We start from the raw sequence: 115,343 nt of genomic DNA on the forward strand, positions 1-115,343 counted from the left end.
CCACCAGTTGCCATATTACAAATCTTTCTAATTTTTTCAAATTTATTAGGTATTAATTCAGTTAATCCACTAATAAGATTTGATACACCATAAGCATTTAAACTCATATATGTATCTCAATCCATTAATGACTGATTTTCTTGCTTATTTAATAGTAATCATGGTGGACCTTCTGTTGTAGTTGTAGTAGTTACTGGAATTGGTGTTGTTGGAATAATAGGATTAATATTATTTTCTGTTCATTTACTATAATTTGCTAAACCAATTGTTCCTAATCCTAATAATATTTTTTTACTACTATTAATTAATTTAGTTTTAGTATTTGGTCTTTAATTTAAATTTCATATATCTAAACCTAATTTTTTACCAAATAATAAACTATTAATTGAACCTAATACTGGATTTGCAATTACTTGACCATAATAAGCACTTGTACCAATCATTGCACAAATTGGACTTATACCAGTTCTAATTAATTTAGTTAAAATATAATTTGATTGATTTTCTATACTTGGCATTTTATTCTCCTTTATTTGTTTTTATCAGTTCTCTTATAACATCTAATAACGAATCTACTACATAAGAATTTAATTCAAATTCATAATTTCTAATTTTAATTTTTTCCTTTTGCATTTGTTTATTCTCCTTTAATTTTGCTAATTTTTTAATTGTTACTTTAATTCAACCTTGATAAACATCATTATCACCAACTATTAATGCAACATTACTTTCAGGGTCAGAAACAATTATGTGTTTTGATTTAACATTTGGGTATTGTCTTAAAATAATTGCTCTAATATCATTACTTGTATGAATTGCTTTTGGAAATGGTGATAATATTTCAATTTCATCTTTATTTTCAAATAAAGTAGGTAATATTATCATTAGTCAAATTCACCTCTTTCAAGTCTTATAATTCAGTCTTCTAACTCATAAAGTTTGGATGAATATTCTCTTAATGAATTATTCAATAAATCTATTCTTTCTTTCATAGAAATAATTAATTTTTCTTTATTCATAATTTAAATTTTCTTTTCTAACTCTTTTATTTTGTTTATTCATTATCAAAGTATCCCTCATTAATATAAATTTGAAGATTAAATAAAACACTTTCTTTTCCTAATTTAAATGAATCACTAGAATTAGATTCTTTATTTTCTTTTAGAGTTGTTATAATAAAATTAATTAATTTTTCTTTATTAATACAATTTTTATGTCTTGATTTATTAATTTCATCAACTTTAATTCTATGTTCTTTACAATATGCTCTACAATATTCATCAAATTGCTCTTCTGTCATATTTTCACATTGTCTTTGTCTTTGTTCATTTTTAATTTCATCATAATGTGGTTCATGAATAAATTTTTCAAATGTTATTGTTTCAGTTCATGTACATCTATTCATTATTATTTCTCCTTATTTTCATTTTGATTAGCAATTTCACTTAATATTTTTAATACTTTATATTCATTTTTTAATTCTTTAATAATAAATATTAAAAATATTATTAGTGTTATACTTGTTATTAATATTGGTACTATTAATAAAATTTTTCATAATATCATTTTTTACTCTTTTCATTTTTTAAATCATTTAACATTTATTGAACAAAATGCACGATTTTTAGGAATGTTTAAAGTATTAAAAATTTGACCAGTTACTATAATTTCATCATTTTTGTTTAATAAAATACAGCGTCTATAAAATTTTGGGTTGTTAAAAATTAAAGTAACATAGTTTAAACCATTTCACTGACCTCGAACACTATAATATAATTCTTTATTACCTTTTTCGTAATATTTTGTTTCAATATTGTTACTAAGTTTTACTGTTAATTTAACATAATTTGCTTTATCTTTCATTTTTATAATTTCCTTAAATAATTATCAAAAATTAATATTTTTTTATGATTTTTTAAATAATATTGAATATGCTTATAAGCATCTTGTTCATGTTTTGTTAATTTTATATTTCCTTTATATTCTGTTATTTTATTTTTATTTTTTGGGTAGTTTTCTAGATAATCTCAGTTGAAAACATCTTGAACTAATACCATTAATGCACCAATGATTTTAGGAGTTGCTAATGGATTAGTTAATAATTGTTTTGAACTTAAAAAGAAATTTTCTACAATAACTAATATTTTTTTATCAATAAATTTTTCTTTAATTAATTTAAATTTTTCTTTATACATATTTTTAGTTCATAAAACAGTTAATGTATTAAATGTTTCATTAAAAACAATATTATTTGTTTCATTTGAATATATAACAATTCCATTATTACCAATACCAGCGGGGTCAATCCCAATAATTAAGTCATATTTCATTATTAATCAAATTCTCGATTATTGATTTTTTTAATTAATGAATAATATATTGCATCATTACTTGCACTTCTATATCCATCATTTTCAATTTTATTTTTTAAATATGTAATTAATTTTTCTTTATATTCATTAATTATTTCTTTTTTAAAATCTTTTCTTAATTTTTTTATATTATTTAAATGTTCTTCTGTTATTTCTTTACTACGTTTTTTATTATATTCATTAATTATTTCTTGGTCTTTATAAGAAAATAGTTTTTCTTTATTCATATTTATAACTCCTACTTAACCTAATATTTAAAATACAGTCATAACAAATTGCTTTACTATTTTTATCTCTTAAAAAATATTTTCTTGTTTTTATATCATTAGTATTAAAGAATAAATAATCTAATTTATGTTGTTTACATGTTCAACAAAAATACTTTTTCATTATGAGTTGAAATTTCCTTATAAGAAGTAACTATATAATTAATTGGTAAATCATCATGTTTATATGGATTATTTATTTTAAAGCCTTTTCTGTTTTCTTCTCACGTAATGTTATATTTAAAACAAGGATTAGTAATTTTAGTTTTGTTATCAGTTATTTCACCTATAAATCAACTATTATGCTGTTCATAAAATGTTAATGGTTCAAGTTTTATATCATTAAGATAATATTCTTTTGGAGCAATTGGTTTATTAACAGTTATTTTTTGGTCTTTAATATATGGTTCTAATAATTTTATTAATTCATTACCACTTAATTCTCTTTTAATATTTTCTAAATTAAAAACTCAATATGTATATTTATCATCAGCAATAAAACTATTATTTTTAACCATTCATTTTGGACATTGTAATTTATATTCACCATAATCAATAAGAATAGATTGTGGTCTATCTTTAACAATTTGTTCTTTTTTAAATTCGATTTGCATAATAATCCTTTCCTAATATGTTCTGTTGCTTCTAGCATAAAGAACATATATTTTGATTTTTAGATTATTAATAATACTACTATTAGTTTTATTCATTCCATGAAAACTGGGCTCAAAAATAAATTGTGAAATTTTAAAAAACATTGAGGCATTCGATTCAATATTTATTTAATTTGTGTTAAGCAAATTAATATTTTAATTGAACCGGCCCCGCTCAATTTTTTTTACAAGTTTGAAATTTATTTTCTCGCCCAAAAATTTTTCAAAAAAAATAAAAAATAAAACCAACACTTGCTCACTTGGTAGTGGCAAGGTTGGTTAAATAAAGAATAGAATTAATACAATAGGTCCCTACAACAGGTCTATATATACTAGTTTCCAATTCGCTCCCACCCCAAGAATTACCATTAAATGGTTAGTATATTTTATTAGGTATCACTCCACTTTTTATTTATCCATGCAAGTCCACATGCTCTAGCTACTATTTTTAACAACTGTGTTGTAGTTCACTTTTTTAGTTCCCTAACACGTGTTGATAATAGCGTTAAAGAGGTTTATTAAAAATTTTAAAATTTTACAATTACAAAAAAAAGACAAGATTTTTATTCTCGTCTTTTGTCATTTATTTTTAATTCAAGGGTAAAAAAAGAAAGGAGCTATTTTTAAAACTTTTTAGTTACCGACATCTTCGACACGCTCCCAAAAATCCAAAAATAAATAAAAGTGATATTTTAGCAAAACATGTTTTATACAAAATTAATATTTAGAAAGTAAAAAATGTTTAATAAATTATCTCTAATTTTTATAGATATCTATTAGTAGAAATATTTAAATTAAACTTTAATCCTTATTATAAATATAAGGGTTTTATTATAAAATTTAAAATTAATTGTTGACAGTAGAATTTGGTATTGAAAATTGATATCATTATGTATAAACCTAAACAATCTTATTTAATTTAATTTTTTTATTTTAAATACTTATTTTAAATACAAAGGATGAAAACAATGAAAGAAACTAAACTTGAAATTAATGGACGTATTTTGACAGAGCAAGAAGCATTAAGATATCAAAAAATACAAGATTTATATAAGCAAAATTATGATATTTATGGGCGTAATTGAGAAAGAAATTATAATTGTGAAACTTTAAATAGCGAATTTAGAAATAAAAATAAAGAAGAGTTAGCAAAATTTGTTGCTAATTTACCTAATGATCAAATTAAAATGGCAGGTAGATTAATGACAAAAAGAGAAATGGGAAAGGGTTCAATCTTTGCTCATTTGCAAGATCAAACAGGTAAATTTCAAATTTATTTAAAACCAGAATATGTTAATCAAAAAAAATTTGAATGATTTGCAGAATATGCAGATTTAGGCGATTTTTTTGGTATTAAAGGTAAGGTTATGAAAACCAATAAAGGAGAACTAACAGTTCAAGTCTATGATATTGTAATGTTATCAAAAGCACTTAGATCTTTACCAGATAAATTTCATGGTTTAACAGATATTGAAGAACGTTATCGACGAAGATATGTAGATTTAATTATGAATCAAGAAACTAAAAAAACATTTTTACAACGTACACAAATTATTAATGAATTAAGAAGTTTTTTAAATAATAAAGGTTATTTAGAAGTTGAAACACCTATTTTACAAGAAGTATATGGTGGTGCTGCCGCTAAACCTTTTATTACTCATCATAATACATTAAAAACCGATTTATATTTACGAATTGCTACTGAATTACATTTAAAAAGATTAATAGTTGGTGGTTTTGAAAAAGTTTATGAAATTGGTAGATTATTTCGTAATGAAGGTATGAGTAAAAAACATAATCCAGAATTTACAACTATTGAAATTTATGTTGCCTATCAAGATATGAAATATATGATGGATTTAACAGAGTCTTGTATAAAACATTTAATTAATATAGTGCATAATAAATTAACATTAGAATATGATGAAAATATATTAAATTTTGAAAAATCATGAAAAAAAATTAGTATGATTGATTCAATTAAAAAAGCTATGATCAAAGATAAAGAGTTTACTAAAATTTTCCAAGAAATTAGTGATATGATTTTAAAATATCATAATATTGAAGATGATAATATTAGAAATATTGAAAAAAATAAAACATTTAAACTTATATTAAAACTTGCAAAAAATTATAAACTTCATATTCCAGATCATTATAATAGTACTGGTCATATTATTAATTTATTTTTTGAATCTTTTGTTGAAGAAACTTTAATTCAACCTACTTTTATTTTTGATTATCCAATTGAAATTTCACCACTTGCTAAATTAAATAAAAATAGTAAAGAGTTTACTGATCGTTTTGAATTATTTATTGCTGGTAGAGAATATGCAAATGCTTATTCGGAACTAAATGATTCTTTGCAACAATATAATCGTTTTGAAGAGCAAGTAAAAGAAAAAAATAGTGGTAATGATGAAGCAGCAACTATGGATTTAGACTTTGTTGAAGCATTGGAGTATGGTATGCCACCAACAGGTGGATTGGGCATTGGTATTGATCGGTTGGTTATGTTAATAACTGGTCAAAATAGTATTAAAGATGTGTTATTATTTCCACATATGAAACCCAGAACTGAAAAATAATTTTTGTGATAAATTTTTATTATATAAACATATAATAGTAATTTATCTTTTTTTAAAAAAAAGATAAATTAATTAGTTATAATCAAGATAGTTCTTTAGAATAAGGAGCGTTTTATTGTTATTAACACAAAAGATTGAAAAATATAAGTTTTCAAACCCATTGTTTTATTTAAAAACAATTGATTTTTTATTTTATAAATAAAATTTAGGAGAATAAGATTTATGCCCTGATTTAATGAATTAATAAAAAAATTTAGAAATTATCCTTTAACTGATGAAAATTTAGACGAAGTTGTTGAAACTTTTAAGAATTTTTTTAAAGAATACAATGAAAAAGATAATTTTTTTTCTAATTCAGAAGATACTGATTTTGAAAACCCAAGTACATCAGCACCATTAACTCAATTAAAAGAAAATAAAAAAACTGATTTAGATAAATTAATTAAAGAATTAAGAAATGATTTAAAATATAATTTCTTTTCTTATTTTTGAGAAAAAAAAGAAAATTTAAAATTAATTAGACAATTAGATTATTTTTTAATAGAACTTGATAGTAAAATTAAAGAACAAAATGAAAAATTATTATCCTTGGAGAAAAATAAAACATTAATTGAACAAAATAAAATTAATAAAGTTAGCCAAAATAGTACTGAGTTTACTGAAATCACAGATTATTTTAATCTTTTTAATTTTTTAAGTGAAACAATAAGTAATGATATTATTTTTTTAAAAACAATAAATTTAAACATTTTTGAAAATAAAAAAGAGTTTTTAAAAAAAACACGAGAATTAAAAATAAAAATTAATAAAGAAATTCGTAGGCTATATCAAAAAAATGAGGAATTAGAAAATAAAAAAGAGAAAATTTTTGAAAACCTTTTTAAAGAAGAAGTTATGACTCAATTAATTTTATCTTTTTGAGCATTTAGAATGAAAAGTGGAGATAAATATAAATTAATTTTAAATGAAGATAAAGATTTAAAAAGTAAATTTGATAAAAATTTTGTATTTTTCTTTGAATTAATAGATGACATATTTAACCGATATATTAAAAAAATTATTAAAAATGAAGAAAGAATATACAATGATATATTTGAAAAATATAATGATCGAGAAAAAGAATTAATAAGTGAACAAGAAGAAATTATTAAAACTAAAGATAAAGTGAAAGAAAGTATAGAATTATTTAAAAATGAATTAGAAGAAAAAAAAGAACAAATTAGAATACATGAGAAAGAGATAGCAAAAAAAAGAAAACAAATTGAAAATTTAGAAAAACGAAAGAAAAATATAAAAATTAAAAAAATTACTTACTTGCAAGATTTAGAAGAAAATAAAAATAATATTGAAAATCAAATATTTATTCCAAATATTTCAGATGATAAAAAAGGAAAAAAACAATATTTAAAAGAAATAGATGTAGTGATTAAAAAAAAGAATAGTGATATTAAGAAAAAGAATGATTATATTGCGGAGTTACAATATAATATTACAAGACATGATACCGAGTTAAGTATTAATGATAAAAAAGGAAAAAAAATTGAGGATAAAATTAATAAAATTGAGGATTTTTTTAAGCAAAATAAACATACGATGATGTTTGAACTTAAAAAAATAAAAGAAAAATGAATTAAAAATATTAGTAAAGATCAAAAAATATTTATTAATTTCTTAAAAGAAGTTAATAAATTAGAAAATATGGAATTTATTAAGATTATTGAAAATTATTGAGAACAAAATGCTGATAGTATTAAAAAATTTAATGAAAATTTTAACATTCAAAATAATTTAGAAAACATAAGAGAAGAAAATGAAAAAATAGAAAATGAATTTAAAAATGATTTCACAACTTTAAAAATTAATTTTAAATTAAAAGAAAAAGAAATAATAGAAAATGCAATTAGAGAAAAAAAGGAAAAAATTCAGGAGTATTTAAGAACAATTAATCAATCAAAATTAGTAAGTATTGAAATCCAAACCGAAATAAATGAAGAAAATGAGAAGCCTAGTTGACAAGATCAAAAAATTGAGGAACAAAATAAAACCATTGAAAAACTAGAATTTCAAATAAATGATTTAGAAAAAAAAATAATTTCAATAAAGGAATTACATGAAGATGAAGTAAAAGATTTATCTACAACATCGGAAAATATTAGAGATTTTTTTGTAATGGAAATTAAAAAAACTACTGAAAATTGTGATAATTTAAAAAATAGTTTAAATAAAAAAAATTCAAAAAAAGAAGAACAAAAAATTAAAAATAAATTAAATGAAGAAGAAATAAAATTAACATCTTTAAATGAAGTATGAAAATTAATAAGTACTGAAATTCCAGAGTTACAGCAACCTTTATCAGAAGAATCAAAAAATGCAAGCAAACAAAAATGAGAGAATATGGGCTTAATAGAATCTCAATTACCTTTGGAAACAAAAGCAGAAATATTAAATACAATTTAAACTAATAAGATTAAATTTATTATTGTATCAAGTTTAATTTATAGAAAGAGAAAAAAAGTACATTAGAAAAAAAAGAGTATTTATTATGAATAATAACTTAGAAAAAGTTAAATTATTAGTTAGGAATGGTGTTAGTATAAATTATGTAATTAAAGATGGTTTCACTATTTTGATGTTAGCTATCAAAGATAATGATTTAGAGATAGTTAAGTATTTAATAGATAATAATGAAATCTTTATCAAGTAAATGAATATGGACATAATGCTTTAATATTAGTCGTTTGAAATAATCATTTGGAAGTCTTTAATTTTTTTTAATGCAAAAACTAACGATATTTTAGATGAAGAAATTTTAGAACAAAATGAAGATAAATTATCAACATATGAAAGTATATTAAAAGAAAATAAAGACAAATTACCAACATATGAAGAAGCAATGAAATTTCAACAAAAAATTAATAAATCTGATTTTTTAAAGATGAAATAGATTGGCAAAAGCAATTATCAATGATAAAAATTTAATTCCTTTTATGATAATAATAATTTTTATTAAAATATTAAAATAAACATTAATATTTTAATTTTAAAAAATGTATTTTTACCTATATGAATTTCCTTTTGCTTTTTATAAAAAAATAAGTTACAATTCTTAGTGAATATTTAATTATTATTTAGTTTAAGGAGAATAACAATCAAATGCGTAAATTAATCACTTTATTTTCAACACTTAGTTTACTTTCTTCTTCTGTGAGTACTATTGTGGCTTGTGGTACTGGAGATGGTTTAAAAATTCAAGCAAATTTTGAAAACGAGCCATCAAACAAAGAAGGTGATCCGTTAGTTGATTATGTTTATAATAAATACTATCAATATGATACTAAACTTTTATACAAACCACTTACTGCATTTATGCAACTAGCAGCAGACAAAATTAGAATTGATCGTAATGCATTAGAAGTTACAGATGCTGCTAGGGATTTTTATAATAGTGACCAATATAAATCAGGTAATTATGAGAGTATTAATTATAATGTTAATAATGATCCAGATAAAGTAATGAATGAACCATTTAGTTGTAAAGATGCAAATGGAAGTCTTTTAGTTTTTGGTTTAACTGATAATGATATATTTAAACAGCAATATTATGGTTATTGATATGTTACATATGAAACAGCAACAGAAGCAGAAAACCCTTCAAAAGTTGCTAAAACTAGTATTGTTTCACCAAAAATTACTGACTTTAAAGATGATAAAAATAAAACTATTATTAAAAAAGGTTGAATTCATTTATTCTTTATAATGAAAGATTCAAAAATGAACAAGACTTTTAAAATTGATTTTAATATTCAAATTGATGTAATTTTTAGTTTATGAGTTGATAAAAATAAAAAAGAAATAGTTGTTATTAATCCAAATACTATTGATAAAGCTTTGGGTGATGTTGATTTTCGTAACCCAGATAAAGTGGTTCATGAAAAAATAAATAACATGGCTTTTTCAGAATTATAATGATAAATATTAAAATTGTTTGTATTGGCCAGTTGTCACAAACATATTGAAAATCAGCCGCCAAAGATTATTTAGAACGAATTAAAAAGCGAACTAATATTGAAACAAAAAATATTATCGAATCTAAATTAAATTCAATTCCTAATAATATTAAAATTGAAACCAATAAAATCACCGAATACATATCAAAGAATAATGATTATTAATGATTTTTATTAGATTTATCAGGACAATTAATAAGTAGTAAACAATTATCACAGATATTTAGGGAGCGTGTCGAAGATGTCGGTAACTAAAAAGTTTTAAAAATAGCTCCTTTCTTTTTTTACCCTTGAATTAAAAATAAATGACAAAAGACGAGAATAAAAATCTTGTCTTTTTTTTTGTAATTGTAAAATTTTAAAATTTTTAATAAACCTCTTTAACGCTATTATCAACACGTGTTAGGGAACTAAAAAAGTGAACTACAACACAGTTGTTAAAAATAGTAGCTAGAGCATGTGGACTTGCATGGATAAATAAAAAGTGGAGTGATACCTAATAAAATATACTAACCATTTAATGGTAATTCTTGGGGTGGGAGCGAATTGGAAACTAGTATATATAGACCTGTTGTAGGGACCTATTGTATTAATTCTATTCTTTATTTAACCAACCTTGCCACTACCAAGTGAGCAAGTGTTGGTTTTATTTTTTATTTTTTTTGAAAAATTTTTGAGCCCAGTTTTCATGGAATGAATAAAACTAATAGTAGTATTATTAATAATCTAAAAATCAAAATATATGTTCTTTATGCTAGAAGCAACAGAACATATTAGGAAAGGATTATTATGCAAATCGAATTTAAAAAAGAACAAATTGTTAAAGATAGACCACAATCTATTCTTATTGATTATGGTGAATATAAATTACAATGTCCAAAATGAATGGTTAAAAATAATAGTTTTATTGCTGATGATAAATATACATATTGAGTTTTTAATTTAGAAAATATTAAAAGAGAATTAAGTGGTAATGAATTAATAAAATTATTAGAACCATATATTAAAGACCAAAAAATAACTGTTAATAAACCAATTGCTCCAAAAGAATATTATCTTAATGATATAAAACTTGAACCATTAACATTTTATGAACAGCATAATAGTTGATTTATAGGTGAAATAACTGATAACAAAACTAAAATTACTAATCCTTGTTTTAAATATAACATTACGTGAGAAGAAAACAGAAAAGGCTTTAAAATAAATAATCCATATAAACATGATGATTTACCAATTAATTATATAGTTACTTCTTATAAGGAAATTTCAACTCATAATGAAAAAGTATTTTTGTTGAACATGTAAACAACATAAATTAGATTATTTATTCTTTAATACTAATGATATAAAAACAAGAAAATATTTTTTAAGAGATAAAAATAGTAAAGCAATTTGTTATGACTGTATTTTAAATATTAGGTTAAGTAGGAGTTATAAATATGAATAAAGAAAAACTATTTTCTTATAAAGACCAAGAAATAATTAATGAATATAATAAAAAACGTAGTAAAGAAATAACAGAAGAACATTTAAATAATATAAAAAAATTAAGAAAAGATTTTAAAAAAGAAATAATTAATGAATATAAAGAAAAATTAATTACATATTTAAAAAATAAAATTGAAAATGATGGATATAGAAGTGCAAGTAATGATGCAATATATTATTCATTAATTAAAAAAATCAATAATCGAGAATTTGATTAATAATGAAATATGACTTAATTATTGGGATTGACCCCGCTGGTATTGGTAATAATGGAATTGTTATATATTCAAATGAAACAAATAATATTGTTTTTAATGAAACATTTAATACATTAACTGTTTTATGAACTAAAAATATGTATAAAGAAAAATTTAAATTAATTAAAGAAAAATTTATTGATAAAAAAATATTAGTTATTGTAGAAAATTTTTTTTTAAGTTCAAAACAATTATTAACTAATCCATTAGCAACTCCTAAAATCATTGGTGCATTAATGGTATTAGTTCAAGATGTTTTCAACTGAGATTATCTAGAAAACTACCCAAAAAATAAAAATAAAATAACAGAATATAAAGGAAATATAAAATTAACAAAACATGAACAAGATGCTTATAAGCATATTCAATATTATTTAAAAAATCATAAAAAAATATTAATTTTTGATAATTATTTAAGGAAATTATAAAAATGAAAGATAAAGCAAATTATGTTAAATTAACAGTAAAACTTAGTAACAATATTGAAACAAAATATTACGAAAAAGGTAATAAAGAATTATATTATAGTGTTCGAGGTCAGTGAAATGGTTTAAACTATGTTACTTTAATTTTTAACAACCCAAAATTTTATAGACGCTGTATTTTATTAAACAAAAATGATGAAATTATAGTAACTGGTCAAATTTTTAATACTTTAAACATTCCTAAAAATCGTGCATTTTGTTCAATAAATGTTAAATGATTTAAAAAATGAAAAGAGTAAAAAATGATATTATGAAAAATTTTATTAATAGTACCAATATTAATAACAAGTATAACACTAATAATATTTTTAATATTTATTATTAAAGAATTAAAAAATGAATATAAAGTATTAAAAATATTAAGTGAAATTGCTAATCAAAATGAAAATAAGGAGAAATAATAATGAATAGATGTACATGAACTGAAACAATAACATTTGAAAAATTTATTCATGAACCACATTATGATGAAATTAAAAATGAACAAAGACAAAGACAATGTGAAAATATGACAGAAGAGCAATTTGATGAATATTGTAGAGCATATTGTAAAGAACATAGAATTAAAGTTGATGAAATTAATAAATCAAGACATAAAAATTGTATTAATAAAGAAAAATTAATTAATTTTATTATAACAACTCTAAAAGAAAATAAAGAATCTAATTCTAGTGATTCATTTAAATTAGGAAAAGAAAGTGTTTTATTTAATCTTCAAATTTATATTAATGAGGGATACTTTGATAATGAATAAACAAAATAAAAGAGTTAGAAAAGAAAATTTAAATTATGAATAAAGAAAAATTAATTATTTCTATGAAAGAAAGAATAGATTTATTGAATAATTCATTAAGAGAATATTCATCCAAACTTTATGAGTTAGAAGACTGAATTATAAGACTTGAAAGAGGTGAATTTGACTAATGATAATATTACCTACTTTATTTGAAAATAAAGATGAAATTGAAATATTATCACCATTTCCAAAAGCAATTCATACAAGTAATGATATTAGAGCAATTATTTTAAGACAATACCCAAATGTTAAATCAAAACACATAATTGTTTCTGACCCTGAAAGTAATGTTGCATTAATAGTTGGTGATAATGATGTTTATCAAGGTTGAATTAAAGTAACAATTAAAAAATTAGCAAAATTAAAGGAGAATAAACAAATGCAAAAGGAAAAAATTAAAATTAGAAATTATGAATTTGAATTAAATTCTTATGTAGTAGATTCGTTATTAGATGTTATAAGAGAACTGATAAAAACAAATAAAGGAGAATAAAATGCCAAGTATAGAAAATCAATCAAATTATATTTTAACTAAATTAATTAGAACTGGTATAAGTCCAATTTGTGCAATGATTGGTACAAGTGCTTATTATGGTCAAGTAATTGCAAATCCAGTATTAGGTTCAATTAATAGTTTATTATTTGGTAAAAAATTAGGTTTAGATATATGAAATTTAAATTAAAGACCAAATACTAAAACTAAATTAATTAATAGTAGTAAAAAAATATTATTAGGATTAGGAACAATTGGTTTAGCAAATTATAGTAAATGAACAGAAAATAATATTAATCCTATTATTTCAACAACACCAATTCCAGTAACTACTACAACTACAACAGAAGGTCCACCATGATTACTATTAAATAAGCAAGAAAATCAGTCATTAATGGATTGAGATACATATATGAGTTTAAATGCTTATGGTGTATCAAATCTTATTAGTGGATTAACTGAGTTAATACCTAATAAATTTGAAAAAATTAGAAAGATTTGTAATATGGCAACTGGTGGTTGTTTAATATCAAGTGGTGTTGCTATGGGTATAAATAATGATTTTAATAATGCTTATGCTATACCTACAATAGTTGCTGGTGCAAGTGAAATTATCCATAATTTATTACCTATGGAAACTACAAATCATATTGAAGAAATGCAAGAAACACCATTTAATAATGAAACTGCAAGATTAATTAATGATAATAGATTTACTATTAATAGTGAAACAAGTAGTCAATATGGAACTAATATGAGTGATGTAATTTTAGATAATGCTTCATTAAATTGAGATTATAATCACATGAGTTTATAAAGGGGGTGAAAAGTAATGAATAAAGAAAAAATTATTGAATATTATAATAATGAAATTCAGACATATAAAGAAAGATTGGAACAATTAAATAAAGAAATATCTGTATTAGTAAAAATTATAAGTAATTCACAGTCAATGATTGAAAGAATCAATGGTGGTCAATTTGATGAATAATCAAAAAAATAAACAATAAATAATTGAAAGGAAAATATTCAAATGAAAGAATTTTTACATGAATTAATAATTATTGGAACAAGTGTTGGAACATTAATTTGCAGAGAAATTATTGTTTTATTAAAAAGATTTATCACAACTCCAAAACATGTTAGAGCAAATAACAAAATTATCAAACATCAAAAAAAATTAGCAAAGTTAAATGAAAAGATTAATAAAGAAAATAAATAATAAAGTGGTGATGTAAATGTTAGAAAATGAAAATAATGTTCAACAAACAACTGAACCTTTAACTGAAAATAATGATCAACAAGAAATAGAAAATAAAGTTAATGAAGCAGAAAATAAGTTAAATAAACTTAATCAAGAAATTAAAGAAAAAGAAATGATTAATATATTTAAAAAATATCAAGTTAAAACTGAATTTTATGATTTTTTAAAATTTAAAACAAGTAATCTAGAAAATTCAAAAATTGAAGAAACTATTAAAAAAATGATTAAAGAACAACCAGTATTTAAAGAAGTAATTAATACAGGTGGCAATAAACAAATAATTATTAATAATAAAACAAATGATAAAGAAAATTTTTTAATTAATTATAAAAAGAAAAATTATTTATAAACGAAAGGAAGAAATAAAATGTCAGTACCATTTAATCAAAATTTAGACAATACAGAGAGATTAGTAGAAGCACCAGAATTTATAGAATTTTTTAAAATTTCAAATAGTCCATGGGCAAACTTTTTTCCTACTGAAATTGTTGACTCAGTAAATATTGAATTTATTGTTAAAAAACCAAAAAAACCGGAAGTAAAAATTATTGATTGAGATGATAAAAGCAAAAGATATGAATTACCATATGTTGATACAGATAAAATTAGTAAAAAAATAACTAAAAAATATCTTGCAGGAGAAATTATTGCAGATGTAGATTTAAAAGCAAATAATGGACAAAATTTATTAGATAGTATGCAATATGAAGTTGCAAATGATTTAGCAGATAAATTAGCAATTGATGATACACAAGCAATTGCAAAATTTGCTACTAAAATCGATATTGAAGATACAACACCAGTAGGCTATTTAAAATCAATGTTATCTGCTTGAAATACTTTGTTTCAATTTAAAAACATTGCAAATAGTAAATTTTTTATTACTAATGGTCTTTATGATAGTTTAGTTTATTTAGCAGATAATAAAGGTTTAATTACCGATAATCAGTTGGCACAACAATTACGTTTAAATGGAAATAATTTATATGTAAAAGGCGTATTATGTGAAATCGTTCTTGATGACTATATGATTTTTACTAATGATAAAAATGAACAACAATTAATGACCTTTGTTTTAGCAACACCAAGAGCGATGAAAAGATATATGATAGAAAATACAGTTATTTATGTAGATTTTATTAAAGATGATAAAGCAGGAAGAGCATATAAAGTTGCTGGTGAAGTTGTTGGAGAAGCAATCCCATATATTTCTAATAATGAAACAACTTCACGTTGAATGTTATGTGGAGTTATTAAAACAGAAAAAACTGATTTAAAAACTAAAATTACAAGTTTAACAACTGATATTACTGCAAATGTTAATAACAATAATAGTGAATTAAATACACAAATAAAAAGTACTAATGAACTTAAATCATTAAATCCAAATTTAACAAATCCAACTATTAAATATTTTAGTGATGCACAAGGAAAAACTAATGTAAGTAATCAAAAACAAAAAGCGGGTGACTTATACATAGTTATTTCTTCAAATGTTAATGATTTAAATTATAAAGGTTCAACAAATCCAATTAAAATAACTCTTAAATAAAGGAAATTAATATCATGCCAATTGGTACAACTAGTATAGCAATACTTTTAAACATAAATAAACCAAAACATACTAGAATAAGTAATCAACAAGAAAATAAAAGTTTTTGATGAGAAATTTTAGAAATGATTGGTGTACAAGTTTTAGCAGTAGCACTTGCTCCTTTTACTGGCGGATTAAGTGAAAGTGTAGCCCTTGGATTAGGTGCAAGTGATTTTATTGCAAGTACTATTAATTTTGGTATTTATGCAACAACTGATTTTACTATTAATCAAGTTTATGATTATTTAAAAGGAAATGTAACAAAATTAAATACTTTCTTAAATTTATTACCTGCATTTGCTGGACTTAATAAAATTAGTCGTGGTTATCGTACAACTAAATTCATTAAATTAGCACAAAAAACTAAAACATTAGAACAAGTTGGAATTAAGGAAGCAAAAAACTTACAAGAAGTTATTAGTCAAGTAAGTGGAAAAGAAATTTTAACAGATAAAATTATTGGTAATAAACGTTATTTAATGAATTATAGTTTTACTCCTAATCGTGAAACAGTATTACGAGATTTAGGTTATGTTGTTGAAAGACAATATAAAAATAATTTTCAAAAATTAGAAGCACCAGAATTAAAAGATTACTTATTATTACAAAATACATTAATAAAACTAAGTCCACAATTAACTCCTAAATTTAAAATTAAAGATATCGAAAAAGCAAATAACTTTTTTAAAAAATTTAATACTGATTTAAAAAAAGTACTATCTATGAATCAGCATGATTGATTAAATTTAGTTCATACAATACATACAGAAAATAGATATGGAAAAACTTTAATTTTAGATTTACAAAAAATTCGTGCTAATTCTATTAAATTTAATTTTAAAAAAAGTTCAATTCATAAGATTGTTTTAAATGCAAATAAAATTTTTAAGTATTTTGATATTAGATTTTATTTAAAAAAAGGTTTAAATAAATTTTGAAAAGATACTCCATATTTTGAAAAATTACGAGAAAGTATATATAAATTACAAGAAAAATTTGAAAAGTTAGAAAAACAAGCATTTGAAAAAATTAATAAATTAAAAGAAAAAGTAACTAATTTATTTACTAGTGCAGAAAAAAAAGCAATTAAACATGCACAATTAATTCCATTAAATTCACCAGTATTTATGGGTTGTAAAATTCAACCTTTATCATTAAATAAATGTGCAATTACTATTTATCATCGTAATCCTAAGTATAAACCAATTACAGTTATTGATAGTATTCTTAAAGCAGAAACTTTTGTTACTCAAATACATCCATTCCATTGATATCGTTGATATAGTGGTTGATACATTGGTTATGGAGTTAATCAAAATAAATGATTAAAAGCAATAGCATTTGCTCCACCAGTTGTTCAACAAGTAATTAGAGATAGTTTTAGAGTATATAGAGAAATATTAAGAATAGTAAGAACTTATCATAAAGTAGTAAATGTTATTAATAATCCTATTGAAAATGTAAATAAATCATTTAAAAGTGTTGGTTTAAAATTTTCAGTTAATACTTTATTTGGTACAGGATTATTACATCATTTAGAAAAGTTTGCATATAGTCAAGTTGTAGAAAAAGGTAAAAAGAAATTACAAAAAGAAATTATCCATATTTCACATAGAAAAACTAAAACAAAAACTAAGCATTATAAAAAAGCATTTTTTAAGGAATGATAAATTATGATTAATAAACTTTGAACTGATGTCAGTCTTGAAAATTATAATAACTGATATCCATTAACTGGAAAAATTACAAAAACACCACAGCAATATATACAAACATGACCAAATGTTAATGATTGATTTAAAACTTTTGCTATTCGTGCTGAAAATGATATTAATGCTTATCTTGATTTTATTTTATCTAAATTTCCTTTTGATAGTTTTAAAGATGAGTTAATTAAAGAAACATTAAGAGATATGGTTTATGTAATGGTTGAACATTGAGTATTTAATCGTACACCAATTGAATTTAATGTTGATGCTACTATTCAATTTAATAATGGTAGTCAATTTAGTGCAAATAGTACTCCTACAATTAATGTTTGAGATTTAGCACCTAGTAGAATGAAAATATTAGCAAGACTAACAGAATTAAAACAAATATTTTCAAGTTATAATGATGATGAAATAGATGTTGAAAAAATTGACTTAAAAGCATTTTATACTAGAAATCAAGTTGATGAATTAATTGAACAACAAAAAGAATTTACATTATTAAAACAAATGAAATTATATGATGATTTAGTTGATGATAATGAAAATGAAATATATAGAGGTCCTGTTAGTAAATTTATTAATAAAGGTTATGTTGCAACTGATTATGATAAAGAAACTGAAACAATGATTTTAGATTGACCTGATGAAATTGGTACATTACCCCCCGAAGCATTACAAAATAATCCACAAATTGGTGATTATACGCATGCACCAACTTGTGATTTTTCTGCTAAACAACAAAAACGAATTACTACTAATGAAAATGAAATTACCAAATTAAATACTGAATTAATTAAAGCAAATGAAAATATTAATGATGTTAAAAATAATTGATTTAATATTGAAACTAGTCCTTTATGAAAGAAAGTTAAAAATGAAAATATTAAAACAGATACATGATATATTATTGATTGAACATATTATTTTATTGATAGTAAACAAATTATTATAAGTAATAATAAATTAACTAAATCTAATATAAGAATTACTAATGGTCAAATAGAACAAAAACAAATAATAATTGAAAATATTGATGTTAATATTGACAAAGTAACATTATTATATGATGTTGATTTAATAAAGTTTATTATTACTAATAGCACAAAAAAGTATACACCAATAATTCATAATATATATCAATATCAAGGAACTGGGACACCAACTGAATTTATAGCAGAAGAAAATACTAAACGTGATTATTATACAAAACTAGAAACTAATAATTTATTAGATAAAAAACAAAATAAATTAATTGCTGGTGAAAATATTAAGATTGATGAAAAAACTAATACTATTAGTGCTACTGGTGGTATTGGTGAATCATTATGAGAAGTTGATAAAGATAATCCTAATTTTATTAAACCAAAAGATGATAAAGGTATTGATGTTAATGGTAAAAGAATTATTGATGTTGGTACCCCTACATTTTTAAGTGATGCTACAACTAAAGAATATGTTGATAATTTATTAGATAAAAAACAAGATAAAATAGAGAATTTACAAGATAAGATTTTTAATAATAAAGATGATAAAGATAGTACTACAAGATTAGTTAATGAAGTTATTAAAACTAATGTTGGAGGAAAAACTTTAATTTATAGAAATAATCCAGTTGTAACTGATGATTTAGATATTCCAAATAAGAAATATATAGATGATAAAATACCTAATTTAGATAATTATTATATAAAAACAGAAGTAGATAAAAAATTAGAAGATACAAAAGCACAATTTCCGATTGCATTTCAATTAAATGCTGTTGGTCAAGAAATTTCTAATTTAGAAACTACTAATAAAACTGTTGCTGGTGCTATTAATGAAATAAATAAAAAAGAAAGTAAAGAAAAATGAGTTATTGTTGGTAAGAGCCTTAATAAACGTACATGAACAGATTTTCATATTAATATTAATCAAACATATAGAGCGCTTATAACATGAGAAACTAAATTAATAGGTTATCCAATAATGATTTTATTTAAAACTGCTAAGGGTCTTAATACAGCGCCTCATACAATTATTAATGGAAAAATTGGTAATGAAGATGTTACTTTGGATATTATGACAACTGAGGATAATAAATCAATTTTAAAAATAAATGGTGCAGAAAATAATCCATATGGTGAAATTATTAGTTTAGAAATTAAAGAAAATGAATGAGATGTTGATTTAAGAGATAATGATACACCAACTCCAAGTGGTTCAAATTGAAAAGAAGTAGGAGAAGTTATAACAGATAAAAATAATAATAATCAAAATTATATAAAATATATATTTAAAGATAAAACACATTATAGAATATATATAAGTTATGGTGATTATACAACTAAAGAAAATAATAAAAATTATAGTTGACAAATAATTAATTTTTATTATCAATTAGATACAAGCGTTGTAAAAAGTAGTTTATGAATAGCAAATAATAACAATAACCAACAAACTGAAATTAATATTTATAACAATAGAATAATGTGGGGTATGGGTAAAGATTATATTTTTAAAAAATTAGAAGAATTACAGGAATAATATTATGTTTTTTAAAATTATAAAAATTATTTTAGGTTTAATTGGAGTTTTATTATCTTCTGCTGTTGCTGGTTTAATTATATTTATTATTGTAAAAATTGTATTAAAAATTAATCAAATTTTTTAAAAAGGTGGTGAATATTATGTTAGGTAGATTTTTTAGAAAAGATAAAAGTAATATTAGTGATAATCAAAAGAGGCTTTTATGTAATCTGTGTATCTTTGTTTTACAAAGTACTAGTTTAGATTAATTCTATCTTCAAATTTTATCATAAAATGAGCAATTGCTGTATTTCAATTTTGAATGGGCATTGTTCATTTTTTTGTTATATTTTCAATTGCTAAATAAAATATTTTAAAAATTGCCATATCATTAGGAAAAACTTTTTTATTTCTGATAATTTTTCGTAATTGACTATTTACAGATTCAATAGCATTTGTTGTATAAATCACTCTTTTAATTTCTGCAGGATAACTAATAAAAACCATTAAATTATCTCAATTTTTATATCAAGATTTAGCAATTTGAGGATAGTGTTTATTTCACTTATTTTCAAAGGATTCTAAAGCCTGCATTGCTTGTTCTTCACTACATGCAGTATAAATTGGTTTTAAATCTGCAACTAGAGATTTTCTATGCTTATATGAGACATATTTCAAACTATTTCTAATTTGATGAACTATGCATAATTGATGTTCTGTTTTAAGATAAACTGATTGTATTGCTTCTGACATGCCTGTTAAATTATCACTGCAGGCAATAAGAATATCATTTAAGCCACGATTTTTCATTTCTGTTAAATTTGCTAATCAAAATTTAGCACCTTCATTTTCACTAATTCATAAACCTAAAACATCTTTTTTACCTTCTAAATCAACTCCTAAAGCTATATAAACTGATTTGTTAATAATGCGTTTATCTTGTCGTACTTTAACTACTATACAATCAAAATAAACAATAGGATAAATGCCTTCTAATGGTCTATTTTGTCATGCTTTGACATCATCAATCACATCATCAGTAATTTGACTAATAATACTTTCACTAATATCAGCACCCTGATATAACTCTTGTAACTGCATTCTAATATCTGATAATGTCATACCTTTTGCATATAAGGAAAGAACTTGTTGATCAAAACCATCAAATCTTCTCTGTCTTTTTGGCACTATTACAGGAGTAAAATTACTATTACGATCTCGTGGTACATCAATCTCAATTTTACCTTGTTGAGTTATTAATTTTTTTGAACTTATACCATTACGAGCATTGTCACTATTACTATGTTGATTTTTTTCATATCCTAAATAATTTTGCATCTCAGAATTCAACATTTTTTCAACTAAACGTTTTGTTAATTCTTTATATAAACCCCCTTCTTTAAAAACTGTTGTTAAATCTTCAGTATTTTCTAATAATAAATCTACTGCTTTTGATATTGGATCATTATTATTAAAGTTATCTTTTTTAGCCATCTGTAACTCACTCTTTCTAGTCATTTAATTATATTTACTAGAATTAATTAAACATAGTTATTTTTGTAAGTTACACAGATTACTAAACATTACCAATCAAAATGAAAAAGTAAAATTTTTAACTAATAAAAATAAAAGTACTCATGCTTCAATTTTAAATTATTTTGGTTTTAATGATTTTAATCATGAAACTTATTTTACTGATTTTGTAGCAGAAAATAATGCTAATTTATATAATGCTCCATTAGAAATAAATAATGAAACTATTAAACAATACTTAATTCAACAAGAATTTTATAGAAAAAATTGAAATTCTATTTTTAAATTAAGTAAATTAGGAATTAGTGGTTATTTAATTTATATTGCTAATGATGATTTATATTTTCAAGTAGTAGATATACAACAAAGAGTTTATGATATTACTGGTAAATTAATTCAATGTACTATTTTTTATGATAGTTATCAAGAAAATGCACAAACTGTAAGATTATTTGAAGTTTATACATTAAATAATGAACAAGTAACTATTAATCGTGCTATTTATAGTATTAGTGATATTAAAAAACAATTTCCATTAGATTTCAGAACATATAGTAATAACCCTAATTTAGCACAAGAACAAACACTAAATATTAACTATATACCAATAGCAATTATGCGAAATAAAGCAAATGAGTTAGCAGATTGTAATAAAGTAATGGATAAAATTAAAGCATTAGATGTTATTTATGAACAAATTGTTTTAGATACTATTTTAAACTCACCTAAATTTATTTTTAATCAAACTTATGGTAATGTTCAATCAGCATTAGAAGAAGCAGTAAGAACATTAGTTACTAAAAACTACATATTTAAAAGTGGTGGAGATAATAATGAACAAAACGAAAATATCAATATGACAAATAGTAATTTTAAAGGTAAAAATTTAACTGATATATATGATTGAAATGTTAATGAAATATTTAAACGTTGTGGTATTCATATACCAAGTCAAAAGAAATCTGCACAACAATCAGTACCCGAAAGTACAGCTGTAAATATTTCAACGATTAATTATATTAAACAAAAATTATGGCAATTTAATATTGATATTCTTAAATTTATTCAAATATTAGTACGTTTAGATAAAGAATTATTAAATAGTAAAACATTTAATATTAATGATGAACAAGAAATTAATAATTTAACTGTTAAATTAAAATTATTTAATCCCGAAAATAACCAATTAATAGGAGAGAACAATGGAAAACAACAACAAACCACAAACGAAGTTTCCACAGAAACAGAAGCAAACTAAAATTAATCAAGCGGAAGTAGAAAATGATTATTTAATTGATAATATTCCTTATGATTTTACTAATATGATGGGTGCTACTAGTGACCCAGATATTAATAGAGCATACGATGAATTTAAAAAAAGAACTATATATATTTATGAAATTGAACGTTTATTTAAAAATAATGAAAATAATAGTTTAAGATTTTCAGCAAATACTATTAAAATAGGTTTTATTGATATTGATAAAGTATTAAAAACTATTGCAGTTGAAACATCTGATTTTACTATGCAATTAAATCAAAGAGCAAGTACTAATATTAATGATAATACAATTGAATATAGTATGACTGATATTAAAAATTTAATATTTCAAGAAATAAATTTATTAAATCAATTTAAATTATATGCTGTTTCTATTAATGAACCATTAACTGAAAATAATATTGATAATTTATATATTATTAATAATTATTCACAACCATATCAAAATCCAAAAACAAGAAGTACTAAAAGTATTACTATTATTAAAATTAAAGATTTTAAAACAAGAGATGGTTATCCAATCATTATTAAATTACAAAAACCATTAGATAAAGATACCAAAGTAATTGGTTTAAAAATTAAAGCCCCTAGAAGCATGATTTTTGGCAATATAAAGGTACTTGGTGAAGTTGACAATATGGAAAAGTATACCCTAAATTATTTGTTAAAGATAAGATAGCATTTCCGCTATTATCAATGCCTATTGAAACTCAACCAAAAGTTAGAATATTACAACAATGATTTAGTGAACAAATATTACCATGAAATTTAGCAAAACAATTTATTGGACAAGAAAAATCAGTTTTAGATTTAATTGCTATTGGTGGGGGTAAAGAAACAAGAAAAGAAATAATTAAAAATGCAAGAGTTACACACGCTTGATTAGGATATTTTTTAAGTTCTTATTCTTTTGGTGAATGACCATTAAAAGAAAAGAAAGAACTTAAAGATAAAGAAGTATGAAAAATTCAGAGTGGTCCAATTGGAAAAGAATATACAAGTATTGCTACATATGATAAATTTGATGATATTGAAGTTGAAATAAGTGACAAACCACCAATTGATAGTTTACAGAAACTATTATTAGATATGTTAAGTTATACATATAACTACAATAGAAATTTTGATGGTGCTTTGTACGATGATAAAGGTAAACCAAAAAATGATATTGCAACACTACGTGAAAAATTTGAAGGACAAAAACCAGATGAAATAATTACTAACTTATTTAAACAATGAGAGTTTGAATATCCAAATTATATTAACTTAGAGCAAATAAAAATATTTAAACAAATATTTATTATGTTATCAAAAAATATTTATTCATCATTATCAATTAATAAAGGTTTAAATGATGATAATAAGATTTTATTACCTTATTATTTTGAATTAAAATCAAGTCCAATAAAACCAAATGATAAAGAAATATGAAAATTCAAAGACATAAAAGTTATATTAAAATCTGTATATTTTGATTTTACAGATACCAATAATATTAAATTAAAAAATAATGATATCAGTCAAAATGAATTATTCAAACTAGATGATAACCAATTTAACTGATTATCTATTACAAACGAGTTAGAAAGCAATAATATACCGTCATTAATTCCTGCTGATTGAACATTAGGTAATGGTGAGTATGGAAAGTATTTTACAAGAGTAATTATTAGTAATAATAAAATTGAAAATGCTTTAAATTTATATGGTTCAAATAAATCTCAATTATTTTCTAAATTAGAATTTTATAAAGAAATTGCACAAATTGATAATAATAGTGAATTTGAAATACAAATTGAAAATTCGATTAATAACTTAAATCGGATTGAAATTAGTGGCATATTTGGTGCTGAAAATTATGATTTAATTTTAATAACTGACAAAAAAAGAAATAAATTTAAAAAATATTAATTTATTTGATAAATATAGTGAAAATATTTCATATATAAATATTGAAATTTAATTATCAAAATATCCATCAGGATAAATTCCATCTCATTTTATATCAGAATTAAGAAGCGGTTTAATACTAAAATATAAATCTATTTTATTTGCATTATCAGTTTTTGTTTCTCATATAGTTGTCCCAGTCCCCCCAGTAGGCTGTATAATCATGACCTAAATAAAAACTTAATTTTTGTCTTCCATCTTTACAAGCAAGCCCTAGTGCTGTTGTTGCAATAATAAATAATACTGTCATAAATGAAAATAATCCAATAAATATATTTCTTTGTGTTTTTCTTTGTTTTGCTATATTTTTAGCATAATGTAATTCTGTATTTTGTTCGTTCATCTTTAATTACTCCTTTTTTCCTTGATTTTACTTTTAAATTGTACTATTTTTGATTATTTTTACAAGTATGCTTTTAAATGGAAAATAACGCCTAAATTAAAGGCGTTTGGACGTATTGCAGCCTTAGTTAGATTTAATAAGAAATTAAATGAGAGATAAAACTCTCATTTTTAATTGTTGAACAATTATAATTAATTATTTTATTAAACCTATACTTTATTAAAGTAATTAATTATTCCAAATTTAATAAAAATTATAAAAGCTATTGTATAGGAATTTGCAAATAGTAATTTTTCTGCTGGTCTTTAAAAATTTAAGTTTTTTTTCCCCCTCCCTCCAGACCTCCTACCCCCAAGGCTTATTGCTACTATAGGTAGCAATAAGCCTATACGTATAGTAGTAGAAGTATTTAGTTAGTAGTATATAAGCCTTTTATCACTGTAGGTGATAAGGCTTATACGTAGAAGGATGGTAATGTTTAGTAATCTGTGTAACTTACAAAAATAACTATGTTTAATTAATTCTAGTAAATATAATTAAATGACTAGAAAGAGTGAGTTACAGATGGCTAAAAAAGATAACTTTAATAATAATGATCCAATATCAAAAGCAGTAGATTTATTATTAGAAAATACTGAAGATTTAACAACAGTTTTTAAAGAAGGGGGTTTATATAAAGAATTAACAAAACGTTTAGTTGAAAAAATGTTGAATTCTGAGATGCAAAATTATTTAGGATATGAAAAAAATCAACATAGTAATAGTGACAATGCTCGTAATGGTATAAGTTCAAAAAAATTAATAACTCAACAAGGTAAAATTGAGATTGATGTACCACGAGATCGTAATAGTAATTTTACTCCTGTAATAGTGCCAAAAAGACAGAGAAGATTTGATGGTTTTGATCAACAAGTTCTTTCCTTATATGCAAAAGGTATGACATTATCAGATATTAGAATGCAGTTACAAGAGTTATATCAGGGTGCTGATATTAGTGAAAGTATTATTAGTCAATACTGATGATGTTATTGATGATGTCAAAGCATGACAAAATAGACCATTAGAAGGCATTTATCCTATTGTTTATTTTGATTGTATAGTAGTTAAAGTACGACAAGATAAACGCATTATTAACAAATCAGTTTATATAGCTTTAGGAGTTGATTTAGAAGGTAAAAAAGATGTTTTAGGTTTATGAATTAGTGAAAATGAAGGTGCTAAATTTTGATTAGCAAATTTAACAGAAATGAAAAATCGTGGCTTAAATGATATTCTTATTGCCTGCAGTGATAATTTAACAGGCATGTCAGAAGCAATACAATCAGTTTATCTTAAAACAGAACATCAATTATGCATAGTTCATCAAATTAGAAATAGTTTGAAATATGTCTCATATAAGCATAGAAAATCTCTAGTTGCAGATTTAAAACCAATTTATACTGCATGTAGTGAAGAACAAGCAATGCAGGCTTTAGAATCCTTTGAAAATAAGTGAAATAAACACTATCCTCAAATTGCTAAATCTTGATATAAAAATTGAGATAATTTAATGGTTTTTATTAGTTATCCTGCAGAAATTAAAAGAGTGATTTATACAACAAATGCTATTGAATCTGTAAATAGTCAATTACGAAAAATTATCAGAAATAAAAAAGTTTTTCCTAATGATATGGCAGTTTTTAAAATATTTTATTTAGCAATTGAAAATATAACAAAAAAATGAACAATGCCCATTCAAAATTGAAATACAGCAATTGCTCATTTTATGATAAAATTTGAAGATAGAATTAATCTAAACTAGTACTTTGTAAAACAAAGATACACAGATTACATAAAAGCCTCGAAAGGATTCGTAATGATTAATGTTAATTTAGATATTAAAAATAAAGTTAGAGAAACAACTAAAGGTATGTTATTAGAAATTGGTGAATATGAAACATGATTTCCAATTAAAGATACTATTATTAATCAAAATAATAAAAAAATAACATTAAAAATAATTGAAGATTTTAATTATAAATTAGGTAAAAAATCAATTACAAAAGTGTAACCCATCCACTATTTAAATATTGTGTTTTATTAATATATATAAATTCTTTAATTATTCTAGATTCTTCTATTTCATCATCAGTAGGAGAATAATTATAGTAAATACGATATCTTTTATTTTTAATAAAATTATATTCAATTGTTTTGTTATTTTTCTTTGTTCCTACTTCTTTTCATTGTGGAATACTTGGTGTTGGATTATTTTTTAATTCAATATCTCATTCATTTTCTCTAATTTCATTAGTTTCTAAACTATATGAATTAATTTTAATAGGTTTTTCTATATCAATTTTTTCAGGTGAAATAATATTTAATGTTTTACTATTAATTTGATAAACATTATCATCTGCTTGTTCTAATACTTCAAAATTAATAATTGCTCCACCATTACCACAATTTAAAGTTAAACTTCAATCTGTATTATCAAAATTAATATTTAATGTACTATCACTATTACCAATTTTTCCCGAAGCAATTCTTCAATTACCAGTACCTATTAATTTAGGTGATTTAAAAAATATAACTTGTTGATAACCTTTATTTAAAGGATTTTCTTCTGTAACTTCTCATGTAACAAATACTCTATAAATATATTGATTAAAAGGTGCAGTTGGTATATGTCATTTCTTATCATTAACTCTATTACCTATTACTTTTCATTTAATAATTTTAAAATCTTCTAATTTTTTATCTATCTCAGTTTTATTATAATAATCAGTTAAATTAGGTATTTTTTCTTTTAATTCATTTATACCACCAACAACAGTTTTATTAGTAGTTCTAATTTATTATCTGTTTGCTCTTGTTTAAAACTTATTATAGTATCAATATCACTTTTTAATTCATCTATTTCTTTTTTTGTATAATAATTATCTAAATTAGGTATTTTATCATCTATATATTTCTTATTTGGAATATCTAAATCATCAGTTACAACTGGATTATTTCTATAAATTAAAGTTTGACCGTCACTATGTGTTTTAATAATTTTATTTACTAATCTTGTAGTATTATCTTTATCATCTTTATTATTAAAAATTTTATCTTGTAAATTATCTATTTTATCTTGTTTTTTGTCAATTTTTTCATCAACATATTCTTTAGTTGTAGCATCACTTAAAAAAGTAGGTGTTCCAACATCAATAATTCTTTTACCATTAACATCAATACCTTTATCATCTATTGGTTTAATAAAATTAGGATTATCTTTATCAACTTCTCATAATGATTCACCAATACCACCAGTAGCACTAATAACTTTCTTTTCTTGACCTTCTTTACCATCAACTAATTTCATAGTATCATTACTAAAATATTTAGTAAATAATTCAATTGTTGTTAAATTATCAAATGATTTTATACCATTTGTATCAATATCAACTACTGAACCCATAATATTTTTTGGATGACTAATAGTAATTTTAGTTCTATTATCACTACTTTTAATATTATTAGATTGTAAATAAATTTCTCATGGATTTTGTTCACCACCAGTACCCATAAATTTTTTAAATCAATTTTGTTTAGGTGAAACATTAAGATTAAAACCTTGCATAATTGGATATTCATTTATTTCTTTTAAATAATTAAATACTTGTGGAACAATATAATAAGGGTCTTCTGGATTATTTTGTGAATAAGTAATACCACCTTGACCAATACTTGCTTGACCACGTGCATATTCAACACCTTTACCTAATAAAAAATTAACATAATGAGTAGTTGCAGTTTGAATATTATCTGTAAATTTTGTTGGATTTATTTCTGGTCATTTTTTTGAAATAGTAAAACCACTTAAATAATCAATATTACTACTTGCAATTTCTATTGCATATCTAATTTCACTATCTGGTGTTGTAACTTCATCAAATAATGATTTATTAAAACCTTTTCAATTTTTAAATTCTTCAATTGTAATAAACATTATTGGGTCTTTAATAGCCATAATAATTTACTCCTTAATGTAAAATAAAGGGTATTTAAACCCTTTAAATTTTAAATTTAGTTACTTTTTTCTTATCTTTTTCAGATAATTCTTTCTTTTTAGATTTTTGTGCTATTACAAAATTATCTATTTGTTCTTGTTCTACATTAAAACTATCAAGTAATTTAGCAGTTGATGTAGTTTCTAATTGTAATTGAGAATTTATTTGTTTAATATTTGCTTTAATAAATTCTAATTCTTTATTATTTTTTAATTCTTTTGCTAAATTTGATTGTTTTGATTTTTTAATAAATTTTGATAAAAATAATAAAACAATAGTAACAATTACTCCACTAGCAACTGCTCCACTTAATACTGCTGATATTACTGTTGTAGATAAATTCATTTTTTATTCCTCCAATTGTATTTTATTTGAATGTTGTTTACATAAATGACATTCTTTTTTATGTTTTCTAATTTCTTTATATTGATATATTAAATAAGGACTTGTAATAATAATTGGTATTGTTATCAATGCATATTTAATTAATTTTCCATAATTACCTAATTTAGTTATTAAATTTAATCCAATATGACCAAACATAGGAAATAAAGTTAATATTAAATGGTCAGGTCAAGTAAAATTATATTGATTAGTATAATTACCTATTCCCATTTCTATTGGTATTTTAGGTATTAATCAAGGTGTTATTGTAAAAAATAATGTTATTAACATACCAATAATATGACTAGTTATTTTTAAAATATTTGATATTAAAATTTTTATTTTATCTATATGAGTACTATTTTTATTAAATCAAATCTTATTTAATTTTTTATATTCTTTATTATCTTTACTTAATGGATTAATAGTATTTCATATACCAATTGGTTTAATTGGTTTATCTAATTCAATAATAATTACCACCTACTTTCATGTTTTATAAAAATTAGAATTTCTTTTAATTTTTATATATTTATTTGTATGTAAAGAATTTTTTAATAATTGTTTTCTTTCATATCTTCATTGTGTACTTCCAATTTCATTTTTAGATAAAGTTTTATATTCTTTTAATTTAAAAAAACCTTTTTCTAATCTATTATTAAAATGCATAGTTTTTTGTACATTAATATTATTAGGATAAATTACACTAGTATCTTGTGAACCATAATATTTACCTTTTTTTGCTAATTCACTTTTAACATATTTTCTTAGTTGACTTGGTAATCATTTTCTATTTCAAAATTTTCAAAATATTGTTCCAGCACCAGAACCATTTTTACCTTTAGCTTGTGTCATTAATATTCATATTTCTTGTGGAAATGTTGGATAAGTATATGGACCATATCATATTTGTCTTTTATCATTATCACTTTGAAATAATGTTGTTAAAGTTCCAATTTTTAAATTTTTATTATTAACAATAAATCTTCCTTTTTTAAATCATGAACTTGATAATACTTCTCATGCATTTTCTGGTATTTCTTCTTCATTTTCTTTAAATAAATTATCAAATTTATTTACATAATTTTTAACTGTTCTAATTTCTGTTGGCATAATAGAATTTTTAAAACTATTTATTGGATTTTTAAATTTATTAATTTCATTTTGTAATATAGATAATTCACTTGGTTTTAATATACTTGTTAATTTTTTAAGTATATTTGGATTAAAAACACTATATGGTTGATGTATTTCTTTTTCACTAATATTTTCACTATCAAATACTGCTTTTAATGATTGATTTTTATAATAATTTTTTAAAGCATTTATTAATGCTAATTTAATATTATTACTTGCTAATGCATAATATATTCATTCAATAATTAAAGGTAACATTATAAACTCATATGACTATAATCTCATCTTAAATTTGATTCACTAGTAGTACCATATTCACTTACACTATCATTAATAAGATTTGCAGTTTCATTATTAAATAGTGTTTCTTGCATTTCTTCAATATGATTTGTAGTTTCCATAGGTAGTAAATTATGGATAATTTCACTTGCACCAGCAATTATGGTAGGTATTGCATAAGCATTATTAAAATCATTATTTATACCCATAGCAACACCACTACTAATCAAACATCCACCAGTTGCCATATTACAAATCTTTCTTATTGTTTCAAATTTATTAGGTATTAACTCAGTTAATCCACTAATAAGATTTGATATACCATATGAATTTAAACTAATAAATGTATCTCAATCCATTAAATTATTATTATTTTTCATTAATAATAAATCATCTGGAAATGGATTAGGATTTGGATTAATTGAATTAGTAGTAAATTTAGCATAATTTGATAATCCAATTGTTCCTAATCCTAATAATATTTTTTTAGAACTATTAATTAATTTAGTTTTAGTATTTGGTCTTTGATTTAAATTTCAAATATCTAAACCTAATTTTTTACCAAATAATAAACTATTAATTGAACCTAGTACTGGATTACCTATTACTTGACCATAATAAGCACTTGTACCAATCATTGCCATTAAAGGACTTATTGAAGAACGAATTATCTTTAATAAAGTATAATTATTTGATTGTATAATGGTGTCATTTGGCATTTTCATTTACTCCTTCTACATTAGTTTGTTTTTCTATTTTAATTATTACTTTACCTTCACAATGTATATTATCTCCAACACATATTGCATAACTATCATGTACATCACTTACTATAAAATAATCATTTCTTAATTTAGGATATTCATCTAATAAAATTGCTCTAATATCATTACTTGTAGTTAAATCTTCTGGCTTTGGTGAATAAATAGTAATATGTGCTTTTTCATCAAAATATTTATAAATATATTCCATAATTATTTTTTAGAAAATTTTAATTCTATTTCTTCAATATAATCTTTATCATTACCAGTCATAGTAGCACTTTTTTGATGTAATATTACTAAATGTTGCTTTACCTTTTTCATAACCATTATTACCAGCATTTATTATTGCAGTTTCTAATTCATCATTAGTTGGTGTATCACCAGCCATTTTAATTTTTCCTAAATTTTTAAACTAAATTAAATCATTTAAACTAATTCTAAAATCATCAAAATCAGCAATTTTAAATGTTACTGGTGATTTTTCTCTTTCTGCTGGAGTTAATTTAATTCAATTAGTTCAACAACGTTTTTGTGCTTCTTTAATTTCATCAGCTGTTGGCATTTTTTCCATAATAATAAATGATAATCAACCACGAATTGCTGTTGTTATACCATAAAGTGCTTTACCTAATGTTTTTTGATTTAATGTATCATTATCAATTAAATTAACAATTTTTTGAAAACTATTAGGTTGTGCAAATGCATTTCTATGTACAAAAACTCCTAATACTTTTTTTAAATCAAATGTTTTTTCTAAATGTAAACCAGTTTTAGTATCTTTAACCATATCTTTATTTAAAAACATATGTTTATATAAAAACATACCAAATACTGATTGTTTATATAATTGACCACTTGCTACAGTATCTGCTGAAATTTGACCATAATTTAATCTTAAATATGCTTTTGTTAATTGTAACATTGGAGTAAATCCTAATGCACCAATAAAATCACTTACATTTGTACCAATTTCAGTTTCAGTTATATTTCCTAATAATTCATTCATTTTATCTCCAATTTGATAAAATGCTGATTTTGCTGTATCTTCTGTCATTTCTAACATATTAATAGGAATTACTTGTGATTTAGCAATACAATAATCTTTAATACCTTGTAAAAAAATACATTCTTGTATAAATAAATAATTTCTTAATGCACTTTCTGCTCATATTGATAACATATTTGCTTTTAATGGAATTGGACTTGACATAAATCTATTCATATCAAAATCTTCAGTTCTTCAATCAATAACTAATATTTGGTCTAAAATAACACTAGTTGTTCTTAATGTTGTTCATTGTTTATTTGTACCAGTCATAACATCATATTTTGAACCTCAACGTAAACGTTCAACAATACGATAATATGCTTCTACTGCTCCAGGTATTTCACTTATTTGTTCTGCAACTGCACTTGCTTTTAAAAACATCATACTTTCATCATTATAAAGTATACCTTTTACTTGAGCTTCCATAGCAGTTAACATTGCTTTATTTCTCCATTATTACCACCAGTAATTAAACCAGTTGGAACTTGTGGAATAGCCATAATATCTCTCCTTTTGAGAAATATTTAATTATTTACTAAATAAAAATTCTAAAAATTTAATCATTTCTTGTTTAGTTTTTGCTCCTACAACTTCTGTATTTTTTAATAATTCTTCATTTTTAGATGTAATATTATTATCTAATTCAAAAAGTGTTTTTGGATTAAAAAACTCTTGTTTAGATTCTTCATTTTTAATAATTTCTTGTTTTTTTATTTCTTTATTATGTAAATTATTATTAAATATTTCTGCATAATCTTCTTTTATTTTATTTAAAGCAGAATGTTTATCAAGTTCTTTATATTCAGTATTAATTAATGATTTAACTATTTTTAATTGTTTATCATTAAAACCATTAAATAATTCTTTTTCTTGATATTCATTAACTTTATTTTCATATTCTTTTATTTTTGTTTCATATTCACTTAATTTAGGTTCAATATTTTTTTTTACTTTCAGCATATACTACATTTCTATGTTGTTTTAGTAAATTTTTAACATCATCTAAACTATAATTCTCTTTTTCATCAAAAGTAAAATCACTCATACTTTTAATCTCCCTTTTATTAAATTTTAATAATTCACTTGGTTAATAGGTCACTTTTATATATGTTATTTAACATATTCACTTTATTTAATTATATCATTTTTTACCTTTAAAATAAAGAAAAAAACCTATATTTATTATAGGTTTCTAATCATTATTTTCTATTTTTCTTGGTTCACAAAGATTAATAATTATATTACTTTTTGAGTTATTTTCTTCAAAATTATTTTGTAAATCATCAAATTCTTCTGGATGACATTTTCTTAAATATTCTCATTGATATTTTGGGTCTTTCATAGTATTACGTAATAAATAATTAGCAATTTTTTGACATGCTTTATCATATTCCTTTAAAAAATTTTGTTGTCATTTTGTCTGGTAGCGTCGGCAATCAAATATATATTTTCTATCAATTCCTAATGCTAAATTTAAACCAGTTTTTGTCATTCTAGTTGGTACATTTTTATTATCTCTAAAATATTCATTTATTTTTTCTTTATAATTTCCTAATTCTTTTCTTTTTGCTGGCATATTTATCACCTATATTCAATATTTATATACTAATTATAACATTTTAACTAAAGTATATTACAACACTCACCAGTTAATTATTGTTATACTCAAAGTCATGTATTTAGAAAGGAATAATATTATGATTTTACTTCCTGAACAATTTCCTCATAATCAGTTTAAAATTAGTCATGAAAAACAAATGTTATTAGATTATAAAAATGATTTAATTAAATATGATAAATATTGGTATGAAAATTACTATGATAAAAATAAATATAAATATGTTAAAACTGCTAAAAGAACTTTTACATCAATGTATGGAATAGTAAAAGATTTTTATAAAAAAGTATATCAACATAAAATTACTGGTGAATATTTATATCCATTAGATACATATATTAATATTGATAAAAATAAAAATTTTACTAATCAAGTAACAAAATCAATAATTTATGAAGCTGATTTTAATAATATTACATATCCTATAATTAAACATAATTTAAAAATAGATATATCTTTATCAACAATTTGTAGAAGAGTAAAAAAAACTAATATATTTGTTCAAGAATTACCAAAAGAAAAAATAAAAATATTACCAACTGATTTTATTTATATTCAATCAGATGAATCATATAATAATTTAATTGATAATAAAAAGAAAAGAAAATTTAGACATAGAACAGTAAGTATAAGTACTGGTTTTGATTTAAATAAATCTACTGATAATAGACATGTTTTAGAAAATAAATATATTTTTGTTATATCAACTAGAAAAGGTCAAAGAATTACAAAAAAAGAATTTGCTAAATCTATAATAACTAATGTAGATAATATTTTTATTGGTTATACTAATGAAAATTTAAAATTAACGGGTGATGGTGCAACTTATCTTAAATCTACTACTAATTATTTAAAAATTGATTATACTGTAGATAAATGACATCCATTACAAAAATTAAAACAAGTATTTATTGTAGGAAAAGGTAAAAGAACAAAAGAAAATAATAAAAAATTAAATTATGCTTATTATAAATTATTTTTAAATGGTAATTATTATAAATTATTAAATTATTTAAAAGAAAATAATGCTGATGAAAAAATATATGAATATTTTAAAAATAATAAAAAAGGTATTGAAAATCAAAATGCTATTTGAAATATTGGTTGTAGTGCTGAAAGTGATGTTTATCATTTAATCAAATCAATATCTAATAATAATGCAAAAATTTATTCAAAAGAAGCATTTTTTAATTTATTAAAATTAAAACAAGCAAGAATTAATAAATTAAAAGTATTTGTTTAAATTTATAAAATTTAATAAATCTAAACCTAAATAGTTAGGAATTTTCATTTTATAAAAGTTAATAAAATCTATATTAAGACTTGACATTAACCCTAAATAGGGTTATAATATTTATAACAATTAATAATTTATTTTATCTTTTATTTAAAGAAAATTAAATTATAACTAGACTTGAAATACGCCCAAGGCGTTTATTTTATAATACCTATACTATTAATTATATTGAAATTGTTTATTATATAGCAAATGTGAAGATACTTTTTTTCACAGTAGCATTATTTTTACCCCTAATTACATTTTTGTATGGGTACAGTGCATAAAACAAAGCATCATATGGGTCTTGATACATATTTTTGTCAGGAATGTTAGTTTTTGTTTCATCATAACGTAATTCTTCTAAACATTGAGTAGTCTTTGGTAAATCATCTTTATTAGCATAAAAGTTTCCATAACTCATAATATTTCTCATTCATACTACTCTATTAGTTAATCCGGCTTCTTGATTTAAATTTGAAGCATGTTTAATAGCAGTTTGTGTTATTAGAATAGTATTGTGTTCATCAATTAATTTTTGATTTAATCAATCAATTGCTGTTCTTGCTTTATCATCATAAAAATAAATTGTTTGGTCAAAATTTTCAAAATTATCGATTAATCCTAAAATTTCATTAACATAAGCATTAATTTTTTCATTTTCATTTATAAAGTCATTTGGAGTAACTACTAATTCACAAATAATATAAGCATCATAATAACCAGTATTATTATATTCTTTAAAACCAACTACCATAAATACAGTATGGTCTTTTGGTCCCGTAGCTCAATCAATACCAACACTATAAAAATCAAATTTATACATATCTTTTTCTTGATTATAAAATTGTTTTAAATCATATGTTTGTCAATATTTTACTGTTTTTTGAAATGGAAAAATTGTTGCATCACTATCTAAAAATTCAAAACCATAATAAACAGTATTAAATTCATCGGGATTACTTTTTTTCATTTCTAATAATGTTCTTTTTTTGAATGTCTGGTAATTTATTTCAAAATGGTTGAATAGTAAATCTTAATATAAATAAACCTAAACCACTAAACATTTCTTTATTTTCATAATAAACTTTACCAACTTTTTTAAGATTTTCCATAATTTTATCATTTAATGGTAAAAATGGCGTGCAATACTTTAAATAAAATGGATGATATTTATCGTATGGATTACATGTAAAAGTAATGAAAAAACTTTTATAAAAATAACGAGTAATCTTTTGTCCAAAGGTAGAACTATATATATTTTTATCAATAAATATTCAACTTCACTCTTTAATAGGTTCATTTGATACTTTAATACGATTACTTCTAAACATAGAGTTTTGTAAACGTTCATATCGATAGGTTAATTGCTTTTCAGTTAATGTTTCTTTTTCTTCTGCCATAATAATTTCATCTGTTCTTGAACCTAAAAAACTTGAACCACCAGCTTCTTTTCCAAAAATCTTATTACCATTAGCATAACCAATAAAGTCAATTTGTTGATTATTAGGAAAAATAATACAACCACCATCCTTAGTAATTTTTCATTTAATTCCATGTGGATTATTAGGTAGTAAATTAATATTATATGTATCTAATAAAACTTGACAAACATTCATTAAAGCACCAATTGTAGTTTCACTATGAGTATTTTCATATCTTCTTACTTCTTGGACACTACTATCACTAAAATTACAACATATAAATAAATCAAATGCTAAACAGTTTCAAGTTTTTCTTGTTCCACGTGCAGTTGGTACAAAACGATAAAAACAATTGGTAGTAAAAAATTCTGCTCATTCATCACCAACAAATTGTTTAAAAATATCTCAACTAAAACCATAATTATTATCACTAAAATTAAGACTATATTTTTTATTTAATTGTGCATAACTAGTGATAAAAGCCATATTTACTCCTTATTTTTTTAAAAAAATTAAACTTAAATTATTAACAAACAAAAATTAGAAAGGAACATTAAAAATGTTTATATTACCATTTACTAATAATTTTGATTGAGATAAACATGATTTTAATCAAGATGAATTAAGTTTAAAACAAACAGAAGAATTATTTTCCAAAATAGATGATTATTTATGAAGTATATGTGATAAATCTGAATATAAATCATATAGATTTAGAAAAAGAAAATTAAAAGCAAAAAGGGTTTACTAACTTATAAACGGCGTATTTGTAAACATTATAACATAGAAAAACAAAAAACTGAATACGTATCCTTATTAGATAACTATCTTGGTGTTAAAAAATATAGTAAGCTTGCACCAAATGTTATTAAACAAATTTTAAAATATTTTGCTGATGATAAAAAGTATCGTGATGTTTGTGATACTTTTATTGAAGGTTTAATAAGCAATAGTACAGTTTGTAGAACATATCAAAAATTTGAATTACCAAAAGCAAATATACCTAAAATAGTATTAGAAAAAAATCAAACTTTATATATAAATATTGATGATGGACATAGAAAATTTAAGTTTAATGAAAAACATAATACTAAAAATTGTAAAAAATGTTCTATGAGATTATTAGTATTTTGTACTGGTAAAAAGAAAAATGGAAAATTAATTAATAAAAGAGCAGTTTGTAAAATAAGAGTATCAAAAACAGAAATTGGTGCAGAAAAAACAGCTAAATTTATTCAAAAATATGGTAATTTATATTTTGAAAACTTTGACCAAGCAAATTTAATAGTTTGTGGTGATAGTGCAAAATGAATTAGAAAAACTGCTACAATTTTAAATGCTAAATTTATTTTAGATAAATTTCATGCTTTTCATGTTTTATTTCTTGGAATAATGGCTGGAAGAAGAAAAAATAAAATCGCTAAATTACACTATCAAAATGCAATAACTTTATTTGAAAAAGGTCAATATTATGAATTAATTGATTTTTTACAATCATTAACCTTACAATATAAAAAATTAAAAGTTGGTTATTTTATTAATGCAAAAGATGGTGTATTAAACCAAGCATTAGTTGAAAATATTGGTTGCTTTACTGAAACTAATATTAAACAAATTTTAAAGCATATGATTGGTGATAGAACTTATAATATTGATATGTATACAAAAATGGTTAATTTTAAATGCTATCAAATAAATACTGCCATCCAGTTATTATAAATTAAAATTAAAATTTAAAAAAAAATGAAAAATAAAATAAAACTTATTAAAGTTTACTTTAATAAGAATTTTTGTGTTATAAAAGTAAGTATTATTGTTGACTAATATTTTTCAAGTGTTAAGATTAACATACAATTGCATATTGAAGTCAAAATTATTCTCGTCTAACTTTATAATTTTAAGACAAATTTGAATATTATTGACAACATCGGTACGCTCCCCAAATTCAACAAGGTAAAATTGGTTTTATTATTGGCGGTAGTAATGGTGTAGCACAAATATTAAAAGACAATATTAATTTAATTAAAATTTCCTTTGGTAAAATAACATTACCTCATCAATTATGTTATGTTGTTTTATTAGAACAAATATATCGTTCATTACAAATACTTAATAATCAAAGTTATCATAAGTAGTAGGTGAAAAAAATGTATAATAAAACTTTATTTGTTGATTCCTCATGATTAGAATTTTTTCAACAAGAATATAAAGAAGCATATTTTACTAAATTATTAGAAGATATTAAAAAGGAATATCAAACTTATCTTTGTTATCCTCAATGAGAAGAAATATTTCAAGCTTTTAAAATAACTCCTTTATCAAAGGTTAAAGTAATAATATTAGGTCAAGATCCTTATCATCAGCCAAATCAAGCTCATGGCTTAGCATTTAGTGTTCAAACAAATACTCCATTACCACCAAGTTTAAAAAACATTTTTCAAGAACTAAAAAATGATTTAAATATTGAAAAAGATAATGATGGTAATTTAACAACTTGAGCTAAACAGGGAGTTTTGCTTTTAAATACAACTTTAACTGTCAGACAAAGTCAACCTAATAGTCATTTACAATATCAATGAGTAACTTTTACTGATCATGTTTTATCATTTTTAAATTTAAACTGTACTAATCTTGTTTTTATTTTATGAGGTAAAAATGCAAGAAATAAAAAAATGCTAATTGATACAGAAAAACATTTTATTATTGAGAGTGCACATCCTTCACCTTTAAGTGCTTATAATGGTTTTTTTAATTCAAGACCATTTAGCAAAACTAATAATTGATTGATTTCAAAAAATAAAACTCCCATTAAGTGATAAAAATAAAAAAATACTAATTTTATTATATGTATTTAAGCAAACAATGTTATGATATATTTGTTAAAATTAATATAGTTTTAAAGAATATTTTGGGAATGGTGGTTATTTAAATGCCCAATAATTTAATATTTAATCACATATTTTCTCAACGATATGATTTAAATACCTTAAATTTATTTAGTAGATCTACAGCTATTTATTTAATTATTACTTTAAGTAGCATAATGTTAGCATATATTTTAATGAATAGTTTTTGAAAATGATTTCGTAAAGATAAATATAAAGGTGTTCGTTTTACTACTAAAAATATTGCTTATATAACAATGTTATCTTCAGTATCAGTTGTGGCAACTATTATTGTTTCTATTACGATACCCATTACAGTATTACCACCAATTAGAATTGCTTTTGAGGGTTTAATGATTAAAATAACCGGTTATATGTTTGGTCCAATTATAGGTATTATTTGTGCTGCAGTAACAGATATTTTAGTAATGTTATTTGTTCCTTCATATATTAGCGTTTATTATATGTTTTGTATTATTTTTACTGGTTTTTTGGCAGGAATTGCTGGAATATTTAAAGTAAAACTAAAAGATTATCCATGAGTTATTTTTGCTTTAATTAATTTTTTTATTATTTTCTTTGCTGGTGGCGGCATGTATATTGTTATTTCAGGTAAGCAATCATCATATTCTATGTCAGGAATTATTGTTAATAAATATGTTCTGGCTAGTATTATGGGTGGTGGTGGCATTATTGGCCTATTAAGTATTTATAGTGTTTTATTTTATTATTTATTGAAAAAAGAAATTTATAGAATTAAAGAAATTTTACCAATTATTTTATTAGCGGTAGTAGCTGAGTATGTAACAACAGTGCTTATAGCCTCCTATGCTGATATGACTTTATTTGATCCTAATGCCAAGGATTATGGAGTAACAGCAATTATGAGAATTGTGCAAGCACCTCTTAAAATTATAATTAATTCAATTATAATTTATGTGACTTGAAGAACCGTTAATCCTTTAATTAATATTGATAATAATAATTATTAAATAAAGGATTTTAAAAATATGAATGAAGAATTTTTTAAAAAAATATCTAAATATTCAAATAAAGATTGTTTAAAAAAATTAAAAATTATTAGTCCAAAATATTTAAACAATAATATTAAGTATATTCATGTAACTGGAACAAATGGTAAAGGTTCAGTATCACGTTTAATTTTTGCTATATTATCACAAACCTTAAAACAAAAAATTGGTTTGTTTACTTCTCCCCATATTGAGTTTGTTAATGAACGAATTATTGTTAATGATAGAATGATTAGTAATCAAGATTTAGTTCACATTAGAGACTTGATTTTTGATGATATTGAATATTATCAATTAGGTTTTTTTGGTATTTTAACTTTAATTGCATTAATTTATTTTCAAGAACAAAATGTGCAATGAGCAATAATTGAAGTTGGGATTGGTGGAAAAATTGATCCTACAAATATCATTGATGCAACATATGCTATTATCACTTCAATTGGTAAAGATCATCAAGATAGACTTGGTAAAACTACATCTGAAATATTACATCAAAAATTAGGAATAGTAAAACCAACGACAAAAAATATTTTTATTTCAGGTAATTTAAATAATAAATTAAAAAAGCAAATTGATATGGAAGGTTATAAACCTATATATTCTCCAAGATTAATCAACCAACCATACTATCAAGAAAATAAAAAATTAGTTTTAACAGTAATTTCAAAAACATTTTTAGAAATTAATATTAAACAAGCTTTAAAAATCATTAATGATACTAATATTAGATTACGATTTGAGAAATATCAAATTAATGATAAAACTATTTATTTTGATGCTGCTCATAATATTGATGGTATTAAAGCATTAATTAAAACGCTAAAAATTAATAAAATTATTCCTCAACAAATTATATTTTCTTGTTTAAAAAATAAATATCCACAAAAATTAATTAGTTGTTTAAAAAAAGTCTCAGATAATATTATTATTTGTAATAATAGTAATTTAAATAGTATTACTGGTGAATTTTTTGATTATCAAAAAATGATTGAATGTAGCCCTCATAAAATAATTTTAATTACGGGTTCTTGTTATTTTTTGGCAGATGTTTATAATTATTTAAGAACAAAGAAAATAATTATGATAAAAAAGGGTGGTAATTAAATGAATGTGTTGTTATTGAATATAATTAGTGGACTGTTAATTTTAATTACTTTTTTATTGATCACAGTTTTTGATTATAAAGATAATAAAAAAAAGATAAAGCAAATAAAATTTATTTGCTTAAGTGGAATAATGTTAGCATTAGCTGTTTCTTTAAATACAACAGGTGCTTTAATGTTAAAAAGTTTACCATTTTCTAAATATTTTGAAATAAAATTGGGTAATTTTATATTAGTTTTAATAGGTTTCTTTTGTGGTGGAATATTAGGGTTTCTTAGTGGTATTGCCAGTGATTTTTTAGGTTTATTATTTAGTACTAGTGGTGCATCACCATGTTTATTTTTTACTTTTACTAGTATTTTATGATGTATATTACCTTACTATTTAGTATTAAATTTTAGTAAAATTTATTATAGTAAAAAGACATTTTATTGATATTTGCCAATTGCTTATGCTATTACTTCATTAATTATTACTGGTACTGATCCTATTGTATTAAAAATCTTATTTCCTGGATTACCACCTTTATGATTAATGTATTTTCCATTAAGAGTTATAAAATATCCTATTGATTTAACGGTTAATGTTTTTTTAATTATTACTTGTTATTCTGCATTAAAGAAAACTTTAAATTTAGAAAATCAATTTAAAAAATATTATTTCGCTACAGATCCGCAATCTTTACAATATAATAGAGTACCTGAAGAATAAATCAAAAAATAATTATTTAATTAAAATTTTTGATATTTTTTGTAACATTTTTAAATTTATCTCTTTATTGAGAATATATTAAATTAATAGTAATTTTTTAATATTACTATTTTAATTTTAATAGCATGTTTATTTTTATTGATATAGAAATCATGTAAAATGATTGTATTAAAATATTAAAGATTAGGTGGTAAAGATTTAAGTAAAGAAATTACTAAGTAGTCTAGCAGTAGTAACTTTAATTGGAGTAACAAGTATAAGTGTTGTCACTTGTGGCGGAGAAAGACCTTCATCAGTAGAAAAAACTGATTTAAATACAGTTATTATTAAAAAGGAATTAGGTATTATTTACATTGGTCAATTGGACAAACCAAATAAATCTGAAATTTTAAAAGCTATTAAAGATAAAAATAAAGAAGCAATTGATCTAACTGAAGATGATTTTGATATTAAAAGTTTTATTGACACTACAAAAATTATTATTAATGGTAAAGGTACTTATAAAAACGAAGTTTCTTTAACTTGTACTATTACTAATTTTAAAAAAATTTCTAATTGAGAAGATAATAATGGTGCAGTTCATGCTCTAGCAAATATTAATGGTGTACTTTATGTAGGAACATCAACTGCTAATAAAAAGGGAAATTTATATAAAATAAATACTAATGATATTAATGCTAAGATTGAGCCAGTTTCTACTTGAAATAATACTAATGGTGAAGTTTCAAGTTTAACAAATGTTGATAGTACACTTTATGTAGAAATAACAAATAATAATGGTGAAGGAAAAATATATAAAAGTAAAGCTGATAAAAGTTTTGGATTGATGCTTGGTTGAGAGAGTACTAATGGTGCAGTTTGAAGTTTAAAAAATATTAATGATACTATTTATATAGGAACAATAACTTCTGCTAATAAAGGAAATTTATATATAACTGAAAAATGGATGGGTTACACTTTATTGGACACTAATTACGTAGACAAGTGAACAAATTAGTTAAAAGAAAGGAAAAATAATTATGGCCAATATTAACTCATATAATGATGAATTTAAAAAACAAATAGTATCTTTATATCAAAATGGCAAATCAGTATCTTGCCTTGCTAAAGAATACAACGTTACAAGAGCAGCTACTTATAAATGAATTAAGCAATTTACAAATTCAGGCAGTTTTAAAACTAAAGATAATCTTTCGGATTTAGAAAAACAATTAATTCAAGCAAATAAAGAATTAAAACAATTAAGAATGGAGAATGATATTTTAAAGCAAGCAGCACTAATAATAGGCAGAAAGTAGAGATTATTACAAATAATAAATCTAAATATAAAATTCGTCCAATTTGTCGTTTTTTAAAACTTTCTAAATCAACATATTATTTTAATTTAAAGAAAAAAGAAGATAAAATCAAAAATAATATGTATGATGAAGCTGTTATTAGTGCTTTTAAACAAAATAAAGAAGTTTATGGAACAAGAAGATTAAAAGTCAGTCTAGAAAATAAAGAAATTTATTTATCATGCAAAAAAATTAAAGAAATTATGAATCAGCATAATTTAATATCAAAATACACTAAATTATCATTTAAAAATCATCATAACAAAGTCAATGATAGTCAAATAAGCAATCTTGTGAATAGAAACTTTAATAATAGGCTTAAAAATGAAGTTATTGTTAGTGATTTAACTTATGTTCAAGTTAATGGTAAGTGAAACTATATTTGCTTATTAATCGACCTATTTAACCGCGAAATTATTGGACATAGTGTTGTAGGTACTAAAAAAGATGCATCATTAGTATATCAAGCATTTATGCAATCAAATCGCTGTTTAAAAGATATTCAAATATTTCATAGTGATCGCGGTAATGAATTCAATAATAAAACTATTGATAAACTTTTATTAGCATTCAATATTACCCGTTCTTTAAGCAAAAAAGGTTGTCCTTATGATAATGCTGTTGCTGAAGCAACTTTCAAAACTTTCAAAACTGAATTTATTAATGATAAAAATTTTACATCATTAATCCAATTAAAATTAGAATTATTTGATTATATCAATTGATACAACAACATACGAATCCACAGCACTTTAAACTACCTAACTCCAGTTAAATATCATGAAAAAATGTCTACCAAAAAATAGTCCTAAAAAGGGTTGCCATTCCAATCTATCAAAAATTATGAAATTTCAAATAATTAATACTTTTTTAATTATTAATTATTTTCTTTGTTAAAGAGAGTTTTAAATTTAAAAAATTATTTTGTTACAGATTGATATTCTTTACAGTATAATAGAGTATATGAAAACTAAACTTTATTAAGAAGGGTTAATTAAATGATTAAAATTTATGATAGTTTTTCACAAAGATTGCAGCTGCTTGTCCCTAATAAAAAGCAAGTTAATATGTATTTATGTGGTCCTACTGTTTATAACTATATTCATGTTGGCAATATTCGTGGTGTGCTTGTTTTTGATGTTTTACATCGTTTGTTAATTCATCAAAATTATAAAATAAATTATGTTCATAATATTACTGATATTGATGATAAAATTATTAAGAAAGCTGCGGATTTAAAAATAACAGAACAACAAGTTACTGAAAAATATACGTTAGCATATTATGAAGACTTAGAAAAATTAAATATTATTTTTCCTACAAAATTACCAAAAGTAAGTGAATATATTTCAAAGATTATTGAATTTATTAATAAATTAATTATTAAAGATTATGCATATGTTACGGCTGGTGATGTTTATTTTAAAGTTAATAAGTTAAAAGATTATGGAAGTTTGGCACATAAAAATATTGAAGATTTAATTCCAAATTTTAGAATTAAAAATTTAGTTACTAAAGAAAATAATCTAGATTTTGCTTTGTGAAAATCAACAACAATAGGTATTAGTTGAAATAGTCCGTGAGGAAAAGGAAGACCTGGTTGACATACTGAGTGTGCTTGTTTTGTTGAGGATTTATTTAATGGTCAAACTATTGATTTACATGGTGGTGGTGTTGATTTAAAATTTCCTCATCATGAAAATGAACGAGCTCAATTTGTTGCAGCTAATAATAAAAAAATGTCAAATATTTGATGACATAATGGTCATGTTAATATTGCTAATGAAAAAATGTCAAAATCTTTAAATAATTTTATTTTGGTTAAAGAATTTTGTCAGCAACATCACCCGAATGTATTGCGATATTTAATATTAAATCGTGATCATCAACAACCAATTGATTTCAATAAGGAAACAATTGAAAATGGATTAGTGTCAACAAAAAAATATGAAAATGTTTTAAAACAATGAACATATCAAATATTTATTAACAATATAATATGTAATAATAATCATCATTCAATTTATTATCAACAAATTATTAAAAATTTATCAAATAATATTGATACAACTAATACTATTACTTTAATTGAAAATATGATTAAAAAATTAAATGAAGCACTTATTAAAAAAAATTTTAATGAAGAATTTCAAGAAATTTTTTATACTTTTACCTTTGCTTTAAAAATATTAGGATTTGATTTTAAAGTTGGTAATTATTCTGAAAAGATTAAAAATAAAATTAAAATATGAGAACAACTAAAAAAGGAAAAACAATACCAAGAAGCTGATAAAATTCGTCAAGAATTAAAAGATTTGAATATTATTTAAAGGAGCAAAATTATGGCATTACAATATATTTATGGTTATCACCCTATTATTGCTGCATTATCAACATCATCATTAATAAAAATTAAAAAAGTTTTTTTAGTTCAAGATAAGTACCAAGAATTGAAAAAAGATTTAAAAAGTGTAAATATTCCTTATGAAATTATTAGTTTACAAGCAATGAATAATCTATTAGGTACTACTAAACATCAAAATATTGCTGCTAATGTTAAAGACTATCAATATTTTTCTTTTGATGAATTAATTAATATTGGTTCAACATCTAGATTTTTAAGAATTTTAATTTTAGATCGTATTTCTGATCCACATAATTTTGGTTCAATGTTAAGAATTGCAGCGGGTAATGACTTTGATGGTGTAATTGTTTTAAATCGTAATCAATCTGAAATAAACGGTGCAGTTGCAAAGGCTGCAGCCGGTGCTCTAAGTATTATTCCAATTTGTCAAGTTAATAACTTAACTTCCGCAATTAATAATTTACAAGAAAAATATAAATTTTGAATTTTGGCTGCTGCTAAAACAGCAAAAGCAATTGATTATTTTACTATTGATTGTAGTAGCAACTTAGCATTAATTATTGGTAATGAAGGTGAAGGGATAAGTCCAAAGTTATTAAAACATACAGATTATATTGTTCAAATACCAATAAGTCCAAAAATAGAATCATTTAATGCTAGCGTTGCTTGTGGTATTATTGCAAACTATATTTACGTTGAAACGTTAAAATTATCGTAAATTTTAAGAACCTATATTTTTTGATAATATTTAAATTTATGAAAAAATAAAATATTTTTTTTAAAAAGATACTTTTATATTTTAGGTGTAAATGTTTTTTCTTTATTTATTAGATTTGGTTCTGAAAATTTTCATTTTTTTCTTTTAAATTTTTGCATATATTTATTTGATCAATTAAATGGTTTTCTAATTCTTTACAATTGTTTTTAATATTTGTATAGTCAGAATTTATCTTATTTATTTTATTATTAATATATTTGTTTTTATCTTTAATTCAAAAAGTAAAAAATTTAATAAAAAAATTTTTATATTTATTTATTTTACTTTTTTCTAATTGTTCTATTTTTATTGTTATTTTTTTTCTAACATTTCTTCCAAAGTTCAAATTTTTGATCTTAGTTCTAAAATATTTGAAGAAAGTAATATTATTTTAGGAGTGTTATTATTTTCATTAGTTAATTTCTCTAATTCTTTATCTTTTTCTTCACTTATTTTTTTTAATTTTGATAACATTTTTTGTTCATTATAGAAGAAAAAAAATCGCTATTTTCAATATCTGTACTGTTATTACTTGGATAATGATTTTTTCTACGTTTAAATAAGTTTTTTAAAATATTTAAATACATCTGTCTCACGTTTTCCTCTCAAAAATAAAAAAACTCATTTACTTTTTATGAAAGTAATGAGTTAAAAACCTATTATTAAGTTTTATAAATATTATATATTATTATAAAATTTATTTGTTAAAGTAACTATTAACATAAAGTTGAAAATAACATAAGTAGTTTATTGTTCTTTAAATTAATCAAATATGTAATGTCAAAAAATTACAAAAGTAATTATTTTTATTTTTGAAAGGAAAATGTGAATAGTATGCAACTAGTAAATGAACTGTTAATTGAAACAGTTGAAGTTGGTGATTTGGAAGCACTTAAAGTTTTATTGGAAAATGGTGCTGATGTTAATTATGAAGATCAATATGGAAATACCTCCTTAATGTTGGCTGCTGAAAGTGGTTTTTTGGAAATAGTTAAAGTTTTACTGGAAAATGGTGCTGATGTTAATTATGAAAATAGATATGGTAATACGCCTTTAATGTTAGATATTATAGGTGCTGATTTGGAGGTAGTTAAGGTTTTATTGGCAAGTGGTGCTGATGTTAATTATGAAAATCAAAATGGCATTAGACCTTTAATATTATCTACTAGAAGGGGTAATTTTCAGATAGTTAAGAATTTAATAGATAACGGTGCTGATGTTAATTATAAAGATTGAGATGGTAATACGTCTTTAATGTTAGCTGTTCAATATGGTCATTTGGATATAGTTAAGATTTTATTGGAAAATGGTGCTGATGTTAATTATAAAGATTGAGATGGTAATACCTCTTTAATTTTAGCTGCTGAAAATGGAAGAATTGAAATTTTTAATATTTTATTATTATACAAAGCTCATGTTTATGATAAAAATCAAGGTGGTTTTACTGCTTTAACTTGCTCTATTAAAAATAAAGATTTAATAATAAAAACATTTAAAGAATTTCTAAAATTTAAAAATGAAATAATGATTTCTAAAGGAAATTGTTATGAAAAAATAATCTATATTATAAAGGGAGATGATGATAATTGATTAGAAAAAGAAGAATCAGTAATAGATTCATTAAAATATTTGCAAAATGAAATTAAAAAAATAAATGAAAAAAATAATTCAAATATTGAAAATTTTTGACAAAAAGAAGTTTGGAATGGCAACCCTTTTTAGGACTATTTTTTGGTAGACATTTTTTCATGATATTTAACTGGAGTTAGGTAGTTTAAAGTGCTGTGGATTCGTATGTTGTTGTATCAATTGATATAATCAAATAATTCTAATTTTAATTGGATTAATGATGTAAAATTTTTATCATTAATAAATTCAGTTTTGAAAGTTTTGAAAGTTGCTTCAGCAACAGCATTATCATAAGGACAACCTTTTTTGCTTAAAGAACGGGTAATATTGAATGCTAATAAAAGTTTATCAATAGTTTTATTATTGAATTCATTACCGCGATCACTATGAAATATTTGAATATCTTTTAAACAGCGATTTGATTGCATAAATGCTTGATATACTAATGATGCATCTTTTTTAGTACCTACAACACACTATGTCCAATAATTTCGCGGTTAAATAGGTCGATTAATAAGCAAATATAGTTTCACTTACCATTAAACTTGAACATAAGTTAAATCACTAACAATAACTTCATTTTTAAGCCTATTATTAAAGTTTCTATTCACAAGATTGCTTATTTGGCTATCATTGACTTTGTTATGATGATTTTTAAATGATAATTTAGTGTATTTTGATATTAAATTATGTTGATTCATAATTTCTTTAATTTTTTTGCGTGATAAATAAATTTCTTTATTTTCTAGACTGACTTTTAATCTTCTTGTTCCATAAACTTCTTTATTTTGTTTAAAAGCACTAATAACAGCTTCATCATACATATTATTTTTGATTTTATCTTCTTTTTTCTTTAAATTAAAATAATATGTTGATTTAGAAAGTTTTAAAAAACGACAAATTGGACGAATTTTATATTTAGATTTATTATTTGTAATAATCTCTACTTTCTGCCTATTATTAGTGCTGCTTGCTTTAAAATATCATTCTCCATTCTTAATTGTTTTAATTCTTTATTTGCTTGAATTAATTGTTTTTCTAAATCCGAAAGATTATCTTTAGTTTTAAAACTGCCTGAATTTGTAAATTGCTTAATTCATTTATAAGTAGCTGCTCTTGTAACGTTGTATTCTTTAGCAAGGCAAGATACTGATTTGCCATTTTGATATAAAGATACTATTTGTTTTTTAAATTCATCATTATATGAGTTAATATTGGCCATAATTATATTTCCTTTCTTTTAACTAATTTGTTCACTTGTCTACGTAATTAGTGTCCAATAAAGTGTAACCCATCCATTTTAAGATTAAAGCGAAGAGGATATAATGTTCATCAAATTATGAAAAAATTAAATTTAAGCTATAAGCAAGTTGATAATGTTTGAACACGAGTAAAGTTAAAATTAAAAAATAGTTACAAAAAATATATTTAATAAAAAATTACTATGATAGAATTAAGACAACAATAAAATTTATATTTTAATTTTATTTTTTTAATTTTAAAAATTAATTTATAAGTTTTATTGTTATATTATTATTTATATAATTTAGCTGTTGTTTTGTAGTGATTTTTTAATCATTATAAAGTTTTTTTATGTTTTATTATCGATTTTTGGTGGAGGAAATAATGTATAAAATTGGTATTAATCAAAATGAAAAATCAAATTATAAGCAAAAACCTAATGTTAAGCAAGAAAAAAAACATTGGTTTAAATTTTTTTCTTTGTTATTTGTTGTTGTTGTTTTAATTATTACTACTATGATTTTAATAATTGCAAATAATCAATGAAATAGTGCCATAAATACTAATAATTCCAACAACTGAAATCCTAATCAAGATAAAAATTGAGAAGATTATTATAAGAATAATTGTCCAACAAATAAAAAATATAATTTGATAGATTACAAGGATAAATTAAATAATATTAGTTTAATATCTACTGATAAAAAACTAAAAATTTTTTATCTTAGTGATTTATTAAAAAAGATTGATAATGTGTTACAAACAAATAAAATAGATATTCCTAATAATTTTTTTCTACATTTACCAGTAAATCCAGCTATTAATATTAAAATTAATGATGAAAATGCACTTAAAAATAATTTTTCAATAAAAATACCATCTTATAAAGAAAAAATAAAACAATTTAAAATTGAAATGAGTGTTAATCAATTTGGTAGTAATTATGGTTTGCTTCCTTGTGACTTAAATTTCAATTTTAGTGTTGAAAATGATGTTATTCCAGAAAAATTTAATATTTTTGATTTAGACAATAGAATTACAATTCCATCACAAACAATAGTAATGTCAGATGCTACAAAAGGAACTAAAAATGAAATAGAATCTCAAGTCAATAAAATTATTGAAGAGAAATTTTTAGAAGAAATTAATAAAGAAAAATCATTATCAGATAAAGTAACAAAAAGTGATTTTGTTATTAATTATGATTCAATAAAAAATTTTGATAATTATATGATAAAAAAGAAAATAACAGTTGTTATTTGTGCTAAAAATAGTAGTAAAATTATTAAAGGTCAATTAAATATTAATTTTAATGTTCAAGGTAGTTGAACAAAAAAATCATTATCTGTTATTAAAACAGTATTGGAAAATGATGAAAGTGTAATTAATCAATTAATAACTATTGAAGATAATACTAATGTTACAAAGTGGATATTGATAATCATATTGCTTTCCTTGTTAGTAAAAAAATAAATGAGTTTGGTAAGCAAAAATGACATCAAGATTTTAATGATCAAGATTATATTATTACTAGTAATGCGATTACTGGAAATTATCAAAAACCAAAATCTATAATAGTAACAATTGTTGGTAAAAATCAATTACAAGATACTATCCAATTGATAATTAATCTAACGGCCAATAATACCGTAAAATCTTTATTTGCTATTAAGTCATCATTGGAAAATGATGAAATCATAAATACTAAACAAATAGATGTTATTGATGATACTAATGTTAGCAAAGTGGATATTGATAATCATATTGCTTTCCTTGTTAGTAAAAAAATAAATGAGTTTGGTAAGCAAAAATGACATCAAGATTTTAATGATCAAGATTATATTATTACTAGTAATGCGATTACTGGAAATTATCAAAAACCAAAATCTATAATAGTAACAATTGTTGGTAAAAATCAATTGCAAGATACTATCGAGTTTTCAATAAATATTCAATGTCAAAATAAAGAACCAAATGAAAAAACCTTTAAAAATAACAATTTTAATGTTAAAGATTTAAATTCTATTGATTTATATCCAAATGTTCTTCCTAGTGGTGTAATATATCCAATTACTTTTAAAGATAATTCTATTTCACTTATTTCACTATTATTTCAAGAAGCTATTAATGATATGAATAATTTTTCTCCTACTAATGACATTAATTTAGAAATGAATATAGGAATTAATATTGATGGCGATAACTATCAAATTCATTTTCAAGAGACAATTAATTTTGATATCATAAAAAAAGATAAATAATATTGAACTTGTTAGTGTTTCTGAACAAAATGATAAATATCAGCACTTAAAAAACATTGGTATCATTATTAAATATGATGATGATAAAGAATATAAAATGCTTCATTCCTTGGATGTTAATATTAAAAATAATAATTTAACCTTTATTAATTTTAGTTCTATTGTTAAAATAACTTCACGACGTTAAATTAAAAACAAAGGTGATGAGTATGGATAAGCCACTAGCAACAATATTAAGACCAACTACTATTAATGATATAATTGGTCAAAGTCATTTGATAAATGATAAAAATGGAATTATTAATCGAATATTAAATCAGAAGTTTTTAACATCATTAATATTTTATGGTAATCCAGGAACAGGCAAAACCACTATTGCTCAAGCACTAGCTAATGATTTAAAATGTGAATTTGGAGTATTTAATGCTGCCATTGATAAAAAAGAAAATTTAGAAAAATTAATTAAAATAGCACAAAATACTAAACCTTATATAATTATAATTGAAGAAATACAACGCATGAATCGTGATCGTCAAGATTTATTATTACAATATTTAGAACATGGCAATTTTATTTTAATGGCTTGTACTACTGAAAATCCTTATTTTGTAATTAATCCAGCTTTACGAAGTAGATGTCTATTATTAGAATTAAAACCAATTAGTAATGAAGAAATGTTATTAGGCTTAAAAAAAATAATTACTAATAATTCATTTTTTAATTTTAATATTAGTGATGAAATTTTGGAAAAAATCTGTAATTTAGCAACCGGTGATTTACGAATAGCAATTAATATTTTAGAAATATTAATAAAATTATATCCTAATGAAATCATAACTATTGATATTATTAATGCTATTATGCCTAAAGCAAGTAATTGAAATGCTAAAGAGGGAAATGAACATCATGATTTAAAGTCAGCATTACAAAAATCAATTAGAGGCAGTGATGTTAATGCTGCTTTGCATTATTTAGCAAGGTTATTAGCAACTGGTGATTATGAAGCTTTATTAAGAAGAATGTTGATTATTGTTTACGAAGATATTGGACTTGCTAATCCTGCTTTAGCAATTAGAATAAAAACTGCTATTGATACTTTTCGTCAAATTGGTATGCCCGAAGGTATAATTCCACTTGGTTTAGTAGTTATTGAAATGGCACTTAGTGAGAAATCAAATAGTGCTAATTTGGCAGTACAAAAAGCATATAGTGATGTTTTACAAGGAAAAGTATATCCAATTCCTGATTATTTGAAGCATAATTGATCTAAAACATTAAAAAAATCAGTAGGTAAAGGTAAATTATATAAATTTCCACATGATTATGCTAATGATTATGTACAACAACAGTATTTACCAACAAAGTTAAAAGATATGAAATATTATCAACCAAAACTCCATAACATTTATGAAAAAAAATTAAATGAAATTTATAATAGATTTACTAAAAAATAAAATTCTGAGGTGCAAAATAGAATGTTAAAAAATAAACATTTATGGTTGGGACTTAGTTTAACATTAGCAACAACTAATATTGTTGCTAACACTAGTATTACTAATAATTTAACAAGTATTAATAAATTAAAACAAGAAAATAAAAATAAAACTGAAATTACTGAAGTGGTTACTAATACTACGTATGGTAATTTAAGTAATAGTACTATTTTAAATAGTCAAGATAAAGATGGAATATATCATCTTTTTGATATTAAAAGTATTATTGATAATCCAAATTTAGAACCTTATGTAAAAGAAATTTATATTGATAATTTTAAATTAACTTATAACCCTGAAAAGATAAATAAAGATGTTATTAATGAGTTTGATAAAGAAATTGCTGCTATTAATTATAAAGAGGAACAATTAACAAGTACTAATGATTTGCAAATTTTTCAAAAACAAAACTTGAGCAAAATATCAACAACAGCTTATATTTCAAATAAAAAGTCTAAAAGTAATTTTACTTTTATTCAATTTGGTGGTACTAATACTCATATATCATTAACCGGAACAAAAGGTATTGTTGATGTAATTAAGAACTATGATAATTTAAGTGAAACATTGGGATTATATTATATTGCTCAGTCTCATTTAAAAAATAGTAGGGGAATTTGTCTTGACTTTGTTAAACAATTTATTACTAAAAGTAGTTTAAAAAATAATGAAAGCATTGCAGAAAAAATTGCTGAAAATATTTTCAATAATATGATTGATAGTCCAAATTTAGAATCTGTTATTAATAATTTTTCAATTGAAAATAATAGTAAAAAAATAAGTATTAGATATTTAGTTGACAGTACTGGTAACATTATTAGCGTTGGATATTTACAATATGATAGCAAAAATTTGGATACTAATAATAATTTAACATTAAGTCATAGTTTTCCAAAAGATGGAGGAAAACTAATAGATTATAATTCAGAAATAACTACGCTTTTAAAATGAAGTGATTATGCTGATTCATGAAATAATTTTATATTTTTATATCCAACAATTTTTACTAATTCGACAGACAGCATAACTTATAGTGTTATGAATAATAATACAACAACAATTAAAAGTAATGAACTAAACTTTAATACCAAAAAAATTCAAGACAAAGATAATCAATTACCAGTTTGACGAGTAGTAAATCAGCCACCTGCAGGTCATAAATCACAAGGATTAGTTATTTATATATTTATGTGACATGATGAAAACACTATATATCAACAACTTAGAAGTAGTTCTATATCTCGTGCTTTTGATATTGGGCCATCTTTCTCAATAAATATTAGTAGATGAACAATTAGTAACATTATTAATGAATAATTATGTATCATTTTATCAATAAAATTAAAAATTTAATTTAAAACTACTTTAACTATGAAAGGAATAAATAAAATGAAAATAAATAAAGAAGAAACATGAACAGAAGTACAATGAGCGTTGAATAATCTTCATGGTCCAATTAGAGCAGGAGCATTAAGTGCACAAAATTGAAGTAATACGACAACAGGAGTTCTACTAACAATAGCAGGACTTAAGTCTGTTACTAGGGATAGTAATATTGAAAAACGTTACCAATTAATTAAAAGTGGAGTAGCTGATATGTTATATGCTGCATTTGGTGGTTGAGTTATTTGACAAGCATATAATTTAAATGAAACTGGTGGTAGTACAACTACCGAACCAAATTTACCTACTTTTCCTACTTTACCACCAAATGATGAAAGACTTTATTCTGAAATTGCTGAACAATTAACAGAAGATGCTGTAAGTAATGAATTAACTCCAGAAATGATTTCTATTGCATTAAATAAATTATTTACTGGTACAAATGGATTAGTTAAAGTGCTTAGTGGAATATCAGGTTTTGATTTATATAAAATTCAAAAAGTAACAAAAACTATTGAATACTTAAAATCACTTACTACTTTTGCAACTGCAGGCATTAACTTTACAAATGGTAATATTGTGGGAGGAAATTTAATGTCAATTTCAGCAATGATGGATGTTAATCACACATATTTTTCTACAATGAGTAAATTTAATACTTCAAATAGTAAAGAGGAAATTATTATTAAAATTATTAATGAAAGAAAAGAACACATTACGAAAAGTTTTTCTTTATATAAAGGTATTTTAAGTAATAAAGATTTAAAGGAAATATATGAGTATTTAGAAAAAAATAATTGAGATAAGTTTGAAATGAAACATTCAGATAAAACAATTCCTAGTTTTGTTAAACCCGGAAAAATAAAAGATTGAAGACCAACATTGACAAAGTTTAAAGAATGAATAGATAATTATACTCCCAAAAATAAAAAGGTGGAATTAGTAACGGAGATTGAAGATAGTAGTCAACGAGAAAGAATAAAGGTAAAAATTCCTGATTATGAGTTTGAACCGGAATTTGTTACAAATGCAAATAATGATATGCCAGAAGTTATCATAGAACCCAATGAAAGACAACCACTTTTAGGAAGTATTAATGGTTAATTAAAATTAGTTTTTATATTATAATGTTTTTTTAAAAAAACATTATTTTTTATTTATTATTTTATTTTTTCTTGTACAATTATTTTAGAAATGATGAATTTTAAAGAAAGATTAAAAATTTAACTTTGTTTTTAAAATAAAAATATTTTAAAATTGACACTTATTTTAAATAATAATATAATTAAAAATGGTTAAATTTTCTAGGTGAATTTAATGAACGAAAAAATAATTTTAATTTGTACTGTATGTTTAAATCGTAATTATCATACATACAAAAATAAGATTAAATATAAAGAGCGTATGGAACTAAAAAAATATTGTGAACATTGTCAAAAACATACTTTACATAAGGAATCACGTTAGGAGAAATTTTCATGAGTGCAGAAGACAAATCAAAAGAAAAACCAAAAGTTAATCCTGAAAAATTGGCTCTTTTAAAAAGTAAATTTAATATTTTACGTAAAATTAAACCTTTAAGAACAAAAAGAACTTCTGAAGGAAAACCAAGTTTTGATCCACGAACAGCCGATAAAAATAAAAAGGTTAATATTAGCGAAATTTGAGAAAAAGAACGTAAAAATCGTACGCCTGAAGAACGTTTTTATTATAAAAAAGAAGCGAGAACTTATCATAAATATTTTTTCTTATACTTATCAAGAGAAATTAGAAGAACTCGTTGAACACCAAGAAAACAATTAAATAATAAATTTATTACAACAGTATTATTTATTGCTGTCTTAGCACTATTCTTTTATGGAATTGAGCAGTTATTACTATTTGTATTACCTTTATTAAAAATAATATAAAAAATGGAGATGCCAAAAAATGAGTGAAAGAATAAAAAAAGAAACCCTTTTAGTGAAAACTACATCATTAGAAGAAACACATAAACATCGAATTGAGCAAGCACAATGATATATTGTTAATTGTAACAAAGGTCATGAAGATAAAGTTGCTGCTGATTTGAAAAATAAAATTGAAAAAAAATTAAATTTAAAAGATAATATTTTTCAAGTTAGAGTTGTTAAAGAAGCAATACCAGATAAAGATAAAAAAATAACTGAAAAAAATATTTTTCCGGGTTATATTTTTGTTCATATGATTTTAACCGAAGATACTTGATATGATATTCGTAATACAACAGGAATTAATGGTTTTATTGGTTCTAGTGGTAAAGGTGTACCACCAACTCCACTTTCTACTAAAGAAGTTAATGAAATGTTATATCGTAATTCTAAAAATTCATCACAACCTAAAGTTAAAGAGACAAAAAAAATTATTCGTGATTTTGAGTTAAATGATTTTGTTCATATTACTTCTGGTGCTTTACAAAGCCGAGAAGGACAAGTTATTAAATTAGATGAAGATAAGGGTGTTGCAACAGTTTCTGTTGATATGTTTGGTCGTCAAACCGAAATTAAAGTAGAATATGATAGTTGTAAAAAAAATAAAGTTTAGTTTAAACTATTTAATTTTTATGTAAAATAAAATAAAAATATATTTGACTACTAATTATAATGATGTTATTATTTGTAAAGTACTATTTATATATATAAATAGACTTTAATTATGTTTAAACTTGTGGAAGATTTATTCGTTTGGACCACAGTGAGAATCCATTTAGGAGGAGTTGCTCATGGCAGATAAAAAAAATATTAATCGTGGAGGTATTATTCAATTACCAGCTGGTAGTGCCAAACCAGGTGCTAGTTTAGCATCATTCGGTATTGATATGCCACGTTTTTGTAGAGAATTTAACGATAAAACCAAAGATCAAAAAGATGATGTTAATCCGGTTCCAATTCCAGTTTTTATTACATCATATAAAAATAAAACTTTCGACTTTAAAATAAAAACTGCACCAACAACATTTCTTTTAAAAAGAGCATTGAAACTTGCAAAAGGTTCATCAAATGCTAAATTAACAAAAGTAGGAACACTTACTATTGCTCAAATTACAGAAATTGCTCAAATTAAATTACCTGATTTAAATGCTTATTCTTTAGAAGATGCAATTAAAATTGTTGCAGGAACAGCCAAGAATATGGGCATTACTGTTGATGATGGAAAGCAAGGTGTTTAATATGAATAGAAGTAAAAGATATCTTGCAGTTGCAAAATTAGTTGATAACACTAAAGTTTATCCAATTGATCGTGCTTTAGAATTAGCTAAACAAACTTCATCATTAAAATTTGATGCAACAGTTGAAGCAGCATTTCGTTTAAATGTTGATCCAAGACATGCTGATCAAATGTTACGTGGTTCTATTGTTTTACCAGCAGGGACTGGAAAAACACAACGTGTTTTAGTGATAACTACTACTAAACAAAAAGAGGCAATGGAAAGTCAAGCTGATTTTGTTGGTGGTAAGGAAATGATTGAAAAAATTCAAAAAGGTTGATTTGATTTTGATGTTATTATTGCAACACCCGAAATGATGGGTGAATTAGGAAAAATTGGTAGAGTATTAGGACCAAAAGGATTAATGCCTACAGCAAAACTAGGAACAGTAACAATGGATGTTCAAAAAGCAATAGCTGATATTCGTAAAGGTAAAGTTGAATATCGTGTTGATAAACAAGGTAATATTCATGTTATTCTTGGTAAAGTGTCATTTGCACAAGAAGGGTTAAAAGATAATTATTTAGCAATTCTTAACACTTTAAGAAAAGTTAAGCCTGCAGCAGTTAAGGGCGCTTATATTAAAAATATAAGTATTACTACGGCAATGGGCCCTGGTATTAAAGTATTAATTGAAGAATAATATAATAATATAGAAAAATCATTAGTAAAAGTACTAATGATTTTTTTATGTTTTTATTCATAATTTTTTTATTATTTAAAAAAATTTTACGCTATAATTTATTTATTGTGATAATACCAATTAATACATTATTTTGGTAAAACAATAAAATAATTAGGTAGTAAAGGAGAAACCTTAATGAAAAATCTTATAAATCTTTTTAAGAAACAAAATTGAGGAATAAAAATTGGCTTTGCCTCACTGGTAATTAGTTTGCTTTGTTTAGCATTAGGACTAATTTTAATTGCAACAGCCAATTTTAAAGCCCCAAGTGGAGGAAGTTCACAATATGCTGGAAATGGCTTTCATGCTATTTCTATATGAGGACTTGATAGTTTTTTAAGCAAAGCTGGCTATGATCAAATGTGAACAGATGCTACTAGTGATAAGCTTTTAACTTATCCTCTTGCGCAAGTAGTTGTCGGAATTGTATTTACAGTAATTTTAACTGCTATCTTTCTTGGTGTTAGTGTTTTATCTTTAATATTTGGTTATTTTAAACGTTGATTATATTCTTAGTGTTTAGTAAGTGTTAAATATGGATAAAAATGTAGAATATAAAAAAGTTACATCTTGGGATTGAAAGCAAAAACTAGGATTATTCTTATGCATTTTAACTTTGTTTTTTCTAATAATTAGTTTAATATTATTTGGAACAGCTATTTTTAATGATCATTATAATAATTTTCTTGGTAACGGTTTTTGAAGTTTAAAACACTATGGTATTATTAATTTGTTTTATAATTGAGATCAACTAGATATAGAAGCGGCTAAAAATACTTATGTTTCTCATCCTTTTGAACAAGTTTATTTTGCAATTATTTTTTTAATTATTATTGTACCAATATGTTTTGTTCTTGGAGTTAGTTTATTAGTTAGAGGATGATGAAAGTCAAGAATTTAATATATAGTTACTTCATAAATTTATTTATAGTAAAATTTAATAATCATTATTTCATTAAAAAGGGTGTATTATGATGTTTAATTCTAAAAAAATAATTGTTTTTTTACTAATAAATATTGTGTGAGTAGTAGTTTGGATTATGATAACTATTAGTTACGATAGTTATCATAATCCAATTTTAAATTATGTACCACATAGTAACGATTATTTAACAAATGAACCAACTAATCAATTGGTTCCCAAAGCAAAAAAACCTAAACATGTAGTTATGGTGGGTGTTGATGGTATGGCCAGTTATGCATTAAAAAGTGGTTATAGTCCAAATATGAACTATTTAATGCATCATGGTGCGTATACACTGGAAGCACGTGATGTTTTACCAACTTCTTCTGCTGCAAATTGAGCAAGTGTTATGTTTGCTACAGATCCTATTAAGCATGGTGTTGTTGATCAAGATTTGTGGAATGTTCATCATACTGTTCATGCTGAAGTAAAAGCTGATCAAGTAAGTATTTTTAGTTCTATTATTGATAAGTATGGTCCTTCAAAAAAATTATTTGGTTATGCTAGTGAAGGTGAAATGATTGCTAATTTTCAACCCAAAGGCCAAGAAAATATAAAAACTTTAATTAGTAGTAATGGTAATTATTGTGCAACATAAAATGATAAACAAACTTTTGAAAATACCAAAAACGTATTAAGTAATAAACCTTTATTTTCATTTTTTTATTATGTTAATCCTGATTTAGCAGGTCATGAAATAGTGAAGAATATTATCAAGCAATTAGTCAGACTGATAAATATATTGGAGGTATTATTGAAAATTTAAAAGATTTAGAAATGTGAGAAGATACCTTATTAATTATTAGTTCTGATCATGGAGGTGTTTCACAATATCATGGTCATTCTTCTGATGCTGAACAAAAAATTCCTTTGCTTTTTGCAGGAAATTGTATTCCAAAACACGGAATTATTCCAGATAAAATTAAAATTTATGATATTCCAGCTACTATTGCTTGATTATTAGATATTAATTCACCATCAATAATTTGAGATGGTCAGCCAATTTTAACACCTTTTTTTGATATGACAAATATGTATGATCATAGTGAGGAGTTTAAGTAATGGATATTATCAATTTTAAACAAATTAATTTTCGAAATAATGGCATTAGATTACTTATTGTGCTTGCTACTATTTTTATTGTTTGAAATAATGTACAAAATGTTACTTTAAATATTGGTGGTAGTTTACATGCTTTTAATGTTTATTTTTGTTCACCAATGTTATTTGTTATATTGATATCATTTGGTTTTTTAAGTGCCAATAATAATTTTAGTTGAAAAGAGTATAGTAAATTAATATTAGCTATTATGATTTTATCTTTAGTTACAAGTTTTATGTATTTAGATTTTTTTGCTTTTAAAGAAGGATATGTAACAACAGGTTATATGATAGGATTATGATTTAAATTATTATTTTTTGATTATGGTAAATGAATGATATGAATTATTATTGGTGGTAGTGCATTAGTAAAAGTTGTTACTAACCATTTTTCCTTAAGTAATAAAAGTTGAAATATTGTTAAAATAATAACTTTAGTTATTACTAGTATTTTATTAATAATAGTTTTAATAGTTAGTATTAACTTGCAACTTACTAGTAAGTTATATTGATATGATAACTTTAATTGAGATTTATTTTATGTATCATTTCGTGAGGGTGGATTTTTACAACTGATACCTGGGTTATTAGCTTTTTTAGTTGGTCTTAATTTTCAGTGATGAGTAAATTGAGAAAAGATAAAAGATAATGTGGTTTATTCATTACTTAGTTTTTCTTTATTTATTGTTATTATTAGTTGTCGAATGATATTTTATTTTCCTTTAATTTATTGAGATATTATGGAAATTTTGCAAGCTTTATTTTTATTTATTCCTTTTATTATATTAAATATTAATTATAATAAAACTTTAGCCTTTTTATTTCATGGTACTACTTTTATTTTATTTTTCCATATTGCTTTTAATAAAATAATTAGTGTTGAATTTATGACGGGTTTATTATTGCGTTTAATATTTGGATTAAATGTTGCCAGAAGAGCAGTAGAATTTGTAAATAATAATTTTTTTGTTACTATAATTTACTCATTTGTTAAGATGTCAATTTTAATTTTCTTTTGTGCTTTTTTATCAAGACAATATGTAAAACTATTTAAATTTAAAGTATTTGCTATAGAAAAAAAGAAAGCAATTATTCATTAAATTATTATAATTAATCTTTTGCTCTTATAATAAAAATAATTATCATCTTTTAATTATTAACCATTTCCCTCATTTTATAATCAACCATCTTTATTTGAAAAATGATAAAATTTTACTAAAATTAGTGTTAAAAAGAGGGAGGATTAATTTATGAAAGCATTATTAACATAACAACATTAGTAATTTTAACAACTGTTATTACACCAATTATCACAACAACTAATTTATCAGTTACTAGTGAATTAGATAATAAGATTAATTATCATCATAAAAATTTACAAATAATATCAAAATCATTATTTAGAACAACTAAAGAAAGCAATATCAAACTTACGCTTACACTAGGAGCAACTTATGGTGAAATTAATAAAGATATTTATAATACAGCAGATGTATTTAAACAACATCAACTAGCTGCTGGTTATCAAGTTAATTATTATAAAAATGATGGTGATAAAGATACTATTAATAACGATGGACAAGAACCAGGGGATGTTTATGTTATAATTACTGCCGATCACCATGATCCTTATTGAAAAGGTCAAACTAAATATTTGAGAATAACAATTCAAAAAGCCAATTTAGATAAGATTACTAATCTTACTGATTTATCTAATATTAAAGTTGATACTACTAAAAAATATCAAGAAATTGATTCAACTGTTTTTAATAGTGCTAAGCAATTTGAAAATAATAAGTTAGCGGCTGGTTTTACTGTTAATTATTTTAGTGATGAAGAAGGAAAAGTGGCAGCAGATGATGAAGAACAGGTTGCTGGTGATATTTGAGTTAAAATTACAGCAGATGTTAATGATCCTTATTGAACAGGAACAACAGCCATTTTGAAAGTAACTTTAACAGATAAGCGTTCTGATTTAAATACAATTAAGGATTTATCAGGAATGGATCCAATTATTGTTAATCCTAATTTAACATATCAACAAATTAATAAGAATGTTATTAATACTTCTAATCAATTAAAGAGTGATCCTTTAACTGGTAATTTCACAATTCAATATTTTAGTGATAAATTTGCTAAACATGTAATTAATAACTATTATCAACAAGTTGGTATGGTTTATGTTATTATTACTCCTGATTTTCATACAGGAACTAAGTGAAAAACTAATAAAATACCAATTGTTTTTTCAATTGAAAGTAATGATAGTTTTTAAATAAAAATAAATTAAAGAGATTATTTTTAAATATTTATTTATTATTAGGTTATAATGTAATTATATTTTTTATAAAAATTTATATTTTAATTTTTTTCTTCTAACATTTTTTAAAATACTAAACATGTTTTTTTATTTGTGACAGCAATAGATATTTTAGTTATGAGCTTTTATAAAATATAATATTAATTAGATTAATTTTGTTAGAAAGGATAATATTATGGAAAAAGAAAATCTTGCTAAAGTTACTTTCAATAAAAGAACAGAAAGAAATTCAATAAACAAGTTGAAAAGACAAGATATTTTTAGCACGGCAAATCCATGAAAAGCAATCTTTATTATGGTCACACCACCTTTAATTGCTGTAATTATTTTTTCTACTTATCAAATTTTTGATAAATGAATTGCTACACAATGAGGTGGACAAAGTATTATTGATCGTTATAATAATTATCAAAATTCAGGAATAATGATAACTGCTGAACAAGCATTAAAAATTATTAATATTGCTACTACTTATGCTGCTGTTCCTTCTTCAATGATAGTTTCCTTTGCTTTAATGGTTGCTACTGGAACAGGTATTAAGTTTTCAATTGCATATGGTCAAAATAAACGAGAACAAATGTCAGAATATTTAGGAAATGGGTTTCTATTATCTTTTTTAGTTTCTATTGTTCTTATGATCATTATGTATTTTAGTTGTCAGAGTATTATTGAATTTCAAGCTGGAAGTGATGCTGGAAGTAATCCAGTAATTAGGGAAATAATAATTAAAGAAGCAGTTAGATTTTCACAAATTTTAATTCTTGCTACACCATTACTTTTTTTTGCTTATTTTTTAGTTTCATTGTTACGTAGTGAAGGAATGATGTTATGAACAATTTTAATTAATGTTGCAGCTTGTTTAGTAAATATATCTTTAGATTTTATTTTTGTTATTCCTGGTAAATTAGGAATGGAAGGTACTGCATATGCAACTATTATTGCTTGAGCAAGCATTAATTTATTTTCAATAGGTATTATTTGATATAGTGCCGATAATTTAAGATTTAAAGTAGCACACTTAAAACTTAAATGAGTAATAGTAACGGGCATTTTATTAATTGGTGCAACTTCTTTATTACAAAATATTGCCCAAAGTATTTTGGCAATGGTTACTACTAAAATTTTAAATACATTGCCACCTCCAGACTATCATGGTGGAGGAAGTACTGGTATTCCGGTTTTTGTTCAATTATATGGTGGTATTATGCCTTGGTTAATTTTAATTAATGCACCTATTATTGGAATTACGCAGGGAGCAAGAGCATTAATTGGTTATGTTTATGGTTCAAAGGACTTTAGTCGTGTTTGACAATTGATGTGACGTTTAACTTTATTACTTTTATTGTTGCTAATTGGTTCAGTATTATTAGTAGTAATAGTAGGACAATATATGATGCATTTCTTTGGCGTAGATTTAGAAATGGCAAGATTCTTTAAAGTTTATATCATTATGCAGTTTGCTTTTTATCCATTAGCTACACTACATTATGTTGCTGTTATTTTCTATCAATCAATTAATCGTGGTAAATTGTCATTATTTGCTAGTTTACAACGAACAATTATAATGCCAATTGTTTGTTTAAGTTTAGGATATTATGTTGCACATGTTTCTCATAATGGTTTTTATTTTTATTTATTTCTTGGCTTTATTGATTTATTTGCTGCTTTTATATTATTACCATTATTAATTTATACATTTTTAAAATCTAAACCATTTATTCATACAACTAAAGATAAAAAAATGCAAATATCTAATTTATCAGAAAAAAAAGTACTTAATAAAAATATAATAGATTAAGTAATTTATAAAAATATATCTTAATATTAATATATGAAGAAAATAAAAAATACTCATTTAAAACAGAGTATTTTTTTAATTATTTAAGATTAAAAAAGGTTGCTAATTTTACAAATTAAAAGGAATGAATATACAATCTATATTTGATTGAAGTCATTCCTAAAATAAAATATTTATTTACCTTCATTAACTCTCTTTTTTAATGCTTTACAAGAATTAAATTTAACTACTCGCTTTCTAGGAATAGCCATCGGTTCTGAATTTTGTGGATTTACTCCCGGTCGAGCTTTGCGGTATTTAATAGTAAAAGTTCCAAAGTTACGTAGTGTTACTTTTTCTCCTTTAATTAAAGCAGTAGCAATTTTATCTAAGATAAATTCTAACACTTCTTTGTATTCTTTTTCTGATAATTCTAATTTTTTTTGTACAGCTCGTGCTATCTGACTTTTTTGCATAAAATTTTCAACCCTTTCTTCACCAATTACCATAAGTATGTTATAAAAACATGCCTTAAATGATACTTATTATTATATAACATTTTTTAAAAAAACCTTATTTAATGAAAATCAAAGACTAGTAAAAAAATAAGATTTGAATATATAAATTTATATGTTAATTAACATGTGCAAAGCAAAAAATCTTTACATTAATTTTCTTGTATGTTAAAATTCAAAAAATAAGTAAATAACTATTTCGGAGGTACTAAGATATGCAAATGAAAAATTTATTAAGACTTATGGGTGCATTAGCCCTAACAACAGTAGCTACTACTTCAGTTGTAGCTTGTGGTGATCAAACTGATAAGCAAGATATTAAAGATGTTAAAGTTGATGATCTTAAAACAGCAGTAGATAGTGAAAAAACTTTTGGTGATTTAAATACTAATAAAGAAATTACTGATGTAGTTGCAGCAGCGATTAAAAAAACAACTAAATTAGATGTTAGTGTAGGTACTGATTTTACTTTAACTAATGATAAGAAAAAAGAAGATAAACAAGTTGCTGGTGAAGTTAAATTTACAGTTACAGCACAAGGTGATAAAATTTCAGGAACATTTACATTTACAGATACTTTAACTGTTGCTAAGCAAGATATTAAAGATGTTAAAGTTGATGATCTTAAAACAGCAGTAGATAGTGAAAAAACTTTTGGTGATTTAAATACTAATAAAGAAATTACTGATGCAGTTGCAGCAGCGATTAAAAAAACAACTAAATTAGATGTTAGTGTAGGTACTGATTTTACTTTAACTAATGATAAGAAAAAAGAAGATAAACAAGTTGCTGGTGAAGTTAAATTTACAGTTACAGCACAAGGTGATAAAATTTCAGGAACATTTACATTTACAGATACTTTAACTGTTGCTAAGCAAGATATTAAAGATGTTAAAGTTGATGATCTTAAAACAGCAGTAGATAGTGAAAAAACTTTTGGTGATTTAAATACTAATAAAGAAATTACTGATGCAGTTGCAGCAGCGATTAAAAAAACAACTAAATTAGATGTTAGTGTAGGTACTGATTTTACTTTAACTAATGATAAGAAAAAAGAAGATAAACAAGTTGCTGGTGAAGTTAAATTTACAGTTACAGCACAAGGTGATAAAATTTCAGAAACATTTACATTTACAGATACTTTAACTGTTGCTAAGCAAGATATTAAAGATGTTAAAGTTGATGATCTTAAAACAGCAGTAGATAGTGAAAAAACTTTTGGTGATTTAAATACTAATAAAGAAATTACTGATGTAGTTGCAGCAGCGATTAAAAAAACAACTAAATTAGATGTTAGTGTAGGTACTGATTTTACTTTAACTAATGATAAGAAAAAAGAAGATAAACAAGTTGCTGGTGAAGTTAAATTTACAGTTACAGCACAAGGTGATAAAATTTCAGGAACATTTACATTTACAGATACTTTAACTGTTGCTAAGCAAGATATTAAAGATGTTAAAGTTGATGATCTTAAAACAGCAGTAGATAGTGAAAAAACTTTTGGTGATTTAAATACTAATAAAGAAATTACTGATGCAGTTGCAGCAGCGATTAAAAAAACAACTAAATTAGATGTTAGTGTAGGTACTGATTTTACTTTAACTAATGATAAGAAAAAAGAAGATAAACAAGTTGCTGGTGAAGTTAAATTTACAGTTACAGCACAAGGTGATAAAATTTCAGAAACATTTACATTTACAGATACTATTGAATAAATAATTAATATATATTAATTTAAAATGACATAATTTAAATTGTGTCATTTTTTTCTAATTATTTTTCAAAATTTATTTGACTATTACTATTAAAAACTGGTATTATACTTATTGGACTAAATTTTGATACACTAGGAATTGTGTATATAATTAATTCTTTAAAATCATAAAGGAGGCTAACGATTAATGCCAACAATGAACCAACTATTACGTAAAGGACGTACAGATAAAAAATACAAATCTAAATCACCAGCGTTAAATGTTTCATATAATTCATTAACAAAAACAACTTCTTCAATTAGCAGTCCGCAAAAAAAAGGTGTAGCGCTTGTAGTTACTACAAGAACACCAAAAAAACCTAACTCAGCTTTAAGAAAAATTGTTCGTGCTCGTTTAACTAACGGTATGGAAGTTACTGCTTATATTTCTGGAGAAGGTCATAATTTGCAAGAACATGCTATTGTTGGAATCCGTGGTGGGAGAGTTAAAGACTTACCTGGAGTTAGATACCATGTTATTCGTGGGTATTCTGATACTGCCGGAGTAGTAAATCGTAATCAAGGTCGTTCTAAATACGGAACTAAAAAACCAAAAGATAAGAAATAAGGAGGTAAAACTAAATGCGTAAAAATCAAGCTATTAAAAGAGAATTAGTTGCTGATCCAATTTATGATTCAAAAATTGTTACTCAATTAATTAACGCCATTATGATTGATGGTAAAAAAAGTGTAGCTCAAAAAATTGTTTATAATTCTTTTAAAATTGTTGGAGAAAAAACCCAACAAGTACCATTAGAAGTATTTGAAAAGGCAATTGCTAATATTACACCACAATTAGAAATTAAAACTCGAAGAATTGGTGGCGCAAACTATCAAGTTCCTATTGAAGTTAGTGCTACTCGTAAGATAACTTTAGCAATTCGTTGATTAGTTTCTTATTCACAAGCAAGATATGGTAATAGTATGCAAGATAAACTTGCAGCTGAGATTATGGATGCTGCTACTGGTAATGGTTCATCAATTAAAAAACGTGATGAAATTCATCGTATGGCTGAAGCTAATAAAGCCTTTGCTCACTATAAATGATAATAAAGGAGAGAGAAAATGGCAGAAAAATCAGGTCGAGAATATTCACTAGCAAATACTAGAAATATTGGAATTATGGCTCATATTGATGCTGGTAAAACTACAACAACAGAAAGAGTTTTATACCATACTGGTAAAATTCATAAAATTGGTGAGGTACATGAAGGTGCCGCAACTATGGACTGAATGGAACAAGAACAAGAACGTGGTATTACTATTACTTCAGCTGCAACAACTGCTGTTTGAAGAAATAATCGAATAAATATTATTGATACTCCGGGTCACGTTGATTTTACTGTTGAAGTTGAACGCTCATTAAGAGTTTTAGATGGAGCAGTTGCTGTATTAGACGCGCAAACTGGAGTTGAACCACAAACTGAAACTGTTTGAAATCAAGCAACTAGGTATAATGTACCAAGAATTGTTTTTGCAAATAAAATGGATAAAATTGGGGCTGACTTTGCTCATTCAATTCAAACATTAAAAGATCGTCTTGGTGCTAATGCTCATGCAATTCAATGACCAATTGGTGCAGAAGATGCTTTTGATGGAATTATTGATATAATTGAGATGAAAGCATACCATTTTGATGGTAAACCAAATGAGGATTATAAAGAAATTGCAATTCCTGAAGAACTTAAAGATGTTATTGCAAGTAGACGTGAGGAATTATTAGAAGCACTTTCTCACTTTGATGATGATTTCTTTATGAAATATGCTGAAAGAGAAGTAACGGTTGCTGAAATTAAGACAGTAATTCGTAAAGCAACAATTGTTGCTGAGTTTTTCCCAGTATTATGTGGTAGTGCCTTTAAAAATAAAGGTGTTAAATTAATGTTAGATGCAGTTATTGATTACTTGCCTTCACCATTAGATGTACCTGCAATTAAAGGAATATTACCTGTTTCATCAAAAGAAGTAGAACGTCATTCTAGTGATGAAGAACCTTTCTCAGCGTTGGCATTTAAAATCATGACTGACCCTTTTGTTGGAAGATTAACTTTTTTTAGAGTATATTCGGGAACATTAGAATCTGGTAGTTATGTATTAAACTCAACTAAAGAAAAAAAAGAGCGTGTTGGTCGAATTTTACAAATGCATGCCAATAGTCGTGCCGAAATTAAAAAGGTTTATGCTGGTGACATTGCTGCTATTGTTGGTTTAAAAGATACAACTACTGGTGATACATTATGTGATGAAAAACATGAAGTTATTTTAGAAAAAATGGTATTTCCAGAACCAGTTATTTCATTAGCGCTTGAACCAAAAACAAAAGCTGATCAAGAAAAAATGAGTTTAGGTTTACAAAAACTTGCAGAAGAAGATCCAACATTCCGTGTTTCATCAGACAAAGAAACAGGACAGACAATTATTTCAGGAATGGGAGAACTGCATTTAGACATCTTAACTGATCGTTTAAAACGTGAATTTAAAGTAGCAACTAACATTGGAAATCCACAAGTTGCTTATCGTGAAACAATTAAAGCAGTTTGTGAGCGCGCTGAGGGTAAATATATTCATCAATCAGGTGGTCGCGGCCAATATGGACATGTTATTATTAAATTTGAACCAAATCCAGATAAAGGATTTGAGTTTGTTGATAAAATTGTTGGTGGTAAAGTGCCACGTGAATACATTAAACCAGTACAAGAAGGATTAATTGAATCATTAGCTAATGGTTTAATTGCTGGATATCCAGTTATTGACGTTAAAGCAACATTATATGATGGTTCATTCCACCCTGTTGACTCTTCAGAACGTGCCTTTAATATTGCAGCTTCTAAATCTTTACAAGATAATAAAGATTTATTAAAACCAGTATTATTACAACCAATTATGAATGTTGAAGTTATTATTCCAGATGAATATTATGGTTCTATTGTTGGTAAAATTTCTGGTAAAAGAGGTACTATTGAAGCAGATGAAATGCGTGGTAACAGTAAAGTTGTTAAAGCTAAAGTGCCTTTATCTGAAATGTTTGGTTATGCTACTGAATTACGTTCAATGACCCAAGGACGTGGAACATATACAATGTCTTTTTCACACTATGAAGAAGCACCAAAATCAGTTGCTGAAGCAGTTGCTGGTAAATATCAAAAAGGAAGAATTACTAAAAAATAAAATAATTTAATTGAAAGTATAATAACTTTACTTTAAAATTATCTTAGTGTTTAATTTAATTAAATAAAAATAAGTATTAATTATTTCTAAGGAGGAAACAAAAATGGCAGAAAAAGAAGTAAAAAAATCAAAGCCTGTATCAACAGGCCCAAAACAAAAATTTGAACGTACAAAACCGCACGTTAATGTTGGAACAATTGGTCACGTTGACCATGGAAAAACAACATTAACTGCTGCAATTACTAGTTATTGTTCAAAACATGAAGCAGATGGATATAAAGGTATGTTTAAGGACTATGCTTCTATTGATGCTGCTCCAGAAGAAAAAGCACGTGGTATTACTATTAATACAGCTCACGTTGAATATGAAACACCAACTCGTCACTATGCACACGTTGACTGTCCAGGTCACGCTGACTATATTAAAAATATGATTACAGGTGCAGCTCAAATGGATGGTTCAGTGTTAGTTGTTTCTGCAACTGATGGCCCAATGCCACAAACACGTGAACACATTCTATTGGCACGTCAAGTTGGAGTTAAAAAAATTGTTGTATTCTTAAATAAGTGTGATATGGAAAGTGTAGACGATGACGTATTAGAACTTGTTGAAATGGAAATTCGTGAATTACTAACTAAGTATGAATTTGAAGGTGATGATACACCAATTATTCGTGGTTCTGCAAGAGGAGCATTAGATGGTAAAAAAGAATGAGAAGAAAAAATTAAAGAATTATTAACAGCAATGGATGAATGAATTCCAACACCAAAAAGAGAAGTTGATAAACCAGTATTATTAGCTGTTGAAGATGTTTTCACTATTACTGGACGTGGAACAGTAGCTACTGGAAGAATTGAACGTGGAACTTTAAAAGTTAATGATGAAATTGATATTATTGGTATTAACAAAGGTCTTAAAAAAGTTGTTGTTACTGGTATTGAAATGTTCAGAAAATTATTAGATGAAGCACAAGCTGGTGATAACGTTGGAGTATTATTACGTGGAGTTAAACGTGAAGATATTCAACGTGGACAAGTTATTGCTAAACCAGGATCAGTTACTCCACATACTAAATTTAAAGGTGAAGTTTATATTCTAACTAAAGAAGAAGGTGGACGTCATACTTCATTTAATCCAGGATATCGACCACAATTTTATTTCCGTACAACTGATGTTACAGGAAGTATGGGAGACTTTATTAATAAAGGTGAAAAATCGGAATTAATTATGCCAGGTGATAACGTTACTATTACTGTTGAATTAATTCACCCAGTTGCCCTTGAGAAAGGTACTCAATTCTCAATCCGTGAAGGTGGAAGAACTGTTGGTGCTGGACAAGTTACTGAAGTTATTAAATAATCACATTAAATTAAAAATCTTTATTCTCAAAAGAGAATAAAGATTTTTAATTAAAAATATTTTAGTAGTAAAATTAATTTATAGAAAAGAGATGACAAATCAATGCCTTATGTTAAAGAGCTGGAAAGTCTAATTTTAAATCGTAAATCAATTCGTAATTATGATCCTAGTAAAATTATTAGTGATAGTAAAATTAACGATATTCTTAACTATGTGCGTCATACCCCATCTTCATATGGTTTAGAACCATGAAAAATTTTAGTTATTAGTAATTCTAAAATTAAAGCACAATTGCAACCAATCATAAATAATCAACAACAAGTTAGTACTTGTTCACATTTATTTATTTTATTAAGTTATAGTGGTGAAAATTTCAATACTAGTAATCAATGATTTGTTGATACTGTTATGAAAAGACGTAATTTAACAAAACCACAATACGAAATTTATAAATCAACATTTAATAATTTCTTTGATCATGACAAAAAAACACAAATAAATCATTGGGCACAATGTCAAACTTTTATTTTATTACAAAATCTTTTATTATTATTAACTGCTCATGAAATTGATAATGTTGTATTAGGTGGTTTTAATGAACAACAATTATTAACTTACTTAGAATCAAATAAGATTATTGAACCTAATAAGTATCATGTTACAATTTTAGTGTCTGCTGGTTATGGTTATCCATCAAAAACTAAAATTATTAAAAACGAAGTTAGTGAAATCAGTACGCTTATCAAATAAATGTATTAGAAAAGGTATTGCAATGAAATTAAAAATAAATAACTTAGATATTGAATTAAATATTAATGTTATTGGTAAATTTTTAGATAAGATTGAATATCCAATTCTTATTTTTGATTTTGAGACTTTTCGTAATTTATTACATAAAAAAAAGAACAATTCGTATGCTCATGATTTTGAAAAAATTTTTTCAATTGCATTATTAATTATTAATAAAAAAGAAGATTTAAGTGTTAGTAATTTACAAAATAAAAAGTTACATTTGTTCGTTAAAACTGTTATTCCACAACCAAATATTTTAAATGAAGATTTAAAGCTTGTTAAACATCAGCAACAGTTTTTTAAATTTTTAACTAATAAGTTATTGAAACATAACATTAAATCTTTGATTTTACTTGGTGCTAGAACTGAGATATTAATGCTAAAAAACTATTTGAGTTATCATAATGATGAAAGTAAATTCAAAAATAAAGTTAGTTATTTTTTTCAAAAACATAAAATTTTTGATTTATATGACATTTGAAATAATGATCAAGTTTTAAATTTACCTTTATATAAAAAAGGTTTACATCTTGATGTTGGTGCTACTAAAAAAACTTCAATACTAATTAAAAATAATAATGATTATTGTAAAATATTAAAAGAACAATTTTCATTAACAAATAATAATATTGGAAGAATTATTGATCAATATTTTTTTAATAATATTTGTTTATTACCTAGTTTTACTACGCAAGTAGCAAATCATAATCAAAATGATGTTCTAATTGGCGCTGCAATCTTATCATTACTTTATACTTTTTGTGATAAATATTAAGAAAATAAAAAATATTAATTTAAATAATTAATATTTTTTATTACATTTTATTTTTTTAGTTCAAATTTTTTGGTGTTTGTGAATTATATATTGTTGTATTTGTTGATAAAGGCATTAAATTATTAATTTCATTAACATTCAATCTTGTTTCACTATTTGAACTTACATCTTGAGTTTCTAAATTATCATCATTATTTGTTAATTTAAGTAAATTTTGAAATTGTTCTTCAAGTTCTGTTTTAGATTGACTAATTAAATAAGTATTTTCAAACACTGATTTTTTGCAAGGATATCAATATCCATCTTCATCTCAAATTAAAACATCTTCTTTAGTATATTGTACTTCTTTTTTAGTACCATTTGGACCCCAAGGTAATGATAATTTTCCACTTTTATTATCTTTATTAAGATTAACTATTTTTATTTTAGAATCGGGATTTGCTCAAGCTTCCCCCTTACTTATATTATTAATAACTGGAATATAAGTAGTTTTAAATTTTTTTTGGTTAACAACTCAATGTTCACCAATAACTCCTGTAATAATATAATCACCGCGATGACAAGTTACTGTTACTTTTTCTAGTGTTTCAATTTCTAATGGATTATTATCTTGATGTAATTGAAATTCATATTTTACAGTAGGGTTTTTAATACAAAATGTAACATTTGAATTTTCTGTATTTTCTTTAAATAACATATTTTCTCCTTCATCTTTTTGTTTTTTTGAATAAAGACTTTATTTTAAAAATAAACATATAGTAAATTTTAAATTTCAATATTTATCTTTATTTTTTTAAAATAATTTAATAAAATTAAAAAAACTAATATAGATAAAAATATCTATATTAGTAATGAACATTTAATAAATTATTATTAATAATATCATTTTTTTATCTTTTTTAAAAATATTTTTGTAATTAAATTATTATATATAATTGTAAATTTATGAGTAAAAGTAGCAATATTATAAATTAAAATCATAATTTTATGATTTACTAACACCCAAACTAATACCTAATATAAGGTGTACTTATGCTATAATTACTATAGTATATTGTTGACTCTTCGTTAAAATTAAGTTTGAAAAGGAGTATTAACTATGAAAATTGGAATTATTGGAGCATCAGGAAAATCAGGACTTGTTTTAACTAAAGAAGCTTTAAAACAGGGATATCAAGTTGTTGCCATTACTAGAAATCCTATTAAAATGCCAATTCTTAATAATGATAATCGATTGACCATTAAAAAAGCTGATCTTACTAATAAAAGTAGTATTAAAGCGGTTGTTAATGATGTTGATATTTTAATTAGTGCTTACGGCCCTACTATTGATAATCCCCAAAATATTCATCAGCAAGTTGCTAAAAACTTAATTACTATCATGCATGAATGTCAAAATATTAAAAGGTTATTAATTGTTGGTGGTGCTGGTAGTTTGTTAGATGATAAGAATGAAATATTAGTAGAAACAAGTGCATTTCCTGAAGCATGAAAAGAACATGCACAACAACAAGTTCAAGCATTAGCTACTTATCGTAGCAGTGACATTAATTGAACATATTTTAGCCCTTCTTTATACTATGACCCAGAATTACCAACTTTAGGTAAATTTAAAATTGGTAACAATCATTTAATTGTTAATAAAGAAGGAAAAAGTGAGATTAGTTATGGTGATGCTGCAATTGCTATTATTAATGAGATTAAAGAACAAAAATTTATTAAAAAACGTTTTACAGCGGGTTATAATTAATATTTTGTTTGAAAGGATATTAGACAAATGGTAAAACTTACAAAAGAACAAATTTTACAAAAAACGATAACTCTAAATAATGGTGTCAAAATTCCTCAATTTGGATTAGGTACATATTTAATGGTTGATAGTAAATCTATTTATAATTCAGTAATTTGTGCTTTGCAAAATGGTTATCGTCATATTGATACTACAGAATATTATAAAAACGAGGAGATAATTGGTAATGCAATTAAAGATTTTTTAGCAGAAAATCCAGAAGTTAAAAGGGAAGATTTATTTATTACTTCTAAAATTTGAAATGACAATCATGAATATGAACTTACTAAAGATGCTTTGTGTGGTATCCTGACTCGTTTAAAACTAGAGATTATTTAGATTTATGTTTAATTCATTGACCAACTAAACAAAGTTTTGAATGTTGAAGAGCCTTAGAAGAATTTTATGAATATGGTAAAGTTAGGGCAATTGGTGTTTCAAATTTTAATAGTTCACAATTAAAAGATTTTTTAAAAAAAATAAAAATAAAACCAGCAATTAATCAAATTGAAACACATCCTGGTTTTAATCAAAAAAACACAATAGATTTTTGTTACGAGAATAATATTGCTGTTACTTCATGAAGAACAATGCTAGGTGGTAGAGCAGATGAAATACCATTATTACAAGAATTAGCAAATAAATACAAGGTTACTACTAGTCACATTGCTTTAAGATGAGCTTGACAATTGGGTCAAGTAGTTATTCCTAAATCAACTAATCCAGAGCGAATTATTAGTAATCCCGATATTGGGGGTTTTGAACTAACAGAAGAAGAAATGTTAAAAATTCAAAAATTACCACAAACTGCTTTAGGCCCACAATCTAATGATAAAAAATTTTGAAAAGGAATTATGATGGATTAAATTTAAAAAGGGGGTTAAATAATTGTGATTTGAAATGATACAACTAAGGAATTAGCAAAAAAACTAAATACTAATTTTGTTACAGGTTTAACTGAAGAAGCCGCAGCTCAATTGTTAATAGAAACAGGACCTAATCAATTACCAGTTACGAAAAAAAAGCCAATTTGAAAAATAGTTTTAGCACATTTTATTGAACCATTTGTTTTAGTATTAATTGCATTAGCAATTATTGCTACTGTTATTGGTCAATGACAAGAAGCATTAGTTGTTTTTTTAATTGTAATTGTTGATGCTACTTTGGCTACTTATCAAGAAGTAAAAGCTGCAGCTTCTTTGGACTCTTTAAAGAAATTAGTTTCTTCACAAGCAGTAGTAATTCGTAATGGTAATAAATACGATATTGATGCTAAAGATTTAGTGGTAGGTGATTTGGTTTATTTAGATGTGGGAATGTTTGTACCTGCTGATCTGCGTATTATTCAGTCTTATAATTTACGTACTAATGAATCACTTTTAACTGGTGAATCAACCTTAATTAGTAAAACTACTGAAGCATTAACTGAAGAAAAATTATCAATTGGTGAAAGAACTAATCTTGCTTTTATGTCTACTTCTATTGCGACAGGTAGTGGTCTTGGTTTAGTTTATGCAACAGCAAAAACTTCTGAAATTGGAAAAATAACTAAGTTATTACAAGAAGAAAAAGAACCTAAATCACCATTAACGCGACAAATGTCTTTTTTAATTAGAATAATTTCAGTTTTTGCTTTATTATTAGGTTTAGCTATGTTTTTACTACAATTTTTCTTAATTAAAGTACCTGCTATTAATGCTTTAATTTTTGGAATTGTTTTAACAATAGCAGTAATACCTGAAGGTTTGCAAGTTATTGTCACCGTTTCATTATCACTGGGAAGTTCAAGAATGGCAAAAAAACATGCTATTGTTAAACATTTACCTGCTGTTGAAACATTAGGTCAAGTTGATATTATTTGTTCTGATAAAACCGGAACTTTAACACAAAATAAAATGACTGTTAAAAAATATTATTTAACAAAATCAGTTAATGATAGTAATGACTTTAAAAAGAAAACTAAACAAGAACAATTATTTTTAGATTGTTTAGTATTATGTAATAATAGTGAAGTTAGTAAAAATAAAACTATTGGTGATCCAACAGAAGCAGCACTTATTAATTGATCAGAAACATTAAAGTTTCCAACAAAGGCACTTAGTGATAAACATACTCGAGTTCATGAAATACCTTTTGATTCCAATCGTAAATTAATGTCAACAATTAATGAATATGATAAAGAAACTTATGTTTTTGTTAAAGGCGCGGTTGATAATATGATTAATATTTGTACTCATACGCTTATTAATAACGAAAGAGTAGTATTAACTGCACAAATTAAAAAAGAAATAATTGCAAGTATGGAAGAAATGTCAAATTCAGCATTACGTGTTTTAGGAGCAAGTTATAAAACTGTTAATAATACGAAAGATTATAGTAATATTAATGAAATTGAAAGTAATTTAACTTTTTTAGGATTAGTTGGAATGATTGATCCGCCAAGAAACGAAGTTAAAGATTCTTTAGTTAAAACTAAAAAAGCAGGTATTGATACAATTATGATTACTGGTGATCATTTAAATACTGCTGTTGCTATTGGTCAAGAATTAGGTTTGATTGAAAATAAAACACAAGCACTTAGTGGTAATACAATTGATGATATTCCAGAAGAATCATTTAATGCTAATATTAATCAATATCGAGTTTTTGCTCGTGTTTCTCCTGAACATAAAGTTAAGATTGTTAAAGCATTACAGAGTCATAATAAGGTTGTTTCGATGACTGGTAATGGTGTTAATGATGCTCCTAGTTTAAAAGCAGCAGATATTGGAGTAGCGATGGGTATTACGGGAACCGATGTTGCTAAAGAATCTTCACAAATAGTATTAACTGATGATAATTTTGCTACTATTGTTGATGCTATTGAAGAAGGGCGTAATATTTACAGTAAAATTAAAAGAATTGTTATTTTTATTTTAATTACTAATATGGCCCAAGTATTTTCAATTGTTATTGGTGCTATTTTTGGATGAAATGAATTATTGCAACCAATTCAAATTTTATGAATTAATTTAATTGTTGAATCTGTTATTGCAATTCCAATGTCAATGGGACCTAATAACCCTGATTTAATGCTTAGAAAACCAACAAAACGGAATGATAGAATTCTTACTGGTAGTTGAGGATTTATTGGTATTGTTAGTATAATATTAAGTACCTTGTTACTATTAGCTTTTCATTTTTTACCTCAAATTTTACATGAAAATAATAGCGAAGGTTTTGTTTTTGTTTTTGTTATAATGACTAATGCTCCTTTTTTTTATGCATTTTCTTTTGTTTCAGGTGCTAATACAAGTATTTTTAATAAGATTACTTGAAAAAATAAATATATTTGAGTTGCGGCGATTAGTGCTTTTGCTATTAATACTTTTATTATTTTTACACCTGTTGTTAGCAATGCTTTTGGTATTGGTGCTGGTTTTCGTGTAGTTGATTGATTACTTTGTATTGCTTTATCAACAATACCAATGTGATTATTAGAAGTGTATAAAGGAATTAGACTTTTAGTTAATAAATTAATTAAAAAAGAACAAAATAAAGTAAAAGTTAAATAATATAGAATGGAAAATTAATAATGAGAATTATTCCATATGAATTATTTAGTTATACACCAGATATGAGTTTAACTGCATTGCGTAAGGAATTACTAATGTATGATCATTGTTTAAATAAAAAAATTACAAATATGGCAATGCAACCATTTTTAGATTTGGAACGCAACTACTTTAATTTACTTTTATGTAAATGAGAATTAGAAATGCAAAAACGAAATCATTATGTTAATTCATTATTTAAATGTTATACTAAATACAATGATTTTGAATTTGTTGCAACTCCTGATTTTTTAATTATTGAATGTTGCATACAATGAGATTTAAAAGGTTTTCAGCCATATAAATGTAATTTAAATTGATATGAAATTATGATGATGACAATTAAAAACAAAGATAAAATAAATAAATATTTTTATGAACAACTTTCTTTGTGATATAAAGAAATGTTTATGAAAATTAATAACAATGGTTCTTTTAAACCTAAGAAATTAAATATGAATGTTGTTTTTGAAAAAATAAATAATTTTTTACTAACAGCATAATAGTTTTTGAAAAAAATTTTGATTTTATTTTATAATTTAATTATAAATTACTTTAATAGAATGGAGATTTTATTTTTGAAAAAATAAAATTAAAGATAAAGTATATAAATATGTTGAAAAATTTCTCTTTGAAAATAGAGAAATATGAAATAGATTTGATTTTTTTAGTAAAAATTGAATTAATAAAAAAATTTCTTTTTCTTTGCCTTTGGTTTTCTAAAATTTTAAATTTACTAACAACTTTTTCATTATTTTCATCTTTATTTTTTTATATTTCTCATTTAAAATAATTAAGTCTTTAATCTTCTCCTGATTTTTGCTTAATATTGCTTCTTAATTTACTGATTTCTTCTTGGTTACTTTAAGTTTTTTTGTTTTCTTTTTTTCATTTAAAATCTCATTATTTCAAAAATATTACTTATTAAATTATTTGTTTATTAACAATTAGTTTTTTATTTTTTCTTTTTATTGCATTTCTTATTTTTGAAATTAAACTAAATATGTTGTTCAATTACTTCTATTTTAATTACCCTTTTTAAACAATTAACCCACTTACTTTAGCATAAAAGTAGTGGGTTAAAATTATATATTGGATAGCAACTATATGTTATCAAATTTTGTTTATTTTCAATAGACTTCTTTCATATTTGATTTAAAATTTACATTAGTTAATAATTTTAATAGCTTTTGGCAAAGTGACAGATATTAAATTAGTCGTTCCAACAAAATCAATTGAATTTCATTGAGCAGTAATTTTAACTTTGACTATTTTACTAGTAGTTGATAAATCAATAGTAGTAATTCTATTAATACAATCTTCATCTATTATATCATATACATAATCAAGTTCTTTGATGACAATATCGTCATAACATATTTTTTGTACAGAATTATTGATGATTGAATCTAATGCATTTTCTAATTCTTCTTTTGTAACAGCATTCGGGTCAATGGCCTCAATTTGACTTGGACTATCAATATTAGTAATTTGGTTTAAATCAGTTCATGATTGTAATAAGCAGTAACTAATTGTAATATTATTTTTTTCTCCTTTAAATTTGGTTCCATTTTTAGCAACAATTTTAATATTTAAATTTAAAGTTAAAAAATCATTTTGTTTGAAAATATCAATAAAGTATAAATCTTTAAAGTAAAAATATTTTTCAAAAATTTTTATATAAACATCATAGTCATTACTTGTAATAGTTTTTAAACCTAACATTGTTACTAATTTTTCTTGTAATTTATTTAAAAATTCAGATTTTATATTTTTTTTAAATTTTAATATCCCTAAATCTATATTATTAGGAATTTTTGAAATATCAATTTTTGTATCTTTTTTTGAGTCTGGTGTATCACAAGCAACTACAGTTAATGGTATTGGTGTTGATATTGCTAAAATTGATAATAATTTTAATAAATTTTTCATTTTATTTTTCTCCTTTAAATTCATTTACTTTCATATAAATTATATAAAATAGAACTTAAATACCATTATATAATATTATTCACGGCAATAAATAAGAATGACAAAAAATTTCTAAAATAAAATGTAAAAATAATTAGTAGTTTTAATGATAAAAGTTATCAAGGTTCAATAATTATTGATATAACTAAACAAACAAATATTTCAGATATTTATATGCAAAATTATTTTGCAGAGAAAACTAAACCAGTAACATCAAATAAACAGCAGGCAATTGTAAATGTTACAGATAGTTTAAAGAAAATTCAAAAAAATGAATATCTTACTAAGTCAATTAGAAGATATGTATAAAGAAAAAAATGATTTTAATCAAAGGATAATGATTATACATTAGGATTTGATAAAAGTCCTTTAATAAAAGGTATTATTGAAGGTAGAAATATATTAGCACATCAATTAATCTTTATTAGTCCATCTCAAAAAATTAGTTATTTTCCTCATTTAATTTCTATTATATATTTAGTTTTGTGATATCTTTATGAAATAGATTACTAAAAATATTTAATGTAATAATAGTTGGAAATTATACATCTTTGCCATTCTTAATTGCTTTAATATCTTTTTTTAACTGCTCTTTTAAAAATTTAATATCATTCTCACTATTTTTTACTTTTTTTAATGCTTCAATTTTAACTTTAGTATCTTTTTTTAATGTTTGAATCTTATCATTTTTTTCAGATCTAATTAACAATTTGGCTCCAACTTTCTTTGTTAAAATGTGTAAACCCTTAAAAGGGTATTTTTTTAATAAAAGTTTTTCATCTTCAATTAATTCTTGATTGCGAGAAGCAATAACAGTAGCTTGTAAACCACCAGAAATATTAACTGCAGTTCTGCCCATATCAAATAAACCATCTAAGGCACCAATAATACCATAAACAGCAGCATAATAGCTACCAAAACCAAGACCACCTAAAACACCAGCCGTTACAACAGCAGCAGTTCCTGGCACTCCCGCAATTCCTCCTAATGAAGCAACTAGTGTTACAATTAAACCATTAATAAATAAAATAGCGATTGTTCAGTTGGGAAAATTACCAGGAAGGATAACACTAAATCATAAGAAAGATAAAATAATTCCAGCTTGTACTCCAGCACAGCCACTTAAACCTATTGTTGTTGAAAGTGGCATTACTGTATCACTACCCTCTTCTTTCACTTTTAAATCTTCTTTTAAGGTATTCATAGCAATTGGTAAAGCGGCATTAGAAGACTGAGTTGTAAAACCAGCAATAATTGGTTTCTGTGCTTTTACTAATCAACGATAAGGATTAATACCAAATAAATATAATGATAATAAATGTCATAAGAAAGTAATAAGTAGTGCTAAATAAGCAACCCCAATAATAATGCCAATATTAGCAAGTGCACCAATTGGTTGATTAATAATTGCTGTGGCTAGCATACTCATAACAGCAAATGGCATAATTTTAATAAACATCATTAATATTGTGAAATAATAATTTTTCACATTGTTTCTAAAGTGTTTCTTGCTTTGTCCATTCGTTCTTCATTATGCTTAGTTAGTTTTTTAATTGCAAATCCAATTAAAGCACCAAGTACAATAATTGGAATAATTAATGTTTGAGTAAAAACACCAATTAAGCTGCTAGGAACGTAACTAATGATAATTTTGGGAATTGTTTTGGCAGTAGTTTTATCGTAATTACCACCATCAGTTAAATTAAAACCTTGCCCAATTTTGAAAGCAATTCCTAGTCCAAAGGCAATAGTAAAAGCAATAGCCACATTTATTAATAAAATAGTAATACCAACTCCTGAAACTTTAGTTATTGTTTTTGAGTTACTATTTTTTTTACTAGTAATTCTAGCGATAGCTAAAAATACTAATGGAATAGTTAACATAGTAATACCAATAATAAAAATAGTTTTTAATAATTCAATTCAGTGTACAATTTCTGCAACTCAGGGTATATAGTCAGGATTAGGTTTTATTGGTGTTCCAGGTAAGTTAGGATAAGTAATGTTATAACTATTAAAACCAGTAATAGCTTGGATAGTAATACCAAAAATTAGTCCTAATCCCATTCCAGTAAAAATACGAATTGGAAATTTAGGTTTAGTTTTTTTAATAAAAATAGAAAGTGCTAGGATAATACTAAAAAAGACAATTATCCCGATTAGACTTTGTCAGTGTGAAATACCAACAAAGTCTCTTAATAAGTTAATATTGTCATTACTAAGAGTTGTCATAGTTGCTACCTCATTCTTTTTATTTTTTATAGGTTATGACGATGTTACTTTTCTGCTTGCTATATGAATAATATCACTAGTACGAGCAAAAGGAGGTGAATAAACTAAATCTAAATTTTGTAAATCACGGATGTCCATTTTATTTCAAATGGCAGTAGCAAGAGCATTAATTCTTAATGTGGCATGATTATAACCTGCCATTTGTGCTGCCAGTAATTGGAAATTTGTTTTATCATAAAATAGTTTTAAGTATAAAGGACGAGATTGTTTTAAGTATCTTGGTAGATCATAATCTTTAATATAAACACTACCAATTTTATTTTTATCAATCGTATCAAAACTACCAGTTTTTGTTATTTCTAAATTACCAACACGTAAAATACTTGACCCTAAAGTTCCTGGATATTTATGTTCTGGGTTTTTAATATTATCAGCAATAATACGTGCCATTTTATTAGCATTAGTTGCCAAGGGAACATATATTGATGATTTATCAAATTGACTATATATTTGTGCACAATCACCACCACTATACATATTTGAAAACTTTTTTGTAAGATTTTCTTTAGAAGGAATTTGACAGAATTCGTTAATAATAATTGCTTTATTTTTGTTTAATTCAATATTGCTATTTTGTAAAAAATTCGTATTTGGTTCAAAACCAACTGCTAGTATTACTAAATCACAAGGTATTGTTTTTCCGTTTTTTTTATCATTTACACTTTTTAAACGCAAATCATTAACATTATTATGAGTCATCATTAGTTCTTCAACTTGATAGTTTAGTAAAATAGTGGCATTGTTTTTTGATTTAGTTTTATGATTAATATTTTTTTTGGTTAGTTCATCATAAATTAATTGACTAAATTCTTTATCAACAACGTCTGCCATTAATTGATCTTTCATTTCAACGATTGTGACATCTTTTTTTTGTTTTAAGCACGCTTCTGCCATTTCCATGCCAATAAATCCACCACCGATAATAACTATTTTTTTAGCATTTTTCATTGCTTTTTTTAGATTTATGGCATCTTCTTTAGTAAAAACATTATAAACATTATGTGGTAAAATACCATGACTAAAAGGTGGCGGAATTTTTGGTTTGGCTCCTGTTGCAATAACTAAGGCATGATAAGATACAACTTTTGCTTTAGTTTTATCGTCTATTGTTTTTTTGACATGAATTTCTTGTTTTGCTGTATCGACTTTAATAACATTTTGATTTAAATGAATTTTATTTTTATTTTTATTATTAGTTTTTTCTGAAAAATCTTTTTTTGTACGGTCATTTAAAAGTTTTTTATTTTTAAATTCATTAGCAATATAATAAGGAATACCACAAGCACCAAGTGAAATATAGTTTTTTTCTTGATAAACATGGATATCAAAGTTTTTATCACTATTTTTTTCACTACGTAATAATTTACTCGCAACTCCCATCCCAGTCGCACCAGCACCAATAATAATAACTTTAATTTTCATTTTTATCATCGCTCCACTCTCATTAATTATAATATATATTTAATAAAAAAATCAATTAATAGTGTTTATCTTAAGTATTGATTCATTTTTGAACAAATTCTAAAGTAGTGTCACTAATACCCTTATCAGTTACTAAATTATATTCATTAACAACTGTGTGGTCTAAATCACCAATTAAAAAACTTTGACCGTGGTTAGCATCAAGGATAGTGTATAATGAACTTTTTTTTGGTATTTCATAGCGAATTTTTTCTTGAAATAATTCGTTAGCATTAGTGTAGTTAATAAAGTGATCATTTTGACCATGAAGAAATAACATTGGCATATCAGGTATTAGTTTTAAATATTTAATTGGTTGTATTTCTTGTAAACCATCAACACCAAATGCTTTTTGTGCTTTTTTACGACTTAATTTCAGCATTAAATTAGTAGGTAAGAAAGCATAGTTGTATAGTTTTTCACTATAGGTACGATCTAAGCGACTAAATGTACAATCAGAAATAATGAATTTTACTTTTTGATTAATTTTATGTTTTGCATATAAATTGCTTCACATTACTACTGTTGCGCCACCTAATGAAAAACCATATAATCCTAAAGCAGTAGTTTCTTGTTTATATGTTTTACAACAGTATTCAATAATGTCTTGTAAATCTTGTGATTCTTTTAAACCAAAAGTTGTTGGTGATGCATCACTTTCACCATGGTTACGAGCATCATATCAAATAACATTGTAGCCAGCACGTAAAAAAATGAAAGCTTGTTTAAATATTCAAAATCTTGTATTAGTTATTCCGTGTAATAGAATTATTGTTTTATTATTATTTTCATTTTTAAGGGGACTTTTTAAAAAATTACCGTATAATGTTAAATTGTCAATTGATGTTTTAATTGAAAAAGGAATTATATTTTCATGTTTTTCTAGGTATTCTCAATATTCAAAATACATTGGCCATTTTGCTAATTCAATTTTAACTTTCGGTTGAAATTGTGAATTATATTGCAAGCATGCTTTAAACATTTCAATTGAATTTATATTAACTTTTTGTCTTAATTTTATTCTATTAATACTACTTTGTTTCATTGGTTTTCCTCACATTTTAGGTCATACATTTTAATAGTCGACATTATTTAGTATTGTTGGTTTTGGTTTACAACGAATATATTTTTTATATTTTTTATAAGGTATAAATTTAATATATTTGTATTTGCTAACTACGTGTTGTCCATTATTTTTACTATTTCGTCGTAAACAGGGTTTTACTTTTTTGATTTTAAAAGTACCAAAATTAGGAATAGTAATTACTTTACCTAGTTGGTTAATATTTTTAATTTCTTCAATTACACAATTAAAAACTATTTCAATATCTTGAATGTTAAATTTAGTTTTATCTGATACTCTTGCAATTAATTCTTTTGCGTTCATAAAAATCAACCCTATCTGTTTGCCCATATCCTTCTAATATTATTTTATATTATTTTATTTATAAAATGTAATCTATAAATTTTTCGTACTTTGCTTGTTAATAATTTTATATATAAAAGGCATTTTACATATTTAATTTGAATAATTTTAACATTAAAAATAATAAGAATCAAAGATAAAAATTTCTTTATTATATTCAATAGTATAAATAAGTATATTCCTTAACTATAATTATAATTTCTATAAAATGTAATTACAAAAATAAAAGTGTTTGGCCATTGCTTTAGTTTTAAAGCAAGTGGTTTTTTTATTTTTGAAAGAAAAGAAAGAGAGGTTTAAAATTATTCTAGAGATAGCGACAACAAATGTTTCAATAAGTGATATTGAAAATAAGATTAGAAAATTTAAAGAAAATTTAGAAATTTTTAAAAAAGAATTCACATTTTTCATAAATGAAAGTGTTGAGGAACAACGTAATTATAAACAAAGATATCAAGATATTTTATCAGAAGAAGAATTAGAAAATAGTAAATATGAAAAGGATTTAGCTTATAAAGAAGATGATTTAAAAAACTTAAAAAGTCATATTGAACATTTAACAAAAAGTAGCACTAATAATCAACTTAGAAATCAAACATTGGATGAAAAAATAGCAAAAGATCAAAAAGAATTAAAAATAATAAGAAAAGAAATTAAAGCTTTGCAAAAAGATAAAGAAGAGTTTAAAGAAAAAATCACAAAGATAGATAAAGATACTTTTCAAGAAACTCAAAAAAATATTGAAGATTTCCAAGCTACTATGAGAACAAAAATAAAATATGTTGAAGTAGTATCAACCTTAATTGAAGTTAATTCAAGTGATGCAAACATACAAAAGCATTGAGATGCATTATGAATCGATTATAATAATAAAGTTAAAAATGCAAAAGAAAGAATTAAAATTTTAGAAACAAAAATTTCAAGTTATAAAAAACAAATTTTGGAAAATGAAAGTAGTATTAAAAGCCAAAAAAAAGAAATAATATTACTAACGCAAGAACAATTAAAGTTAGAAATTGATATAAAAAAAATTAAAGATAAAATTGAAAAAAATATAAAAGAAATAAGGGATAAATTAAGTGAAATTAATAATAAAATGAATAGTTGTTTTACTGAAAATAAATTGAATATAACCAAAAAGAGTAATGATATTATTAATTTATTTAATGAATTTAAAAATTTTAATGAAAAAATAAAAGAAGATTTTAAGTTTTTCATTACAATAAAAGAACAAATAAATAAATTTTTAGGTGAATATTTTTTTATTAAAAACTCTAAAATTGAAAATTCTATATCAATAGTTGCTGATTATGATGCTGCACTTAAAATTATTATCAAGAATTTCACTACTTTTTTTGGAGAAAATAAATATGGTGAACTTTTAAAAAGTATAAAACAGTTTAATAACTATAAAGAAAGTAATGCTCAACAAGAATTACAACCATCAACTTCTAGTGATATCACTATTGATATCAATAATGAAAATAATGGTAAATGCAAATTATTTGATTTTGAAGAATTAAAATTAGAATCAGGATCAATAGTAAAAATGACTCTTAATTATTATAATTTTTTACAAGAATATAAAGGTCCATATTCTTATTTAATTTTTATTAAAGATGATAGTTTAAATGAAGGGAAGAATCAAAAAATAGCAAAAAACCTTTATTTTAATCCATTACTATTATTTGAAGATTGTAATGAAGAAGAAAAAATAATTTTTAAAAAATTACAAAATAAAATAGCAAAAAATAATAAAAAGAACTTTCTTTTTAATGAAAACAAAAAATTTGCTTTATTATGTATTAGTGAAAATGATAGTTCTCAAAATCTTTTGTTTTTAATTGATTTTACAACATTAATTAAAATTCCTAAAAAGTTTATTCCATTAATGTATGATTATCAAAAAAAATATAATTTAAATCAAAAAATATCTAAAAAAATAATTAATAATTTTGAACAAAAAAATAAAAAAGATTATAAATTTATGTTTATAAAAGTTAGAGTACAAAACAATAATATTAAAAATTATATTAAAAATTTAGATTTATTATATGAAAAAATTTATCAACAAAAAGATCAATTACAAGAGTTAAAACATTTATTTTTTGAATTTAATGAATTTCTTGATTTAAATAAAAAACAGCAAAGTATAAAAATAAGTGATTATGAAACTCAACAAACTAGCGAATTTCTTAAAGAAAATGATTTTGTATATAAAATGGTAAAAGAAATATCTAATATTTTAGATATAACATTAAATTCGATAAATTCAGAATGTTTGATAGGAAATTCTAATAATGTATTACAAATAGCAGATGTTGAATCAATAAATCAAGAATTATCAGTTGGTTTAGTACTTTCTGAACAAAAGATAGTATTTACAAATAATATATAATCAAAAGTTTTAAACTTATAAATAATGCATATTTTCCAGATAATTAAATTATCTGGAATTTAGAGGCTTTTTAATAATCTGTGTATCTTTGTTTTGCAAAGTACTAGTTCAGATTAATTCTGTCTTCAAATTTTATCATAAAATGAGCAATTGCTGTATTTCAATTTTGAATGGGCATTGTTCATTTTTTTGTTATATTTTCAATTGCTAAGTAAAATATTTTGAAAACTGCCATATCATTTGGAAAAACTTTTTTATTTCTGATGACTTTTCGTAATTGACTATTAACAGATTCAATAGAATTTGTAGTATAAATCACTCTTTTGATTTCTGGAGGATAACTAATAAAAATCATTAATTGGATCAATTTTTATATCAAGATTTAGCAATTTGAGGATAGTGTTTATTTCATTTACTTTCAAATGATTCTAAAGCTTGCATTGCTTGTTCTTCACTACATGCATTATAAATTGGCTTTAAATCTGTAACTAGTGATTTTCGATGTTTGTATGAAACATATTTTAAACTATTTCTGATTTGATGAACTATACATAATTGATGTTCAGTTTTAGGATAAACTGATTGTATTGCTTCTGACATGCCTGTTAAGTTGTCACTACAAGCAATAAGAATATCATTTAAGCCACGATTTTTCATTTCTGTGAAATTTGCTAATCAAAATTTAGCGCCTTCATTTTCACTAATTCATAAACCTAAAACATCTTTTTTACCTTCTAAATCAACACCTAAAGCTATATAAACTGATTTGTTAATAATGCGTTTATCTTGTCGTACTTTAACTACTATACAATCAAAATAAACAATGGGATAAATGCCTTCTAATGGTCTATTTTGTCATGCTTTGACATCATCAATCACATCATCAGTAATTTGACTAATAACACTTTCACTAATATCAGCACCATGATATAACTCTTGTAACTGCATTCTAATATCTGATAATGTCATACCTTTTGCATATAAGGAAAGAACTTGTTGATCAAAACCATCAAATCTTCTCTGTCTTTTTGGCACTATTACAGGAGTAAAATTACTATTACGATCTCGTGGTACATCAATCTCAATTTTACCTTGTTGAGTTATTAATTTTTTTGAACTTATACCATTACGAGCATTGTCACTATTACTATGTTGATTTTTTTCATATCCTAAATAATTTTGCATCTCAGAATTCAACATTTTTTCAACTAAACGTTTTGTTAATTCTTTATATAAACCCCCTTCTTTAAAAACTGTTGTTAAATCTTCAGTATTTTCTAATAATAAATCTACTGCTTTTGATATTGGATCATTATTATTAAAGTTATCTTTTTTAGCCATCTGTAACTCACTCTTTCTAGTCATTTAATTATATTTACTAGAATTAATTAAACATAGTTATTTTTGTAAGTTACACAGATTACTAAACATTACCGGAATTTTTAAAATATTATTTACTTATTTTGTAATTTTTTATTTTATGATTTGAATTTATAATTTACAAATTTTGTAAAATTAACAAAGAAAGATGTTTAATAATTAAGTTTTTTATATAAATTTTGAAATACTTCTATTTTTAACATTGATTTTTTCTCATGATTTTTCATCATTAATATATTTTTTAAATAAAATTTCTGATCATAATGGTGTAAATGATGCAATTTGCTTTATTGTAAATCATGGAATTTGTTCTCTTGTAAATGATGCAATTTGTTTTTCTGTAAATCATGGAATTTGTCATTCTGTGAATGCTTTAATTTGTCATTCTGTAAATGATGGAGTTTGTTGTTTGCTAAAGTGTTGTATTTGTCATTCTTCAAAATATGGAATTTGCTTTATTGTAAATCATGGAATTTGTGATCAATGAAATGCTTGAATTTGTCATTCTGTGAATGCTTGAATTTGTCATTCTTGAAATTCTTCAATTTGTCATTTTCTAAATTCTGGTATTTGTGTTGTTGTATTGAAAGTTTGAATCTTGGAATGGCAACCCTTTTTAGGACTATTTTTTGGTAGACATTTTTTCATGATATTTAACTGGAGTTAGGTAGTTTAAAGTGCTGTGGATTCGTATGTTGTTGTATCAATTGATATAATCAAATAATTCTAATTTTAATTGGATTAATGATGTAAAATTTTTATCATTAATAAATTCAGTTTTGAAAGTTTTGAAAGTTGCTTCAGCAACAGCATTATCATAAGGACAACCTTTTTTGCTTAAAGAACGGGTAATATTGAATGCTAATAAAAGTTTATCAATAGTTTTATTATTGAATTCATTACCGCGATCACTATGAAATATTTGAATATCTTTTAAACAGCGATTTGATTGCATAAATGCTTGATATACTAATGATGCATCTTTTTTAGTACCTACACACTATGTCCAATAATTTCGCGGTTAAATAGGTCGATTAATAAGCAAATATAGTTTCACTTACCATTAACTTGAACATAAGTTAAATCACTAACAATAACTTCATTTTTAAGCCTATTATTAAAGTTTCTATTCACAAGATTGCTTATTTGGCTATTATTGACTTTGTTATGATGATTTTTAAATGATAATTTAGTGTATTTTGATATTAAATTATGCTGATTCATAATTTCTTTAATTTTTTTGTGTGATAAATAAATTTCTTTATTTTCTAGACTGACTTTTAATCTTCTTGTTCCATAAACTTCTTTATTTTGTTTAAAAGCACTAATAACAGCTTCATCATATTATTTTTGATTTTATCTTCTTTTTTCTTTAAATTAAAATAATATGTTGATTTAGAAAGTTTTAAAAAACGACAAATTGGACGAATTTTATATTTAGATTTATTATTTGTAATAATCTCTACTTTCTGCCTATTATTAGTGCTGCTTGCTTTAAAATATCATTCTCCATTCTTAATTGTTTTAATTCTTTATTTGCTTGAATTAATTGTTTTTCTAAATCCGAAAGATTATCTTTAGTTTTAAAACTGCCTGAATTTGTAAATTGCTTAATTCATTTATAAGTAGCTGCTCTTGTAACGTTGTATTCTTTAGCAAGGCAAGATACTGATTTGCCATTTTGATATAAAGATACTATTTGTTTTTTAAATTCATCATTATATGAGTTAATATTGGCCATAATTATATTTCCTTTCTTTTAACTAATTTGTTCACTTGTCTACGTAATTAGTGTCAAATAAAGTGTAACCCATCCAATATTGCTATTAAAAAATATAAATTATCATATAATAAATATTATTTTGCTAAAGATTTAGTAAAAGATGAAAATGTCCGTTTTGTTGCAACGGGTTTAACAGCTGGTGGAAGTTTAAAAGCAATTAAATATTATTATGGTACATATTATTTAAATACTTTTTTTGTTTCACATGGTGTTGTTAGAAATATGGAAGTTACTTATAGTGTTAGTCAGGTTAATAAACTATTGCCAAGTGTTGAAAAAATTATGAAAATATATAATAAGTATGTTTAAAAATATTTAAAGGAGAAAATTATGAATGATATTGATCGTTTACCTGCTATCCCAGTTTTAGAAAGTCAACGTTTAAAACTACGACCTATTACTTTAAATGATGCACAAGCATTATTTAATTATGCAAAGAATGAAAATATGACAAAATATGTACCGTGAAAAGCTCATAAAAGTATTAATGATAGTATTGGTTTTATTAATTCTTTATTACAAGAATATAAACAATTAAGTTCTTTAATGTGAGCAGTGCAATTAAAAGATGATGAAACCAATACGATGATCGGTACTTGTGGTTTTATTAGATATTTTGCTCATACTAAATGTTTGGAAATAGGTTATGCTTTTAATCCAAAAGAGTGGGGTAAAGGTTATGCCAAAGAGGCATTGTTGACTGCTATTAAGTATGGATTTGAAAATACTAATAGTATTAGAATTGAAGGTAGTTGTGTTAAAGAGAATATTGCTTCAGCGAAAACGATGGAAAGTGTTGGCATGAAGTTTGAAGGAATTTCTCGTAGTAATTTTATTAAAGATGGTAAAGTTAGTGATTGTAAAATATTTAGTATTATTCGTAGTGAGTATTTTAAAAAATAAAGTTTTTTTAAAAAAAGTAGGATTATAGTTTAAAAGTTTTAACCCTCTAGTAGTTAATTTATTTTCTAACGTTTTTTCAACTAAAAATAAAATTAATTTATTCATTTTATCTTCTTATAATTTATATTCTATAATAAAATCTTCATAATTATATTCAATTTCTAAATATTTATTTAATGTAACTTTATTAATTTTTAGCATACTTCTTAGAACCTGTTTAAAATCTTTTAGAGAAATAGGGTAAAATGATTATATATTTTAAGATAAGAGGTATATATGCGTAAAAATTATCCTAGTAATGTTAGCAAAGAGCAATTTGAAAATATAAAATCAATTTTAGAAAATACTAAAAAGAGAACTAAACCAAGAAGCTTAGATTTATATGAAGTATTTTGTGCAGTTTTATATGTATTAAAAAGTGGTTGTCAATGAAGAATGTTACCAAAAGATTTTCCAAAATGACAAATTGTATATTATTATTTTCAAGTTTGAAGTAAAAATAATGGTAAAGAACCTAGTGTATTACAATTAGTTTTAAAAAAAATTAGTCATGGCATTTCGTATCAATAATGGTAGAAAAGAACAAACTAGTTTTTGTATAATTGATTCACAAAGTGTTAAAAATACAGATACTACTAAAAACAAAGGTTATGATGCTGGTAAAAAGATTTCAGGAATAAAGCGTCATATTGCTGTTGATTCTCAAGGTTTACCACATGCAATTTACATAACCACAGCAGAAAAAACAGATCGTAACAGTGCTATAATAATGATTGAAAATGAAAAAGAGAATCTTTCTGCAGTTCAAAAAATACTAGTAGATGCTGGTTATACTGGTGAAAAATTTGCTTCTAAAATTAAAACAATTATAAATGCAAATGTTGAAGTTATAAAACGTAATGAATTACATTCTTTTGTAGTATTACCAAAAAGATGAGTTGTAGAACGAAGTTTTGCATGATTAGAAAAATGCAGAAGATTATGAAAAAATTGTGAAAAAAAATTAAATACTAGCTTACAAATGGTTGTTCTTGCCTTTATTTCAATTTTATTGAAAAGATTTTAAACAGGTTCTTAAGTATATTTGTTAAAATAAATATAAGTATGAAGATTTAGTTTAGAATAAGGTGAATATTTTGGAACAAAAATTTACAATAGTTGAAAAAAATATAATGATTTAAGAATGTTGCCTGTAAACCCTAGAATTCCAGATCTTAATATTAAATTAGATAAAATATATTATGATAACTATTCAATTTTTGTTGAAATTAAAAAAATATTAAATTTAGAAAGAAAAAACTTAGAAGTTTTATATGAATTAATTTCATCTTTATCTGATAGATTTACAGCTTCTAATGATAATATTCATATTATTCCCGATGATAAAGAACAAAATTTCTATGTATTAGAAGGTAACAGAAGATTGATGTGCATGTATTTATTAGAAGAATTTTCTTTCAATAATTCTGAATGAAAAGAAATTAATGATTATATAGTTAATGAATTAGGAAAAGAAAATTCAGCATTGAAAGACAATTGAGAAAAAATTTTAATTTGTATAAATGATTATCAAAAACTAAATGTTCATTATTTTAATAACATTTCTATTACATTAGTTAATAGAAAATTATCTACAGAAGAAGAATTATGACAAATAGTAAATAATAGACATACTGCAGGTAGTACAGGAAAAAGTGCATTTCCTAGACTTCTTTATTTAAAAAGATTAGGTAAAGAATTTTCTGATTTATATAAAAAAAGTAAAGAAATTAATTTTCAAAATAAGGATATTAGGCAGATTAAAAAAGAAATTTTAAAGAAAATTCATTTTAAATATGATAGAACTATTGAAAATTTAAGTAATGATATTAATAAATCTTTATGGTGTACTTGAGTTATTTCAAAATATAAACAAATTAATTAAAAAGAACAGAATAAATTCTCTTTATGGAATATTAAATAAATTATTTGATACGTCTAAAACAGGATTACAATTTAGTAAATATTTTGAATTATTTATTCAAGATTTACTTGAGATGAAAAAAATAGATGAAAATACTAAAAATGATATTATTTCAAATAAATCTTCTATTAAGGAATTAGTTACTGCGAAATATCAAAATTCTCCTAGAAGTATATTTAATGATACAATTCATAATATATATAATATATTTGAAAGTGAAAAAATTTTAAATATATGAGTAGAAAATATAAAAAAATATATTCATTTTTATAATTGATTTTTAACTAAAATAGGTTGACTTCAAGAAAAAAAATAACAAAATATGAAAGTAGGTGAACAGATGGAATTTAATTCAAACATAGTAATATATGAAAAATTAATTAATAATATCAAATTAGAATTACCAAAAGAAAAAACATGAAAAAACTTTAGTCGTGTTTGAGGTGATTCTATGCATAGAATTTGTTCTTATGTGGCTATGTTTTCACCAAGTTTAGCCGATTATTTTATTCAAAAGTATTCAGAAGAAAATGACAATGTATTAGCTTTTTCTTAGAGGAACAACTCTTTTACAATCACGTTTATTGGATAGAGAAACTTATGCAATAGATTTAAATCCATTTGCTTATGTACTTTCTCGTGCAAAATCTCAAAGTTTTAAACTTAATGAAGTATTAATTAGAATTAAATATTGAGAAGAAAAATATTGCAAAGATAAAAAAATATATAATTTAAATAACATAAATAATGACTTAAAAGTTTATTACAGCGAAATAAACTTAAAACAATTAGTTTTCATTAAGGAAAATTTAGGTAAAAATTATAATAAGATTTCAGCAATTGATAATTTTATTTTAGCTATAACATTAGGATTAATGCATGGTCCAATGAAGAAAAATGGTGAATCAATATATTTTTCCTTAGGTATGAGTAATCACACTTCAATGTCAGTTAACTATGTTAGAAAATATGCATTGAAACATAATCTTAAAAAACCAGAAGATAATATTTTTGAAAAAATAAGTAATCGTGTAAAACGTGTATTATCAAAAGCTCATTATTGTAATAAAATTGCTAATGTGAAGTTGGGTAATGCTTTAAAAATAAAGGATTATTTTGATATTAAACCTAAATTAATTTTTACATCACCACCATATTTAAATTTAATTAATTATACAAGACAAAATTGTCTTAAGATGTGAATATTAGGATTTGATACTAATAAAGATAATAAAAACATTAAGTTAGATGATAGACATGATTTAGAAACGTATAAAATTTTTATGAAAGAGTATTTATTACAAATTTCAAAAATATGTAATAAAGATACTTCAGTTATTTTAGTAGTTGGTGATGCAAATAATAGAAAAGTATGTAATTATTTTGATATTATGTGGGATAGTATTAAAATTGAAATTCCATTAAGATTAGAAGAAACTTATGAAGATTCAATAATTCAAAAGAAAAAAGCTACTAATTCTCTTGGAAGCAAAGCTGGTAAAGCAACAAGAATTGATAAAATATATGTTTTTAAATTAAAATAAATAAAAATTAATTAACAGTAACTTTGTGTTACTGTTTTTTTATAAAAGAAATTATTTTCACACATTATTAATGATTATTAACTATTATAGGATCTGTTGCAGTTGGTGGAGGATTATTATTAGCAGGTACTCCTTTGTAGTAGGAGCATTAGCAGCAACAGCATCAGCTGCTGTTGTCACTTCTATTGTTGATAGAAAACTAGAAACTAATAAAGCAAAAAAAGAAAGTAAACAAAAAAATGAAATATTTAAAGAAGAACAAATGGAATGTTTCAAATCAAAATTAGCAAGTCAAAAAGCACAATATGATTATGAAAGAAAAACATTTGAAGTGGGACTGCTTGAAAAAGAAGTAGAAAACAAAAAATTAAAAATTGAATTAAAAATGTTAGATGATCATTTAGAAAAACTAAATAATAAATCTAATAGAGAACCATTGTCTGAATTAAATCCCAATATTAATCAGTTTAATAATAGTATAGTATTAGGTGCTAATAGTTTAGAAACAAATATAAATAATAGTTATAAAACAACATTAAGACCAAGTTTAGATTAAAAGAAAGGTAGAAAAATTGAGGCTTTTTAATAATCTGTGTATCTTTGTTTTGCAAAGTACTAGTTCAGATTAATTCTGTCTTCAAATTTTATCATAAAATGAGCAATTGCTGTATTTCAATTTTGAATGGGCATTGTTCATTTTTTTGTTATATTTTCAATTGCTAAGTAAAATATTTTGAAAACTGCCATATCATTAGGAAAAACTTTTTTATTTCTGATAACTTTTCGTAATTGACTATTTACAGATTCAATAGCATTTGTAGTATAAATCACTCTTTTGATTTCTGGAGGATAACTAATAAAAATCATTAAATTATCTCAATTTTTATATCAAGATTTAGCAATTTGAGGATAGTGTTTATTTCATTTACTTTCAAATGATTCTAAAGCTTGCATTGCTTGTTCTTCACTACATGCATTATAAATTGGCTTTAAATCTGTAACTAGTGATTTTCGATGTTTGTATGAAACATATTTTAAACTATTTCTGATTTGATGAACTATACATAATTGATGTTCAGTTTTAGGATAAACTGATTGTATTGCTTCTGACATGCCTGTTAAGTTGTCACTACAAGCAATAAGAATATCATTTAAACCACGATTTTTCATTTCTGTGAAATTTGCTAATCAAAATTTAGCGCCTTCATTTTCACTAATTCATAAACCTAAAACATCTTTTTTACCTTCTAAATCAACACCTAAAGCTATATAAACTGATTTGTTAATAATGCGTTTATCTTGTCGTACTTTAACTACTATACAATCAAAATAAACAATGGGATAAATGCCTTCTAATGGTCTATTTTGTCATGCTTTGACATCATCAATCACATCATCAATAATTTGACTAATAACACTTTCACTAATATCAGCACCATGATATAACTCTTGTAACTGCATTCTAATATCTGATAATGTCATACCTTTTGCATATAAGGAAAGAACTTGTTGATCAAAACCATCAAATCTTCTCTGTCTTTTTGGCACTATTACAGGAGTAAAATTACTATTACGATCTCGTGGTACATCAATCTCAATTTTACCTTGTTGAGTTATTAATTTTTTTGAACTTATACCATTACGAGCATTGTCACTATTACTATGTTGATTTTTTTCATATCCTAAATAATTTTGCATCTCAGAATTCAACATTTTTTCAACTAAACGTTTTGTTAATTCTTTATATAAACCCCCTTCTTTAAAAACTGTTGTTAAATCTTCAGTATTTTCTAATAATAAATCTACTGCTTTTGATATTGGATCATTATTATTAAAGTTATCTTTTTTAGCCATCTGTAACTCACTCTTTCTAGTCATTTAATTATATTTACTAGAATTAATTAAAAATAGTTATTTTTGTAAGTTACACAGATTACTAAACATTACCGAAAAAAATTATGTTTGGATGATTAGATGATATTGCCAAAGGAATAGAAAATATTGGAAATGATATTGGTAAAGGTGTAGAAGGTGTTATATCAGATATTGGCTCGGGTGTAGATAATATTGGTTCAGATATTGGTAAAGGACTGGAAGATATTATATCAGACATTGGTTCAGGTATAGAAGATATTGGAAATGATATTGGTAAAGGATTAGGAGAAATTGGTAAAGGTGTAGATGATTGGTTCAGATATTAGTGGCATTTGAGAAGATATTTCAAAAGGATTTGAGGATTTTACAAAAGACGTAGGAAATTTTTTTGAAAAAGGTTGACAAGGGATAGAATCATTTTTTAGTGATTTATTTGAAGGATTAGACTTTTTACTTTATGCTGTACCAATAGTTATTGGAGGAGCAATTGCTGCTGCAATAAGTGTCAAGATTTATAAGGTAATAACTAAACTGCAAAAAGATAAACTAGTACGAATGAATCTTAAAGATGCGCAACGTCAAAGAAAACTTAATAAAAAAAATAGTCCATTATTAGGAACACTTAGTGATAAAATTGTAAAAAGTAAAGATAAAATTAAAAAAAGAGAAGATAAACTGCAAGAAGCAGAAAATAAGCTAAAAAATTTAAAAGCAAAAAATCAAAGATTAGAAGAAAAAGAACTTAATAAACAAGTTAAAATAGCTAAAAAGTTAAAAAAAATTAATAATTTTCAAAATGAAGTAAATGATAGTGAACCGTTAATTACTAGAAATAATTCTTCAACTTCATTTTCATTATAATATTTTTCTTATTTAAAAAAAGATTGCAGTTGCAATCTTTTTTATTGTCAACAATATAATATTTTATTCATAATATTATTTTTAAAAATTATATTAAGTTAGTTGTTAAAGAATGATAATTAATAAATGAATTTTGTAAAAAATGAAGTTTTATAAGTAAAAATATAGTTACTCTAACTTATCAATGTTATAATTTATCAAAGGAATAACTAATATTAATTTATGAAAATTTAGATAGAAAGGTGCTATTGCCATTAATATGTTTTTTAAAAGTGTAAAATTCAAGAAGACAAATGATGATTTTGAAACAGATGATAACTTTGAATCAGAAGTTAATATAGAAGGAAAACAAGAAATAATTACACCTTTTAAACAGTATAAAAGTAAAGATAGTAAAAATCTTTTTGCTAAAAAAATGTTATTAAAAAGAAAACAATTAAAATTAAATAGTAAGAAAAAATTTAGTGTTCATGATTGAGGGATTGATAATACTAATTATGTTTTTATTGATTTTGAAATTGCAAATTCGAATAAAACAAGTGCTTGTCAATTAATTATGATAAAAGTAACACAAGGTAAAATTGTCAAAACTTATAGTTCGTTAATTAAACCACATCCTGAAGAATTTACTTTTTCTCATGTTCATGGAATTACAAATGAAAGCGTATCTTTAATGTCAAATTTTAAAGAATTATGAGTAGACATTGTTACTTTTTTTACTGAAAATACTGTTGTTATTGCTCATCATGCTAACTTTAACATTAATATCTTAAGATCATTAATAAATCATTATGATTTAGAGTGCTCTAATTTTTTTTACATTTGTTCAGTTAAGTTATTTAGAAGAACATATGATTATCCTAATAACCGTTTAAGTGCTCTTGCTCATAGTAATCAAATTAAATTTGATCATCATGATTCATTGGCAGATGTTACCACTTTACATAAATTAATTAATATACATTTCAGTGAACATTACCATTTAAAAACTTTATGTAATAATCTTAATATTAAAATGGGGAGATTATTTGATGATTCTTTATCTTAATTAATATAAGATGTATTTTTATATATAAAAATACTTTTTAAGTTTAAAGGTATAGTAAATAAAAATTTGCAAATTTAAAAATTAACATTATAATTATACTTATGTAGGGATATTAAGATAAATTATTTAAGTCAAATTGTATACAAAAGAGGTTACAGTTATGGAAAAAGAAATAGATGTTGCATATGTTTTATCACCATTGGATACAGTCACTAATGTTAATGACAAAAGTGTCTTTTCAATAAAAACACATCTTGTGCTAATAAATAAAATACTTAAAAGTAAGTAATTACTGGTTTTAAATTAGTATTAATGATTACTAGTTAAAACAGTTGCTATTTTTAAGTGCAGCACTAATTCTTTAAATAATATTTATATCTTGTATAAAATATAATGAATTATAATCGAGAAGATTATTAACTAAAATTCAATTTTTATTTAATAAAAGTCTAAAAAGTACATGAATATTTTGCTTGTTTATGATAACATTACTAAAGAAATTAAAAATAAAATTTCTTATTTTTGATGTTATTAATTTTGATATGTAATATTTTATGAAATGGAGGTGAAATCAATGAAATATGACTATGAAATTATTGTAATTGGTGCGGGTCATGCTGGTGTTGAAGCGGCATTATCTTCTGCACGAGCAGGTCATAAAACTGCTATTATTACTCTTGATAAAACTAAAATTGCATTAATGCCATGTAATCCTTCTATTGGTGGACCCGCCAAAGGAGTTGTGGTTCGTGAAATTGATGCACTTGGTGGCGAAATGGCTAAAGCAGCAGATGCTACTGCTTTGCAAATGAAACTATTAAATCATTCACGTGGTCCAGCAGTTTGAGCTATTCGTGCTCAATCTGATAAAATTGCTTATTCACAATATATGCAAAATGCAATAAATAAACAAGAAAATTTAACAATTTTAGAAGTTATGGTACAATCATTAATAATTGAAGAAAACACTGCTAAGGGTGTTATTTTAGAGAATGGCGAAAAAATTACAAGTGAAATTGTGATTTTAACTACTGGTACTTATATGACAGCTTTAACTTTACAAGGTCATAATAAGAAATCAGAAGGACCAGATGGTCAAAGAACAAGTAATGGTATTTCTGAACAATTAAAAATTGTAGGCTTTAATATGATACGTTTAAAAACAGGAACACCACCTCGTATTAAAAAAAATAGTATTGATTTTGACAAAACTAATATTGAACTAGGTAGTGATTTACCTTTAGCATTTTCACATGAAACTAAAAAATTTTTACCATTAGCAAAACAATTACCTTGTTATTTACTTTATACAAATGATAAAACTCATACCATTATTAATAATAATTTAGATAAATCACCAATGTATAATGGTGAAGCACAAGGTACTGGACCACGTTATTGTCCAAGTATTGAGGATAAGGTAGTACGTTTTGCTGATAAGCCTCGTCATCAAATTTTCTTAGAGCCAGAATCACTTGCTTTGGATTCAATTTATGTCCAAGGTTTTTCAACATCATTGCCAATTGATGTGCAAGATAAAATGTTGAGAACGTTACCTGGTTTAGAAAATTGTGAAGTATTAAAATGAGCATATACTATTGAATATGATGCTTTTGAACCAACACAATTATGACCAACATTGGAAACTAAATTAATTAAAAACTTATTTAGTGCTGGTCAAATTAATGGTACTAGTGGTTATGAAGAAGCAGCGTGTCAAGGTTTAATAGCCGGAATTAATGCCCATTTAAAAATAAAAAAAGAAAGACCATTAATTTTAAAGCGTGATGAAGCATATATCGGAGTTTTAATTGATGATTTAGTAACAAAAGGAACAGTTGAACCTTATCGTTTATTAACTTCTTTAGCTGAACATCGTTTATTATTACGAAATGATAATGCTCAAACAAGATTAATTAAGTATGGTTATCAAGTTGGCTTAGTTAGTGAACAACGTTGATCACAATTTAATATTCAACAAACATTAATGTCCAATATTGTTGAAAAATTAAAAACCATTAAAGTTAGTCCCAATTCAGAAGTTGCTAAGTATATTATTAATAATAATTTAGGTCCAATTCCCGATAATCATATTATTGCTTATGAATTATTAAAACGCCCAGGTGTCAAATTATCAATGTTTACTTCACAGTTACCTTTAATAAATGATTTACAATATCATGAATTAATGGAATTAGAAATTACAATTAAATATTCAGGGTATATTAATCAGCAACTAAAAATGGCGCAACAAACTAATAGTTTAGAAAAAAGACAAATTCCTAGTGATATTGATTATGATTTAGTAGAAAGTATTACTGGTGAAGCTAGAGAAAAATTAAAGCGCGTTAGACCATTAACAATTGGTCATGCTACAAGAATTTCTGGTGTTAGTCCTGCTGATATTCAAGTTTTATTATTTTTTTTAAAACGCAAATATCCAAATTTAAATATTTTACTTGCATTTTAAAGTTCAAAGAAGATTTTGATTTATGATGATCAAAAGAAATTAAACAGTAATAAAAATTGTAAATATATGACACAAATTTAAGAGGTGATAAATTTATGAATAATGAAAAACAAAAAGAGTATAAGAAAAAGTGATATCAAAAAAATAAAAAAAAATACAAGAATATCAACAAAGACCTGAAGTGAAAGCAAAAATGAAAGAATATGCTCAAAGACCTGAAGTGAAGGCAAGAAAAAGAAAATATGATCAAGAGTGATATCAAAAAAATAAAGATAAAAAACGAGAATATGAGCAAAAACCTGAAGTAAAAGCAAAAAAGCAAAAATATGATCAAGAGTGATATCAAAAAAATAAAGAAAAAATGAAAGAATATGCTCAAAGGCCAGAAGTGAAGGCAAGAAGGAGAAAATATGATCAAGAGTGATATCAAAAAAATAAAGATAAAAAACGAAAATATGATCAAAGTTTCAAAACCAAAGTAAGAAGAAAAAAATATGCTCAAAAACCCGAAGTAAAAGCAAAAAAACAAGAATATGCTCAAAGACCTGAAGTGAAGGCAAGAAAAAGAAAATATGATCAAGAGTGATATCAAAAAAATAAAGAAAAAATGAAAGAATATGCTCAAAGGCCAGAAGTGAAGGCAAGAAAGCAAAAATATGAGCAAAAATCCGAGGTAAAAGCAAAAAGGAAAATATATAATCAAAAATGATATCAAAAAACTAAAAAAACAAAACAAGAATTACAATTTAATAATAATTATCAAAAAGAAGTAATGGTAAATGCAATCAACAAATTAGCTGATGAATATCCTCCTGCTGCACATGTTTTAAGTGAAAATCAAAAAATTTGAAAATCTTATTTATAAAATAAAAATAAATTAAAAAAATGAATTGATAAAAAATAAATCTAATTCTTTTTCATGTAAATCATATATAACAATTTTCTTTTCACTTAAAATAAAATTAAGTTGTGATATATAATTTTTATCAATTAATTTAATTAAAATACTATCAGTATCTTTATTATATTTAAATTGAAAATTATATAAACTTAAAAGTGATAATGCTACAAGATTATTGCTTGTTTTTAAAACAAAAATTTTACCAACCCCAAATTTATCAATTGGTCCAGTATAAATTAATTTACCATATTCAATAATAGTACAATTATCAATAATATCTTTTGTTTCATCAATCATATGAGTTGTTAATAAAATAGTTTTTCCTTCTTTTTTTAAATCTTGTAAAACAGAAGTAAAAAATTTTCTTGATTCTGAATCTAAATTAGCTCCTGGTTCATCTAAAATAACTAGGTTTGGATCATGTGCTAGGGCAACAATTAACATAATTCTATTTTTCATTCCTGAAGAAAATGAATTTAAAGATTTATTGAGGCTTTTATGTAATCTGTGTATCTTTGTTTTACAAAGTACTAGTTTAGATTAATTCTATCTTCAAATTTTATCATAAAATGAGCAATTGCTGTATTTCAATTTTGAATGGGCATTGTTCATTTTTTTGTTATATTTTCAATTGCTAAATAAAATATTTTAAAAACTGCCATATCATTAGGAAAAACTTTTTTATTTCTGATAATTTTTCGTAATTGACTATTTACAGATTCAATAGCATTTGTTGTATAAATCACTCTTTTAATTTCTGCAGGATAACTAATAAAAACCATTAAATTATCTCAATTTTTATATCAAGATTTAGCAATTTGAGGATAGTGTTTATTTCACTTATTTTCAAAGGATTCTAAAGCCTGCATTGCTTGTTCTTCACTACATGCAGTATAAATTGGTTTTAAATCTGCAACTAGAGATTTTCTATGCTTATATGAGACATATTTCAAACTATTTCTAATTTGATGAACTATGCATAATTGATGTTCTGTTTTAAGATAAACTGATTGTATTGCTTCTGACATGCGTTAAATTATCACTGCAGGCAATAAGAATATCATTTAAGCCACGATTTTTCATTTCTGTGAAATTTGCTAATCAAAATTTAGCACCTTCATTTTCACTAATTCATAAACCTAAAACATCTTTTTTACCTTCTAAATCAACTCCTAAAGCTATATAAACTGATTTGTTAATAATGCGTTTATCTTGTCGTACTTTAACTACTATACAATCAAAATAAACAATAGGATAAATGCCTTCTAATGGTCTATTTTGTCATGCTTTGACATCATCAATCACATCATCAGTAATTTGACTAATAATACTTTCACTAATATCAGCACCCTGATATAACTCTTGTAACTGCATTCTAATATCTGATAATGTCATACCTTTTGCATATAAGGAAAGAACTTGTTGATCAAAACCATCAAATCTTCTCTGTCTTTTTGGCACTATTACAGGAGTAAAATTACTATTACGATCTCGTGGTACATCAATCTCAATTTTACCTTGTTGAGTTATTAATTTTTTTGAACTTATACCATTACGAGCATTGTCACTATTACTATGTTGATTTTTTTCATATCCTAAATAATTTTGCATCTCAGAATTCAACATTTTTTCAACTAAACGTTTTGTTAATTCTTTATATAAACCCCCTTCTTTAAAAACTGTTGTTAAATCTTCAGTATTTTCTAATAATAAATCTACTGCTTTTGATATTGGATCATTATTATTAAAGTTATCTTTTTTAGCCATCTGTAACTCACTCTTTCTAGTCATTTAATTATATTTACTAGAATTAATTAAACATAGTTATTTTTGTAAGTTACACAGATTACTAAACATTACCGATTTAATTACGTGATTCTCATAAACCAAAATTTTTTAATAATCTTTCTAAATTTATTAGTAATTTACTTTCTGAAATTATTGTTGTTTTACCTAAAAATTTCAAAAAATTATAAGCACTTAATCCTTGAGGAAAATTTTCTATATTCAAAGAATAACCTAAACTATTTTTTGAAAAAGTTGTTCCCGCTTTATAGCCATTAATGGTAATTAATCCTTCGTAATTACTTTTTGGAATAGCACCAATAATTGATTTTAACAGTACTGATTTACCACTTCCTGAACGGCCAACTAAAGCATGAATAGTTCCTTCAAATACAGTAAAGATAATATTATTCATGTGAAATTTCTTAAATTTTTTACTATAGTTTTGAACATTAATTAAAATTTTATTTTTATCATTTGTTTAAATACTCTCCTAACTAACTTATCCAATATTCTTTTTTAAGAAAAAACAAAATGATAAGAAAAATAAAACAATACACAATACACCGTAAAATAAACTAACAATCAAATTATTTTGTATGCTTGTAGTATTATTAACATCAATTTTATATTCGCTATTTAAATGAAAAGTAAAATCAGGATAACTAAAATAAAGTATTTTTTTGAACATTAAAATCAATACTTGATAAAGCTAATGGTTTAAATCAAAAATTACCATAACATCCCATATAATTTGTTCACATTTGGTTTCAGTGCTCAATAAAATTAAAATAGTTAATCAAAGTATATAAATTCATATTATTTTTAAATGCAATAAAATTTTCATCATTTAAAACTTTTTCTGATTTAACTTGATAATAAATTCATATTTGATTATAAATGTAATCTTCCACAGTTCTTAATAAAATATAAATTGGATTAAAAAAAGTGTAACCCATCCAATAAACTAATTTGTCATTCAGTCAGTGCTTTAATTTGTTGTGGTATAAATGCTGGTATTTGTTCGATTGTGAGTGCTTGTATTTGTTCTTTAGTAAATATTTCAATTTGTTTGATTGTGAATGCTTGTATTTGTTTTTTAGTAAATCAAGAAATCTTATCTTTTGTGAATACTGCTATATGCGTTTCTGTAAATTGTGGTATTTGTTTTTTAGTAAATCAAGAAATCTTATCTTTTGTGAATACTGCTATATGCGTTTCTGTAAATTGTGTGGTATTTGTTTTTAGTAAATCAAGTGATTTGTCAAACAGTAAGTGCTGCTGCTTGTTCGCTTGTGAGTGCTGGTATTTGTTTTTTGGTTAATGCTTTTATTTGTATTTCTGTAAATGATGCTATTTGTTTTTTTCTAAGTCAAGTAATTTGTAAGTTTGTGAATCATGATATTTGTTTTTTGGTGAATCAAGAAATTTGTAAAGTAGTAAATGATTCTATTTGTTTTTTTGTCAATGATTGAATTTGTAATTTTGTCAATATTTGGATTTGTTCAATGGTGAATCAAGTAATTTGTCATTCTGTAAATGCTTGTATTTGTCTTGGTGTTAAAATTACTATTTCTTCAGTTGTCAATCTCTGTAATTCTTTTTTTGTGAGTATTTCAATTTCATGTGTAGTTAATTTATTTATATTTTGTAGATTTATATCTTTTTTTTCTTCATTTATTTTAATAAATAGTACTTCTCTTTTCATTTTATTTATGAAATGTGGTTTATATGTATTTATTGATTTATTAAATAAAACCTTTGATAATTCTTGTGATTTTAGAAAATTTTGATATATTTCTTCAAGTTTGTTTTTATGTTTTTGGATAGGATTTGTTCAATTATTAATTTGTATACTGATTAGGTTTAATGAATTATTATTAATAGATTTTGTTAGTTCGTTTGAAAAATTAAGTAAAATTTTCATTTTTTTATTTTTCCTTTCAATGATATAAATTAAAACATAAAAACTCATTTACTTTAAATTAAGCAATGAGTTAAAAAACTTTTATAATTTTTTAATAATTATTATTATATGTGTTAATTATATTTGAGTTTAAAGAAAATACAACGAAAATGATATTTTAAAGGTTTTAAATTATTTTTAGTAATATTTAATTTTGAAGGATAGTAGTTATGTGATAAAATTTCAAACATATACTAAAAAAACATTATAATTAAATATAAAAATATAATTAAATATAATTTAATTATTTAAAGCATTATATTTATAGTCTACTTTAAATAAAGTATTTTATTAAATGATTGATTTAGGAGTAAGCAATGAATAAAAATTGAGCTATAGGTTTAACTAATTTAACTTTAACCCCAATAATGGAACAACAATTAAGTCAGTATTATAAAATTTTAATTGCTGAAAATAAAAAATATAACTTAACAACGATCATTGAAGAAATGGAAGTTTATTATAAACATTTCTATGATTCTCTTTTAATTAGTAATAATATCATTTTGGAGGATCAAAATATTTGTGATGTTGGTAGTGGTGCTGGTATACCAGGAATAATTTTAAAAATTTGTTTTCCCAAATTACAATTAACTATTATTGAATCAAATACAAAGAAATATCAATTTCTAAAAACAGTAATTACTGAACTAAACTTAGAAAACGTTTATATAATTAATCAAAGAGCAGAAACATTTGCTCATCAATATCGTGAAACATTTGATATTGTAACAGCAAGAGCATTAGCACCACTAAATATTTTAAGTGAATTATGTTTAGGATTAGTTAAAGTTGAAGGATTATTTATTGCTTATAAGGGTCTTAAAGTTGAAGAAGAACTTGCGTTGGCACAAAATAGTATTAACACAATGGGTGCAAAGTTAATTAATCAATTTACTGTTCAATTACCAAACAACTATGGTCAAAGAACAATCCTTCATTTTCAAAAATATAAATTATGTGCTTTAAAATATCCAAGACCTTATCAACAAATTAAAAGTAAACCTTTGTAAATAATATTAATTAAAATTAGTGTTAAACTTAATTAGTAGGATAAAATATTAGTCTATTAATTTAGAAAGGTAATTATTATGGGCAAAATTATTGCAATTGCTAATCAAAAAGGTGGAGTTGGAAAAACAACTACTGCTACTAATCTTGCTGCAGGTTTAGGTATAAAAAATAAAAAAGTGTTACTTATTGATTTGGATCCACAAGGTAGTGCTACTATTTCAATGGGTTTTGCTGCTGATAAAGTTGAACAAGATATATATGATGTTTTAGTACATGATGTTCCATTGGAAAAAGTAATTAAAACTGAAGTTTGTCAAGGAGTAGATTTATTACCATCAACCATTTCTTTGGCGGGAGCCGAAATATTTTTATTAGAGCAATCTCGTAATAAAAGAAATATTTTATTAGAAAAATTAGAACACGTAAAGGAAGTATATGATTTTATTATTATTGACTGTCCACCTAGTTTAGGATTAGTTAATCGTAATGCTTTAGCTTCAGCTAATTCAGTTATTATTCCATTGCAAGCTGAGTTTTATGCATTAGGTGGTTTGGTACAATTATTATCTACTATTCGTTTAGTACAACAATTATTTAATCCCAATTTAGAAATTGAAGGGATTTTATTAACTATGGTTAATATTAGAACAACTTCTTCTGTTGAAGTTATCAAAGAAATTCAAAAAAATTTTAGAGAAAAAGTTTATAAAAATTATATTCCAAGAAATGTAACTCTAAGTGAAGCACCAAGTCATGGTAAAAATATTTTTAGTTATCGGCCACGTTGCAGTGGTGCTATTGCTTATCAAAGTTTAGTGAATGAGGTGTTAAATAATGTCTAATGATAAAAAAAATCGTATTTCTGCTAAAGGCTTAGCATCAATTTTTGGTGAAGGTTTAAATGATTTGATAACTAACATTGAAAGTTCACCAGAAATTGCTAAAACTTTTTCACAAACTATTTCTCTTGCAAAAATTATTCCTAATCCATATCAACCGCGTGTAGTATTTAATGAACAAGAAATTAAAGAACTAAGTGATTCAATTAAAATTCACGGTTTAATTCAACCAATTATTGTTAAAAAAACGATAACAGATGGTGTTTTTCAATTAGTTGCTGGTGAGCGTAGAACTAAAGCTGCAAAATTAGCAGGTCTAACAGAGATCTCTGCAGTAACTATTGAAGTAACAGATCAACAATTAATGGAATTTGCTTTGATTGAAAATATTCAACGTGTTGATTTGAATGCTTTTGAAGAAGCACAGGCATATCAAACTTTAATTAGTAAAATGAAATGAACTCAAGAACAACTCTCACAAAAAGTTAATAAATCACGTAGTCACATTGCTAATACTTTACGAATTTTGCAATTGCCAGTAGAGATTTTACAAATGCTTCAACGCAATGAATTAACAATGGGTCATGTTAAACCGTTATTAAGTTTAGGCACTAATCTTAATTTAATGGTAACTATTGCTAAAAGGGCATATAGTGAACAATGGAGTGTTCGTAAGGTTGAAGATGTTATTAAGATGCAACAATTAAGTTTAAATCAAAAACAAAATGTTAATAAAAAGTCAGATCTTCATTTAGTAGCATTAGAAAATACTTTATCAAGAACTTTAGATACTAAAGTAAAAATCAATAAAAAACAACTAATCATCAATTATAGTAATCATAAAGAATTAAATCGAATTTTAGAATTTTTAAAATTAATATAAATTTAAAATGAGTATAAATGTTTTAAAACATTTATACTCATTTTTTATCTTGTAAATTTATTTTATGATATTTCTCTAAAAGGAAATATTAATCCTGAATTAGTATAGATAATTAAGTTTGTAATAAAAACAAATAAGATAGACAAACCAATTACAATTTTACTTATACCTAGTATGATTAATAACTTTTTTGATATATCATGAGGATAAGTTAAAAGTTTCTTTTCCATATTTTCCTCCTAAAAGTTATATTTATTTTTAAGCCTTACTTATTTATAATTATATACTATTGTAAAAGTTTTTATCATTATATTTGATGTTATAATGTTATTTAAAATAATTTATTTTAACATTGAAAGGAAAATTAAATATGCCAGAAAAAGATAAGAATACGTTATTTAAACGTATTATTTTTAGAAAATATAAAGATGAAATTGATTGAGTAAAAATGATTAATTGTTTGTTTAAAAAAAGAAAAATTTTTGAAGAAGATGTAGCAATTTTAACCGAGTTATTTAATGAAAAAAATAATGATTGATTAAAAAAGTTTAATATTTCTGAGGAAGATGCAGTAATTTTAACTAAATTATTTAATCAAAAAATTAATAATTGATTAGAAAAAGAACAAATTTCTGAAGACAATGTATTGGATTTAACTGATTTGTTTAATGAAAAAATGAATATAAATGATGAAACTACTAAAGTTATTGAAATTGCTAAGTTACTTAAAAAGGCAGAAGATTTAAATAGTATACATGAAATATTAGATGAACTTCCTCCACGTTATTTTCTTGTTGATAACTGAGAAGATACTGATGAAGAAGATATTGAAAATGAAAGTAAAATAATGACTTCAGAAAATAGCTGTTTAAATAAAGAAAAAATTGTATCTATTTCCAATAGTCAAAAAGCATTTTCTGGATGGGTTACACTTTATTGGACACTAATTACGTAGACAAGTGAACAAATTAGTTAAAAGAAAGAAAATATAATTATGGCCAATATTAACTCATATAATGATGAATTTAAAAAACAAATAGTATCTTTATATCAAAATGGCAAATCAGTATCTTGCCTTGCTAAAGAATACAACGTTACAAGAGCAGCTACTTATAAATGAATTAAGCAATTTACAAATTCAGGCAGTTTTAAAACTAAAGATAATCTTTCGGATTTAGAAAAACAATTAATTCAAGCAAATAAAGAATTAAAACAATTAAGAATGGAGAATGATATTTTAAAGCAAGCAGCACTAATAATAGGCAGAAAGTAGAGATTATTACAAATAATAAATCTAAATATAAAATTCGTCCAATTTGTCGTTTTTTAAAACTTTCTAAATCAACATATTATTTTAATTTAAAGAAAAAAGAAGATAAAATCAAAAATAATATGTATGATGAAGCTGTTATTAGTGCTTTTAAACAAAATAAAGAAGTTTATGGAACAAGAAGATTAAAAGTCAGTCTAGAAAATAAAGAAATTTATTTATCACGCAAAAAAATTAAAGAAATTATGAATCAGCATAATTTAATATCAAAATACACTAAATTATCATTTAAAAATCATCATAACAAAGTCAATGATAGCCAAATAAGCAATCTTGTGAATAGAAACTTTAATAATAGGCTTAAAAATGAAGTTATTGTTAGTGATTTAACTTATGTTCAAGTTAATGGTAAGTGAAACTATATTTGCTTATTAATCGACCTATTTAACCGCGAAATTATTGGACATAGTGTGTAGGTACTAAAAAAGATGCATCATTAGTATATCAAGCATTTATGCAATCAAATCGCTGTTTAAAAGATATTCAAATATTTCATAGTGATCGCGGTAATGAATTCAATAATAAAACTATTGATAAACTTTTATTAGCATTCAATATTACCCGTTCTTTAAGCAAAAAAGGTTGTCCTTATGATAATGCTGTTGCTGAAGCAACTTTCAAAACTTTCAAAACTGAATTTATTAATGATAAAAATTTTACATCATTAATCCAATTAAAATTAGAATTATTTGATTATATCAATTGATACAACAACATACGAATCCACAGCACTTTAAACTACCTAACTCCAGTTAAATATCATGAAAAAATGTCTACCAAAAAATAGTCCTAAAAAGGGTTGCCATTCCATGATACGATGTAATCATATAAGTAAAAGAAACAGGTGTATATTATATGTTAACTGCTGGTATCGTTGGTTTACCTAATGTAGGTAAATCAACATTATTTAAAGCCATTACCAATTCACAAGTATTAATTGAAAATTATCCTTTCGCTACTATAAAACCAAATATTGGTAGCGTTCCAGTCAATGATTCAAGAATTTTAAATTTAATAAAAATCTTTAATCCACAAAAAGTTGTACCAACAATTTTAGAATTACATGATATTGCCGGACTTGTCAAAGGTGCTAGTAAAGGTGAAGGATTAGGTAATCAATTTCTTGCTAATATTAGAACAGTTGATGCAATATGCGAAGTTATTCGTTGTTTTGATGATATTAATGTTAGTCATGTTGAAAATAAAATTGATCCAATTAATGATTTTGAAATTATTGAATTGGAATTAATGTTAGCTGATCAAGAAGTAATAAGTAAACGAAAAGAAAAAGTTTGTAAAAAATCGCAAATAACTAGAGATAAACAAGGTATTGCTGAGGTAGCTTTATTAGAAAAAATTAATAATGAATTAAACAATGGTGTTGCTATTCGTAATCAAAAGTTAAGTTCAGAAGAATTACTAATGATTAAACCTTATAATTTTTTAACTGCTAAACCAATAATTGTTATTGCTAATATTAATGAAAAAGATTTAATAACTAAAACCAATAAATATGTTGAACAATTACAACAATATATGAGCAAAAAAAATATTACTGTAATTGTTGTTTGTGCTAAGACAGAATGTGAACTTTCTGAATTAGAAGCAGAAGAAAAAAAAGAAATGTTTAAAGAGTTAAATATTTTTGAATCAGGAATTGATCAAATTGTATTAGCAACTTATAAACTATTAAATTTAGGTACTTATTTTACTGTTGGACCCAAAGAAGTTCATGCTTGAACTTTTATTAAAGGAATGAAAGCACCAGAGTGTGCTGGTATCATTCATACAGATTTCATGAAAGGTTTTATTAGACTTAAAGTTTATAATTATCAAGATATAGAATTATTGGGTAGTGAAAAAAATGTTCAGGAAAAGGGAAAAATGAGAGTTGAAGGTAAAAATTATATAGTTGAAGATGGTGATATTTGTCATTTCCTTTTTAATGTTTAGTTTTAAGATAATATTAATTATAAAAAGGTTATAGTTTTGTTATAATTAATTTGAAAATATACTAGCAAGAAAGGAAAAAATTATTATGTTAAAAAGTAATTTACAAAATCCTGATTCTGACATTCAAGAAAACAATTATGTTCCAAATAAAAAAACTAAAAAGTTTGATGTTCTTAATAAAATAAAAGTTTCAAGGGCTTTACTTTTTTGATCACCAATTGTGCAAATTATTGGTAGTATTGCTTTTTTAATACTATTAATAGTTAATGCATTTGTTGGGCAAAAAATGGGGTTTGAATTTAGTAAACTGCAATTAGCTTTATCATTATCATATGTTGGAATTGCAATTTTAGTTAGTATTATTTGTTTTATGATACCAGCAAAGAAACTTAAAAAGAAATCTTCATTTAGAATTACTGCTATTTCAACATTAATATTATCAACATTAATGTTAAGCGGTAGTCTAGTTTTTTGATCAATACCAGTATTACTATTTTTTTCATTAATATCATTAATTGTATGAATATGTGAAGTAATAGCAGCGATTATTTTAATTTTAGTAGTTGAAGAATTGCCTAATGAAAAATAAAGTAGGTGAAAATAATGAAAATTAAAGATTTAGATAATATTAAAAACAAAGAAACATATTTTATTCCATATGAACAAAAGACTAAAAATGCATATTTTGTTTATTTGGCAATATCAATAGTTCTTTTTTTATCAGTTTTTATTTTTTCTTTATTTGCTGCTATTAATGTATCAAAATATAAATTATATAATGTAAAACTTACTGATTTTAATTATCCTATTTTGAATTTATTTTATGCTCCAATTGTTTGTTTAATTGCAATTATTGTAAGTATGATTTTATTAATATTTGCTCCTAGAGTAAGTATTGTCTCTTCAAAGTATAGCAGTAGAATGTTTTATACTGCTTTTTGATTATTAATTCTTAGTGTAATGTTAAGTTCAGAAGTACAATTAACTTATATTTCACAATCTGGAATATTATATAATGAAAATTATCATTGAATTAATCCAATTATTGCAAGAATATTTATTATTTTTAGTCTTTTTTTAATTTTGATTACACAACTATTTTTTTGAATTATGCGTAGAAAGTTTACATTTATGAACTCAGATTATGAAATTTATACTACTAGAAGTATGAAAAAAAACAAAGACGAATTAGAAAACAAGAATTAAAAAAAATTAAAAAACAAGAAAAGGAATTTAGTAAAAAAACTTTGAATATTAAATAAGGGGGGCAGATTTATGAGAATTCGTAATTGGTGGTTTATTAGTTTTTATTTATTATTAAGCACATTTATTATTTATGAATTATTTTTTTTAATTGCTTTGTCAAAAAATACAGCTTTAAAAGATTTATATTATTATGGTTTTGAAATTGCAGAACCTTCACCAAGTTTTAATCCTTCAAGTTATACTGCAATTTATTATTTACCAGTAATAGGTTTAGTTGTAAGCAGTTTCGGTTTGATTAGTTGTATTTTTACGGCAAGAGTTTTTCTTGAAAAATCTCCTCGTTTTAAATTTGTATTTTTAGTTGTAAACTTTATAATTTTTGTTGTTGGATTTTTGATAAGTTTTTCTGGTCAATTGCTTTATTGTGAATGAAGTAATGATAGTGCACAAATAATACCTAATAGAGGAGGAACGATTGAAGTACCAAGCTTTTATTATAGAAATTGAGTTTCTTCAACTA

General features: G+C 23.8%; 130 protein-coding genes and 7 pseudogenes (2 of these 137 running past the window's edge). 93 read left to right on the top strand and 44 right to left on the bottom strand.

Features of this window, described 5'->3' with window-relative positions; genetic code table 4:
• The 10 genes from ACI2WJ_RS01125 to ACI2WJ_RS01170 all read right to left on the bottom strand — a co-directional run.
• Positions 1 to 125, bottom strand: partial view of a hypothetical protein gene (locus ACI2WJ_RS01125; RefSeq protein ID WP_400254569.1) — the 5' end (the start) only. It extends 298 nt beyond the left edge of the window; the window shows 125 of its 423 coding nt (coding positions 1-125); the start codon lies at positions 123 to 125; its stop codon lies beyond the left edge, outside the window.
• Positions 126 to 329: 204 nt separating this feature from the next.
• The gene (locus tag ACI2WJ_RS01130; protein WP_400254570.1) at positions 330 to 518 is read right to left on the bottom strand and encodes a hypothetical protein; all 189 of its coding nucleotides are present in this window, start codon (positions 516 to 518) and stop codon (positions 330 to 332) included.
• A 1-nt stretch (position 519) separates the two neighbouring features.
• Positions 520 to 885: a hypothetical protein gene (locus tag ACI2WJ_RS01135; protein WP_400254571.1), complete on the bottom strand. Its 366-nt coding sequence runs from the start codon at positions 883 to 885 to the stop codon at positions 520 to 522.
• Positions 885 to 1,019: a hypothetical protein gene (locus ACI2WJ_RS01140; protein ID WP_400254572.1), complete on the bottom strand. Its 135-nt coding sequence runs from the start codon at positions 1,017 to 1,019 to the stop codon at positions 885 to 887. Before ACI2WJ_RS01140 ends, ACI2WJ_RS01135 begins: the two co-directional genes overlap by 1 nt.
• 35 nt (positions 1,020 to 1,054) lie before the next feature.
• Positions 1,055 to 1,405 (bottom strand): hypothetical protein, encoded by a 351-nt coding sequence (locus ACI2WJ_RS01145; RefSeq protein ID WP_400254573.1) that lies wholly within the window; start codon positions 1,403 to 1,405, stop codon positions 1,055 to 1,057.
• 2 nt (positions 1,406 to 1,407) lie between these two features.
• Positions 1,408 to 1,566, bottom strand: coding sequence for a hypothetical protein (locus tag ACI2WJ_RS01150; RefSeq protein WP_400254574.1), 159 nt, complete (start codon positions 1,564 to 1,566; stop codon positions 1,408 to 1,410).
• A gap of 3 nt (positions 1,567 to 1,569) precedes the next feature.
• On the bottom strand, positions 1,570 to 1,863 hold the full coding sequence (locus tag ACI2WJ_RS01155; RefSeq protein WP_400254575.1) for a hypothetical protein: 294 nt from the start codon (positions 1,861 to 1,863) through the stop codon (positions 1,570 to 1,572).
• Between the two features lie 2 nt (positions 1,864 to 1,865).
• A complete protein-coding gene (locus ACI2WJ_RS01160) occupies positions 1,866 to 2,330 on the bottom strand; it encodes a hypothetical protein (RefSeq protein WP_400254576.1) in 465 nt (154 codons plus the stop codon).
• A gap of 2 nt (positions 2,331 to 2,332) precedes the next feature.
• A complete protein-coding gene (locus ACI2WJ_RS01165) occupies positions 2,333 to 2,599 on the bottom strand; it encodes a hypothetical protein (protein ID WP_400254577.1) in 267 nt (88 codons plus the stop codon).
• Between the two features lie 134 nt (positions 2,600 to 2,733).
• Positions 2,734 to 3,252 (bottom strand): hypothetical protein, encoded by a 519-nt coding sequence (locus ACI2WJ_RS01170; RefSeq protein ID WP_400254578.1) that lies wholly within the window; start codon positions 3,250 to 3,252, stop codon positions 2,734 to 2,736.
• Positions 3,253 to 4,259: 1,007 nt separating this feature from the next.
• Here ACI2WJ_RS01170 and ACI2WJ_RS01175 point away from each other — a divergent pair.
• The 22 genes from ACI2WJ_RS01175 (at position 4,260) to ACI2WJ_RS01280 (ending at position 20,628) form a co-directional block, all read left to right on the top strand.
• The gene (locus ACI2WJ_RS01175) at positions 4,260 to 5,879 is read left to right on the top strand and encodes a lysine--tRNA ligase (RefSeq protein ID WP_400254579.1); all 1,620 of its coding nucleotides are present in this window, start codon (positions 4,260 to 4,262) and stop codon (positions 5,877 to 5,879) included.
• A 222-nt stretch (positions 5,880 to 6,101) separates the two neighbouring features.
• Positions 6,102 to 8,336, top strand: a complete 2,235-nt coding sequence (locus ACI2WJ_RS01180; RefSeq protein ID WP_400254580.1) for a hypothetical protein — start codon at positions 6,102 to 6,104, stop codon at positions 8,334 to 8,336.
• Positions 8,337 to 8,421: 85 nt separating this feature from the next.
• Positions 8,422 to 8,583, top strand: a complete 162-nt coding sequence (locus tag ACI2WJ_RS01185) for an ankyrin repeat domain-containing protein (RefSeq protein WP_174481339.1) — start codon at positions 8,422 to 8,424, stop codon at positions 8,581 to 8,583.
• Between the two features lie 449 nt (positions 8,584 to 9,032).
• Positions 9,033 to 9,845, top strand: coding sequence for a hypothetical protein (locus tag ACI2WJ_RS01190; RefSeq protein ID WP_400254581.1), 813 nt, complete (start codon positions 9,033 to 9,035; stop codon positions 9,843 to 9,845).
• A complete protein-coding gene (locus ACI2WJ_RS01195; RefSeq protein ID WP_400254582.1) occupies positions 9,845 to 10,051 on the top strand; it encodes a 23S rRNA (pseudouridine(1915)-N(3))-methyltransferase RlmH in 207 nt (68 codons plus the stop codon). Before ACI2WJ_RS01190 ends, ACI2WJ_RS01195 begins: the two co-directional genes overlap by 1 nt.
• Before the next feature lie 624 nt (positions 10,052 to 10,675).
• Positions 10,676 to 11,194 (top strand): hypothetical protein, encoded by a 519-nt coding sequence (locus ACI2WJ_RS01200; RefSeq protein ID WP_400254578.1) that lies wholly within the window; start codon positions 10,676 to 10,678, stop codon positions 11,192 to 11,194.
• 134 nt (positions 11,195 to 11,328) lie between these two features.
• On the top strand, positions 11,329 to 11,595 hold the full coding sequence (locus ACI2WJ_RS01205; protein WP_400254577.1) for a hypothetical protein: 267 nt from the start codon (positions 11,329 to 11,331) through the stop codon (positions 11,593 to 11,595).
• A gap of 2 nt (positions 11,596 to 11,597) precedes the next feature.
• Complete coding sequence (locus tag ACI2WJ_RS01210; protein WP_400254576.1) at positions 11,598 to 12,062, top strand: hypothetical protein; 465 nt, start codon at positions 11,598 to 11,600, stop codon at positions 12,060 to 12,062.
• Positions 12,063 to 12,064: 2 nt separating this feature from the next.
• Positions 12,065 to 12,358: a hypothetical protein gene (locus tag ACI2WJ_RS01215; RefSeq protein WP_400254575.1), complete on the top strand. Its 294-nt coding sequence runs from the start codon at positions 12,065 to 12,067 to the stop codon at positions 12,356 to 12,358.
• Positions 12,359 to 12,361: 3 nt separating this feature from the next.
• A complete protein-coding gene (locus tag ACI2WJ_RS01220) occupies positions 12,362 to 12,520 on the top strand; it encodes a hypothetical protein (RefSeq protein WP_400254574.1) in 159 nt (52 codons plus the stop codon).
• 2 nt (positions 12,521 to 12,522) lie between these two features.
• A complete protein-coding gene (locus ACI2WJ_RS01225; protein WP_400254573.1) occupies positions 12,523 to 12,873 on the top strand; it encodes a hypothetical protein in 351 nt (116 codons plus the stop codon).
• 35 nt (positions 12,874 to 12,908) lie between these two features.
• On the top strand, positions 12,909 to 13,043 hold the full coding sequence (locus ACI2WJ_RS01230) for a hypothetical protein (RefSeq protein WP_400254572.1): 135 nt from the start codon (positions 12,909 to 12,911) through the stop codon (positions 13,041 to 13,043).
• Complete coding sequence (locus tag ACI2WJ_RS01235; RefSeq protein ID WP_400254571.1) at positions 13,043 to 13,408, top strand: hypothetical protein; 366 nt, start codon at positions 13,043 to 13,045, stop codon at positions 13,406 to 13,408. Before ACI2WJ_RS01230 ends, ACI2WJ_RS01235 begins: the two co-directional genes overlap by 1 nt.
• Before the next feature lies 1 nt (position 13,409).
• Positions 13,410 to 13,598, top strand: coding sequence for a hypothetical protein (locus ACI2WJ_RS01240; RefSeq protein WP_400254570.1), 189 nt, complete (start codon positions 13,410 to 13,412; stop codon positions 13,596 to 13,598).
• Positions 13,599 to 13,802: 204 nt separating this feature from the next.
• Positions 13,803 to 14,225 carry a hypothetical protein gene (locus ACI2WJ_RS01245; protein ID WP_400254569.1) on the top strand — a complete coding sequence of 141 codons (423 nt, stop codon included), beginning with the start codon at positions 13,803 to 13,805 and terminating at the stop codon, positions 14,223 to 14,225.
• Positions 14,226 to 14,240: 15 nt separating this feature from the next.
• Entirely contained in the window at positions 14,241 to 14,399 is a 159-nt protein-coding gene (locus ACI2WJ_RS01250; RefSeq protein ID WP_338959443.1) for a hypothetical protein, read from the top strand.
• Between the two features lie 42 nt (positions 14,400 to 14,441).
• Entirely contained in the window at positions 14,442 to 14,630 is a 189-nt protein-coding gene (locus tag ACI2WJ_RS01255; protein ID WP_174480113.1) for a hypothetical protein, read from the top strand.
• 16 nt (positions 14,631 to 14,646) lie between these two features.
• Positions 14,647 to 15,021: a hypothetical protein gene (locus ACI2WJ_RS01260; protein WP_400254568.1), complete on the top strand. Its 375-nt coding sequence runs from the start codon at positions 14,647 to 14,649 to the stop codon at positions 15,019 to 15,021.
• Between the two features lie 18 nt (positions 15,022 to 15,039).
• Positions 15,040 to 16,224, top strand: coding sequence for a hypothetical protein (locus ACI2WJ_RS01265; RefSeq protein WP_400254567.1), 1,185 nt, complete (start codon positions 15,040 to 15,042; stop codon positions 16,222 to 16,224).
• A gap of 14 nt (positions 16,225 to 16,238) precedes the next feature.
• Positions 16,239 to 17,936: a hypothetical protein gene (locus ACI2WJ_RS01270; RefSeq protein WP_400254583.1), complete on the top strand. Its 1,698-nt coding sequence runs from the start codon at positions 16,239 to 16,241 to the stop codon at positions 17,934 to 17,936.
• 3 nt (positions 17,937 to 17,939) lie between these two features.
• Positions 17,940 to 20,501, top strand: a complete 2,562-nt coding sequence (locus ACI2WJ_RS01275; protein ID WP_400254584.1) for a hypothetical protein — start codon at positions 17,940 to 17,942, stop codon at positions 20,499 to 20,501.
• A 4-nt stretch (positions 20,502 to 20,505) separates the two neighbouring features.
• On the top strand, positions 20,506 to 20,628 hold the full coding sequence (locus ACI2WJ_RS01280) for a hypothetical protein (RefSeq protein WP_255495889.1): 123 nt from the start codon (positions 20,506 to 20,508) through the stop codon (positions 20,626 to 20,628).
• A gap of 110 nt (positions 20,629 to 20,738) precedes the next feature.
• Here the strand turns inward: ACI2WJ_RS01280 and ACI2WJ_RS01285 are convergent, their stop codons facing one another.
• Entirely contained in the window at positions 20,739 to 21,977 is a 1,239-nt protein-coding gene (locus tag ACI2WJ_RS01285; protein WP_400255222.1) for an IS256 family transposase, read from the bottom strand.
• A gap of 655 nt (positions 21,978 to 22,632) precedes the next feature.
• Between ACI2WJ_RS01285 and ACI2WJ_RS01290 the strand changes: the two genes are divergently transcribed.
• From ACI2WJ_RS01290 to ACI2WJ_RS01300, 3 genes are read left to right on the top strand one after another with little or no spacing between them, the layout of a single operon-like run.
• On the top strand, positions 22,633 to 23,274 hold the full coding sequence (locus tag ACI2WJ_RS01290; protein WP_400254585.1) for a hypothetical protein: 642 nt from the start codon (positions 22,633 to 22,635) through the stop codon (positions 23,272 to 23,274).
• Positions 23,219 to 23,977, top strand: coding sequence for a hypothetical protein (locus ACI2WJ_RS01295; RefSeq protein WP_400254586.1), 759 nt, complete (start codon positions 23,219 to 23,221; stop codon positions 23,975 to 23,977). Before ACI2WJ_RS01290 ends, ACI2WJ_RS01295 begins: the two co-directional genes overlap by 56 nt.
• 17 nt (positions 23,978 to 23,994) lie before the next feature.
• The gene (locus tag ACI2WJ_RS01300; protein WP_400254587.1) at positions 23,995 to 25,209 is read left to right on the top strand and encodes a hypothetical protein; all 1,215 of its coding nucleotides are present in this window, start codon (positions 23,995 to 23,997) and stop codon (positions 25,207 to 25,209) included.
• A 145-nt stretch (positions 25,210 to 25,354) separates the two neighbouring features.
• Here the strand turns inward: ACI2WJ_RS01300 and ACI2WJ_RS01305 are convergent, their stop codons facing one another.
• A complete protein-coding gene (locus ACI2WJ_RS01305; protein ID WP_400254588.1) occupies positions 25,355 to 25,591 on the bottom strand; it encodes a hypothetical protein in 237 nt (78 codons plus the stop codon).
• 564 nt (positions 25,592 to 26,155) lie between these two features.
• On the opposite strand from ACI2WJ_RS01305, the pseudogene ACI2WJ_RS01310 reads away from it, so the two are divergent.
• Positions 26,156 to 27,392: pseudogene (locus ACI2WJ_RS01310) on the top strand (IS256 family transposase).
• Positions 27,393 to 27,446: 54 nt separating this feature from the next.
• Entirely contained in the window at positions 27,447 to 27,641 is a 195-nt protein-coding gene (locus ACI2WJ_RS01315; RefSeq protein WP_400254589.1) for a hypothetical protein, read from the top strand.
• A gap of 747 nt (positions 27,642 to 28,388) precedes the next feature.
• Here the strand turns inward: ACI2WJ_RS01315 and ACI2WJ_RS01320 are convergent.
• The 10 genes from ACI2WJ_RS01320 to ACI2WJ_RS01365 form a co-directional block, all read right to left on the bottom strand.
• Positions 28,389 to 29,585, bottom strand: a complete 1,197-nt coding sequence (locus ACI2WJ_RS01320) for a hypothetical protein (protein WP_400254590.1) — start codon at positions 29,583 to 29,585, stop codon at positions 28,389 to 28,391.
• Positions 29,586 to 29,628: 43 nt separating this feature from the next.
• On the bottom strand, positions 29,629 to 29,970 hold the full coding sequence (locus ACI2WJ_RS01325; protein ID WP_174480417.1) for a hypothetical protein: 342 nt from the start codon (positions 29,968 to 29,970) through the stop codon (positions 29,629 to 29,631).
• Between the two features lie 3 nt (positions 29,971 to 29,973).
• Positions 29,974 to 30,492 carry a hypothetical protein gene (locus ACI2WJ_RS01330; protein ID WP_400254591.1) on the bottom strand — a complete coding sequence of 173 codons (519 nt, stop codon included), beginning with the start codon at positions 30,490 to 30,492 and terminating at the stop codon, positions 29,974 to 29,976.
• Positions 30,493 to 31,404 carry a hypothetical protein gene (locus ACI2WJ_RS01335; protein ID WP_400254592.1) on the bottom strand — a complete coding sequence of 304 codons (912 nt, stop codon included), beginning with the start codon at positions 31,402 to 31,404 and terminating at the stop codon, positions 30,493 to 30,495.
• The gene (locus tag ACI2WJ_RS01340; protein ID WP_400254593.1) at positions 31,404 to 32,144 is read right to left on the bottom strand and encodes a hypothetical protein; all 741 of its coding nucleotides are present in this window, start codon (positions 32,142 to 32,144) and stop codon (positions 31,404 to 31,406) included. The genes ACI2WJ_RS01335 and ACI2WJ_RS01340 overlap by 1 nt, the downstream gene beginning before the upstream one ends.
• Positions 32,113 to 32,397 (bottom strand): hypothetical protein, encoded by a 285-nt coding sequence (locus tag ACI2WJ_RS01345; protein WP_400254594.1) that lies wholly within the window; start codon positions 32,395 to 32,397, stop codon positions 32,113 to 32,115. Before ACI2WJ_RS01345 ends, ACI2WJ_RS01340 begins: the two co-directional genes overlap by 32 nt.
• 51 nt (positions 32,398 to 32,448) lie before the next feature.
• On the bottom strand, positions 32,449 to 32,577 hold the full coding sequence (locus ACI2WJ_RS01350) for a hypothetical protein (RefSeq protein WP_400254595.1): 129 nt from the start codon (positions 32,575 to 32,577) through the stop codon (positions 32,449 to 32,451).
• Between the two features lie 24 nt (positions 32,578 to 32,601).
• Positions 32,602 to 33,675, bottom strand: a complete 1,074-nt coding sequence (locus tag ACI2WJ_RS01355; protein WP_400254596.1) for a hypothetical protein — start codon at positions 33,673 to 33,675, stop codon at positions 32,602 to 32,604.
• Between the two features lie 90 nt (positions 33,676 to 33,765).
• Complete coding sequence (locus ACI2WJ_RS01360) at positions 33,766 to 34,197, bottom strand: hypothetical protein (RefSeq protein ID WP_400254597.1); 432 nt, start codon at positions 34,195 to 34,197, stop codon at positions 33,766 to 33,768.
• Positions 34,198 to 34,429: 232 nt separating this feature from the next.
• A complete protein-coding gene (locus ACI2WJ_RS01365; protein WP_400254598.1) occupies positions 34,430 to 34,813 on the bottom strand; it encodes a hypothetical protein in 384 nt (127 codons plus the stop codon).
• A 97-nt stretch (positions 34,814 to 34,910) separates the two neighbouring features.
• Between ACI2WJ_RS01365 and ACI2WJ_RS01370 the strand changes: the two genes are divergently transcribed.
• Positions 34,911 to 36,098 carry an Mbov_0401 family ICE element transposase-like protein gene (locus ACI2WJ_RS01370; RefSeq protein WP_400254599.1) on the top strand — a complete coding sequence of 396 codons (1,188 nt, stop codon included), beginning with the start codon at positions 34,911 to 34,913 and terminating at the stop codon, positions 36,096 to 36,098.
• Between the two features lie 235 nt (positions 36,099 to 36,333).
• Here the strand turns inward: ACI2WJ_RS01370 and ACI2WJ_RS01375 are convergent, their stop codons facing one another.
• On the bottom strand, positions 36,334 to 37,104 hold the full coding sequence (locus ACI2WJ_RS01375; protein WP_400254600.1) for a hypothetical protein: 771 nt from the start codon (positions 37,102 to 37,104) through the stop codon (positions 36,334 to 36,336).
• A complete protein-coding gene (locus ACI2WJ_RS01380; RefSeq protein WP_400254601.1) occupies positions 37,091 to 38,041 on the bottom strand; it encodes a hypothetical protein in 951 nt (316 codons plus the stop codon). Before ACI2WJ_RS01380 ends, ACI2WJ_RS01375 begins: the two co-directional genes overlap by 14 nt.
• A gap of 73 nt (positions 38,042 to 38,114) precedes the next feature.
• On the opposite strand from ACI2WJ_RS01380, the gene ACI2WJ_RS01385 reads away from it, so the two are divergent.
• From ACI2WJ_RS01385 to rlmB, 11 genes are all read left to right on the top strand, one after another.
• Positions 38,115 to 38,306 (top strand): hypothetical protein, encoded by a 192-nt coding sequence (locus ACI2WJ_RS01385; protein WP_400254602.1) that lies wholly within the window; start codon positions 38,115 to 38,117, stop codon positions 38,304 to 38,306.
• A 14-nt stretch (positions 38,307 to 38,320) separates the two neighbouring features.
• Positions 38,321 to 39,274 (top strand): Mbov_0401 family ICE element transposase-like protein, encoded by a 954-nt coding sequence (locus ACI2WJ_RS01390; RefSeq protein WP_400255223.1) that lies wholly within the window; start codon positions 38,321 to 38,323, stop codon positions 39,272 to 39,274.
• Positions 39,275 to 39,513: 239 nt separating this feature from the next.
• Positions 39,514 to 39,690 (top strand): 23S rRNA (pseudouridine(1915)-N(3))-methyltransferase RlmH, encoded by a 177-nt coding sequence (locus ACI2WJ_RS01395; protein ID WP_400255224.1) that lies wholly within the window; start codon positions 39,514 to 39,516, stop codon positions 39,688 to 39,690.
• 12 nt (positions 39,691 to 39,702) lie between these two features.
• Positions 39,703 to 40,374, top strand: a complete 672-nt coding sequence (locus tag ACI2WJ_RS01400) for a uracil-DNA glycosylase (RefSeq protein WP_174481457.1) — start codon at positions 39,703 to 39,705, stop codon at positions 40,372 to 40,374.
• Between the two features lie 110 nt (positions 40,375 to 40,484).
• On the top strand, positions 40,485 to 41,432 hold the full coding sequence (locus ACI2WJ_RS01405; protein WP_338958573.1) for a hypothetical protein: 948 nt from the start codon (positions 40,485 to 40,487) through the stop codon (positions 41,430 to 41,432).
• 18 nt (positions 41,433 to 41,450) lie between these two features.
• Positions 41,451 to 42,575, top strand: a complete 1,125-nt coding sequence (locus ACI2WJ_RS01410) for a bifunctional folylpolyglutamate synthase/dihydrofolate synthase (RefSeq protein WP_400254603.1) — start codon at positions 41,451 to 41,453, stop codon at positions 42,573 to 42,575.
• Positions 42,576 to 43,286: a hypothetical protein gene (locus tag ACI2WJ_RS01415; RefSeq protein ID WP_400254604.1), complete on the top strand. Its 711-nt coding sequence runs from the start codon at positions 42,576 to 42,578 to the stop codon at positions 43,284 to 43,286. It begins immediately after the preceding gene.
• A gap of 361 nt (positions 43,287 to 43,647) precedes the next feature.
• Positions 43,648 to 44,283 (top strand): hypothetical protein, encoded by a 636-nt coding sequence (locus ACI2WJ_RS01420; RefSeq protein ID WP_400254605.1) that lies wholly within the window; start codon positions 43,648 to 43,650, stop codon positions 44,281 to 44,283.
• A 22-nt stretch (positions 44,284 to 44,305) separates the two neighbouring features.
• Positions 44,306 to 45,429 (top strand): IS3 family transposase gene (locus tag ACI2WJ_RS01425; RefSeq protein WP_400254606.1). Its coding sequence is split into 2 segments (ribosomal slippage): positions 44,306 to 44,549 and positions 44,549 to 45,429, totalling 1,125 coding nucleotides; the frame shifts between segments, so codons are not numbered across the junction.
• Between the two features lie 192 nt (positions 45,430 to 45,621).
• Positions 45,622 to 46,953, top strand: a complete 1,332-nt coding sequence (cysS, locus tag ACI2WJ_RS01430) for a cysteine--tRNA ligase (protein WP_400254607.1) — start codon at positions 45,622 to 45,624, stop codon at positions 46,951 to 46,953.
• 12 nt (positions 46,954 to 46,965) lie between these two features.
• Positions 46,966 to 47,706: a 23S rRNA (guanosine(2251)-2'-O)-methyltransferase RlmB gene (gene rlmB, locus ACI2WJ_RS01435; RefSeq protein ID WP_338958587.1), complete on the top strand. Its 741-nt coding sequence runs from the start codon at positions 46,966 to 46,968 to the stop codon at positions 47,704 to 47,706.
• 351 nt (positions 47,707 to 48,057) lie between these two features.
• Here the strand turns inward: rlmB and ACI2WJ_RS01440 are convergent, their stop codons facing one another.
• Complete coding sequence (locus ACI2WJ_RS01440) at positions 48,058 to 48,219, bottom strand: hypothetical protein (RefSeq protein ID WP_400254608.1); 162 nt, start codon at positions 48,217 to 48,219, stop codon at positions 48,058 to 48,060.
• Positions 48,220 to 48,522: 303 nt separating this feature from the next.
• Here ACI2WJ_RS01440 and ACI2WJ_RS01445 point away from each other — a divergent pair, with 303 nt between their 5' ends.
• Positions 48,523 to 49,467 (top strand): ankyrin repeat domain-containing protein, encoded by a 945-nt coding sequence (locus ACI2WJ_RS01445; protein ID WP_400254609.1) that lies wholly within the window; start codon positions 48,523 to 48,525, stop codon positions 49,465 to 49,467.
• A 2-nt stretch (positions 49,468 to 49,469) separates the two neighbouring features.
• Here the strand turns inward: ACI2WJ_RS01445 and ACI2WJ_RS01450 are convergent.
• Positions 49,470 to 50,596, bottom strand: a pseudogene (locus ACI2WJ_RS01450) (IS3 family transposase).
• Positions 50,597 to 51,000: 404 nt separating this feature from the next.
• Here ACI2WJ_RS01450 and ACI2WJ_RS01455 point away from each other — a divergent pair.
• The 17 genes and pseudogenes from ACI2WJ_RS01455 (at position 51,001) to ACI2WJ_RS01535 (ending at position 65,847) form a co-directional block, all read left to right on the top strand.
• Complete coding sequence (locus ACI2WJ_RS01455) at positions 51,001 to 52,089, top strand: hypothetical protein (RefSeq protein ID WP_400254610.1); 1,089 nt, start codon at positions 51,001 to 51,003, stop codon at positions 52,087 to 52,089.
• Positions 52,044 to 52,877, top strand: a complete 834-nt coding sequence (locus ACI2WJ_RS01460; protein ID WP_400254611.1) for a hypothetical protein — start codon at positions 52,044 to 52,046, stop codon at positions 52,875 to 52,877. Before ACI2WJ_RS01455 ends, ACI2WJ_RS01460 begins: the two co-directional genes overlap by 46 nt.
• Positions 52,878 to 53,086: 209 nt before the next feature.
• Positions 53,087 to 54,331: a replication-associated recombination protein A gene (locus ACI2WJ_RS01465; protein ID WP_400254612.1), complete on the top strand. Its 1,245-nt coding sequence runs from the start codon at positions 53,087 to 53,089 to the stop codon at positions 54,329 to 54,331.
• A gap of 21 nt (positions 54,332 to 54,352) precedes the next feature.
• Positions 54,353 to 55,687 (top strand): hypothetical protein, encoded by a 1,335-nt coding sequence (locus ACI2WJ_RS01470; protein ID WP_400254613.1) that lies wholly within the window; start codon positions 54,353 to 54,355, stop codon positions 55,685 to 55,687.
• 72 nt (positions 55,688 to 55,759) lie between these two features.
• Positions 55,760 to 56,857, top strand: coding sequence for a hypothetical protein (locus ACI2WJ_RS01475; RefSeq protein WP_400254614.1), 1,098 nt, complete (start codon positions 55,760 to 55,762; stop codon positions 56,855 to 56,857).
• 213 nt (positions 56,858 to 57,070) lie between these two features.
• Positions 57,071 to 57,220 (top strand): 50S ribosomal protein L33, encoded by a 150-nt coding sequence (gene rpmG / locus ACI2WJ_RS01480; RefSeq protein WP_174481441.1) that lies wholly within the window; start codon positions 57,071 to 57,073, stop codon positions 57,218 to 57,220.
• Positions 57,221 to 57,231: 11 nt separating this feature from the next.
• Complete coding sequence (gene secE / locus ACI2WJ_RS01485; protein WP_400254615.1) at positions 57,232 to 57,663, top strand: preprotein translocase subunit SecE; 432 nt, start codon at positions 57,232 to 57,234, stop codon at positions 57,661 to 57,663.
• Positions 57,664 to 57,682: 19 nt separating this feature from the next.
• Positions 57,683 to 58,315, top strand: coding sequence for a transcription termination/antitermination protein NusG (gene nusG / locus ACI2WJ_RS01490; RefSeq protein ID WP_400254616.1), 633 nt, complete (start codon positions 57,683 to 57,685; stop codon positions 58,313 to 58,315).
• A 178-nt stretch (positions 58,316 to 58,493) separates the two neighbouring features.
• On the top strand, positions 58,494 to 58,940 hold the full coding sequence (rplK, locus tag ACI2WJ_RS01495) for a 50S ribosomal protein L11 (protein ID WP_400254617.1): 447 nt from the start codon (positions 58,494 to 58,496) through the stop codon (positions 58,938 to 58,940).
• Position 58,941: 1 nt separating this feature from the next.
• Positions 58,942 to 59,622 (top strand): 50S ribosomal protein L1, encoded by a 681-nt coding sequence (gene rplA, locus ACI2WJ_RS01500; protein ID WP_338958648.1) that lies wholly within the window; start codon positions 58,942 to 58,944, stop codon positions 59,620 to 59,622.
• A 177-nt stretch (positions 59,623 to 59,799) separates the two neighbouring features.
• Positions 59,800 to 60,180 carry a hypothetical protein gene (locus ACI2WJ_RS01505; protein WP_174481436.1) on the top strand — a complete coding sequence of 127 codons (381 nt, stop codon included), beginning with the start codon at positions 59,800 to 59,802 and terminating at the stop codon, positions 60,178 to 60,180.
• A 19-nt stretch (positions 60,181 to 60,199) separates the two neighbouring features.
• Positions 60,200 to 60,565 carry a hypothetical protein gene (locus ACI2WJ_RS01510; RefSeq protein ID WP_338958650.1) on the top strand — a complete coding sequence of 122 codons (366 nt, stop codon included), beginning with the start codon at positions 60,200 to 60,202 and terminating at the stop codon, positions 60,563 to 60,565.
• A gap of 139 nt (positions 60,566 to 60,704) precedes the next feature.
• Entirely contained in the window at positions 60,705 to 61,226 is a 522-nt protein-coding gene (locus ACI2WJ_RS01515; RefSeq protein WP_400254618.1) for an alkaline phosphatase family protein, read from the top strand.
• A gap of 113 nt (positions 61,227 to 61,339) precedes the next feature.
• Positions 61,340 to 61,690, top strand: a pseudogene (locus ACI2WJ_RS01520) (sulfatase-like hydrolase/transferase); the annotation flags it as partial.
• Positions 61,690 to 62,829: a hypothetical protein gene (locus ACI2WJ_RS01525; protein ID WP_400254619.1), complete on the top strand. Its 1,140-nt coding sequence runs from the start codon at positions 61,690 to 61,692 to the stop codon at positions 62,827 to 62,829. The pseudogene ACI2WJ_RS01520 and the gene ACI2WJ_RS01525, both read left to right, overlap by 1 nt.
• Before the next feature lie 554 nt (positions 62,830 to 63,383).
• The gene (locus tag ACI2WJ_RS01530) at positions 63,384 to 64,004 is read left to right on the top strand and encodes a hypothetical protein (protein ID WP_400254620.1); all 621 of its coding nucleotides are present in this window, start codon (positions 63,384 to 63,386) and stop codon (positions 64,002 to 64,004) included.
• A gap of 220 nt (positions 64,005 to 64,224) precedes the next feature.
• Positions 64,225 to 65,847, top strand: coding sequence for an MATE family efflux transporter (locus tag ACI2WJ_RS01535; protein ID WP_400254621.1), 1,623 nt, complete (start codon positions 64,225 to 64,227; stop codon positions 65,845 to 65,847).
• A gap of 173 nt (positions 65,848 to 66,020) precedes the next feature.
• Here the strand turns inward: ACI2WJ_RS01535 and ACI2WJ_RS01540 are convergent, their stop codons facing one another.
• Positions 66,021 to 66,302, bottom strand: coding sequence for an HU family DNA-binding protein (locus ACI2WJ_RS01540; protein ID WP_174481356.1), 282 nt, complete (start codon positions 66,300 to 66,302; stop codon positions 66,021 to 66,023).
• Between the two features lie 254 nt (positions 66,303 to 66,556).
• On the opposite strand from ACI2WJ_RS01540, the gene ACI2WJ_RS01545 reads away from it, so the two are divergent.
• From ACI2WJ_RS01545 to ACI2WJ_RS01575, 7 genes are all read left to right on the top strand, one after another.
• The gene (locus tag ACI2WJ_RS01545) at positions 66,557 to 68,056 is read left to right on the top strand and encodes a spiralin repeat-containing protein (protein WP_400254622.1); all 1,500 of its coding nucleotides are present in this window, start codon (positions 66,557 to 66,559) and stop codon (positions 68,054 to 68,056) included.
• A 186-nt stretch (positions 68,057 to 68,242) separates the two neighbouring features.
• A complete protein-coding gene (gene rpsL, locus ACI2WJ_RS01550) occupies positions 68,243 to 68,662 on the top strand; it encodes a 30S ribosomal protein S12 (protein ID WP_252320120.1) in 420 nt (139 codons plus the stop codon).
• 14 nt (positions 68,663 to 68,676) lie between these two features.
• A complete protein-coding gene (gene rpsG, locus ACI2WJ_RS01555) occupies positions 68,677 to 69,144 on the top strand; it encodes a 30S ribosomal protein S7 (RefSeq protein WP_174481359.1) in 468 nt (155 codons plus the stop codon).
• A gap of 15 nt (positions 69,145 to 69,159) precedes the next feature.
• Positions 69,160 to 71,262: an elongation factor G gene (gene fusA, locus ACI2WJ_RS01560; RefSeq protein WP_400254623.1), complete on the top strand. Its 2,103-nt coding sequence runs from the start codon at positions 69,160 to 69,162 to the stop codon at positions 71,260 to 71,262.
• A 103-nt stretch (positions 71,263 to 71,365) separates the two neighbouring features.
• Positions 71,366 to 72,622: an elongation factor Tu gene (gene tuf / locus ACI2WJ_RS01565; RefSeq protein ID WP_286641788.1), complete on the top strand. Its 1,257-nt coding sequence runs from the start codon at positions 71,366 to 71,368 to the stop codon at positions 72,620 to 72,622.
• 102 nt (positions 72,623 to 72,724) lie between these two features.
• Entirely contained in the window at positions 72,725 to 73,372 is a 648-nt protein-coding gene (locus tag ACI2WJ_RS01570; protein ID WP_252320126.1) for a nitroreductase family protein, read from the top strand.
• A complete protein-coding gene (locus tag ACI2WJ_RS01575) occupies positions 73,347 to 74,189 on the top strand; it encodes a hypothetical protein (protein WP_400254624.1) in 843 nt (280 codons plus the stop codon). The genes ACI2WJ_RS01570 and ACI2WJ_RS01575 overlap by 26 nt, the downstream gene beginning before the upstream one ends.
• Positions 74,190 to 74,244: 55 nt before the next feature.
• Here the strand turns inward: ACI2WJ_RS01575 and ACI2WJ_RS01580 are convergent, their stop codons facing one another.
• Positions 74,245 to 74,886, bottom strand: coding sequence for a PGDYG domain-containing protein (locus ACI2WJ_RS01580; protein WP_338958683.1), 642 nt, complete (start codon positions 74,884 to 74,886; stop codon positions 74,245 to 74,247).
• A gap of 402 nt (positions 74,887 to 75,288) precedes the next feature.
• Between ACI2WJ_RS01580 and ACI2WJ_RS01585 the strand changes: the two genes are divergently transcribed.
• The 5 genes from ACI2WJ_RS01585 to ACI2WJ_RS01605 are packed head-to-tail and all read left to right on the top strand — an operon-like array spanning position 75,289 to position 80,074.
• Complete coding sequence (locus ACI2WJ_RS01585; protein WP_400254625.1) at positions 75,289 to 75,939, top strand: NAD(P)-dependent oxidoreductase; 651 nt, start codon at positions 75,289 to 75,291, stop codon at positions 75,937 to 75,939.
• Between the two features lie 27 nt (positions 75,940 to 75,966).
• Positions 75,967 to 76,317 (top strand): aldo/keto reductase, encoded by a 351-nt coding sequence (locus ACI2WJ_RS01590; protein WP_400254626.1) that lies wholly within the window; start codon positions 75,967 to 75,969, stop codon positions 76,315 to 76,317.
• Positions 76,278 to 76,844, top strand: a complete 567-nt coding sequence (locus ACI2WJ_RS01595) for an aldo/keto reductase family protein (RefSeq protein ID WP_400254627.1) — start codon at positions 76,278 to 76,280, stop codon at positions 76,842 to 76,844. The genes ACI2WJ_RS01590 and ACI2WJ_RS01595 overlap by 40 nt, the downstream gene beginning before the upstream one ends.
• Positions 76,845 to 76,868: 24 nt before the next feature.
• Positions 76,869 to 79,532 carry a cation-translocating P-type ATPase gene (locus ACI2WJ_RS01600; RefSeq protein WP_400254628.1) on the top strand — a complete coding sequence of 888 codons (2,664 nt, stop codon included), beginning with the start codon at positions 76,869 to 76,871 and terminating at the stop codon, positions 79,530 to 79,532.
• A gap of 20 nt (positions 79,533 to 79,552) precedes the next feature.
• Positions 79,553 to 80,074, top strand: coding sequence for a hypothetical protein (locus tag ACI2WJ_RS01605; RefSeq protein WP_338958691.1), 522 nt, complete (start codon positions 79,553 to 79,555; stop codon positions 80,072 to 80,074).
• Positions 80,075 to 80,738: 664 nt separating this feature from the next.
• On the opposite strand, the gene ACI2WJ_RS01610 is transcribed toward ACI2WJ_RS01605, so the two are convergent.
• Positions 80,739 to 81,503 (bottom strand): hypothetical protein, encoded by a 765-nt coding sequence (locus ACI2WJ_RS01610; protein ID WP_400254629.1) that lies wholly within the window; start codon positions 81,501 to 81,503, stop codon positions 80,739 to 80,741.
• A gap of 213 nt (positions 81,504 to 81,716) precedes the next feature.
• Between ACI2WJ_RS01610 and ACI2WJ_RS01615 the strand changes: the two genes are divergently transcribed.
• On the top strand, positions 81,717 to 81,851 hold the full coding sequence (locus tag ACI2WJ_RS01615) for a hypothetical protein (protein ID WP_400254630.1): 135 nt from the start codon (positions 81,717 to 81,719) through the stop codon (positions 81,849 to 81,851).
• Between the two features lie 232 nt (positions 81,852 to 82,083).
• On the opposite strand, the gene ACI2WJ_RS01620 is transcribed toward ACI2WJ_RS01615, so the two are convergent.
• The 5 genes from ACI2WJ_RS01620 to ACI2WJ_RS01640 form a co-directional block, all read right to left on the bottom strand.
• Positions 82,084 to 83,004, bottom strand: coding sequence for a cation:dicarboxylate symporter family transporter (locus ACI2WJ_RS01620; protein WP_400254631.1), 921 nt, complete (start codon positions 83,002 to 83,004; stop codon positions 82,084 to 82,086).
• On the bottom strand, positions 83,004 to 83,774 hold the full coding sequence (locus tag ACI2WJ_RS01625) for a cation:dicarboxylate symporter family transporter (protein ID WP_400254632.1): 771 nt from the start codon (positions 83,772 to 83,774) through the stop codon (positions 83,004 to 83,006). The genes ACI2WJ_RS01620 and ACI2WJ_RS01625 overlap by 1 nt, the downstream gene beginning before the upstream one ends.
• Before the next feature lie 33 nt (positions 83,775 to 83,807).
• Positions 83,808 to 85,256 carry an FAD-dependent oxidoreductase gene (locus tag ACI2WJ_RS01630; RefSeq protein ID WP_400254633.1) on the bottom strand — a complete coding sequence of 483 codons (1,449 nt, stop codon included), beginning with the start codon at positions 85,254 to 85,256 and terminating at the stop codon, positions 83,808 to 83,810.
• Positions 85,257 to 85,326: 70 nt separating this feature from the next.
• Positions 85,327 to 86,340, bottom strand: a complete 1,014-nt coding sequence (locus ACI2WJ_RS01635) for an alpha/beta hydrolase (protein WP_400254634.1) — start codon at positions 86,338 to 86,340, stop codon at positions 85,327 to 85,329.
• A gap of 30 nt (positions 86,341 to 86,370) precedes the next feature.
• The gene (locus ACI2WJ_RS01640; protein WP_174480240.1) at positions 86,371 to 86,682 is read right to left on the bottom strand and encodes an HU family DNA-binding protein; all 312 of its coding nucleotides are present in this window, start codon (positions 86,680 to 86,682) and stop codon (positions 86,371 to 86,373) included.
• A 313-nt stretch (positions 86,683 to 86,995) separates the two neighbouring features.
• Here ACI2WJ_RS01640 and ACI2WJ_RS01645 point away from each other — a divergent pair, with 313 nt between their 5' ends.
• Complete coding sequence (locus ACI2WJ_RS01645; protein ID WP_400254635.1) at positions 86,996 to 89,119, top strand: hypothetical protein; 2,124 nt, start codon at positions 86,996 to 86,998, stop codon at positions 89,117 to 89,119.
• A gap of 103 nt (positions 89,120 to 89,222) precedes the next feature.
• Here ACI2WJ_RS01645 and ACI2WJ_RS01650 read toward each other — a convergent pair.
• The 3 genes and pseudogenes from ACI2WJ_RS01650 to ACI2WJ_RS01660 form a co-directional block, all read right to left on the bottom strand.
• Positions 89,223 to 90,460: pseudogene (locus tag ACI2WJ_RS01650) on the bottom strand (IS256 family transposase).
• Positions 90,461 to 90,667: 207 nt separating this feature from the next.
• Positions 90,668 to 91,147, bottom strand: coding sequence for a hypothetical protein (locus ACI2WJ_RS01655; RefSeq protein WP_400254636.1), 480 nt, complete (start codon positions 91,145 to 91,147; stop codon positions 90,668 to 90,670).
• A pseudogene (locus ACI2WJ_RS01660) lies at positions 91,122 to 92,240 on the bottom strand (IS3 family transposase). The gene ACI2WJ_RS01655 and the pseudogene ACI2WJ_RS01660 overlap by 26 nt, the downstream one beginning before the upstream one ends.
• A gap of 84 nt (positions 92,241 to 92,324) precedes the next feature.
• Between ACI2WJ_RS01660 and ACI2WJ_RS01665 the strand changes: the two are divergent.
• From ACI2WJ_RS01665 to ACI2WJ_RS01700, 8 genes are all read left to right on the top strand, one after another.
• Positions 92,325 to 92,591, top strand: a complete 267-nt coding sequence (locus ACI2WJ_RS01665; protein ID WP_400255225.1) for a fructose-bisphosphatase class II — start codon at positions 92,325 to 92,327, stop codon at positions 92,589 to 92,591.
• Positions 92,592 to 92,612: 21 nt separating this feature from the next.
• Positions 92,613 to 93,185 carry a GNAT family N-acetyltransferase gene (locus tag ACI2WJ_RS01670; protein WP_339039388.1) on the top strand — a complete coding sequence of 191 codons (573 nt, stop codon included), beginning with the start codon at positions 92,613 to 92,615 and terminating at the stop codon, positions 93,183 to 93,185.
• A gap of 276 nt (positions 93,186 to 93,461) precedes the next feature.
• A protein-coding gene (locus tag ACI2WJ_RS01675; RefSeq protein ID WP_400254556.1) for an IS5 family transposase occupies positions 93,462 to 94,251 on the top strand; the annotation gives its coding sequence in 2 pieces (ribosomal slippage) (positions 93,462 to 93,722 and positions 93,724 to 94,251; 789 coding nt in all).
• Between the two features lie 117 nt (positions 94,252 to 94,368).
• The gene (locus tag ACI2WJ_RS01680) at positions 94,369 to 95,109 is read left to right on the top strand and encodes a hypothetical protein (protein ID WP_400254637.1); all 741 of its coding nucleotides are present in this window, start codon (positions 94,369 to 94,371) and stop codon (positions 95,107 to 95,109) included.
• Between the two features lie 112 nt (positions 95,110 to 95,221).
• Positions 95,222 to 95,464 (top strand): hypothetical protein, encoded by a 243-nt coding sequence (locus ACI2WJ_RS01685; protein ID WP_400254638.1) that lies wholly within the window; start codon positions 95,222 to 95,224, stop codon positions 95,462 to 95,464.
• A 24-nt stretch (positions 95,465 to 95,488) separates the two neighbouring features.
• Positions 95,489 to 95,704, top strand: coding sequence for a hypothetical protein (locus tag ACI2WJ_RS01690; protein ID WP_400254639.1), 216 nt, complete (start codon positions 95,489 to 95,491; stop codon positions 95,702 to 95,704).
• 28 nt (positions 95,705 to 95,732) lie between these two features.
• The gene (locus ACI2WJ_RS01695) at positions 95,733 to 96,692 is read left to right on the top strand and encodes a type II R/M system DNA methylase (RefSeq protein ID WP_400254640.1); all 960 of its coding nucleotides are present in this window, start codon (positions 95,733 to 95,735) and stop codon (positions 96,690 to 96,692) included.
• A 70-nt stretch (positions 96,693 to 96,762) separates the two neighbouring features.
• Complete coding sequence (locus ACI2WJ_RS01700) at positions 96,763 to 97,248, top strand: hypothetical protein (RefSeq protein WP_400254641.1); 486 nt, start codon at positions 96,763 to 96,765, stop codon at positions 97,246 to 97,248.
• Between the two features lie 59 nt (positions 97,249 to 97,307).
• Here the strand turns inward: ACI2WJ_RS01700 and ACI2WJ_RS01705 are convergent, their stop codons facing one another.
• Positions 97,308 to 98,546 carry an IS256 family transposase gene (locus ACI2WJ_RS01705; RefSeq protein WP_400255226.1) on the bottom strand — a complete coding sequence of 413 codons (1,239 nt, stop codon included), beginning with the start codon at positions 98,544 to 98,546 and terminating at the stop codon, positions 97,308 to 97,310.
• 104 nt (positions 98,547 to 98,650) lie between these two features.
• Here ACI2WJ_RS01705 and ACI2WJ_RS01710 point away from each other — a divergent pair, with 104 nt between their 5' ends.
• From ACI2WJ_RS01710 to ACI2WJ_RS01730, 5 genes are all read left to right on the top strand, one after another.
• Complete coding sequence (locus ACI2WJ_RS01710) at positions 98,651 to 98,893, top strand: hypothetical protein (protein WP_400254642.1); 243 nt, start codon at positions 98,651 to 98,653, stop codon at positions 98,891 to 98,893.
• On the top strand, positions 98,874 to 99,428 hold the full coding sequence (locus ACI2WJ_RS01715) for a hypothetical protein (RefSeq protein WP_400254643.1): 555 nt from the start codon (positions 98,874 to 98,876) through the stop codon (positions 99,426 to 99,428). Before ACI2WJ_RS01710 ends, ACI2WJ_RS01715 begins: the two co-directional genes overlap by 20 nt.
• A gap of 259 nt (positions 99,429 to 99,687) precedes the next feature.
• Complete coding sequence (locus tag ACI2WJ_RS01720; RefSeq protein ID WP_400254644.1) at positions 99,688 to 100,476, top strand: exonuclease domain-containing protein; 789 nt, start codon at positions 99,688 to 99,690, stop codon at positions 100,474 to 100,476.
• Positions 100,477 to 101,050: 574 nt separating this feature from the next.
• Positions 101,051 to 102,946 (top strand): tRNA uridine-5-carboxymethylaminomethyl(34) synthesis enzyme MnmG, encoded by a 1,896-nt coding sequence (gene mnmG / locus ACI2WJ_RS01725; RefSeq protein WP_400254645.1) that lies wholly within the window; start codon positions 101,051 to 101,053, stop codon positions 102,944 to 102,946.
• Positions 102,947 to 103,139: 193 nt separating this feature from the next.
• Positions 103,140 to 103,811 carry a hypothetical protein gene (locus tag ACI2WJ_RS01730; protein ID WP_400254646.1) on the top strand — a complete coding sequence of 224 codons (672 nt, stop codon included), beginning with the start codon at positions 103,140 to 103,142 and terminating at the stop codon, positions 103,809 to 103,811.
• 12 nt (positions 103,812 to 103,823) lie between these two features.
• Here ACI2WJ_RS01730 and ACI2WJ_RS01735 read toward each other — a convergent pair whose 3' ends face one another.
• The 5 genes and pseudogenes from ACI2WJ_RS01735 to ACI2WJ_RS01755 all read right to left on the bottom strand — a co-directional run bounded on the left by ACI2WJ_RS01735 (position 103,824) and on the right by ACI2WJ_RS01755 (position 107,559).
• The gene (locus tag ACI2WJ_RS01735; RefSeq protein ID WP_400255227.1) at positions 103,824 to 104,360 is read right to left on the bottom strand and encodes an ATP-binding cassette domain-containing protein; all 537 of its coding nucleotides are present in this window, start codon (positions 104,358 to 104,360) and stop codon (positions 103,824 to 103,826) included.
• A gap of 17 nt (positions 104,361 to 104,377) precedes the next feature.
• Positions 104,378 to 105,614: pseudogene (locus tag ACI2WJ_RS01740) on the bottom strand (IS256 family transposase).
• Positions 105,615 to 105,711: 97 nt separating this feature from the next.
• Positions 105,712 to 106,047, bottom strand: a complete 336-nt coding sequence (locus ACI2WJ_RS01745) for an ATP-binding cassette domain-containing protein (RefSeq protein ID WP_400254647.1) — start codon at positions 106,045 to 106,047, stop codon at positions 105,712 to 105,714.
• Between the two features lie 250 nt (positions 106,048 to 106,297).
• Entirely contained in the window at positions 106,298 to 106,591 is a 294-nt protein-coding gene (locus ACI2WJ_RS01750; protein ID WP_400254648.1) for a hypothetical protein, read from the bottom strand.
• Positions 106,592 to 106,821: 230 nt separating this feature from the next.
• A complete protein-coding gene (locus tag ACI2WJ_RS01755) occupies positions 106,822 to 107,559 on the bottom strand; it encodes a hypothetical protein (protein ID WP_400254649.1) in 738 nt (245 codons plus the stop codon).
• Between the two features lie 356 nt (positions 107,560 to 107,915).
• Here ACI2WJ_RS01755 and rsmG point away from each other — a divergent pair, with 356 nt between their 5' ends.
• The 3 genes from rsmG to ACI2WJ_RS01770 all read left to right on the top strand — a co-directional run bounded on the left by rsmG (position 107,916) and on the right by ACI2WJ_RS01770 (position 110,334).
• On the top strand, positions 107,916 to 108,611 hold the full coding sequence (gene rsmG / locus ACI2WJ_RS01760) for a 16S rRNA (guanine(527)-N(7))-methyltransferase RsmG (RefSeq protein WP_400254650.1): 696 nt from the start codon (positions 107,916 to 107,918) through the stop codon (positions 108,609 to 108,611).
• A gap of 78 nt (positions 108,612 to 108,689) precedes the next feature.
• Positions 108,690 to 109,454: a ParA family protein gene (locus ACI2WJ_RS01765; protein WP_400254651.1), complete on the top strand. Its 765-nt coding sequence runs from the start codon at positions 108,690 to 108,692 to the stop codon at positions 109,452 to 109,454.
• The gene (locus ACI2WJ_RS01770; protein WP_174480208.1) at positions 109,447 to 110,334 is read left to right on the top strand and encodes a ParB/RepB/Spo0J family partition protein; all 888 of its coding nucleotides are present in this window, start codon (positions 109,447 to 109,449) and stop codon (positions 110,332 to 110,334) included. Before ACI2WJ_RS01765 ends, ACI2WJ_RS01770 begins: the two co-directional genes overlap by 8 nt.
• Positions 110,335 to 110,396: 62 nt before the next feature.
• Here the strand turns inward: ACI2WJ_RS01770 and ACI2WJ_RS01775 are convergent, their stop codons facing one another.
• Positions 110,397 to 110,564, bottom strand: coding sequence for a hypothetical protein (locus ACI2WJ_RS01775; protein WP_400254652.1), 168 nt, complete (start codon positions 110,562 to 110,564; stop codon positions 110,397 to 110,399).
• A gap of 140 nt (positions 110,565 to 110,704) precedes the next feature.
• Here ACI2WJ_RS01775 and ACI2WJ_RS01780 point away from each other — a divergent pair, with 140 nt between their 5' ends.
• The 6 genes and pseudogenes from ACI2WJ_RS01780 to ACI2WJ_RS01805 all read left to right on the top strand — a co-directional run.
• Entirely contained in the window at positions 110,705 to 111,289 is a 585-nt protein-coding gene (locus tag ACI2WJ_RS01780; RefSeq protein WP_400254653.1) for a hypothetical protein, read from the top strand.
• Positions 111,290 to 111,328: 39 nt separating this feature from the next.
• Positions 111,329 to 112,451, top strand: a pseudogene (locus tag ACI2WJ_RS01785) (IS3 family transposase).
• 68 nt (positions 112,452 to 112,519) lie between these two features.
• Positions 112,520 to 113,617 carry a redox-regulated ATPase YchF gene (gene ychF, locus ACI2WJ_RS01790; RefSeq protein WP_400254654.1) on the top strand — a complete coding sequence of 366 codons (1,098 nt, stop codon included), beginning with the start codon at positions 112,520 to 112,522 and terminating at the stop codon, positions 113,615 to 113,617.
• Positions 113,618 to 113,702: 85 nt separating this feature from the next.
• Positions 113,703 to 114,206 carry a hypothetical protein gene (locus ACI2WJ_RS01795; RefSeq protein ID WP_252319777.1) on the top strand — a complete coding sequence of 168 codons (504 nt, stop codon included), beginning with the start codon at positions 113,703 to 113,705 and terminating at the stop codon, positions 114,204 to 114,206.
• Positions 114,207 to 114,220: 14 nt separating this feature from the next.
• The gene (locus ACI2WJ_RS01800) at positions 114,221 to 114,823 is read left to right on the top strand and encodes a hypothetical protein (protein ID WP_400254655.1); all 603 of its coding nucleotides are present in this window, start codon (positions 114,221 to 114,223) and stop codon (positions 114,821 to 114,823) included.
• A gap of 69 nt (positions 114,824 to 114,892) precedes the next feature.
• A protein-coding gene (locus tag ACI2WJ_RS01805) for a hypothetical protein (protein ID WP_338958803.1) crosses the window boundary here: on the top strand, positions 114,893 to 115,343 show its 5' portion. It continues 320 nt past the right edge of the window; 451 of the gene's 771 nt are visible here — the first part of the coding sequence; it begins with the start codon at positions 114,893 to 114,895; its stop codon lies off the right edge, out of view.

Source organism: Spiroplasma endosymbiont of Cleonymus obscurus, assembly GCF_964273375.1.
Taxonomy (GTDB): Bacteria; Bacillota_I; Bacilli_A; order Mycoplasmatales; family VBWQ01; genus Spiroplasma_E.